This window comes from Bordetella bronchiseptica, assembly GCF_900636925.1.
In the GTDB taxonomy this organism is placed as follows: domain Bacteria; phylum Pseudomonadota; class Gammaproteobacteria; order Burkholderiales; family Burkholderiaceae_B; genus Bordetella; species Bordetella pertussis.
The window spans coordinates 3,512,134-3,626,000 of the sequence record NZ_LR134326.1 but is presented as its reverse complement, the minus strand read 5'-3'; the positions used below and the strand labels follow the sequence as shown (position 1 = coordinate 3,626,000).

Annotated in this window: 108 protein-coding genes and 1 tRNA gene (2 of these 109 only partly in view); 60 read left to right on the top strand and 49 right to left on the bottom strand. The window is 67.4% G+C overall.

From position 1 onward, the window contains the following. Together carB and EL288_RS16895 are read left to right on the top strand one after the other, a co-directional pair. Window positions 1–353: the 3' portion of a carbamoyl-phosphate synthase large subunit gene (carB, locus tag EL288_RS16900; protein WP_003809588.1), read on the top strand. Its footprint begins 2,890 nt before the window's first position; the window shows 353 of its 3,243 coding nt (coding positions 2,891–3,243); its start codon lies off the left edge, out of view; its stop codon occupies window positions 351–353. A 150-nt stretch (window positions 354–503) separates the two neighbouring features. Then, the gene (locus EL288_RS16895; protein WP_003809590.1) at window positions 504–1,268 is read left to right on the top strand and encodes an SDR family oxidoreductase; all 765 of its coding nucleotides are present in this window, start codon (window positions 504–506) and stop codon (window positions 1,266–1,268) included. A 180-nt stretch (window positions 1,269–1,448) separates the two neighbouring features. Here the strand turns inward: EL288_RS16895 and EL288_RS16890 are convergent, their stop codons facing one another. From EL288_RS16890 to EL288_RS16865, 6 genes are all read right to left on the bottom strand, one after another. Beyond that, window positions 1,449–2,093, bottom strand: coding sequence for a histidine phosphatase family protein (locus EL288_RS16890; RefSeq protein WP_003809593.1), 645 nt, complete (start codon window positions 2,091–2,093; stop codon window positions 1,449–1,451). 10 nt (window positions 2,094–2,103) lie between these two features. Next, window positions 2,104–3,003: a LysR family transcriptional regulator gene (locus EL288_RS16885; RefSeq protein ID WP_003809596.1), complete on the bottom strand. Its 900-nt coding sequence runs from the start codon at window positions 3,001–3,003 to the stop codon at window positions 2,104–2,106. A gap of 47 nt (window positions 3,004–3,050) precedes the next feature. Further along, a complete protein-coding gene (locus tag EL288_RS16880; RefSeq protein WP_003809599.1) occupies window positions 3,051–4,136 on the bottom strand; it encodes an ABC transporter ATP-binding protein in 1,086 nt (361 codons plus the stop codon). Next, entirely contained in the window at window positions 4,133–5,842 is a 1,710-nt protein-coding gene (locus EL288_RS16875; protein ID WP_003819869.1) for an ABC transporter permease, read from the bottom strand. Before EL288_RS16875 ends, EL288_RS16880 begins: the two co-directional genes overlap by 4 nt. A 76-nt stretch (window positions 5,843–5,918) precedes the next feature. Then, window positions 5,919–7,241 carry an ABC transporter substrate-binding protein gene (locus tag EL288_RS16870; protein WP_003809603.1) on the bottom strand — a complete coding sequence of 441 codons (1,323 nt, stop codon included), beginning with the start codon at window positions 7,239–7,241 and terminating at the stop codon, window positions 5,919–5,921. 100 nt (window positions 7,242–7,341) lie between these two features. Then, on the bottom strand, window positions 7,342–7,659 hold the full coding sequence (locus EL288_RS16865; protein WP_004568205.1) for a hypothetical protein: 318 nt from the start codon (window positions 7,657–7,659) through the stop codon (window positions 7,342–7,344). A gap of 133 nt (window positions 7,660–7,792) precedes the next feature. Here EL288_RS16865 and EL288_RS16860 point away from each other — a divergent pair, with 133 nt between their 5' ends. After that, window positions 7,793–9,106 (top strand): solute carrier family 23 protein, encoded by a 1,314-nt coding sequence (locus EL288_RS16860; protein ID WP_003809610.1) that lies wholly within the window; start codon window positions 7,793–7,795, stop codon window positions 9,104–9,106. Between the two features lie 30 nt (window positions 9,107–9,136). On the opposite strand, the gene EL288_RS16855 is transcribed toward EL288_RS16860, so the two are convergent. Beyond that, a complete protein-coding gene (locus EL288_RS16855) occupies window positions 9,137–10,774 on the bottom strand; it encodes a methyl-accepting chemotaxis protein (RefSeq protein ID WP_033473049.1) in 1,638 nt (545 codons plus the stop codon). Between the two features lie 623 nt (window positions 10,775–11,397). Between EL288_RS16855 and greA the strand changes: the two genes are divergently transcribed. Next, complete coding sequence (gene greA, locus EL288_RS16850) at window positions 11,398–11,874, top strand: transcription elongation factor GreA (RefSeq protein ID WP_003809615.1); 477 nt, start codon at window positions 11,398–11,400, stop codon at window positions 11,872–11,874. Window positions 11,875–12,228: 354 nt separating this feature from the next. Here the strand turns inward: greA and EL288_RS16845 are convergent, their stop codons facing one another. Further along, window positions 12,229–12,831 (bottom strand): YhbY family RNA-binding protein, encoded by a 603-nt coding sequence (locus tag EL288_RS16845; protein WP_003809618.1) that lies wholly within the window; start codon window positions 12,829–12,831, stop codon window positions 12,229–12,231. Between the two features lie 18 nt (window positions 12,832–12,849). Between EL288_RS16845 and EL288_RS16840 the strand changes: the two genes are divergently transcribed. The 5 genes from EL288_RS16840 (at window position 12,850) to EL288_RS16820 (ending at window position 18,837) form a co-directional block, all read left to right on the top strand. Next, a complete protein-coding gene (locus EL288_RS16840) occupies window positions 12,850–13,482 on the top strand; it encodes an RlmE family RNA methyltransferase (RefSeq protein ID WP_003809621.1) in 633 nt (210 codons plus the stop codon). A gap of 237 nt (window positions 13,483–13,719) precedes the next feature. Further along, window positions 13,720–15,606, top strand: coding sequence for an ATP-dependent zinc metalloprotease FtsH (gene ftsH, locus EL288_RS16835; RefSeq protein ID WP_003809623.1), 1,887 nt, complete (start codon window positions 13,720–13,722; stop codon window positions 15,604–15,606). An 18-nt stretch (window positions 15,607–15,624) separates the two neighbouring features. Then, window positions 15,625–16,467 (top strand): dihydropteroate synthase, encoded by an 843-nt coding sequence (gene folP, locus EL288_RS16830; protein WP_003809626.1) that lies wholly within the window; start codon window positions 15,625–15,627, stop codon window positions 16,465–16,467. Then, a complete protein-coding gene (gene glmM, locus EL288_RS16825; RefSeq protein WP_003809628.1) occupies window positions 16,464–17,822 on the top strand; it encodes a phosphoglucosamine mutase in 1,359 nt (452 codons plus the stop codon). The genes folP and glmM overlap by 4 nt, the downstream gene beginning before the upstream one ends. Before the next feature lie 220 nt (window positions 17,823–18,042). Then, window positions 18,043–18,837: a GNAT family N-acetyltransferase gene (locus EL288_RS16820; RefSeq protein WP_003809629.1), complete on the top strand. Its 795-nt coding sequence runs from the start codon at window positions 18,043–18,045 to the stop codon at window positions 18,835–18,837. 306 nt (window positions 18,838–19,143) lie between these two features. Here the strand turns inward: EL288_RS16820 and ppx are convergent, their stop codons facing one another. Beyond that, entirely contained in the window at window positions 19,144–20,637 is a 1,494-nt protein-coding gene (gene ppx, locus EL288_RS16815) for an exopolyphosphatase (RefSeq protein ID WP_003809631.1), read from the bottom strand. A 235-nt stretch (window positions 20,638–20,872) separates the two neighbouring features. On the opposite strand from ppx, the gene ppk1 reads away from it, so the two are divergent. The 6 genes from ppk1 to EL288_RS16785 all read left to right on the top strand — a co-directional run bounded on the left by ppk1 (window position 20,873) and on the right by EL288_RS16785 (window position 27,157). Further along, the gene (gene ppk1 / locus EL288_RS16810) at window positions 20,873–22,954 is read left to right on the top strand and encodes a polyphosphate kinase 1 (protein WP_003809633.1); all 2,082 of its coding nucleotides are present in this window, start codon (window positions 20,873–20,875) and stop codon (window positions 22,952–22,954) included. A gap of 194 nt (window positions 22,955–23,148) precedes the next feature. Continuing rightward, window positions 23,149–24,189, top strand: a complete 1,041-nt coding sequence (gene pstS / locus EL288_RS16805) for a phosphate ABC transporter substrate-binding protein PstS (RefSeq protein ID WP_003809635.1) — start codon at window positions 23,149–23,151, stop codon at window positions 24,187–24,189. Window positions 24,190–24,323: 134 nt separating this feature from the next. Next, entirely contained in the window at window positions 24,324–25,340 is a 1,017-nt protein-coding gene (gene pstC, locus EL288_RS16800; protein WP_003809636.1) for a phosphate ABC transporter permease subunit PstC, read from the top strand. Between the two features lie 21 nt (window positions 25,341–25,361). Further along, entirely contained in the window at window positions 25,362–26,219 is an 858-nt protein-coding gene (pstA, locus tag EL288_RS16795) for a phosphate ABC transporter permease PstA (RefSeq protein WP_003809638.1), read from the top strand. Window positions 26,220–26,263: 44 nt separating this feature from the next. Beyond that, entirely contained in the window at window positions 26,264–27,040 is a 777-nt protein-coding gene (gene pstB, locus EL288_RS16790) for a phosphate ABC transporter ATP-binding protein PstB (protein WP_033448479.1), read from the top strand. Window positions 27,041–27,080: 40 nt separating this feature from the next. Next, window positions 27,081–27,157: transfer RNA gene (locus tag EL288_RS16785), tRNA-Pro, on the top strand. 116 nt (window positions 27,158–27,273) lie between these two features. On the opposite strand, the gene EL288_RS16780 is transcribed toward EL288_RS16785, so the two are convergent. From EL288_RS16780 to EL288_RS16765, 4 genes are read right to left on the bottom strand one after another with little or no spacing between them, the layout of a single operon-like run. Continuing rightward, window positions 27,274–28,272, bottom strand: coding sequence for a dienelactone hydrolase family protein (locus EL288_RS16780; protein WP_232018696.1), 999 nt, complete (start codon window positions 28,270–28,272; stop codon window positions 27,274–27,276). 11 nt (window positions 28,273–28,283) lie between these two features. Then, the gene (locus tag EL288_RS16775) at window positions 28,284–29,252 is read right to left on the bottom strand and encodes a Bug family tripartite tricarboxylate transporter substrate binding protein (RefSeq protein ID WP_033450176.1); all 969 of its coding nucleotides are present in this window, start codon (window positions 29,250–29,252) and stop codon (window positions 28,284–28,286) included. A 40-nt stretch (window positions 29,253–29,292) separates the two neighbouring features. Then, window positions 29,293–29,640, bottom strand: coding sequence for a cupin domain-containing protein (locus tag EL288_RS16770; RefSeq protein ID WP_033450191.1), 348 nt, complete (start codon window positions 29,638–29,640; stop codon window positions 29,293–29,295). A gap of 17 nt (window positions 29,641–29,657) precedes the next feature. After that, on the bottom strand, window positions 29,658–31,016 hold the full coding sequence (locus tag EL288_RS16765; RefSeq protein WP_033450174.1) for an NAD(P)/FAD-dependent oxidoreductase: 1,359 nt from the start codon (window positions 31,014–31,016) through the stop codon (window positions 29,658–29,660). Window positions 31,017–31,162: 146 nt separating this feature from the next. Here EL288_RS16765 and EL288_RS16760 point away from each other — a divergent pair, with 146 nt between their 5' ends. From EL288_RS16760 to EL288_RS16745, 4 genes are all read left to right on the top strand, one after another. Next, window positions 31,163–31,681, top strand: a complete 519-nt coding sequence (locus EL288_RS16760) for a cupin domain-containing protein (protein ID WP_003809650.1) — start codon at window positions 31,163–31,165, stop codon at window positions 31,679–31,681. 381 nt (window positions 31,682–32,062) lie between these two features. Further along, window positions 32,063–32,761, top strand: coding sequence for a gluconate 2-dehydrogenase subunit 3 family protein (locus EL288_RS16755; RefSeq protein ID WP_003809653.1), 699 nt, complete (start codon window positions 32,063–32,065; stop codon window positions 32,759–32,761). A gap of 3 nt (window positions 32,762–32,764) precedes the next feature. Beyond that, complete coding sequence (locus EL288_RS16750; RefSeq protein ID WP_010926160.1) at window positions 32,765–34,534, top strand: GMC family oxidoreductase; 1,770 nt, start codon at window positions 32,765–32,767, stop codon at window positions 34,532–34,534. A gap of 10 nt (window positions 34,535–34,544) precedes the next feature. Continuing rightward, window positions 34,545–35,900 (top strand): cytochrome c, encoded by a 1,356-nt coding sequence (locus tag EL288_RS16745; protein WP_003809657.1) that lies wholly within the window; start codon window positions 34,545–34,547, stop codon window positions 35,898–35,900. 11 nt (window positions 35,901–35,911) lie between these two features. Here the strand turns inward: EL288_RS16745 and EL288_RS16740 are convergent, their stop codons facing one another. Both EL288_RS16740 and EL288_RS16735 read right to left on the bottom strand, forming a co-directional pair. After that, a complete protein-coding gene (locus EL288_RS16740; protein WP_232018695.1) occupies window positions 35,912–36,556 on the bottom strand; it encodes a carbonic anhydrase in 645 nt (214 codons plus the stop codon). A gap of 193 nt (window positions 36,557–36,749) precedes the next feature. Continuing rightward, window positions 36,750–37,697: a LysR family transcriptional regulator gene (locus EL288_RS16735; RefSeq protein WP_003809661.1), complete on the bottom strand. Its 948-nt coding sequence runs from the start codon at window positions 37,695–37,697 to the stop codon at window positions 36,750–36,752. A gap of 165 nt (window positions 37,698–37,862) precedes the next feature. On the opposite strand from EL288_RS16735, the gene EL288_RS16730 reads away from it, so the two are divergent. From EL288_RS16730 to EL288_RS16690, 9 genes are all read left to right on the top strand, one after another. Next, complete coding sequence (locus EL288_RS16730) at window positions 37,863–39,002, top strand: iron-containing alcohol dehydrogenase (protein WP_033469291.1); 1,140 nt, start codon at window positions 37,863–37,865, stop codon at window positions 39,000–39,002. A 42-nt stretch (window positions 39,003–39,044) separates the two neighbouring features. After that, complete coding sequence (locus EL288_RS16725; RefSeq protein WP_126621991.1) at window positions 39,045–40,625, top strand: aldehyde dehydrogenase (NADP(+)); 1,581 nt, start codon at window positions 39,045–39,047, stop codon at window positions 40,623–40,625. A 98-nt stretch (window positions 40,626–40,723) separates the two neighbouring features. Next, on the top strand, window positions 40,724–41,182 hold the full coding sequence (locus EL288_RS16720; protein WP_003809668.1) for a cupin domain-containing protein: 459 nt from the start codon (window positions 40,724–40,726) through the stop codon (window positions 41,180–41,182). 73 nt (window positions 41,183–41,255) lie between these two features. Then, window positions 41,256–41,999: a TenA family transcriptional regulator gene (locus EL288_RS16715; RefSeq protein ID WP_003809670.1), complete on the top strand. Its 744-nt coding sequence runs from the start codon at window positions 41,256–41,258 to the stop codon at window positions 41,997–41,999. A 274-nt stretch (window positions 42,000–42,273) separates the two neighbouring features. After that, window positions 42,274–43,125, top strand: coding sequence for an ABC transporter ATP-binding protein (locus tag EL288_RS16710; RefSeq protein WP_003809672.1), 852 nt, complete (start codon window positions 42,274–42,276; stop codon window positions 43,123–43,125). Further along, on the top strand, window positions 43,118–43,822 hold the full coding sequence (locus EL288_RS16705; protein ID WP_003809673.1) for an ABC transporter ATP-binding protein: 705 nt from the start codon (window positions 43,118–43,120) through the stop codon (window positions 43,820–43,822). Before EL288_RS16710 ends, EL288_RS16705 begins: the two co-directional genes overlap by 8 nt. 3 nt (window positions 43,823–43,825) lie before the next feature. After that, window positions 43,826–44,713: a branched-chain amino acid ABC transporter permease gene (locus EL288_RS16700; RefSeq protein WP_003809675.1), complete on the top strand. Its 888-nt coding sequence runs from the start codon at window positions 43,826–43,828 to the stop codon at window positions 44,711–44,713. Window positions 44,714–44,720: 7 nt separating this feature from the next. Continuing rightward, window positions 44,721–45,734, top strand: coding sequence for a branched-chain amino acid ABC transporter permease (locus EL288_RS16695; RefSeq protein WP_003809677.1), 1,014 nt, complete (start codon window positions 44,721–44,723; stop codon window positions 45,732–45,734). An 83-nt stretch (window positions 45,735–45,817) separates the two neighbouring features. Further along, entirely contained in the window at window positions 45,818–47,044 is a 1,227-nt protein-coding gene (locus tag EL288_RS16690; protein ID WP_003809679.1) for an ABC transporter substrate-binding protein, read from the top strand. Between the two features lie 24 nt (window positions 47,045–47,068). On the opposite strand, the gene EL288_RS16685 is transcribed toward EL288_RS16690, so the two are convergent. The 6 genes from EL288_RS16685 to EL288_RS16660 form a co-directional block, all read right to left on the bottom strand. Continuing rightward, window positions 47,069–47,791 carry an ABC transporter ATP-binding protein gene (locus EL288_RS16685; RefSeq protein WP_003809681.1) on the bottom strand — a complete coding sequence of 241 codons (723 nt, stop codon included), beginning with the start codon at window positions 47,789–47,791 and terminating at the stop codon, window positions 47,069–47,071. Beyond that, a complete protein-coding gene (locus tag EL288_RS16680) occupies window positions 47,788–48,522 on the bottom strand; it encodes an ABC transporter ATP-binding protein (protein WP_003809682.1) in 735 nt (244 codons plus the stop codon). The genes EL288_RS16685 and EL288_RS16680 overlap by 4 nt, the downstream gene beginning before the upstream one ends. Further along, on the bottom strand, window positions 48,519–49,466 hold the full coding sequence (locus tag EL288_RS16675) for a branched-chain amino acid ABC transporter permease (RefSeq protein ID WP_003809683.1): 948 nt from the start codon (window positions 49,464–49,466) through the stop codon (window positions 48,519–48,521). The genes EL288_RS16680 and EL288_RS16675 overlap by 4 nt, the downstream gene beginning before the upstream one ends. Continuing rightward, window positions 49,463–50,326, bottom strand: coding sequence for a branched-chain amino acid ABC transporter permease (locus EL288_RS16670; protein WP_003809684.1), 864 nt, complete (start codon window positions 50,324–50,326; stop codon window positions 49,463–49,465). The genes EL288_RS16675 and EL288_RS16670 overlap by 4 nt, the downstream gene beginning before the upstream one ends. A 27-nt stretch (window positions 50,327–50,353) precedes the next feature. Continuing rightward, window positions 50,354–51,562 (bottom strand): amino acid ABC transporter substrate-binding protein, encoded by a 1,209-nt coding sequence (locus EL288_RS16665; RefSeq protein WP_003809685.1) that lies wholly within the window; start codon window positions 51,560–51,562, stop codon window positions 50,354–50,356. A gap of 224 nt (window positions 51,563–51,786) precedes the next feature. Further along, window positions 51,787–51,984 carry a hypothetical protein gene (locus tag EL288_RS16660; protein WP_033447785.1) on the bottom strand — a complete coding sequence of 66 codons (198 nt, stop codon included), beginning with the start codon at window positions 51,982–51,984 and terminating at the stop codon, window positions 51,787–51,789. Between the two features lie 199 nt (window positions 51,985–52,183). Here EL288_RS16660 and EL288_RS16655 point away from each other — a divergent pair, with 199 nt between their 5' ends. The 15 genes from EL288_RS16655 (at window position 52,184) to EL288_RS16585 (ending at window position 69,725) form a co-directional block, all read left to right on the top strand. Continuing rightward, window positions 52,184–52,933, top strand: a complete 750-nt coding sequence (locus EL288_RS16655) for an IclR family transcriptional regulator (protein ID WP_033447788.1) — start codon at window positions 52,184–52,186, stop codon at window positions 52,931–52,933. A gap of 36 nt (window positions 52,934–52,969) precedes the next feature. Then, on the top strand, window positions 52,970–54,205 hold the full coding sequence (locus EL288_RS16650) for an NAD(P)/FAD-dependent oxidoreductase (protein WP_033447790.1): 1,236 nt from the start codon (window positions 52,970–52,972) through the stop codon (window positions 54,203–54,205). A 36-nt stretch (window positions 54,206–54,241) separates the two neighbouring features. Beyond that, window positions 54,242–56,311, top strand: coding sequence for a hydantoinase/oxoprolinase family protein (locus EL288_RS16645; protein WP_003809688.1), 2,070 nt, complete (start codon window positions 54,242–54,244; stop codon window positions 56,309–56,311). 18 nt (window positions 56,312–56,329) lie between these two features. Then, window positions 56,330–58,063 (top strand): hydantoinase B/oxoprolinase family protein, encoded by a 1,734-nt coding sequence (locus EL288_RS16640; RefSeq protein WP_232018694.1) that lies wholly within the window; start codon window positions 56,330–56,332, stop codon window positions 58,061–58,063. Window positions 58,064–58,118: 55 nt separating this feature from the next. Then, complete coding sequence (locus EL288_RS16635) at window positions 58,119–59,099, top strand: Bug family tripartite tricarboxylate transporter substrate binding protein (RefSeq protein WP_033448719.1); 981 nt, start codon at window positions 58,119–58,121, stop codon at window positions 59,097–59,099. 363 nt (window positions 59,100–59,462) lie between these two features. Beyond that, window positions 59,463–60,230, top strand: a complete 768-nt coding sequence (locus EL288_RS16630) for an enoyl-CoA hydratase-related protein (RefSeq protein ID WP_003809691.1) — start codon at window positions 59,463–59,465, stop codon at window positions 60,228–60,230. 37 nt (window positions 60,231–60,267) lie between these two features. After that, window positions 60,268–61,470, top strand: coding sequence for a CaiB/BaiF CoA transferase family protein (locus EL288_RS16625; RefSeq protein WP_010926174.1), 1,203 nt, complete (start codon window positions 60,268–60,270; stop codon window positions 61,468–61,470). An 86-nt stretch (window positions 61,471–61,556) separates the two neighbouring features. Next, entirely contained in the window at window positions 61,557–62,795 is a 1,239-nt protein-coding gene (locus tag EL288_RS16620; RefSeq protein ID WP_003809693.1) for an ABC transporter substrate-binding protein, read from the top strand. Window positions 62,796–62,832: 37 nt separating this feature from the next. Continuing rightward, window positions 62,833–63,708 (top strand): branched-chain amino acid ABC transporter permease, encoded by an 876-nt coding sequence (locus EL288_RS16615; RefSeq protein WP_003809695.1) that lies wholly within the window; start codon window positions 62,833–62,835, stop codon window positions 63,706–63,708. Further along, window positions 63,709–64,608: a branched-chain amino acid ABC transporter permease gene (locus tag EL288_RS16610; RefSeq protein WP_003809696.1), complete on the top strand. Its 900-nt coding sequence runs from the start codon at window positions 63,709–63,711 to the stop codon at window positions 64,606–64,608. Between the two features lie 2 nt (window positions 64,609–64,610). Then, window positions 64,611–65,372 carry an ABC transporter ATP-binding protein gene (locus EL288_RS16605; protein WP_003819916.1) on the top strand — a complete coding sequence of 254 codons (762 nt, stop codon included), beginning with the start codon at window positions 64,611–64,613 and terminating at the stop codon, window positions 65,370–65,372. Continuing rightward, window positions 65,369–66,094 (top strand): ABC transporter ATP-binding protein, encoded by a 726-nt coding sequence (locus tag EL288_RS16600; RefSeq protein ID WP_003809699.1) that lies wholly within the window; start codon window positions 65,369–65,371, stop codon window positions 66,092–66,094. Before EL288_RS16605 ends, EL288_RS16600 begins: the two co-directional genes overlap by 4 nt. Then, the gene (locus EL288_RS16595) at window positions 66,091–67,473 is read left to right on the top strand and encodes an amidase (RefSeq protein WP_003809701.1); all 1,383 of its coding nucleotides are present in this window, start codon (window positions 66,091–66,093) and stop codon (window positions 67,471–67,473) included. Before EL288_RS16600 ends, EL288_RS16595 begins: the two co-directional genes overlap by 4 nt. Window positions 67,474–67,552: 79 nt before the next feature. Further along, complete coding sequence (locus EL288_RS16590) at window positions 67,553–68,947, top strand: NAD(P)/FAD-dependent oxidoreductase (RefSeq protein WP_010926177.1); 1,395 nt, start codon at window positions 67,553–67,555, stop codon at window positions 68,945–68,947. A gap of 115 nt (window positions 68,948–69,062) precedes the next feature. Further along, window positions 69,063–69,725, top strand: a complete 663-nt coding sequence (locus EL288_RS16585) for a GntR family transcriptional regulator (protein ID WP_223851097.1) — start codon at window positions 69,063–69,065, stop codon at window positions 69,723–69,725. Between the two features lie 43 nt (window positions 69,726–69,768). Here EL288_RS16585 and EL288_RS16580 read toward each other — a convergent pair whose 3' ends face one another. From EL288_RS16580 to EL288_RS16530, 11 genes are all read right to left on the bottom strand, one after another. Continuing rightward, window positions 69,769–70,077: a Dabb family protein gene (locus EL288_RS16580; RefSeq protein ID WP_003809704.1), complete on the bottom strand. Its 309-nt coding sequence runs from the start codon at window positions 70,075–70,077 to the stop codon at window positions 69,769–69,771. Between the two features lie 19 nt (window positions 70,078–70,096). Continuing rightward, window positions 70,097–70,876, bottom strand: a complete 780-nt coding sequence (locus EL288_RS16575) for an SDR family NAD(P)-dependent oxidoreductase (protein ID WP_003819924.1) — start codon at window positions 70,874–70,876, stop codon at window positions 70,097–70,099. A 19-nt stretch (window positions 70,877–70,895) separates the two neighbouring features. Beyond that, complete coding sequence (locus tag EL288_RS16570; protein ID WP_003809706.1) at window positions 70,896–71,678, bottom strand: SDR family oxidoreductase; 783 nt, start codon at window positions 71,676–71,678, stop codon at window positions 70,896–70,898. 34 nt (window positions 71,679–71,712) lie between these two features. Continuing rightward, window positions 71,713–72,993 carry a TRAP transporter large permease gene (locus EL288_RS16565; RefSeq protein ID WP_003809707.1) on the bottom strand — a complete coding sequence of 427 codons (1,281 nt, stop codon included), beginning with the start codon at window positions 72,991–72,993 and terminating at the stop codon, window positions 71,713–71,715. Further along, the gene (locus EL288_RS16560; RefSeq protein WP_003809708.1) at window positions 72,993–73,505 is read right to left on the bottom strand and encodes a TRAP transporter small permease; all 513 of its coding nucleotides are present in this window, start codon (window positions 73,503–73,505) and stop codon (window positions 72,993–72,995) included. The genes EL288_RS16565 and EL288_RS16560 overlap by 1 nt, the downstream gene beginning before the upstream one ends. 78 nt (window positions 73,506–73,583) lie before the next feature. Beyond that, window positions 73,584–74,645 carry a TRAP transporter substrate-binding protein gene (locus tag EL288_RS16555; protein ID WP_003809709.1) on the bottom strand — a complete coding sequence of 354 codons (1,062 nt, stop codon included), beginning with the start codon at window positions 74,643–74,645 and terminating at the stop codon, window positions 73,584–73,586. After that, window positions 74,642–75,037, bottom strand: a complete 396-nt coding sequence (locus EL288_RS16550; protein WP_003809710.1) for a cupin domain-containing protein — start codon at window positions 75,035–75,037, stop codon at window positions 74,642–74,644. The genes EL288_RS16555 and EL288_RS16550 overlap by 4 nt, the downstream gene beginning before the upstream one ends. Before the next feature lie 40 nt (window positions 75,038–75,077). Beyond that, window positions 75,078–75,992: a fumarylacetoacetate hydrolase family protein gene (locus tag EL288_RS16545; protein WP_003809711.1), complete on the bottom strand. Its 915-nt coding sequence runs from the start codon at window positions 75,990–75,992 to the stop codon at window positions 75,078–75,080. Between the two features lie 46 nt (window positions 75,993–76,038). Then, window positions 76,039–76,710, bottom strand: a complete 672-nt coding sequence (locus EL288_RS16540; protein ID WP_003809712.1) for a GntR family transcriptional regulator — start codon at window positions 76,708–76,710, stop codon at window positions 76,039–76,041. Window positions 76,711–76,899: 189 nt separating this feature from the next. Then, entirely contained in the window at window positions 76,900–77,391 is a 492-nt protein-coding gene (locus EL288_RS16535) for an Lrp/AsnC family transcriptional regulator (protein WP_126621990.1), read from the bottom strand. 234 nt (window positions 77,392–77,625) lie between these two features. Further along, window positions 77,626–78,828, bottom strand: a complete 1,203-nt coding sequence (locus tag EL288_RS16530) for a diaminopropionate ammonia-lyase (RefSeq protein ID WP_126621989.1) — start codon at window positions 78,826–78,828, stop codon at window positions 77,626–77,628. A gap of 372 nt (window positions 78,829–79,200) precedes the next feature. Between EL288_RS16530 and EL288_RS16525 the strand changes: the two genes are divergently transcribed. The 6 genes from EL288_RS16525 to EL288_RS16500 all read left to right on the top strand — a co-directional run bounded on the left by EL288_RS16525 (window position 79,201) and on the right by EL288_RS16500 (window position 85,125). Continuing rightward, entirely contained in the window at window positions 79,201–80,385 is a 1,185-nt protein-coding gene (locus EL288_RS16525; protein WP_010928381.1) for an amidohydrolase, read from the top strand. After that, window positions 80,382–81,392 carry an amino acid ABC transporter substrate-binding protein gene (locus EL288_RS16520; protein ID WP_010926180.1) on the top strand — a complete coding sequence of 337 codons (1,011 nt, stop codon included), beginning with the start codon at window positions 80,382–80,384 and terminating at the stop codon, window positions 81,390–81,392. Before EL288_RS16525 ends, EL288_RS16520 begins: the two co-directional genes overlap by 4 nt. Before the next feature lie 131 nt (window positions 81,393–81,523). Continuing rightward, window positions 81,524–82,735 carry an amino acid ABC transporter permease gene (locus EL288_RS16515; protein WP_010926181.1) on the top strand — a complete coding sequence of 404 codons (1,212 nt, stop codon included), beginning with the start codon at window positions 81,524–81,526 and terminating at the stop codon, window positions 82,733–82,735. Between the two features lie 12 nt (window positions 82,736–82,747). Next, complete coding sequence (locus tag EL288_RS16510) at window positions 82,748–83,902, top strand: amino acid ABC transporter permease (RefSeq protein WP_010926182.1); 1,155 nt, start codon at window positions 82,748–82,750, stop codon at window positions 83,900–83,902. Window positions 83,903–83,979: 77 nt separating this feature from the next. Continuing rightward, window positions 83,980–84,696, top strand: a complete 717-nt coding sequence (locus EL288_RS16505; protein WP_161781416.1) for an amino acid ABC transporter ATP-binding protein — start codon at window positions 83,980–83,982, stop codon at window positions 84,694–84,696. A gap of 84 nt (window positions 84,697–84,780) precedes the next feature. Beyond that, on the top strand, window positions 84,781–85,125 hold the full coding sequence (locus EL288_RS16500; RefSeq protein ID WP_003809720.1) for a hypothetical protein: 345 nt from the start codon (window positions 84,781–84,783) through the stop codon (window positions 85,123–85,125). 19 nt (window positions 85,126–85,144) lie between these two features. Here the strand turns inward: EL288_RS16500 and EL288_RS16495 are convergent, their stop codons facing one another. The 8 genes from EL288_RS16495 to EL288_RS16460 are packed head-to-tail and all read right to left on the bottom strand — an operon-like array spanning window position 85,145 to window position 93,003. Beyond that, window positions 85,145–86,368, bottom strand: a complete 1,224-nt coding sequence (locus EL288_RS16495; protein ID WP_126621988.1) for a pyridoxal phosphate-dependent aminotransferase — start codon at window positions 86,366–86,368, stop codon at window positions 85,145–85,147. A 21-nt stretch (window positions 86,369–86,389) separates the two neighbouring features. Further along, window positions 86,390–87,367, bottom strand: a complete 978-nt coding sequence (locus EL288_RS16490; protein WP_033458843.1) for a hydroxyacid dehydrogenase — start codon at window positions 87,365–87,367, stop codon at window positions 86,390–86,392. A gap of 11 nt (window positions 87,368–87,378) precedes the next feature. After that, entirely contained in the window at window positions 87,379–88,653 is a 1,275-nt protein-coding gene (locus EL288_RS16485; RefSeq protein ID WP_010926185.1) for a Zn-dependent hydrolase, read from the bottom strand. Between the two features lie 4 nt (window positions 88,654–88,657). Then, window positions 88,658–89,455 carry a maleate cis-trans isomerase family protein gene (locus EL288_RS16480; RefSeq protein WP_003809724.1) on the bottom strand — a complete coding sequence of 266 codons (798 nt, stop codon included), beginning with the start codon at window positions 89,453–89,455 and terminating at the stop codon, window positions 88,658–88,660. Next, window positions 89,455–90,249: an HpcH/HpaI aldolase family protein gene (locus EL288_RS16475; RefSeq protein ID WP_003809725.1), complete on the bottom strand. Its 795-nt coding sequence runs from the start codon at window positions 90,247–90,249 to the stop codon at window positions 89,455–89,457. Before EL288_RS16475 ends, EL288_RS16480 begins: the two co-directional genes overlap by 1 nt. Continuing rightward, window positions 90,246–91,040: a creatininase family protein gene (locus EL288_RS16470; RefSeq protein ID WP_003809727.1), complete on the bottom strand. Its 795-nt coding sequence runs from the start codon at window positions 91,038–91,040 to the stop codon at window positions 90,246–90,248. Before EL288_RS16470 ends, EL288_RS16475 begins: the two co-directional genes overlap by 4 nt. 38 nt (window positions 91,041–91,078) lie before the next feature. Then, a complete protein-coding gene (locus tag EL288_RS16465) occupies window positions 91,079–92,023 on the bottom strand; it encodes a tripartite tricarboxylate transporter substrate binding protein (RefSeq protein ID WP_223851095.1) in 945 nt (314 codons plus the stop codon). A 20-nt stretch (window positions 92,024–92,043) separates the two neighbouring features. Then, window positions 92,044–93,003: a tripartite tricarboxylate transporter substrate binding protein gene (locus EL288_RS16460; RefSeq protein ID WP_033458840.1), complete on the bottom strand. Its 960-nt coding sequence runs from the start codon at window positions 93,001–93,003 to the stop codon at window positions 92,044–92,046. A gap of 206 nt (window positions 93,004–93,209) precedes the next feature. On the opposite strand from EL288_RS16460, the gene EL288_RS16455 reads away from it, so the two are divergent. From EL288_RS16455 to EL288_RS16445, 3 genes are all read left to right on the top strand, one after another. Continuing rightward, window positions 93,210–94,109 carry a LysR family transcriptional regulator gene (locus EL288_RS16455; protein WP_003809730.1) on the top strand — a complete coding sequence of 300 codons (900 nt, stop codon included), beginning with the start codon at window positions 93,210–93,212 and terminating at the stop codon, window positions 94,107–94,109. Window positions 94,110–94,200: 91 nt separating this feature from the next. After that, window positions 94,201–94,776: a DUF4142 domain-containing protein gene (locus EL288_RS16450; RefSeq protein ID WP_003809731.1), complete on the top strand. Its 576-nt coding sequence runs from the start codon at window positions 94,201–94,203 to the stop codon at window positions 94,774–94,776. Window positions 94,777–94,997: 221 nt separating this feature from the next. Then, window positions 94,998–96,713, top strand: coding sequence for an aspartate:alanine exchanger family transporter (locus tag EL288_RS16445; RefSeq protein WP_010926187.1), 1,716 nt, complete (start codon window positions 94,998–95,000; stop codon window positions 96,711–96,713). Here EL288_RS16445 and EL288_RS16440 read toward each other — a convergent pair. Further along, window positions 96,710–97,600, bottom strand: a complete 891-nt coding sequence (locus tag EL288_RS16440; protein WP_003809733.1) for a LysR substrate-binding domain-containing protein — start codon at window positions 97,598–97,600, stop codon at window positions 96,710–96,712. The genes EL288_RS16445 and EL288_RS16440 overlap by 4 nt on opposite strands. A gap of 107 nt (window positions 97,601–97,707) precedes the next feature. Here EL288_RS16440 and EL288_RS16435 point away from each other — a divergent pair, with 107 nt between their 5' ends. The 6 genes from EL288_RS16435 to EL288_RS16410 are packed head-to-tail and all read left to right on the top strand — an operon-like array spanning window position 97,708 to window position 105,633. After that, the gene (locus tag EL288_RS16435; protein WP_010928388.1) at window positions 97,708–98,298 is read left to right on the top strand and encodes a cysteine dioxygenase family protein; all 591 of its coding nucleotides are present in this window, start codon (window positions 97,708–97,710) and stop codon (window positions 98,296–98,298) included. A gap of 1 nt (window position 98,299) precedes the next feature. Beyond that, window positions 98,300–99,901, top strand: coding sequence for a rhodanese-related sulfurtransferase (locus EL288_RS16430; protein WP_003809735.1), 1,602 nt, complete (start codon window positions 98,300–98,302; stop codon window positions 99,899–99,901). 30 nt (window positions 99,902–99,931) lie between these two features. Beyond that, a complete protein-coding gene (gene metC / locus EL288_RS16425; protein ID WP_010926188.1) occupies window positions 99,932–101,158 on the top strand; it encodes a cystathionine beta-lyase in 1,227 nt (408 codons plus the stop codon). After that, entirely contained in the window at window positions 101,155–102,186 is a 1,032-nt protein-coding gene (locus tag EL288_RS16420; RefSeq protein ID WP_003809738.1) for a M14 family metallopeptidase, read from the top strand. The genes metC and EL288_RS16420 overlap by 4 nt, the downstream gene beginning before the upstream one ends. A 54-nt stretch (window positions 102,187–102,240) precedes the next feature. After that, on the top strand, window positions 102,241–103,233 hold the full coding sequence (locus EL288_RS16415; RefSeq protein ID WP_003809740.1) for a tripartite tricarboxylate transporter substrate binding protein: 993 nt from the start codon (window positions 102,241–102,243) through the stop codon (window positions 103,231–103,233). 60 nt (window positions 103,234–103,293) lie between these two features. Continuing rightward, a complete protein-coding gene (locus EL288_RS16410) occupies window positions 103,294–105,633 on the top strand; it encodes a molybdopterin guanine dinucleotide-containing S/N-oxide reductase (RefSeq protein ID WP_033458838.1) in 2,340 nt (779 codons plus the stop codon). Between the two features lie 12 nt (window positions 105,634–105,645). Here EL288_RS16410 and EL288_RS16405 read toward each other — a convergent pair whose 3' ends face one another. From EL288_RS16405 to EL288_RS16375, 7 genes are all read right to left on the bottom strand, one after another. Further along, complete coding sequence (locus EL288_RS16405; RefSeq protein WP_003809743.1) at window positions 105,646–106,476, bottom strand: nitrilase family protein; 831 nt, start codon at window positions 106,474–106,476, stop codon at window positions 105,646–105,648. 13 nt (window positions 106,477–106,489) lie between these two features. Next, on the bottom strand, window positions 106,490–107,242 hold the full coding sequence (locus EL288_RS16400; RefSeq protein ID WP_003809746.1) for a branched-chain amino acid ABC transporter ATP-binding protein: 753 nt from the start codon (window positions 107,240–107,242) through the stop codon (window positions 106,490–106,492). Beyond that, window positions 107,235–108,038 (bottom strand): ABC transporter ATP-binding protein, encoded by an 804-nt coding sequence (locus EL288_RS16395; protein ID WP_003809748.1) that lies wholly within the window; start codon window positions 108,036–108,038, stop codon window positions 107,235–107,237. The genes EL288_RS16400 and EL288_RS16395 overlap by 8 nt, the downstream gene beginning before the upstream one ends. Then, window positions 108,035–109,039 carry a branched-chain amino acid ABC transporter permease gene (locus EL288_RS16390; RefSeq protein WP_010926189.1) on the bottom strand — a complete coding sequence of 335 codons (1,005 nt, stop codon included), beginning with the start codon at window positions 109,037–109,039 and terminating at the stop codon, window positions 108,035–108,037. Before EL288_RS16390 ends, EL288_RS16395 begins: the two co-directional genes overlap by 4 nt. Further along, complete coding sequence (locus EL288_RS16385) at window positions 109,036–109,908, bottom strand: branched-chain amino acid ABC transporter permease (protein ID WP_003809752.1); 873 nt, start codon at window positions 109,906–109,908, stop codon at window positions 109,036–109,038. The genes EL288_RS16390 and EL288_RS16385 overlap by 4 nt, the downstream gene beginning before the upstream one ends. A gap of 64 nt (window positions 109,909–109,972) precedes the next feature. After that, a complete protein-coding gene (locus tag EL288_RS16380; RefSeq protein ID WP_003809755.1) occupies window positions 109,973–111,112 on the bottom strand; it encodes an ABC transporter substrate-binding protein in 1,140 nt (379 codons plus the stop codon). A 153-nt stretch (window positions 111,113–111,265) separates the two neighbouring features. Then, window positions 111,266–111,586, bottom strand: coding sequence for a hypothetical protein (locus EL288_RS16375; RefSeq protein WP_003809757.1), 321 nt, complete (start codon window positions 111,584–111,586; stop codon window positions 111,266–111,268). Window positions 111,587–111,876: 290 nt separating this feature from the next. Here EL288_RS16375 and EL288_RS16370 point away from each other — a divergent pair, with 290 nt between their 5' ends. Next, on the top strand, window positions 111,877–112,080 hold the full coding sequence (locus EL288_RS16370) for a hypothetical protein (protein ID WP_010928396.1): 204 nt from the start codon (window positions 111,877–111,879) through the stop codon (window positions 112,078–112,080). Window positions 112,081–112,200: 120 nt separating this feature from the next. Further along, on the top strand, window positions 112,201–113,502 hold the full coding sequence (locus tag EL288_RS16365; protein WP_003809762.1) for a UDP-N-acetylglucosamine 1-carboxyvinyltransferase: 1,302 nt from the start codon (window positions 112,201–112,203) through the stop codon (window positions 113,500–113,502). Between the two features lie 163 nt (window positions 113,503–113,665). Here the strand turns inward: EL288_RS16365 and EL288_RS16360 are convergent, their stop codons facing one another. Beyond that, window positions 113,666–113,867 carry the end of a YbaK/EbsC family protein gene (locus EL288_RS16360; protein ID WP_033458846.1) on the bottom strand. Its footprint extends 341 nt past the window's final position, so 202 of the gene's 543 nt are visible here — the last part of the coding sequence; the start codon falls outside the window, past its right edge; the stop codon is at window positions 113,666–113,668.

The following is a 113,867-nucleotide window of genomic DNA, read 5'->3' as shown; positions in this document are numbered from 1 at the left end:
GCCTGCACAACCTGGGCTTCAAGCTGGTGGCCACGCGCGGCACCGCAGCCGAGATCGAGGCCGCCGGCATTCCGGTGCAGGTGGTCAACAAGGTCACCGAGGGCCGTCCGCACATCGTCGACATGGTCAAGAACGGCGAAGTCTCGCTGGTGATCAACACCGTCGAAGAGCGCCGCAACGCCATCGCCGACTCGCGCACCATCCGCACCCAGGCGCTGGCCAACCGCATCACGTTCTTCACCACCATCGCCGGCGCGCGCGCCGCGGTGGAAGGCATGCAATTCATGCGCCAGGGGCTGGGCCTGCAGGTCTACCCCTTGCAGGAGCTGCACGCCGGGCTGACCGCGCAGTAAGGCGGCGCCTCGAACGTCCGCCCCATCCACGGCGCCATGCCGGGATGGGGTTTTTTTTTGGTGCCTGTCCCCGCGGGGACAGGCACCGCCGCACAGCCAAGTCCGGTATCCTGGCGCGGACATCCGTTTCCCGATTCCAGGACGACAGGCATGCAGCATGTATTCATCACGGGCGCCAGCAGCGGGCTGGGGCAGGCACTGGCGCGGCGCTACGCCGCCGATGGCGCGCGGCTGGGGCTGCTGGGCCGGCGCGCGCAGGCGCTCGAGGCGCTGGCGTCCAGCCTGCCCGGGCAGCACCGCTGCTATGCCGTGGACGTGCGCGACCGCGCGGCGCTGCACGCGGCCGCGCAGGATTTCATCGCCCATTGCGGCGGGCGGGTCGATGTCGTGATCGCCAGCGCCGGGGTCAGCGCCGGCACGCTGACCGAAGCGGGCGAGGACTACGCGGTGTTCAAGGAAATCGTCGACACCAACCTGCTGGCCACCGTCGCCACCTTCGAGCCCTTCATCGCCGGCATGCGCGCCGCGCGCGCCGGGCGGCTGGTGGGCATCGCCAGCGTCGCGGGCGTGCGCGGGCTGCCCGGCGCCGGCGCCTACAGCGCGTCCAAGGCGGCGGTCGCGACGTATTGCGAAAGCCTGCGGCTGGAGTTGGCGCAGGCCGGCGTGCGGGTGGTGACCATCGCGCCGGGCTATGTGAAAACCGCCATGACGGCTCACAACCCTTATGCCATGCCGTTCCTGATGGAAGCCGACGCTTTCGCCGGGCGCGCCCATGCGGCGATCGCGCGCGGCGTGTCGTATCGGGTGATTCCCTGGCAGATGGGCGTGGTGGCCAAGCTGATGCGCCTGTTGCCCGACGCCGTCTATGACCGCCTGGCGCGCGACGCGCCGCGCAAGCCGAGGCGAGGGCAGTAGGGGGCGAGCGGCGGCGGTATCCGGGGCGCCTGCCCCCGCATGGGGGAGCGACACCCGCGGCAAGTGTGCCTGTCCCCGCAGGGACAGATACCGTCTTGGCGGGCTAGCGTCGATGGCGTACGGCAGTGTGCCTGTCCCCGCGGGGACAGGCACACGCACGGGCAGGCGCCTGTCGTGGCGTCAGGGGGTTACGTCATTGCCGGTTTCGGCGCCGATGTGCTCGACATCGCCCCAGCCCAGGACTTCCCATTTGCGCTGCGCGATCGCGACGCGGTTGATGCTGACGTTGAGCAGCGCGGCGTAGCGCGGGGCATCCAGGGGCACGCCGCTGGCATGGCGCCAGATGATGTCGAGCGCGCCGCCGTGCGTGACGGCCAGGATGCGCTCGCCGGCGTGGCGGGCCGCCAGGTCGTCGACGGTGGCGATGATGCGCGCCTGGAACTGCCCCAGCGTCTCGCCGCCTTCCAGCGCACGCAGCGGATCGCGGCTGCGCCAGGCCTGCGCGGCCTGCGGCGCCTGCTGTTCCAGGTTCTCCATTTCCAGTCCTTCCAGCACGCCGAAACCGCGTTCGCGGATGCCGGGCTCGGTGCGTACCCGCAGCTGCAGCGCGGCCGACAGCGAGGCCGCCGTGTCGTGCGCGCGCTTGAGATCGCTGCTGTAGAGCGCGGCGAAGGGGTGTTCGCTGGCCGTATCGCGCAGCCGCTCGGCCAGCAGGCGGGCCTGCTCGCGGCCGGATTCGTTCAGCGGGATGTCCTGCCAGCCTTGCAGGCGGCGTTGGCGGTTCCAGTCGGTTTCGCCGTGTCGGATGAACCAGATTTCAGTCATGCGCTTGTATTCATGTGGCCACGGCGGCGCCGGGCTTCCAGATTTTTTGAATCATGGAGATTAACGCGACCAGCATGGGTTCGCCAGCCTGCTCGGGCGGGGCGATGAAACCCAGCGTGGCGTCGGCGCGCGCCTGGCCCCATACGATGAAGTCGCCGGCGGCCGCGCCGGCCAGGGCGGTTTCCTCGCGCAGCAGGGCGCAGCCGGCGCCGGCGCGCACCAGCGCGTCCAGGTTGGACTGGTCGTCGTTCTGCATCACCACTCGCGGCGCCAGGCCGTGCCGCTCGAACATATCGCGCAACAGCAGGTGCAGGTGGCTGCCGGACGGGCCGTCCAGCCAGGGCAGCTGGGCGATGTCGCGCCAGCCGGCGCGCTTCAGGGTATCGGCCAGCGAGGCGGGCAGGGCGATGCGGTAGCGCACGCTGCGCAGGGCATGCCAGGTCACGCCGCGCGGCGGGTGCGCGACGATGGTTAGCGCGCCGGCCAGCCGCGCCGTGCCGACTTGTTCGAGCAGGGCGGTGGACGGCAGCACGTGGGTTTTCAGCTCCACCAGCGGCAGGCGCTGCCGCAGCGCGGCGGCCAGCTCGCCCAGGCGCAGGAAGTCGGGCTGCTCGCTCGGCACGCCCAGGTCGATCACGCCTTGCAGCTGGCCTTGCAGCTGGCGGGCCTCGGACTTGAGCTGGGCGCCCAGCACCAGCAGCGCCTCGGCGGTGGGCAGCAGCGCTTCGCCGGCCTTGGCCAGGCTAAGCCGGCCCGCGGCCCGGTCGAACAGCGCCACGCCCAGGCTCTGCTCCAGCGCCTTCAATTGGGCGGTGACGGCGGGCTGGGTCAGCGACAGCGCTTCGGCGGCCTTGGTCAGGTTGCCCAGGCGGGCGACGGTGACGAAGGCGCGGATCTGGTAGATCTCCATGGCCGCAGTCTACGGCGAGCCGGGGCCCCGGCGCGAGCAGGGGGCGTTCATGCCGCCAGCAGCCTGATCTGGGTGGGCTCCAGGCCCACGGCCACGGGCGCGCCGACGGGAAACGGCGACAGGCCGGCCAGATGGTGCTGGTCCGCCGTCAGCCGCTGTTCGCCGACCTGCACCTGGTAGCGGGTGAACTCGCCCAGGAACTCGCTGCTTTCGACCACGCCGGGCAGCCACACATAGCGCGCGTCGCCCGTGCCGTCGGCCATTTCGATCAGCACAGTGTGGGGCCGGAAACTGGCCGCGAGGCGCCCGGCCTGCGGCGCGTCGCCATTGACCGGCAGGTGCAGCTCGCCCACGCCGTCGACGGCCAGCACCACGCCGCCGCGCGAGCGCTCGCGCACCTCGCCTTCCAGCACGTTCATGGTGCCGACGAAGTTGGCCACGAAGCGGTTGACCGGATAGTCGAACAGCGTGCTGGGCGCGCCGATCTGCTGCACCACGCCATGGTCCAGCACCGCCATGCGGTCGGCCGTGGTCATGGCCTCTTCCTGGTCGTGGGTGACGAAGATGGTGGTGATGCCCAGCCGCCGCTGCAGCGACAGCAGGTCCTGGCGCATCTGCACCCGCAGCTTCTTGTCCAGGTTGGACAGGGGTTCGTCCAGCAGCAGCACCTGCGGCTCGATGACAATGGTGCGCGCCAGCGCCACGCGCTGCTGCTGGCCGCCGGACAGTTGGTTGGGACGGCGCCGCCCGAAGTCGGCCAGGCCCACGAGTTCGAGCGCGGCGGCGACCTTGTCGCGGATCTCGGCGCGCGGCAGGCGCCGCTCGACCAGGCCGAAGGCAACGTTGTCCCACACCGTCATGTGCGGCCACAGCGCATAGTTCTGGAACACCATGCCGATATTGCGGTCCCAGGGCGGCGTGGCGCCGATGTCGCGGCCGTCGACCAGCAGCTGCCCATGGCTTTGCCGGTTGAAGCCGGCGATCAGGCGCAGCAGGGTGGATTTGCCCGATCCCGACGGGCCGAGCAGGGCGAAGAATTCGCCGGGCTCGATATGGATGCTGATGTCCTTGAGGACTTCGTTCCTGCCATAGGAAAGCCGGATGTTGCGGCATTCGACGCTGACTTTCTTCATGAGGATTCCCCGCTGCGCGCCGGCCGCTGGCGCGCCGAGGCGCGCTCGACCAGCAAGTGAGATACATAGGTGCCGATGCCGACCGCGACCACGGCCAGCACGCCCAGCGCCGCGCCCGGGCCGCGCCCGGCCGCGCTTTGCATGTACAGGTAGATGCCGTAGCTCATGGGCGCCTGGCTGTCGCGCGTGACCAGCATGATGGTGGCCGACAGCTCGACCGCGGCGGTGATGAAGCTGGTGACGAAGCCGGCCAGCATGCCGCCGGCCATCAACGGCACGACGATGCGGCGGATGGTGCGCAGCCGGCTGGCGCCCAGCGACTCGGCCGCCTCTTCGAGCGACACGTTGATCTGCTGCAGGGCCGCCACGCACGAGCGCAGCGCATAGGGCAGGCGCCGCACCGAATAGGCGATCATGATCAGCACCCAGGACGAGGTGAGCAGCACGCCGGTGCCGGGGATTTCCACCCCCCGGAAAGTGCGCAGGTAGCCGATGGCCAGCACGATGCCCGGAATCGCCAGCGCCGCCGAGGCGATGAAGTCGAGCCACTGGCGCGCCGGCAGGCGGGTGCGCAGCATCAGGTAGGCGATGGCGGTGCCCAGCACGACGTCGACGCCGGCGGCCAGGCCGCAGTACAGCAGCGTATTGGCGATCATGCCCTGCGACTCGGTGAAGACCGCGGTGTAGTGGGCGAGCGTGTAGCCGTCGGGCAGCGGCGCATAGCTCCAGACACTGGCCAGCGACAGCAGCAGCACGCCCAGGTGGGGCGAGAGCACCAGCAGCAGCACCGCGCCGATCCAGGCATAGGCCAGCACCGACTCGACCGGGCGCAGGCGGCGCTTGTGGATGGCGTTGCCGCCCTTTTGCAGGGTCGAGTAGTCCTTGCCCTTGAGCACGCGGGCCGACAGCCACAGCGCCAGGATGGAAAAGCCGATCATGATCACGCTGATCACGTAGCCCAGGGGATCTTCCAGCCCGACCTGGGTGATGCGCAGATAGGCCTGCGGCGCCAGCATGTTGGTGGTGCCCAGCACCAGCGGCGTGCCCAGGTCGTCGAACACCTTGACGAACACCAGCGAGGTGCCGGCCAGGTAGCCGGGCAGCGCCAGCGGAAAGATGATGCGGCAGAACAGCCGGAACCCGCGCGACCCCAGATTGAAGGCGGCTTCCTCCATCGATCCGTCGATGTTGCGCAGCGCGACCACCAGGTTCATCAGGATGAACGGGAAGTAATGCAGCGATTCGACGAAGATGACGCCGTTCAATCCGTCCATGAAGGGCAGGGTGATGCCGAGCCAGTCGTCCAGCAGCAGGTTGACGCTGCCCGAGCGGCCGAAGATCAGCTGCATGGCCACCGCGCCCACGAACGGCGGCATGATCAGCGGCAGCACGCCCAGGGTCTGGATCAGCAGCGCGCCGCGGAACTCGAAGCGCACCGTGAAGTAGGCCAGCGGCACCGCGATCAGCGAGGCCAGCAGCGACGACCAGCCGGCCACGTACAGGCTGTTGAAGAAGGCTTCCTTCATCAGCGGCTGGTTGAAGAAGGCGCCGAAGTGGCCCAGCGTGAAACTGCCGTCGGCGTTGACGAAGGCGGTGTAGAACACCGTGCCCACCGGAAACACCAGGAACAGCGCCAGGAAGGCGAGCACCAGCAAGGCGGCCAGCGCCGGCCCCGCGGGCAGGCGGAAAGTACCCGTAGAGGTCATGAAGATCCCGGATGTGAACGGACGAGGGCCAGGATGCGGGGCGCGCGCGGCGCGCCCCGCGGGGTGGCGGCGGCGCCTAGAGCGCGGCCGCCTCGCGCGCCAGCTTTTGCGCTTGCTCGTAGTTGGCGCGGGCCTTGCCGTTCCACTCGCCTTCGAGCTGCGTGATCTGCTGGTTGACCGCGGCGTCCTTCTTGTTGCCGGCGAACAGCTTGAGGAACGCCGGGTCGGCGGCGCGCTGGGCGTCGACCAGCGGCGTCCAGGCCAGCTGGCGCGCCTGCGCCAGCAGCTCGGCCGCCTTGCCTTGCCCGGCGCGTTCGCCCAGCTTGGCTTCGGCGTCGTAGATGGCCTTGGTGGCGGCCTGCAGCTCCTTGAGCCGGAAGGTGATGGTCTGGTCGAACAGGCTCTGGACCACGTAGTAGCGCGCCTGCGACAGGTCGGCGTCGAAGTGCACCTTGCTGCGCTTGGCGATCTCGGCCGGGTCGGGATAGCCCGGCGGGATCTTGCCGGCCAGCGCCGCGTACGGCAGCACCGGCAGGCGCGAGATCTTCGGTTCGAGCAGCAGTTCCTGGCCGGCCTGGCTGAGCGTGAAGGCGATGAACTTCTTGCCTTCCTCGGTGTTCTTCGCGCCTTCGATGAGCGCGATGTTGGCCGGCACGATGGCGGTCTCGGACGGATAGACGAAATCGACCGGGAACTTGGAGTACTTGCTCGACAGGCCGAAGAAATCGATCACCGGACCGGCGCCGAACTGGCCGTTGTTCACGCCGTCGGGCACGCCGAAGGAACGCTCGGTGACCGCGCTGGCGTTGCCCGACATGCGCAGCAGGGTGCCCCAGCCGTCATTCCAGCCTTCGCCTTGCAGGATCGTTTCCACCGTCAGGTGCATGGTGCCCGAGCGCGACGGCGCGGTGATGCCGACGTGGCCGAACCAGTGCGGCGCCAGCAGGTCCTTCCATTCGACCGGCGCGGGCAGCTTGTTGGCCTTGATGTAGCGCGTGTTGTAGATGATGCCGTAGCCGGCCAGCGCCTGGCCCATATACATGCCCGAGGGGTCGTTGATCGGGTAGCTGCCGATCTTGTCGGGCACGGCCGGGTTGGCCACGTCCGGCGCCTTGGCCAGCAGCTTGTCGCGGCCCAGCACCTCGAAGGCGTCGGGGGCGCTGGCCCAGAAGACTTCCGGACGCTGGCCGGCCGGGGTTTCGCGCACGAAGGCGATGCCCGACACGGTGTTCTTGTTGAGGATCTCCAGCTTGATGTCCGGATGGGCCTTCTCGAAGGCCGCCTTGTAGGCCTGGGTCAGGTCCTTGGGGAAAGACGTGATGACCGTTACCGTGCCGGCCAGGGCCGGCGCGCAGGCAGCCATGATGGCCGCTGCGAGGACTGGGCGCAACGCTTGCATGGGTCTCCTCCTTTTTTGAGTTGTGGCAAGACCTTAATGCCCGTGTTCCCCCGAGTCCAATCAGAAATTTTGATGCGCGCCATCAACGGCGCGGCCGGCTTCAGCGCGCCGCCAGCCGCTGCGCCAGGCGCAATTGCTCTTCCAGCAGCTTCTGGATCTGCCCCTGGATGGCGAAGGCCTGGCGGTTCAGGTCCTGCAGCTGCCGGGCCTGCTGCTCGGCGGTGGCGTTGCTTTCGCGCACCTGGCGCATCTGGCGCATGATGGCCGCCAGCTGGCGCTGCAGAGCCTGCAAGGCCTCGGCCGCGGGGCTGCCGGCCTCGTCCTTCGCGCCGCTGGCGGCGGCCCGGTCGCGCAACTGCCTGGCGTACTGGTCGAACGCGCCGGCGGAGATGCGCGATGAAACGGAACTGACGGTCATGGTGGCGGCGCCCGCGTGGATTAGGGTTAGTCCTTAATACGGCAGGCGCGCGGACGAACTTAAACATATTGCTGCGCGCTTCCGACCCCCCTTACACTTGCGCCGCCCATCCCTTCAACTTCCACGCATACCTATGTCCAATACCTATTTCCCGCGCTGGCGGCTGGCCGACGACACCGTGCCGGGCGCGGTCATCGCGCCCGACGAACGCCTGTCCTGGCCCAAGAACATCGCCATGGGGGCCCAGCACGTGGTCGCCATGTTCGGTTCCACCGTGCTGGCGCCGCTGCTGATGGGTTTCGACCCCAATGTGGCGATCCTCATGTCCGGCATCGGCACGCTGATCTTCTTCCTGTTCGTCGGCGGCCGGGTGCCCAGCTACCTGGGCTCCAGCTTCGCCTTCATCGGCGGGGTGGTGGCGGTCACCGGCTATGTGGCGCCCGGCGCCAACGCCAATATCGGCGTGGCGCTCGGCGCGATCATCGCCTGCGGCCTGGTGTACGCGCTGATCGGCCTGGTCGTATGGGCGGCCAGCGCGCGCGGCAACGGGGCGCGCTGGATCGAGGCCATGATGCCGCCGGTCGTCACGGGCGCGGTGGTGGCGGTGATCGGCCTGAACCTGGCCCCGATCGCCGCCAAGGGCGCCATGGGTTCGTCTGGCTTCGAGGCCAGCATGGCGTTGATGACCATCCTGTGCGTGGGCGGCATCGCCGTCTACACGCGCGGCATGGTGCAGCGGCTGCTGATCCTGGTCGGCCTGGTGCTGGCCTGCGTCATCTACGCGGTCTGCGCCAACGGCCTGGGGCTGGGCGCGCCCATGGACTTCGCCAAGGTGGCCGCCGCGCCGTGGTTCGGCCTGCCCAGCTTCGCCGCGCCGGTGTTCGAGCCGCAGGCCATGGGCCTGATCGTGCCGGTGGCCATCATCCTGGTGGCCGAGAACCTGGGCCACGTGAAGGCGGTCGCCGCCATGACCGGACAGGACCTGGACCGCTACGTGGGCCGCGCCTTCGTGGGCGACGGCGTGGCGACCATGGTTTCCGGCGCCGTCGGCGGCACCGGGGTGACCACCTACGCCGAGAATATCGGCGTGATGGCCGTGACGCGCATCTATTCCACGCTGGTGTTCGTGGTGGCGGCCGTGATCGCGCTGGTGCTGGGGTTCTCGCCCAAGTTCGGCGCGCTGATCCAGACCATCCCCGGCCCCGTGCTGGGGGGCATGTCGGTCGTGGTGTTCGGCCTGATCGCCATCGCCGGCGCGCGCATCTGGGTGGTCAACCAGGTCGATTTCAGCGACAACCGCAATCTGATCGTGGCCGCCGTGACCCTGGTGCTGGGGGCGGGCGACTTCAGCGTCAAGCTGGGCGATTTCTCGATGAACGGCATCGGCACCGCCACGTTCGGCGCCATCATCCTGTACGCCCTGCTGGGCCTGGCGCGCCGCCGCTGACGGCGCGCCAACCCGGCACCGGGGCCGCGCTCAGCGGGCCGCGGCCGGCGGCAGGGCGGCATGGTCGCCCGCCGGCCCGGCCAGCGGCGCGGCGGCGACGTCGATGATGGCGCCGCCCTGCGTCCTGAAGACCGCCGCCGCGGCCGCCAGGTGGCGGGCCTGTTCTTCCATGGCCGTGGCCGCCGCCGCGGCCTGTTCGACCAGCGCGGCATTCTGCTGGGTGGTTTCGTCCATTTGCGAAATCGCCAGGCTGACCTGGTCGATGCCGCTGGCCTGCTGGGCCGAGGCGGCCGAGATTTCCCCCATGATGTCGGCCACGCGCTGTACCGAGGCCACCACCTCGTCCATGGTGCCGCCGGCGCTGGCGACCTGTTGCGAGCCGGCGCGCACCGTCGCCACCGAACTCTCGATCAGGGCCTTGATCTCCTTGGCCGCCTGCGCGGCGCGCTGGGCCAGGCTGCGCACCTCGCCCGCCACCACCGCGAAGCCCTTGCCCTGTTCGCCGGCGCGCGCCGCCTCGACCGCGGCATTCAGCGCCAGGATATTGGTCTGGAAGGCGATGCCGTCGATCACGGTGACGATGTCGGCGATCTGGCGCGAGCTCGCGGAGATGCCGTGCATGGTCTGCACCACCTGCGCGACCGACTCGCCGCCGCGCTGCGCCACCTGCATGCTGACGGCGGCCAGCTGATTGGCCTGCGCGGCATTGTCGGCGTTCTGCTTGACCGTGGTGGCCAGTTCCTCCATGGTGGCCGCGGTCTCTTCCAGGGCGGCGGCCTGTTCCTCCGTGCGGCTGGACAGGTTGGCGTTGCCGGCCGAGATCTCGGCCGCGCCGACGTTGATTTCGTCGACGCCGCGCCGCATGACGGCGATGGTGCGCGTCAGGCCTTCCTGCATGCGCTTGAGCGCCGCGAACAGCGCGCCGATTTCATTGGCCGAGCGCACCTCGATGCGCGCGGTGAGGTCGCCGTCGGCGATGCGGTCGAAGTGATGGCCGGCCTCCAGCAAGGGGCGCAGCACCGCGCGGCGCACGAACAGCCAGCCGGCCAGGGTCAGCAGCACGCCCAGCGCGGCCAGCGCGATGGCGCTCCAGCGGGCCACGACATGGGTGTCTTCGGCGCCGCTGCGCACTTCGTCGCTGTGCGCCTGTACCCTGGCCAGAAAGGCTTCCATGTCGCGCTGGAATGCATGTTCGGCCTGCTGCGCGCGATTCATGGCGGCCAGGGCGGGCTCGGCCTGGCCGGCGTCGACGGCGGCGGCCAGCTCGTCCAGCACCGACTGGTAGGCGCGCCAGCGCGTCTGCAGGGTCGCGGCCAGCTCGGCCGCGGCCGGCTCCTTGGGCACGTCCACGTAGCGCTGGAATTGCGTGGCCGCCTGGCGCTGCGCCGCGCCGGCCTGCTGGTGCAGGGTCGCCACCGGGTCCAGGTGATTGGCCTGCAGGTTGGCCAGGGCCTCCAGCAGGGCGACGCGGGCGCGCAGCGCCGCGCCGCTGGCCTCGAACAGCGGGTCGACCTGGTTGACGGCGACCTGGTTCAGCCCCTCGATCTCGGCGGCGCTCCTGCCCGCGTTGCGCCACGTCAGGGCGCCCGACAGCATCAGCACCGCCAGGAAGCAGGCGAATACCGCCACCATCGCGGTGCGGACCTTGATCCTTTCAAGCATGGGCATCTCCTGGGTAGGGTCTTGCGCAATAAGCGTCGACGACGTGCGCGGCGTACCCGCGCGGGAAGTGTCAGGCCGTGACGTGGAATCCGTTGTTGATGTGGAATTCGACTTAAATGATCGGTATTCGGTATTAATTTGTTATTTGTAGTTATATATACGAATATTCATACCCGGATTTGCCCTAAGTTGGTGCGTTTTCGACGGGTGCTTTCGATTGCCCGGGGCCTCCGGCACATGAAGGAATGCGCGGCAACGCCGGGCCCGCGCTGCGATCGGCGGCCAACACGCAGGTTTTGTGGCTTTTCCGCCGCCAACATGCGCCGAAACCTACGCCTGGCTTACAGGCTTGCAATTCCGGTGGACTTTGCCGACAATGTCACCTGATTGCCCCGGTTCCGACCCGAGCCGGGGTTTTGTTTTGGTCGACGCTTGGCCGCCGGATGCGGCAGGCCGATCAAAGAGGAGACAGCAAAGGGGAGCCTCGGTCGGGTTCGACCTTGTCTCGTCTTTTGTTCGCCTGTCTTCCGCAGCGGCCCGCCTGCTTCATGGCGAGGCCATACACCAAGCCGAGACCTTCACCGAAACGCTCCGTCGGGGGCGTTTTCTACTTTTGTTTGGGAAACGACATGTCTGCCATTCCTTTGACCGTGCGCGGGGCCGAGCGCTTGCAGCAAGAACTGCATCGGCTTAAGACCGTTGAGCGTCCTGCGGTGATCAGCGCCATTGCGGAGGCGCGTGCGCAGGGTGATTTGTCGGAAAATGCCGAGTACGACGCCGCCCGCGAACGCCAGGGCTTCATCGAAGGCCGGATCTCCGAACTCGAGGGTACGCTTTCGAACGCGCACCTCATCGATCCGACGGCGCTCGACGCCGAAGGCCGTGCCGTGTTCGGCGCGACCGTGGAAATCGAAGACCTCGACTCGGGCGACCGCCTGACCTACCAGATCGTGGGCGACGTCGAAGCCGACATCAAGTCCAACCTGATTTCGGTCTCCAGCCCGGTGGCCCGCGCCCTGATCGGCAAATCCGAGGGCGATGTGGTCGAAGTGAAGGTGCCGGCTGGCGTGCGCGAGTACGAAGTCATCGGTGTGCGTTATCTCTGACGCCGATTCCGCCCCCCTGCATACTCATGGCCAATGACCGACGCCGTTTCCACCATCAGCCAGCCGCTTGCGGCCAGGCGGGGTGGCACAGCCGCAGCCGTCGCGCTGCAGGCGTCCCGGATGCGATATCCCGGGCTCCGGTCGTGGCCAGCGTATTCCCCTTCTCGGCCGTCAACGGCTTGGGGGGCGCGGTATTCATCCGAATTCCTGAACGCCGGGCCGTGCGCCGGGCGTCTGCATCGTTGTCGCGCCGCGACGCACGGAACGTGCCGTCGGGCGCCGCAACGCCGGGCCGCGCCGCCTAGGCGGCCAGCCTGAAACCGGCGGGCCCGTCCGGGCCGGCCAGATCAAGTACTATCGCTTGTTTGCCCGTGCGGGCTTGCGGCCGGCCAGGCCGCCACGCGCTCCGGCGCGCAGGCTCAGCGCGCTGCCGCTGCGGCGCGGAATGGCGTGGCCCGGCGATGCCTTGCGCGTGGACGGACGCGCCGGACGGCCGGCCTGGTTCAGGTCGTCGCGGCCGGGGCGTGCGCCAGCGGCGGGCGCAGCCGCTTCGGCGGCCTTGCGCGCCGGGCGCGTCTTGGTCAGGCGCTTGCCTTCGGCGGCCATCTTCTTGGGCGTATGAGGCTCGGAAGGGCGGCGCTTGGCGGGCGTGTCGGCGGCGGCCTTGGCCGCGGCCGCGCGCAGGTCGGGCCGGAACAGGATCAACGTCTTGCCCAGGTGATGCACCGCGGCGCACGACAGCGTGTCGCAGATCGTGGCCAGCATGGCTTCGCGCGCCTCGCGATCGTCGCCGCCGGCCCGCACCTTGATCAGCTCGTGGGCGGTCAGGGCCAGGTCGATTTCCTTCAGGACGGCGTCGGTCAGGCCGTTGTCGCCGATCAGGACGACAGGGCGCAATGGGTGGGCGGCGGAGCGCAAGTCGCTGCGTTCGCGAGAGGTAAGTTCTAATATAGGCATGCTTGGAATTGTACGGTAATGGCCAAGAATAAATTCTCCAAAGACTGGATTCACCAGCACATCAACGACCCCTATGTGAAACTGGCGCAACAGAAGGGCTACCGGGCCCGCGCCGCCTTCAAGCTGCTCGAGATCCTGGACGCCGAAAAGCTGATGCGCCGCGGCGACATCGTGGTCGACCTGGGCTCGGCGCCGGGCAGCTGGTCGCAGGTGGCGCGCGAGCGCCTGGCCGGGCCGGGCGGGGCGGTCGACGGGCGCATCATCGCGCTGGACCTGCTGCCCATGGAGCCGGTGGCCGGGGTGGAGTTCATCCAGGGCGATTTCCGCGAAGAGGCGGTCCTGGAGCAGCTCGCCCGGATGGTGGAGGGGCAGCCGGTGGACCTTGTGATTTCCGACATGGCCCCCAACTTGTCGGGGGTAGGCGTGGCGGACTCGGCCCGCATCCAGCATGTCTGCGAGCTTGCGCTCGAATTCGCCTGCGCCCACCTCAAGCCCAACGGGGCGTTGATCGTCAAGGCTTTCCACGGCAGCGGGTTTTCCCAGATCGTGCAGTCGTACAAGCAGCGCTTCAAGCGCGTGGTCGAACGCAAGCCCAAGGCGTCCCGGGACAAATCCTCCGAAACCTTTCTGGTCGCCCGCGATCTGAAGTAACCCATCCACGGCCAACTTGTAACGGTTGGCTGGCCATCCACCCTTCATCCCACGGCGCAGCCCTTGCCATCAGACAGAATCGGGAAAATTCCCAAACCAAACGAAACGAGGCCTCCTTGCGGGGCCGCAAACGCGATCTGCCCCGACAGGGTAGAATGACTCATTGACAAATTTGTTGGCTGCGCCTTGAGCGCGGGGACGCAGCCACCGGTCGGAATCGAGAGCAGGAGATCGACCTTGAACAATTCGTTTTCTAAAGTCGCGGTCTGGATGGTGATCGCGCTGGTGCTGTTCACGGTGTTTAAGCAGTTCGACGGACGTGCACAAACCCAGGACGGCGTCAGCTACACCCAATTCATGGACGACGCCAAGGCGGGCCGCATCCGCAAGGTCGACGTGCAGGGCGACGTGCTGTATGTCACGCCGGACGCCGGCCGTCCCTATTCGCTGACGTCGCCGGGCGACCTGTGGATGGTGTCGGACCTGCTCAAGTACGGCGTGCAGGTTTCGGGCAAGGCCCGCGAAGAGCCGTCGCTGCTGATGAGCATCTTCGTGTCGTGGTTCCCGATGCTGCTGCTGATCGGCGTATGGATCTTCTTCATGCGCCAGATGCAGGGCGGCGGGCGCGGCGGCGCGTTCAGCTTCGGCAAGTCGCGCGCGCGCATGCTCGACGAGAACACCAATCAGGTGACCTTCGCCGACGTCGCCGGCTGCGACGAAGCCAAGGAAGACGTCCAGGAGCTGGTCGATTTCCTGCGCGACCCCAGCAAGTTCCAGAAGCTGGGCGGCCGCATCCCGCGCGGCGTGCTGATGGTCGGCTCGCCCGGCACCGGCAAGACGCTGCTGGCCAAGGCCATCGCCGGCGAGGCCAAGGTGCCGTTCTTCAGCATCTCGGGCTCCGATTTCGTGGAAATGTTCGTCGGCGTGGGCGCGGCCCGCGTGCGCGACATGTTCGAGAACGCCAAGAAGCACGCCCCGTGCATCATCTTCATCGATGAAATCGACGCGGTCGGCCGCCAGCGTGGCGCCGGCCTGGGCGGCGGCAACGACGAGCGCGAACAGACCCTGAACCAGATGCTGGTCGAGATGGACGGCTTCGAGTCGGGCCAGGGCGTGATCGTCATCGCCGCGACCAACCGTCCCGACGTGCTCGATCCGGCGCTGCTGCGTCCGGGCCGCTTCGACCGCCAGGTGGTGGTGCCGCTGCCCGACATCCGCGGCCGCGAGCAGATCCTCAAGGTGCACATGCGCAAGGTGCCGCTGTCGCCCAACGTCGACGCCACCATCCTGGCGCGCGGCACGCCGGGCTTTTCGGGCGCCGACCTGGCCAACCTGGTCAACGAGGCGGCCCTGTTCGCCGCGCGCCGCAACGGCCGCACGGTGGACATGTCCGACTTCGAGAAGGCCAAGGACAAGATCATCATGGGCGCCGAGCGCCGCTCCATCGTCATGCCCGAGGAAGAGCGCAAGAATACGGCCTACCACGAGTCCGGCCACGCCATCGTGGCGCGCATGCTGCCCAAGACCGACCCGGTCCACAAGGTCACCATCATCCCGCGCGGCCGTGCGCTGGGCGTGACGATGCAGTTGCCCGAAACCGACCGCTACAGCATGGACAAGGAGCGCCTGCTCAACACCATCGCGGTGCTGTTCGGCGGGCGCATCGCCGAAGAAATCTTCATGAACCAGATGACCACCGGCGCTTCGAACGACTTCGAGCGCGCCACGGCCATCGCCCGCGACATCGTCACCCGCTACGGCATGACCGACGAGCTGGGCCCCATGGTGTATGCCGAGAACGAAGGCGAGGTCTTCCTGGGCCGCAGCGTCACCAAGACCACGCATGTCTCGGAAGCGACCATGCAGAAGGTCGACAGCGAGATCCGCCGCATCATCGACGAGCAGTACGGCGTGGCGCGCAAGATCCTGGAAGACAACCGTGCCCGGGTCGAAGTGATGACCTCGGCGCTGCTCGAATGGGAAACCATCGACGCCGACCAGATCGACGACATCGTCAACGACCGTCCGCCGCGTCCGCCCAAGACGCCGCAAGGTCCGTCCGATACGTCCGACACCCCGCCCACCGGGCTGGCTGCCGGCGGCAATACGGCGGCCGCGGTCTGAGCCTGCTGCTAAGGTTTCATGGCAAATAACTTCCAGTGCGGGCGCTTTGAGTTCGATCTCGAGCGCCCGCTTGTCATGGGCATCGTCAACGTCACGCCCGACTCGTTTTCCGATGGCGGCGAGCACGCCGATACCGACAGCGCGATCGCCCATGCGCGCCAATTGATCGACGAAGGGGCCCATATCCTGGACCTGGGCGGCGAATCGACGCGGCCGGGCGCGCAGCCGGTCAGCGCGGCCGAAGAGCTGGCGCGCATCCTGCCGCTGATCGAAGGGCTGCGCGACTGCGGCGTGCCGTTGTCGATCGACACCTTCAAGCCCGAGGTCATGCGCGCCGTGCTCGACGCCGGCGCCGACATGATCAACGACATCTACGGTTTCCGGCAGCCCGGCGCCATCGACGCGGTGGCGCGCTCGCGCTGCGGCCTGTGCGTCATGCACATGAAGGGCGAGCCGCGCACCATGCAGGAGGCGCCCGAGTACGCCGACCTGATGGGCGAAATCGGGGTCTTCCTGGGCGCGCGCGCCCAGCGGCTGCGCGCCGCGTGGGTCGACCCCCGGCGCATCGTGCTGGACCCGGGCTTCGGGTTCGGCAAGACCATGGATCAGAATTATCAGTTGCTGCGCCGCCTGGCCAGCTTGCGCGTCTCCAGCTACCCCCTGCTGGTGGGCGTCTCGCGCAAATCCATGATAGGCGCGGCCACCGGCAAGCCGGTGGGCGACCGCCTGGCCGGCAGCGTTGCCGCCGCGCTGGCATGCGTGGCGCGCGGCGCCGCCATCGTGCGTGTGCACGATGTCGCCGCGACCGTGGATGCGCTAAAAGTGTGGCAGGCGGCCGAACAAGGAGCAGTCCCTACATGAGTCAACGCAAATATTTTGGTACCGACGGCGTGCGCGGCGAAGTCGGCGGCCCGGTGATCAACGCCGCCTTCGCGCTGCGCCTGGGCTATGCCGCCGGCCGGGTGCTGGCGCGCGAGCATCGCGAGCACGCCAGCGGCCGCGGCCGCAACCGGCCCCAGGTCGTGATCGGCAAGGACACCCGCATTTCCGGCTACATGCTGGAATCCGCCCTGGAAGCCGGCCTGTCGGCCGCCGGCATCGACGTGCTGCTGGCCGGGCCCGTCCCGACGCCGGCCGTGGCCTACCTGACGCGCACGCTGCGCCTGGCCGCCGGTATCGTGATCAGCGCCTCGCACAATCCGTACCAGGACAACGGCATCAAGTTCTTCTCCGCTCATGGCATGAAGCTGCCCGACGACATCGAGGCCGCCATCGAGCAGGCGCTGGACGAGCCGCTGGGCTGCGTCGGCTCGGAAGAACTGGGCCGCGCGCGCCGCATGGCCGACGCCCAGGGCCGCTACATCGAATTCTGCAAGAGCACCTTCCCGCACGACCTGGATCTCAACGGGCTGAAGCTGGTGGTCGACGCCGCCCACGGCGCCGCCTACAACGTCGCTCCGCATGTGTTCCGCGAACTGGGCGCCGAGGTGCATGCCATCGGCGTCTCGCCCGACGGCTTCAACATCAACAAGGGCGTGGGCGCGCTGCATCCGGAATCGCTGGCCGAGGAAGTGCGCGCGCGCGGCGCCGACCTGGGCATCGCGCTGGACGGCGACGCCGACCGCCTGCAGATGGTCGACGGCACCGGCCGCATCTACAACGGCGACGAACTGCTCTACGCCATCGTGCGCGAGCGCATGCAGCGCGGTCCGGTGGCCGGGGTGGTCGGCACCCTGATGACCAACTACGGCCTGGAGCGCCAGTTGCAGCAGATCGGCGTGGGCTTCGAGCGGGCCAACGTCGGCGACCGCTACGTGCTGGAGCAGATGCAGGCGCGCGGCTGGCTGTACGGCGGCGAAAGCTCGGGCCACCTGCTGTGCCTGGATTGCCATACCACGGGCGACGGCACGATCGCCGCGCTGCAGGTGCTGACGGCGCTGCGTCGCGCCGACGCCACACTGGCTGAATGGGTGGCTGACCTGCGCATGTATCCGCAGAAGATGATCAACGTGCCGCTGGCCCCCGGCCTGGACTGGAAAACCCACGACGGCCTGGCGCGCGCGCGCGGCGCCGTCGAGGCCGAGCTGGCCGGCCGGGGCCGGGTGCTGATCCGCGCCTCGGGCACCGAGCCCAAGCTGCGCCTGATGGTCGAGGCCGAGGACGAAGCGCTGGCGCAGGCCAGCGCCCAGAAGCTGGCCGACAGCCTGGGCGCCTGAGCAAGGCCCGGACCTGCCCGAAGGCCCGCCTGATGGCGGGCCTTTTTGTTGCGCGGGCGACGCAGGCATGCAAGGCCATGACTCTGTTTGTATCAAATGGTCAAGCGGGGTCGTATCGCCCTCGGTGGGGCGGCGTAAACTTCATAGTCACGTAACATATCGGTCAGATTACTGACATGACGCGCGGCCACACTGGCAGGACATTTAGGAGTTTCGCGCAATGCTCGAACTAGTACGCATCGATACGGGTTCCACTGCCGCCACTGCTTGGCCTGGCGCCGCGCCGCGCACCCTCGCGGTCGGCCTGGCGCGCACCGCGGAGGAGGTCGAGCAGATCCAGCGTCTGCGCTACGACGTCTTCACCGAGGATATGGGCGCCGTGTTTCCCCAGGCACAGGACGGCGTGGAGCAGGACCGCTTCGACCAGTGGTGCGAACACCTGATGGTGCGCGAACTGGACACCGGGCGGGTGGTGGGTACCTACCGCATCCTGACGCCGGAAAAGGCGCGCGAGGCGGGCGGCTACTACTCGGAATCCGAGTTCGACCTGTCCGGGCTGGGCGCCCTGCGCGAGCAGCTGGTGGAAGTGGGCCGCTCGTGTACGCACGCCGATTACCGCAACGGCGCGGTCATCATGCTGCTGTGGTCCGGCCTGGCCGAATACCTGCGCCGCGGCGGCTACGAGTATGTGCTGGGTTGCGCCAGCGTCAGCCTGCGCGACGACGGCGTGACCGCCGCCGAAGTCTGGCGCAATGTCGCCCGCCACCTCGATGATCCGGCGCTGCCGCGCGTGCGGCCCCTGCACCGCTATCCGATCGAGCGCCTGAACAGCACCCTGCCGGCGCGCGTGCCGCCGCTGATCAAGGGCTATCTCAAGCTGGGCGCCAAGGTATGCGGCGAGCCGGCCTGGGATCCGGACTTCAACGCGGCGGACTTCCCGGTGCTGCTGAGCATGGCCGGCATGGACGAGCGCTATCGCCGCCACTTCGGCCTGGACCGGGAAGCCAGGCGCTGACATGCGTCGCACGCTGCGTCGTCTGCGCATCAGGCTGGTGCGGCGGGTGACCCGCCAGATCCGCCTGGAACTGAAGCAGCTGGAACGGCAGACCGACCTGACCTTGGACTGAGCTGACGGGTGCCTGTCCTCTGGCGTATGGCGGGGTGCCTGTCCCCGCGGTGGCCGTCAAGCGTCGATGGCGTACGGCGGTGTGCCTGTCCCAGCGGGGACAGGCACACGCACGGGCCAGTCCCCCTTCGGGACAGGCTCAGAAGTCAGCGGGAGCCAGTCCCCCTTCGGGGACAGGCTCCCGAGGATCGGGTTTCAGGTTTCCAGCAATTCGAACGAGAAACCGACCTTGCTCCATTCGCCGTCTTCGGCGCGCAGGGTGAAGTCGCTCAGGGGGTGGCGGTTGAGCCAGGCCTGCTGGGCGCGCACCACGATGGATGTGCCCTTGATGGAGACGGCCAGCGGCAGCGGGGTTATGTCCTCGCGGCGGCGGAACAGCAGCGCGGCCAGGCGCAGGCACAGGATGGCGATCCACTGGCTGCGGTTGGCCACCAGGGATTCCAGCTTGCTCAGCTTGCCGTGATGGCCCAGGGCCAGCAGCGCCAGCAATTCCTGTTCGTCGTTGGAGAAGCCCGGCATGTCGGCGTGCTCGAGCACGTAGGCCGTGTGCTTGTGATAGGCGTTGTGGGCGATGGACAGGCCGACCTCGTGCAGGTCGGCCGCCCAGCCCAGCGCCAGCCGCAGCTCGGCGCGCTCGTGGCCGTCGCCGTCGGGCAGCAGGACGTCGAACAGCGCCAGCGCCGCCTGGCGCACGCGCCGCGCCTGGTTGGCGTCGACGTGGTAGCGCTTCATGAATTGCTGCACGGATTCGTGCCGCTTGTCGTGCTCGTCGTCGCGGCCCAGCAGGTCGTACAGCACGCCCAGCCGCAACGCGCCGTCGCCGGTATGCATGACATCGATGTTCAGCTCGTCGAACAGGGCGCTCATGATGGCCAGGCCGCCGGGCAGCACGTCGGCGCGCTCCAGCTTGATGCCGGGCAGTTCGGCCGGGATGACGCGGCCCGAACGGATGATGCGGTCTTTCAGCTTGGCCAGCCCGGCGCGCGTGATGCCGCGGGTGGAGAAGCCGCATTCGGTCAGGATGGCGTACAGCGCCTTGGCGGTGCCCGACGAGCCATAGGCTTCCTTCCAGCCGGTCTTGCGGTATTGCTTGGCGATCACTTCGATTTCGCGCCGCGCCGCCAGCTCGGCCTGCTTCATCTGGTGGCTGTCGACCACGCCGTCGCCGAAGAACTGGCGGCTGAAGCTGACGCAGCCCATGTACAGCGAGGACATCAGGTTGGGCTCGACGCCCTTGCCGATGATGACTTCGGTGGAGCCGCCGCCGATGTCGATCACCAGGCGGCGGTTCAGCGAGGGCGGCAGGCTGTGCGCCACGCCGGAGAAAATCAGCCGCGCTTCTTCGCGCCCGGCGATGACTTCGATGGGAAAGCCCAGCGCCCGTTCGGCGCGGGGCAGGAAATCGCGCGTGTTGCGGGCGACCCGGAACGTGTTGGTGGCGACCGCGCGCACCCGGCTGGGATGGAAACTGCGCAGCCGCTCGCCGAAGCGCTCGAGCACCGCCAGGGCGCGCGCCAGCGCGTCCTCGCCCAGGTTCTTGTCCTGGTCCAGGCCGGCGGCCAGGCGCACGGTCTCCTTGAGGCGGTCGATCTGGTAGATCTGGGCGGTGCCATCCTGCTGGACGACGCGGCCGATAGAAAGTCGAAAGCTGTTGGAGCCGAGGTCGACGGCGGCCAGAAGATGGTCCATGCGGCAGTTGTATTGGGCAGTCAGTTTGCTGGATTATAGAGATGCCATGTGACAGTCATGCCGATGCGGCGTTTTTCCCTTGCAGAACAAGGCATTGGGGGCTGGCGCGGCCCTTCCATGCGTCCCCGCTTTGGCGTACGCTATGCGGCATGCCGGCATGCGCGCGGCCGGGCGTCATAGAACCGTCACGATATTGCAGTAAAAACAAAAGCTGTCTCCTTTGCCTGGGCCCTGTATGACCTCTCGACCGCCGTCCGAGCCGCTGCTCCTGAATCGTGAACTGTCGCTGCTGAAATTCAATGAACGCGTGCTGGCGATGGCCGAGAACCCGCGTGTTCCCTTGCTTGAGCGGTTGCGCTACGTGTGCATCGTCAGCTCCAACCTGGACGAGTTCTTCGAGATCCGCATTTCGACGCTGAAGGAGCAGCAGCGCCAGACCCCGACGCTGGTCGGGCCCGACGGCATGACGGCCGATGAGGCCTTCGAGCGGGTCCAGGTCAAGGTGCACGCGCTGGTGGCGAGCCAATACGCCTTGCTCAACGACGATATCCTGCCGCGCCTGCAGGCCGAGGGCATCGTGCTGCATCACGCCTCCGAATGGAACGCGCAGCAGCAGGAGTGGGCGCGCGAGGTCTTCAATCGCGATGTCATGCCGCTGCTGACGCCGATCGGGCTGGATCCGGCGCATCCGTTTCCGCGCGTCTACAACAAGAGCCTGAATTTCATCGTGGCCCTGTCGGGCGCCGATGCCTTCGGCCGCCAGGCGTCCATTGCCGTGGTGCAGGCGCCGCGCGCGCTGCCGCGCCTGATCAAGATGCCGCCCGAGATCTCCGGCCATCCCGACGGCTACATCCTGCTGACCTCGCTGCTGCGGGCCTTCGTGGGCGAACTGTTCCCCGGCCTGGAAATGCTGGGCTGTTACCAATGGCGCGTGACGCGCAACAGCGATCTGTTCGTCGACGAAGAGGAAGTCACCAACCTGCGCCATGCCCTGCAGGGCGAGCTGTCGCAGCGCAATTTCGGCGCGGCCGTGCGGCTGGAGATCGACAAGCTGACCCCGCCCGACCTGGAGGCCTACCTGCAGCGCGAATTCTCGCTGGCGCCCGAGGACACCTACCGGGTCAGCGGCCCGGTGAACCTGTCGCGCCTGATGCAGTTGTGCAATTCCAACACCCGGCCGGACCTGCTGTTTCCCGCCTACCTGGCGCCCGTGCCGGCGCCGTTCGACCGCGTGGGCGAGAAGCCGGCCGAGCTGTTCGCCGCCGTGGCCGAGCAGGATCGCCTGCTGCACCATCCCTACCAGTCGTTCCAGCCGGTCATCGACTTCCTGACCGCCGCGGCGCTGGATCCGGACGTGATGGCGATCAAGCAGACCATCTACCGCACCGGCGAGGACTCCGAGCTCATGCAGATCCTGCTGGCGGCGGCGCGCGCCGGCAAGGAAGTCACCGTGGTGGTGGAGCTGATGGCGCGCTTTGACGAGCAGACCAACATCAACTGGGCCGCGCGCCTGGAGGAAGTGGGCGCGCACGTGGTCTATGGCGTGGTCGCGCACAAGACGCACGCCAAGATGGCGCTGGTGCTGCGCCGCGAGAAAGGGCGGCTGCGCCGCTATGCCCACCTGGGCACCGGCAACTACCATCCGCGCACGGCCCGCCTGTACACCGATTTCGGCCTGCTGACCGCCGATCCGCGCCTGTGCGAGGACATGGACAAGGTCTTTACCCAGCTGACCGGCCTGGGGGCGCGGCGCTCGCTCAAGGCGCTGCTGCAGTCGCCGTTCTCGCTGCACGACGGCATGGTCAGCCTGATCCGCGCCGAGACGCGCGCCGCGCGCGCCGGCAAGCGGGCGCGCATCATGGCGAAGATGAACTCGCTACTGGAAGTGCAGGTCATCGAAGAGCTCTACAAGGCCAGCCAGGCCGGGGTCAAGATCGACCTGATCGTGCGCGGGGTATGCGCGCTGCGCGCCGGCGTGCCCGGGCTGTCGGAGAATATCCGGGTGCGTTCCATCGTGGGGCGCTTTCTGGAGCACTCGCGCGTGTTCTATTTCTATGCCGATGGCGCCGAAACCGTTTACCTGTCGTCGGCCGACTGGATGGACCGCAATTTCTTCCGGCGCGTGGAAATCGCCTTTCCCGTCTACGACAAGACGCTCAGGAAGCGCGTCATCGACGAGGCCTTCACCTACGCGCTGCGCGACAACCAGCTGGCCTGGCAGCAGCAGGCCGATGGCACCTATGCGCGGGTGCGCAACCGGCGCGAGGCCTACGACGTGCAGGAAGCGCTGATCCAGCGCCTGGGGCAGGACGGCTGAGCCGGCCCGCCGCCGCCTGGCCGCCTGCGGGCGGCCATTTTATTTTGAAATATTAAGTTTCTTATGGATAAATTTAAGTTGGGTATGTGACTGTCACTATCCTGTCATTTTGGGCTTCTAAGATGCATACGTTGGCCGAGACAGGCGCCTTGAAAGCCTGCCGGATTTCCTCAACGAGCACAGAAGGAACCCAGATGTTCAAACGTGTCTTCAAACAGATTTCGATCGGCGCCGCGCTGAGCGCAGCCGTTTTCGCCGCCCAGGCCGCCGATGTGACCGGCGCGGGCGCGTCGTTCCCGTACCCCATCTACGCCAAGTGGGCCTCCGACTACAAGGCTGCCACCAACAACGCCGTCAACTACCAGTCCATCGGTTCGGGCGGCGGCCAGCAGCAGATCAAGGCCAAGACGGTCGACTTCGGCGCCTCGGATGACCCGCTCAAGGCCGAAGACCTGGAAAAGAACGGCCTGTTGCAGTTCCCGGCCGTGATCGGCGGCACCGTGCCGGTGATCAACGTCGACGGCATCGCGCCGGGCCAGCTGAAGCTGTCGGGCGCCGTGCTGGCCGACATCTTCCTGGGCAAGGTCAAGAAGTGGGACGACGCCGCCATCAAGGCGCTCAACCCCGACCTGAAGCTGCCCTCGGCCGACATCGTGGTGGTGCACCGTTCGGACGGTTCGGGCACGACCTTCGGCTGGACCAACTACCTGTCGAAAGTGTCGCCCGCCTGGAAAGAGCAAGTGGGCGAGGGCAAGGCCGTCAAGTGGCCCACCGGCCAGGGCGGCAAGGGCAACGAAGGCGTGGCCGCCTACGTGGGCCAGCTGAAGAACTCGATCGGTTATGTCGAGTACGCCTACGCCAAGCAGAACAAGCTGGCCTGGACGCAGCTGCAGAACAAGGACGGCAAGTTCGTCCAGCCCGAGCAGAAGGCGTTCGCCGCCGCTGCCGCCAATGCCGACTGGAAGAGCGCGCCCGGCATGGGCGTGGTGCTGACCAACGAGCCGGGCGCCGATTCGTGGCCCGTGACCGCCGCCACCTTCATCCTGGTGCACAAGAGCCAGGACAAGCCGGTCCAGGGCCGCGCGGTGCTGGAGTTCTTCGACTGGGCGTTCAAGAACGGCGCCAAGTCGGCCGAAGCGCTGGACTACGTGCCGCTGCCCGAGGCCGTGACCACGGAAATCCGCGCCGCCTGGGGTGAAGTCAAGGGCGCCGACGGCAAGGCCGTGTGGCAGTAAGCCCGTATCGGCCAGGGCGCTGTCCGCCCTGGCCGGACCAGTGAACGGCGAGCGATCGCCGTCCTGACTTCGCGGGGCGCCGGGCGCCCCGCCATTGCGCCGACCCCTGGCCCTATCTCAAGGAAAGCCTGTCCATGAGCGCGGTAATGGATAATAGTGTGCCGCTGCCGTCCTCCACGGCCGATTCGACCACTACCGGCACGCCTTCGCCTATGAAGCAAAACAATAACGCGCTGATGGATGCGCTGTTCAAGAACCTCACCCGGACCTTCGCCTTCCTGGTGTTCATCCTGCTGGCCGCCATCATGATCTCGCTGATCTATGGCAGCCGCGAATCGCTGGCCAAGTATGGCCTGTCGTTCCTGTGGCTGAACGACTGGGATCCGGTCCAGCAGAACTACGGCGCGGTCGTGCCCATCATCGGCACGCTGCTGACCTCGTTCATCGCCTTGCTGATCGCCGTGCCGGTGTCGTTCGGCATCGCCATCTTCCTGACCGAGCTGGCGCCCACCTGGCTGCGCCGCCCGCTGGGCACCGCCGTCGAGATGCTGGCGGCCATCCCGTCCATCATCTACGGCATGTGGGGCCTGTTCGTCTTCGTGCCGGTGTTCCAGCAATACGTGCAGCCCGCGCTGATCGCCACGCTGGGCAGCGTGCCCATCATCGGCGGCCTGTTCGCCGGCCCGCCGTTCGGCATCGGCATCTTCACCGCCGGCCTGATCCTGTCGATCATGATCATTCCGTTCATCGCCGCCGTCATGCGCGACGTGTTCGAGCTGGTGCCCCCCATGCTCAAGGAGTCGGCCTACGGCCTGGGCAGCACCACCTGGGAAGTCATGTGGCGCGTCGTGCTGCCCTTCACCAAGTCGGGCGTCATCGGCGGCATCATGCTGGGGCTGGGCCGTGCGCTGGGCGAGACCATGGCGGTGACCTTCGTGATCGGCAACGCCTTCCGCTGGTCGGGCTCGCTGTTCTCGCCGGGCAACTCGATCGCCTCGGCGCTGGCCAACGAATTCAACGAGGCAGGCGGCATCCAGAAATCGGCGCTGCTCGAACTGGGCCTGATCCTGTTCCTGATCACCACCGTCGTGCTGGCTTTCTCGAAAATGCTGCTGGTGCGCCTGTCCAGGGCCGAGGGCCGCCAGGCCTGATGCACGAGCAAGGATAACTACATGGCTCAATCGGCAATCTCCATGAACAACGGCGTCTACCGGCGCCGCCACCTGGTCAACAAGGTCATGTTGACCATCTCGCTGGGCGCGCTGCTGTTCGGCCTGTTCTGGCTGTTCTGGATCATCGCGACCCTGCTGGTCAAGGGCGCGCCCGCGCTGTCGTTCACGCTGTTCACGGAAATCACGCCCCCGCCCGGGCAGGCCGGCGGCCTGCTCAACGCCGTGGTGGGCAGCGTGCTGATGGCCGGCGTGGGCACCCTGATCGGCACGCCGGTGGGCATCCTGGCCGGCACCTACCTGGCCGAGTACGGCCAGCGCGGCTGGCTGGCGCCGGCCACGCGCTTTCTCAACGACGTGCTGCTGTCGGCGCCGTCCATCATCATCGGCCTGTTCATCTACGCCGTGTACGTGGCCCAGGTCGGCCACTACTCGGGCTGGGCCGGCGCGCTGGCGCTGTCCATCCTGGTGATTCCGGTGGTGGTGCGCACTACCGACAACATGCTGCTGCTGGTGCCCAACAGCCTGCGCGAGGCCACCGCCGCGCTGGGCTGCCCCAAGTGGCGCATGATCACCCTGGTGTGCTATCGCGCCGCCAAGACCGGCATCATCACCGGCGTGCTGCTGGCGATTGCCCGCATCTCGGGCGAGACCGCGCCGCTGCTGTTCACGGCGCTGTCCAACCAGTTCATGTCGCTGAACATGAACGCGCCCATGGCCAACCTGCCGGTCGTCATCTACCAGTACGCCGCCAGCCCCTTCAAAGACTGGAACAACCTGGCCTGGGCCGGCGCCACGCTCATCACGCTGCTGGTGCTGGGCATCAACATCCTGGCCCGCAACCTGTTCCGCAAATCGTGATCGCCGCCGCCGGCGCCCGCGGGGCGCCGGCCATAGGAAGCAAAATGGAAAACACCGCAACCGCTCCCAACGCCAAGCTGGAAGTCAAGAACCTGAATTTCTACTACGGCAAGTTCCACGCGATCCGCAATGTGAACATGTCGATCCGCGAGAACAAGGTCACCGCCTTCATCGGCCCGTCGGGCTGCGGCAAGTCGACGCTGCTGCGCACCTTCAACCGCATGTTCGAGCTGTACCCCGGCCAGCGCGCCGAAGGCGAGATCCTGCTCGACGGCGAAAACCTGTTGACGTCCAAGACCGATATTTCGCTGATTCGCGCCAAGGTCGGCATGGTGTTCCAGAAGCCCACGCCGTTTCCCATGAGCATCTACGACAACATCGCCTTCGGCGTGCGCCTGTTCGAGCGGCTCAGCAAGGGCGAGATGGACGAGCGGGTCGAGTGGGCGCTGAGCAAGGCGGCGCTGTGGAACGAGGTGAAGGACAAGCTGCACCAGAGCGGCAACAGCCTGTCGGGCGGCCAGCAACAGCGCCTGTGCATCGCGCGCGGCGTGGCCATCAAGCCCGAAGTGCTGCTGCTCGACGAGCCCTGCTCGGCGCTGGACCCGATCTCCACCGCCAAGATCGAGGAACTGATCGCCGAACTCAAGCACGAGTACACGGTGGTGATCGTCACGCACAACATGCAGCAGGCGGCGCGCTGCTCCGACTACACCGCCTACATGTACCTGGGCGAGCTGATGGAGTATGGCGCCACCGACCAGATCTTCGTCAAGCCGGCGCGCAAAGAGACGGAAGACTACATCACCGGCCGCTTCGGCTGAGGCCGGCCGGCGGGCCGATTCTGGTATAGTTGCGGTCCTTCGGGGCGTAGCGCAGCCTGGTAGCGCATCTGCTTTGGGAGCAGAGGGTCGCGAGTTCGAATCCCGCCGCCCCGACCAATAAAATCAAAGGGTTAGCTCAGCGCCGAGCTAACCCTTTTGCTTTCGGCGAGGGCGGCGTGGCGGGCGGCCATGCCTGTGGCGAGCAGGGTATCCGCCTCTATGCCAGCCAGGACTCAGCGCCGGTCCGACATGCCGAAGGATTCGGCGAAGAAGGTCTTCAGGAAGGCCGTAAAGGACTCGGGCTGTCCCGGCTGGCTGCCAAGCCAACTGCCTTGGCGGCCATACCGTTCGTGGATCCGCTCGCGCAGCGTCTTCTCCGTCAGCGCCAGGTCCTCGTTCTCGCCATTCGAATCGCAGAAGTAGCCGCGCTCGGTCAGGTAGTAAATTGGCGCCATCGTGGCTTCCACCCCCGCTTCCACGTACATCAGAGGTACGTCTTCGCGATCGAAGCTGTGCTCCGCATCGGGCCAGACAGTCACGCGGACGTCGCCGCCGCAGAGCCGGATCGCGCGCGCATATCCCTGCACCGTCGACAGCAGGGTCCAGCGGTCCCGGTCGCCCATCGCGATGCCGATGCGGGTGTTGCCGGTGTCCGGCGCATAGAACTGGAACACACCGCTTGGATACATTGGCAAGACGGCGCGCAGGGTCCTGTCCGGTCCCAATACGGCATCCGCCAGCGGCCGCATCGCGGCTTGGAGCACCGCGGTGCCGCCGCGGCTCGGGCCGGTCGCGCCGATACGCCGGGGATCGATCCGATCCCATTCCATCAGGTGGGCAGCCGCTGCGAGTACGTCGTAGGTGCCGGCGGAGTACGTCAGCAAGCGTTGGTCATGATAGGTGTGCGAAACCCCGCGCGGACCGAAACTATCCAGCACGCATGCGCCGATGCCGATCGAGGTGAGCGTCGCGGCGTGCTTCAGGTGCGCCGTGTTGATGCCGGTGCTTCCAGGAGCAAGAATGACCATGGGGACAGGCCCCGGGTTCCCCTCCGGAAAAAATGCCTGGGCATTCAAGGCAATGCTGCCGGTCCGCCGGTCCGCGACGATATCGGCATAGTGTTCAGGCGTATAGCTCTGGATGGCCCTGGGAATGCCGCGAATGCCGTTGGAAAGCACCAGGGGCTCGGTAGGTGAAACCTCGACGCGTGCGGAGGAAATACTGTCGCTCATCATAGTCTCCGTCATTGTTTGGCAAGATTGGCGTTCGCGACGATTTCCTTGAATCGAGCGTTCTCCGCCTTCGTGAACTCCGCCGTCTCGGCCGGCGTGGATAGCACCAGTTCCAGCGCCAGTTCGTCCATCCGCGATTTCATGGCGGGCTGGTTCATGACTTGCGTGACGCCTTCATGGATCCGCTCGAGTGTGGCGGGCGGGGTGCCACCGGTTGTGAACAGGACGAACGAGGTCGTCACATTCAGGTCGCGGACCGCATCGCCAGCAAAGGGCAGGGTGCCGCCGAGCACCGGGCTCGGCTGGCTCTGCAGGATGGTCAAGGGGCGCAGCTTGCCGTCCTTGGTAAAGCCGATGGTGCCTCCCACGACGTCGACCACGCCATCGAGGTTGCCTCCCATCAAGTCCGGCACGGCGCGCGACGCGCCGGCATACGGGATGATCGAGACGTTGAGGCCGTTTTTCCTGATCCAGGCGTTGAGCGCCAGGTGAGCATAGCCATTGGGCGAATTGACGCTGACGTTGACGCCGTTGCCAGGGGCCTTGGCTTTCGCCACCAAATCATAGAATGTCTTGAACGGCGAGTTTTCCGCCACGACTATCCAGTTCGGGGCCGATGCGATGCGGGTTACAGGGCTCAGATCCTTGAGCGGGTCGAAGGGCATTTTTGCCATCGTATGCGGGTTGATCGCGTAGGTCGTATCGCTGCCCAGCATCAGCATGTACCCATCCGCCGGCGCATTGGCCACGGCCGCCCCCCCGATGACCGTCGAGCCGCCGGGGCGGTTCTCCACGACCACCGGCTTGCCCCATTTTTCTTCCAGGCCTTTGGCCAGCAGACGGGCCAGAATGTCCGTCGATCCACCTGCCGTGAATGGCACGATAAGCCGCACGGGCTTTGTCGGATAGGCCGGCTGCGCCATCGCCGGGCCACCGAGGAACATCAGCGCGATAAGCGCGCGCTTGACCAGCTTAGTCATCCTGCACTCCTTTTATCTGTCTTGCTCAAGCCGGTTGCATTCAAACCAGCACGTAGACTTTTCTCACCGTCTTCCTGATCTCCCAGGTTCCGGTTGTCTGCGGCGGAAAAAAAGCGGTGTCTCCCGCCTTCAATTCAATCGGGGCGCCATCGTCCGGTGCGAAGCTGCACGCTCCGGAGAGAATGTGCATGATCTCGCCCTGAACGATTTCCCTGCGAAACTTGCCGGGCGAGCACTCCCAGAAGCCCGTTTCGACATGCTCCTTTTCATTGATCGTCCGCGGCGCCGTCCTGAGCAGGCACGGTGGCTGGCTGAGCGGGATGCCGACCGGTCCGGCATGCTTCAGTACCTGCGGGATTTCGTCTTGCCTGACGACTTGAATGGCCATGCCGTTGTCCTCCACATTTATAGAAATTCGTCTTTTAAATAAAAGTAGGAATAGGCCGCGCGCTGGTACAGCTTGCGCAGTGCGGGGATTTCATAACGCGGCAATGGAGCGCCCACGAGGGCGGGCACGTCCGGCCGGCGTTCGGTCGCGAGGCTGTCGGCCAGCAATTTGCCCGCGTGCGTCGACATGGCGACCCCCGTTCCCGTACAGCCCAGCCAATAGGCCACGCTGCCGTTGTCGGCCACATGGATATGCGGCCCCTTGTCTCGCGGGATGGCCACCCAGCCTTGCCAGAAATAATCGGCGCCGATGGCGCCAAGACCGGGAAACTGCTTCGCGAGCTGGGTCAGCAGCCAGGCCTTCATCGTTGCCCGGCTTGCCGCCGTATCCGATATTCCGCCGCGCGCGCCGAACATGATCCGGTTGTCTTCCAGCAAGCGGAAATAGGAGCGCAGGTTTCTGGTATCAACCACCATTTTGTGGGTTTGCCAGCGCGTGGCGGCCAGCTGCCCCTCACTCAGCGGCGCCGTCACAACGATGTTGGACAGCACATTCATCAACCTGCCCCGGACTATGGGATGCAAGCCATCCGGTGTATATCCGTTCGTCGCGATGACGACCTTCTTCGCGCGCACGACTCCCCGCGGCGTAAGCAGCTCATGAAGTCGACCGGCACGACGCCAGGTATTTACCGGCGAATTCTCATAAATCGGCACACCCAACTGCCTGACCCTGCGGCCCAGCCCCTGCGCATAGCGCATGGGGTGTATCGGGAAGTGCTCCGGATAATGCAGGGCGCCAAATATCTGCGTACCGCTCAAGTAGTGCGTGCGCACGTCGTGTGCATCGAGGTATTCGGTATCGAAGCCGAAGTAATGCTTTAGCTGGCGTTGCGTCTCGATCAACTCGCTTATGCGGGCGCGCCGGTGAGCGGTCAACAGGAAACCTTCATTGCCTGACGCCGCGTTGATGTTGTTTTCCTGTAGCACGGTGCGCAGAGTGCGCACGGCATCGCGGCCGAACTCAAAGGTTTTTCGAGCCTGCTCCAGGCCCACCTTGCTGATCCAGGCGTTGTAGCTGTCCTTGCCGACGCCAATCATGGCAAAACCGCCATTTCGCCCGCTGCAGCCCCAACCGATCCGGTTCGCTTCGACTACCGTCGCAGTTATCCCGTGGTCTTTCTTCAGGTGATAGGCGGTGGACAGGCCTGTGTATCCGGCACCGATGATCGCGACGTCCACGTCCAGGTCATGTTCCAGGGCCGGCGAGGGCTGTTCGATCTCGGCGGTGGCAGCCCAATATGACGGCTCGTGCTCCAGGGGCTGGTTCGCCACCCGGCTGACACCTGCAGAGTTTCCCGCTACTATGGCTATCATACTTTCCAGTATGGAAGTTATAAATTCCAATCGGATTCTACGTGGAATTTATAACTTCCAAATGCAGGTAAACCCTAGTGACGCCATCTCCAGACGCAATCCAGCCTTCCGGTCCTGTTTCGGAATCGAGTGACATTGGCCAACGATTGCAGGCCCTGCGCGTATCGTTGTCATTCTCCCAGCGCGAATTGGCCCGGCGCGCCGGGGTCACCCACACGACCGTCGCCGCAATCGAAAAAGGACGGATTGATCCTTCGCTCGGAACGCTGAAAAGCCTGCTGGCAGCGTGCGGCGTGTCGATGGGCGATTTCTTTCGCAGCGATCGCGTGGAATCCGCGGTTACGGAAAAGCACAAGATCAGCACCGTGTCGACCGGCGGGGTGCACATGCGCTACGTGGCTCCGGCCCAGCCCGGCAAGCTGCTGCAGCTTACCCAGGAGCTCTACGACGTGGGCGCCGACACGGGCCAGAAGCCGTTGCGCCACGAGGGCCAGGAAGGCGGTATTGTCATCCGCGGGACGTTCGAGCTGCAGCTGGGCGACGAGCGCCATATCCTGAAGCCTGGCGACAGCTACTACTTCGATAGCACGACGCCGCACCGGATCCGCAACATCGGCGAAGAAGAGGGCGAAATCATCAATGCCGCTTCGCCGCCTTCGTTCTGAGGCCGCGCCTCTCGATATGGCCGGCTACCGTCGCCGCCAGCTGCGCCGCTGCATGACGGCGCAGGCAAGCCGGCGCTGCGCACATGGCGCGCAGGTCGAATGCTTGCCGGGCGCGCCATTGCTGCACTCCGCATGCAGCCCAGCGCGCGCCTGTGCAGGCACGCTGGCTCGGCCAGACGGGCCTGCATGGACTTCAGCGCCATGTCAGGTACCACGGCGCGTATTCCTATATCCTGTACCTAGCCCATTGTTGCGTCAAAGCAGCGTTTCCCCGGGCGATTTGGTTGAGTTCCGAAAGAGCGTTCTTATACTGGAAAGGCAGGCAAGCCATCGATCCGCGCGCAGGGTCGATATCCCATGTCGCCAGACAGGAGCCGCAATATGTCTGACTCGCCGCATTCAAGCCGCAGAGAGTTTTTGCTCGCGTCAGGAGCCAGCGCCGCACTCACCGGCATCGCGCTCACCTTCCATGCACACGCCAAGGCTGCGCCCGTCCAGCTGGCGGATTACAAGCCCGAATACTTCACGCCCGAGGAATGGGCGTTCGTGCTCGCGGCCACCGCACGCCTGATTCCATCGGAAGGCGAGGGCCCGGGCGCGCTGGAAGCCCATGTGCCGATCTTCCTGGATCGCCAGTTGAAGGGCGAGTATGGAAGCGCCAGCAACTGGTACATGCAGGGTCCGCACGATCCCGCGGCATCGCCTGACCGTGGCTGGCAAACCCCGCTCAATCCCGCGCAGCTCTACCGCAAGGCGATTCCCGCGGTCAATGCCTTGTGCCAGTTGCGGTGGAGCAAGGACTTCAAGGATCTGGCGCCCGAACAGCAGGATGAGACCTTGACCGCCCTGCAAAAGGGGGAGGCTGCGCTGGCGCCCGAACTGAGCATTTTCTTCACGACCTTGCTGGCCAACACCAAGGAAGGCTACTTCGCCGACCCGATGCATGGCGGCAATTTCGGCATGCAATCGTGGGTCTATATCGGCTTTCCGGGCGCGCGCGCCAGCTATGCCGAGTGGGTGGACCAGCACAACGTGAAGTACCCGCTGGGGCCTGTTTCCATCAAAGGCGAGAGGGCGTGAACCATGGCGCGTACCGAAAAAAAGAAGGACGTGGTCATCGTGGGCCTGGGCTGGACAGGCGCGATCGCAGGCATGGAACTGGCTGCCGAGGGGCTGGAAATCGTGGCGTTGGAGCGCGGCCGCGATCAGAACACCGTACCGGAATTCAAGTACCCCAACCAGATCGATGAGCTGACCTATGGCGTGCGGCTGGTGAACATGCAGCACCCCAGCCAGCAGACGGTGACGGTCCGGCGCAACGACGCCGAGACGGCGCTGCCATACCGCTCCATGGGTTCGTTCCTGCCCGCCAATGGGGTGGGCGGCGCCGGCACGCACTGGAACGGCCTGCTGTGGCGGCCCCAGCCCCAGGAGATCCAGCTGCGCAGCTATGTGAAGGAGAGGTGGGGCGAGTCCATCATTCCCGAAGGAATGAACCTGATGGACTATCCCGTCACCTATGACGAACTGGAGCCGTTTTTCACGCGGTTCGACGAGGTCGCGGGCATTTCAGGCAAGGCGGGCAATCTCAAGGGCAAGATCCAGCCCGGCGGCAATCCGTTCGAGGGCTGGCGCTCCAGCGAGTATCCCATGCCCCCGATGCCGCCCACCTACGATGCCACCAAGTTTCGCGATGCCGCCCAGGCCATGGGCTACCATCCCTTCCCCGCGCCGGCAGGCGTCGCATCCACGGCCTATGTGAATCCTTATGGCATGCAGATGGCGCCCTGTAATTTCTGCGGCTTCTGCGAGCGCTTCGGCTGTTATCAATACTCCAAGTCGTCGCCGCAGACGGCCATCCTCGACGCGCTCAAGCGCAAGCCCAACTTCAGCTATCGCACGCACGCGGAGGTGCTGAGGATCGAAAGCTCGGCCGATGGCAAGACCGCCACGGGCGTCACCTATTTCGATGCCGCCGCGCAGGAGGAGGTATTCCAGCCAGCGGACCTGGTGATTCTTGCCGCCTACCAGCTGAACAATGTCCACTTGCTGCTGCTGTCGGGCATAGGCGAACCCTATGACCCGGCCACCAACACCGGCGTGACGGGCAAGAACTACGCCTACCAGATGAATGGCGGCGTCACCATGTTCTTCAAGGACGCCAATTTCAACCCGTTCATCGGCCATGGGTCCAACGGTTTCTGTATCGATGACTTCAGCGTCAACCAGAACGACTTCGGCGCGCTGGGCTTCATCGGCGGCGCCTACTGGCGCTCCGGCACGTTCAACGGCCAGCCGATCCGTTCCATGATCCTGCCGGCCGGAACCCCCGGCTGGGGCGCGGGCTGGAAGAAGGCCATTGGCCAGTGGTATGGCCATTCCATGTCCATCGGCACCCATGGCTCGCACATGGCATACCGGGCCAACCACCTGGACCTGGACCCCACCTACAAGGATCCGCATGGCCGCCCCTTGATGCGCATGACGTTCAACTGGCAGGACAACGACCTCAGGATGAATCAGTACATGAAGCTCAAGGCGGGGGAAGTGGGCAAGGCCATGAAACCCGATTTGATGCAGCTGGGTTTCAAGGGCCCGGGAGCCATGTACGACGTCAGGCCCTACCAGACCACCCACAATACCGGCGGCCACATCATGTCCCGAGACCCGCGCGAGGGCGTGGTGAATCGCTACTGCCAGGCTTGGGACAAGCACAACGTATTCGTCATGGGGGCGGGTAATTTCGTGCAGAACACCCAGTACAACCCCACCGGAATGGTGGGGGCGCTGGCCTACTGGACGATCCACGCGATCCGCACGCAATACCTGCGCGATCCGCGCCCACTGGTTTGAGGAGCGCGCCATGAAAAAAGCCCTTGCCATCCTGGGCGCCCTGGTGGCGCTGGCCGTTCTCGCGACGCTTGCCCTGATCTATGTGCCCGTCAAGGTGACGCCGCCCAATGAAGCGCTGGCGGCCGACTGGAAAGCGGAGCCCGGCCGAGGCAAGTATGTCATGCGCGCCGGCGACTGCATGGCCTGTCATACCGCGAACGGCGGCTCGCCCCTGGCCGGCGGCCGCGGCATCCCCACGCCGATGGGCACGATCTGGTCATCCAATATCACCCCGGACAAGGAAACGGGCATCGGCGATTGGACCTTGGATCAGTTCCGCGCCGCCCTGGTCGATGGCATCGGCGTCAAGGAGGGCCACCTGTACCCGGCCATGCCGTATGAAAACTACCGTTTCATGAGCGAGAGCGATATTCGCGCCTTGTACGACTACCTCATGAAGGAGGTGCCGCCGGTCAGGAACGAAGTCCAGGCCACGCAGCTCAGTTTCCCGTTCAACCTGCGTTTTGGCTTGCGCGCGTGGAACTGGCTTGCCCTGAGGGGCGAGTCCGCGTTCAAGCCGGCCAGCGACGACAAGCTGCAGACCCGCGGCCAGTATCTGGTGGAAGGCGCCGGCCATTGCGCCGCCTGTCACAGTCCGCGCACTGCCTTCATGGCGCAGGACGGCACCGTCGCGCGCGACGCGGCGTTCCTGAGCGGCGGCGTGCTGGATGGCTGGACCGCGCCCGCGCTGCGTGGCGCCGACTCGGCGATCGCGACGTGGTCCACCGCCCAGGTGGCCGACTACCTTGCCACGGGGCGCAACACGCATGCCACCGCCAGCGGCGAAATGGCGTTGGCCATCGAGCATTCCTTGCAGTACCTGAGCGACGACGACCTGAACGCGATGGCCGCTTTCCTGAAAGGCATGGATGGCAAGCCCGTGCAGGACATCCCCGCGCAGGTCGCCATGCCCGGCCCCCACGCCGTCCCGGCGGCCCAGGCCGACGAAGCGGGGCAGGCCACAGCCAGGCTGCTGACTGCCGCCTCGCCCGACATGCCCCTGGGCGCGCGCCTGTACCTGGATAACTGCGCCGGCTGCCATTTCGTCACGGGCAAGGGCGCGGCCGAGATCTTCCCGCAGCTGCAGGGCAGTGCCGTGGTGCTGGGCAAGGATGCCGGCCCGCTGCTGTCGATCATACTGAACGGCACCGCCGTGCCATCGACAGGCCGGCGTCCCATGAGGTTGGCCATGCAAGGCTATGCCGATCGCCTGAGCGACGAGGAAGTGGCCGTGCTGGCCAGCTTCGTGCGTTCAGGCTGGGGAAACCAGGCCAGCGCGGTTACGCAAGAGGAGGTGGCCGCCGCCCGTTCGGCCGGCAAGCATTGAGCTGGCGGCGCTCAGAGCCAGCTGACCCGTCCATCGGCGACGTCGTAGAGCGCCGGCAGAATCCGCAACGCGCCGTCGTCTGACAGTTTTGCCAGGACGGGCGAGGCCGAGCGCAGCAGCCGCGCCTGGTTGATGGCGTTCTGCCGCGCCATTTCGGTGATATCGGTGGACGAGCTGGCGTTGATCGCCGGACGGATATAGGGATACAGCGCGCTGATCTGCCCTGGCGCGCCTGCGTTCGCGGCCGCGGCCTTGATCGCGCCGCAGTCGACGTGGCCCAGGACGACCAGTGCCTTGATGCCCAGTATCGCGGCGCCGTATTCCAGGCTGGCGATGATGGCGGGCGTGGCAATGTTCCCCGCCACGCGGGCGACAAACAGCTTGCCGATCGATTGGTCGAAGACGAGTTCGACCGGCATCCTGGAATCGGCACAGGCCAGGACGGCGGCGAACGGCTCCTGTTTGCCGGCGGTGCGGCGCTGAAGAATGTCCAGGTCTTCCTGGAACGAGGTGATGGCGCGGCGTGCGAAGCGCTCATTGCCCTGACGGAGTTTTTCCAGGGCCTGCTCGGGTGTGAGCGTGGTCTGCGCGTGCGCCGGGCTTGGCGAAACGATGCCCAGGCCGCCCGCCATGCCGGCCATCAGGCCGGCGCTCAACAGCTTCCTGCGGGAAAGGCGCACGGGTTTTTCCTGGCTATCGAGCGGCAACAGATGCTGCAGGCAGTTGCACGTCGGCGTCGTTTTCTTGGACATGGCACACCTCGTTCGGGGGATGGCGCCAATTCATGGCAGGAATGGCAAGCCGAATGATAGCGCCGGTTGCGCCTTGTTTGGACAGGGCGCGCCGGAGTCAATCCACATGGTCTACGTGGTGGTCCTGCCGCTCCAGCAGGCGCTCTTTCAGCAGGCGGGCGCCGATCGACATCAGTGAGCCACGGCGGCGCACCAATTCGTACGGTTCGCTGCGCAAGGTGAACTGGAAAGGAAGAATGCTGACCAGGCCGTTGCGGGCGAAAAACGACGCGACGTCGGTCGAAGCCAGCGCGACGAAGGAGGAATTCCTGCGCAGCAGGGCCAGCGTGGCGAACGGTGACGTGGTTTCCAGCAGGTTGGTCGGAAACCGGATGCCCGCATCGTAGAACTCTCGCTCAAGCAGGATGCGCATCGGCATGTTGGCGCGGTAGACGATCCATTTGCAGTGGGCAAGGTCCTGGAGGGTCAGTTCGTCGGCGAGCGCCAGCGGGCTGCCGATGCTGGCGATCACCCGCAATTCCTCGGGCTGCAGCAGTTCGCTTTCGTACAGCTCGGGCGATTTGGTGACCACCGTGCGGCATATCGCCAGGTCCAGCCGGCCGCTGTCGAGCAGGCCCAGCAGCTCGGCGCTGGTGTCTTCGACGATCTCCACCGACATGCCGGGGTGGGTTTGCATCAAATCCGAAACGGCGTCCGTCAGCAGCGGTATGGCTCCCATGATGGAGCCGACCGCCACCCGGCCGCCGTCGCCTTTCTGGATCGCATCCAGTTCATTGCGCAGATGGCCCAGGTCGGTGTAGATCATGCGCGCGTAGCGCACGACGCACAGCCCCAGGTCGTTGGCTTCCAGGCCTCGGTTGGTGCGCACGAAGAGCGCCGCGCCGAAGGTGGTTTCGATCTCCTGCAGCGCCTTGCTGGCCCCGGGCTGGCTGATGGCCACTTCCTTGGCCGCGCCCAGCAGCGAGCCGTGCTCGTAGATCGCCAGCAACAGGCGCAGGTGCTTGATGTGCAGGCGGGAAACGATGGACGTCAGCGGCGGTGTCATGGGTTGCCTTCTGGTTATAGCTGTATGAGCAGCTTTCAATATTCATTCCCCGCGGGCCACCCTAGAATGCCGACATGGCGCGGGAAAAGCCCTGGCCGGCGGCAGTCGCCGGGGCATGGCGGCCTGTTCCGGTGTCGCTCCGATTATAACTTTCTCTCAATTCAGATGGCGCTCATCCAATATCTCACGCACATTCAGTTCGACTTCGGCGCGGTGCGCCTGCTGCAGGCCGAGTGCGACCGCATCGGGATCAAACGCCCCATGGTGGTAACGGACCAGGGCATCCAGGCCGCCGGCATACTGGATGCGGCCTTGTCGCACCTGGACCGGCCGGATGCGGTGCCGGTCTTCGACGCGACGCCGCCGAACCCGAACGAGGAGGCCGTGCGCCAGGCGGTGGCGGTGTACGCCGCCAACGACTGCGACGGCATCATCGCCCTTGGCGGCGGCTCGTCCATCGACCTTGCCAAGGGCGTGGCCGTGTGCGCCACGCACGAGGGGGCGTTGAAGCGCTTCGCGGTGATCGAAGGCGGGCTGGGCCATATCACGGCGGCCACCGCGCCGGTGATTGCCGTCCCCACGACGGCCGGCACGGGCAGCGAGGTCGGGCGCGGCGCGATCCTGATTCTCGACGATGGCCGCAAGGTCGGGGTGATTTCGCCCTTCGTGGTGCCGCGCACGGCGATCTGCGACCCGGAGCTGACGCTGAAGCTGCCGCCGGCGTTGACCGCGGCGACGGGCATGGATGCCATCGCGCATTGCCTGGAGACGTTCATGTCGCCGCTGTTCAATCCGCCGGCCGACGGCATCGCGCTCGATGGCCTGGCGCGGGCCTGGCGCCACATCGAGCGCGCGACCCGCGAGCCCGGCGACCTCGACGCGCGCATGAACATGATGAGCGCCAGCATGCAGGGCGCGCTGGCGTTCCAGAAGGGCCTGGGCTGCGTGCACAGCCTGAGCCACGCGCTCGGGGGGATCGATCCGCGCCTGCACCATGGCACGCTGAATGCGATCCTGCTGCCGGCGGTCATCGAGTTCAACGCGCCGGCGCCCACGATGGCGCGGGAAAACAAACTGAACCGGATCGCCGCGGCGATAGGGTTGGCGAACGGCGAGTCGGTGGCCGGCGCGGTGCAGGGCCTGACCGCCAGGCTGGGCCTGCCCACGTCCCTGGGGCAAGTGGGGGTCGCCCGCGAGCTGTTTGCCCGGATCGTGGACGGCGCGCTCAAGGACCACAGCCACAAGACCAATCCCCGGGACGCTTCGGCCGAAGACTATGCCCGGATGCTCGATGCCGCGTTTTGAGCGCCAGGCAGCCATGACTCGCAGGATGGACGGGGAGCAGACATGACAATCAGCGGCGCAATGATGATAGGGCGCAGTACGGTGACCGGCGACGGGCCGCGGCTCTACGCTTTCGATCCCAATGAGAATCGCGAGATCGAGCCGGCGTTCTCGTCGGCCACCCGGGGGCTGGTCGATGCCGCCTGCGATCTCGCGGCGCGGGCGTTCGATCGCTACCGGGGGCTGCCGCTGCAGGCCAGGGCGGGCTTCCTGGAGCGCATCGCGGCCAACATCGAACGCATCGGCGATGAGCTGATCCAGCGCGCGCATAGCGAGACGGGTCTGCCGCGCGCGCGCCTGGAGAGCGAGCGGGCCAGGACGGTCGGCCAGCTCAGGCTGTTCGCGGAGGTGGTCGGAAGCGGGCATTGGTTGAACGCCACGCTGGACAGCCCGCAGCCGGACCGCCAGCCGGCGCCCCGGCCGGACCTGCGCATGGCCAGGATGCCCGTGGGGCCGGTCGCGGTGTTCGGGGCCAGCAACTTTCCCCTGGCGTTTTCCGTGGCGGGAGGCGATACCGCCTCGGCGCTTGCCGCCGGCTGTCCGGTGGTCGTCAAGGCCCACAGCGCGCATCTGGGAACGTCCGAACTGGTTGCGCGGGCCGTGCAGCAGGCAGGCATCGAGTGCGATATGCCGGATGGGGTGTTTTCGCTGGTAGTCGGGCCGGGCGCCGAGGTGGGCGCCAGCCTGGTTGCCCATCCCGCCATCAAGGCGGTGGGGTTCACCGGCTCGCGGCAGGGTGGCCTGGCGCTGGTCGACGTGGCGGCCCGGCGCAAGGAGCCCATTCCGGTGTACGCGGAAATGAGCAGCGTCAATCCCTTTTTCGTGCTGCCGGGCGCGCTCGCCCGGCGCGCCCCGGCGCTGGCGGCGGGGCTGGCCGATTCGATCGCCCTGGGGGCCGGGCAGTTCTGTACCAACCCCGGCCTGATCGTGCTGCTCGATAGCGAGGCGGCCAGGCGCTTCGTGGGCGAGCTGGCGCAGGCGCTGGGCGGCAAGGCGCCGCAAACCATGCTGACCGCGGGCATTGCCAGGGCATACGGCGCGGCGCTCGAGCGCCGCCTGGGCGAGCCGGGGGTGGAGCAGGTCCTGCCGCCGGCGCGCGGCCCCTCGCCGTGCAGCGCGAGGCCGGCCCTTTTTGCGATCGATGCCGGCGATTTCATGGCGGCCGCCTTGCATCACGAGGAGATCTTCGGGCCGGCATCCGTGGTCGTCTATTGCCGGGACCGGCCGCAATTGCATCGCCTGGCCGAGTCGCTGGAAGGCCAGCTGACGTCGACCCTGCATTTCGAGGATGCCGACAGGGACGAGGTCGGGCGCCTGCTTCCCATCCTGGAGAAAAAGGCCGGGCGCCTGATCGCCAACGGGTATCCTACGGGCGTCGAAGTCTCGCATGCGATGGTGCATGGCGGGCCATTCCCCTCGACCTCGAATGCCCGGGCGACGTCGGTGGGCGCCAGCGCCATCGACCGGTTCCTGCGTCCGGTCTGCTATCAGGATTTCCCGAGCGAGCTGGTGCCGGCGGCATTGCAGGACGGCAATCCGCTTGCATTGTGGCGCTTGCGCGATGGGCGCATGCAGCAGGGCTGAGCGATGGCGCGGCCGATCCCTGGCCGCGCCGCGGACAAGACCCTGCGCCGATTGAACGCAGCCTGAGCGCTGCATTTTTGACTGGTATGGAGGATGACATGACGGCAAGCAAGCAGAACGACAAGCAAGGCACGGCCACCACCGACGATCCGCCGCCGCGGATCATGCACGTCGATGACATGGAATGGGAAACCATTCGCTGGCCGGGCGAAACGGGCAAGATGCTCAGCCACCCGACACCGGAAGACCCGACGCTGCCCAATGCGGGGCTGCTGCGCCTGGAGCCCGGCGCCTACCACCCGTGGCACCGGCACGATTTCGCCCAGGTCTGGTACATCCTGGAAGGCGAGTTCACCATCGGCGGCGTCAAGTGCGGGCCCGGCACCGTGCTGCAGCATGGCGACCCGCATTGCGAGCCCGAGCTGCACACCGAATCCGGCGGCGTGATGTTCATCGTGCAGTACCCCGGCCCCACCACCGGCGGGCGGGTGATTTACGACAAGCGCTTCAATATGGACAAGCGCGCGGCGGTCGAGGCCGAACGTATCGATCTCTAGCTTTCGCAAGGGCGGGCGGCCCCGTGGGCGCCGCCCGCTTCCTCCTGGAAAACAACGAGGGCAGGAGCAAGCAATGACCGGTCTACTCTCGAAGCATGATTTCCGCGTTGCGCTGCAGGAGGCCATCGCGGGCAAGGCCTCGGCGAAGGCGGCCTTCAGCCAGGCCTGGATGGACGGGACGCTGCAACGCCATCATTTCGCCCGCTGGGCCGAAAACCACTACCACTACGTCGGCCCCTTCGCGGATTACCTCGGGTACATCTACAACAATGCCCGCGACGAGCAGGACGGGGTCAAGGACCTCCTGCTGCAGAGCATGTACGAGTTCCGGCACCTGCAGGAAGGCGAGGCCATGGTCTCCCACACGGACCTGCTGATCCGTTTCGCGCAGGCGTGCGGCACCACGCGCGAGCGGGTCGAGTCCCCGCAGGCCTGCAACCCGATTACCCGCGGCATGCAGGCATGGTGCTACGCCACCGCGATCCGCGAGTCTCCCGTGGTGGCGACCGCCGCCTTGCTGGTCGGCCTGGCGTCGCAGATTCCGCAGATCTACGCCAGGCAGATCGTTCCGCTGCGCGATCCGCGCGTCTACGGGTTCAGCGAGCATGAGGTCGCCTTTTTCGCCTTGAGGATCACGTCGGATGGCGCGCACGCCGAGCGGGGCTACCGGATCGTGCTCGACGGGGCGACGACGCCTGCGCTGCAGCAACGCTGCCTGCAGTTCGTGCGATGGGGCGCGGAGATGCGCTACGCCTACGCGCAGGCGATCTACGACCAGTATGTCGCGCCCGACCTCGGCGCCCGTCGCGTGGATTGACGCGCGGGCCCAGGCCCGGCGGCGGCCTGGCGGTCGCAATGCGCTGGATTAGCTGCGAGTTATATCTGTATGAGCAGCTTTCAATATTCAGCTCGATGAGAGCGGCCTAGAATCAACGCAAATTCAAAAGCAGCCCCGGCCATCGGCCGGGCGCTGCGGGCCTCAGTGCCGCCTTGAATATAACTTTTATTCAATTCAAGCGGCGCTGGATGCTGCCCTCCGGGCGCCTGGCCTGGCCGCCTGAAAACACGATGACAAGACGGAGACAGAGTTTGTGGAACACATCGCCAAACTGGATGAGACCGCTTCCCCGGCGAATGCCCGGGACGGCAAAGCTCACGCAACGCCTGCCGCGCAAGCGGCGCCTGCCGGCACGCACGGCCATGTGCTCGTTGCCCAGGGGCTGACGAAGACATTCGGTGGATTCACCGCCGTCAACAACGTCGACCTGCGCGTGCGCGCGCAGACCATCCATGCGCTGATCGGTCCGAACGGCGCGGGCAAGACGACCTGTTTCAACCTGCTCAGCAAGTTCCTGCAGCCCAGCGCGGGGCGCATCTACTACCAAGGCAGCGACATCACGCGCGCGGCGCCGGAGGACATCGCCGGCCGCGGGCTGGTGCGCTCGTTCCAGATTTCCGCGATTTTTCCCAAGCTGACGCTGGGCGAAAACGTGCGGGTCGCCTTGCAGCGCAAGCTGGGAACGTCCTGGCATTTCTGGAAGCCGCTTGCCAGCCTGCGCGTCCTCGACGAGCACGTGGACCGCCTGCTGGAGTCGGTGGGACTGGCCGAGCGGCGCGACGAGCCGGCGGGCCTGCTGTCGTACGGACGCAAGCGCGCGCTGGAGCTTGCAACGACGTTGGCGCTGGAGCCGGAGGTGCTGCTGCTCGATGAGCCGATGGCGGGCATGGGCCGGGAGGATATCGAGACCGTCGCCGCGCTGATCCAGAAAGTCGCCAAGGGCCGGACCGTGCTGATGGTGGAGCACAACCTGGGCGTGGTCGCGCGGCTGGCCGACACCATCACGGTGCTGTGCCGCGGCGAAGTGCTCGCGGAAGGCGCCTATGAAACGGTGTCGAGCAATCCCGAGGTCGTTGCCGCCTACATGGGAGGCGCCCATGCCTGAGACGCATCTGCAGATCGGCGATCTGCATGCCCAGTACGGCGAAAGCCAGGTGCTGCACGGCATGGCCCTCACGGTGGGCCGCGGCGAAGTCGTGACGCTGCTGGGCCGCAACGGCGCCGGCAAGACCACGACGCTGCGCGCCATCATGGGCCTGCTCGCCAGGCGCAGCGGCTCGGTGCGGTTCGAGGCGCGCGAGCTGATGGGGCTGGCGCCGGAGGCGATCGCCCGAGCGGGCATCGCCTTGTGCCCGGAGGAACGGGCGATCTTCTCGGGCCTGAGCGTCCAGGAGAACCTGATGCTGCCGCCGGTCGTGCGCGCGGGCGGGATGACGGTGCCGGAGATCCTGGCGCTGTTTCCGAACCTTGCCGAACGGCTGAAAAGCCCGGGAACGAAGCTGTCCGGCGGCGAGCAGCAGATGCTGGCGATCGGCCGCATCCTGCGCACGGGGGCGACCCTGCTGTTGCTCGACGAGCCGAGCGAGGGGCTGGCCCCGGTGATCATCGAACAGATCGGCCTGACCATCCGCAAGCTGAAGGACCGTGGCATCTCCATCCTGCTGGTGGAGCAGAACGTCAATTTCGCCACCCGCGTCGCGGACCGGCATTACGTCGTGGAGCATGGAGAGGTGATCGATGCCTTTTCCAATGCGGAAATCGCAAGCCAGAGCGCTCGGCTGAGCGCCTACCTGAGTGTTTGAACCATGAACATCGAATCCATTCTCGGCATTCCGATCAACGCGTTCATGGGCCAGTTGCTGATGGGGCTGATGAACGGCGCCTTCTACGCCATGCTGAGCCTGGGCCTGGCGATCATTTTCGGGCTGCTCAACGTGATCAATTTCCTGCACGGCGCCCAGTTCATGGTGGGGGCGTTCATCGCCTGGATGCTGCTGGCGTGGGCGGGCCTGAGCTACTGGGTCGCCCTGCTGGTGGCGCCGCTGGTCGTCGCGATCGGCGCCGTGTTCGTCGAGCGCCTGTTCCTGCGGCATCTCTACCGTCTCGACCATCTCTACGGCATGCTGCTGACCTTCGGCCTGATGCTGATGGTCGAGGGGCTGTTTCGCAAGAGCTTCGGCTCGTCCGGGCTTCCCTATCCCAATGTCATCCCCGGCGGCATGAACCTGGGTTTCATGTTCCTGCCGTATTACCGGGCCTGGGTCGTGGCGGCCTCGCTGCTCGTCTGCCTGGCCATCTGGCTGCTGATCGAGAAGACGCGGCTGGGCAGCTATCTGCGCGCGGCGACCGAGAACCCGGACATGGTGCGCGCCTTCGGCATCAAGGTTCCCGTGCTGCTGACGCTGACCTACGCGTTCGGCGCGGGGCTGGCCGGCCTGGCGGGCGTCATGGCGGCGCCGATCTACCAGGTCAGTCCGCTGATGGGCTCCAACCTGGTCATCCTGGTCTTCGCCGTGGTGGTGATCGGCGGCATGGGCTCGATCCTGGGCTCGATCCTGACCGGCTTCTCGCTGGGCGCCATCGAAGGCCTGACCAAACTCTTCTACCCGCAGGCCTCGGCGACCGTGATCTTCCTCGTGATGATCATCGTGCTGCTCATCAAGCCGACGGGCCTGTTCGGCAAGGCGAAGTGACTCCACCATGAAAAACCATACCTCCTCGATGCTGCGCCCCATGCTGGTCCTGCTGGCGTGCGCCATGGTGGCACCGGCCATCGTCTACCCGATCTTTCTCATGAAGGTCATGTGCTTCGCGATCTTCGCCTGCGCCGTCAATCTGCTGGTCGGCTACGCCGGCTTGCTGTCGCTGGGCCATTCCATGTTCTTCGGCATGTCCGCCTACATCACGGCCCATACGCTCAAGGTGTGGGGCTGGCCGTTCGAGGCCGCGCTGCCCGCCGCGGTCCTTGCCTGCTCGGCGCTGGGCCTGATCGCGGGAGCGATCGCGATCCGCAGGCAAGGCATCTATTTCGCGATGATCACGCTGGCCCTGGCGCAGATGGTTTATTTCTTCTGCCTGCAGGCGCCGTTCACCGGCGGCGAGGACGGCCTGCAGAACGTGCCGCGGCCCGTCGTCCTCGGTCTGTTCGATACCGCCGACGACTGGACGCTCTATGTCGTGGTGCTCGCCATCTTCCTGGCGGCGGTCGCGGTCTATCACCGGGCGATCCATTCGCCGTTCGGCGAGGTGGCCAAGGCCATCCGCGACAACGAGCCGCGCGCCATATCCCTGGGCTACAAGGTCAACCGCTACAAGTTGCTGGCGTTCGTCATTTCGGCGGCGCTCACCGGGTTGGCCGGCGGCACGAAGGCGCTGGTGTTCCAGCTGGCTTCGCTGACCGACGTGGGCTGGCACATCAGCACCGAAGTGGTCCTGATGGTGCTGGTGGGCGGCATGGGGACGATCATCGGACCGCTGGTCGGGGCGGTGCTGATTCTTGCCATGCAGTATTACCTGGCGCCGCTCGGAGAGTGGGTCATGGTGATCCAGGGGGCGGTCCTGGTCACGGTCGTGATGATCTTCCGGCGCGGGCTGGTCGGCGAGTTCGAGGCATGGCGCGTTCGCATGGCCTCTATGCCCGGCAAGCCGGCCTTGCCGCCGCGCCATGCGCCCGGCAGCTTTGTCGTGCATTCGGATGCGTGGTCCGGCAAATGACCGCCTTTTTCCCTTCATCGCCAAGCACACGGCTGCGCCGCGGCTTGCCTGCTGTTTCACTCCATCCCCATCGAGGATTCCACATGTCTGCGAAAAAGAACCCACCCATGAAATCCGCCGCCGCGCTCGCTTTGCTCGCCGGTGCGCTTTGTACAGCCCCCGCCGGGGCGCAGGTGTCCGGCGATGTCGTCAAGATCGGCATTCTCAACGACCAGTCGGGCCTGTACGCCGACCTGGCCGGCGCGGGCTCGGTACAGGCGGCGCGCATGGCGATCGAGGAGTTCGGCGGCCAGGTGCTGGGCAAGAAGATCGAGCTGGTCTGGGCCGACCACCAGAACAAGGCCGATATCGGCGCCGGCATCGCGCGCGCCTGGTTCGACCGGGAAGGCGTCGACGCGATCGCGGATTTCTCCAACTCGAGCGTCGGGTTCGCGGTGCAGGGCCTGGCCAACGAGCGCAAGAAGATCACGCTGGTGGCGGCGGGGTCGTCCGATTTCACCGGCAAGGCCTGCAGCCCCTTCTCGACGCAGTGGGTCTACAACAGCTACAGCAACGGCTACGGCCTGGCGCGCCTGCTGGCCAGCCGCGGCATGGATTCGGTATTCCTGCTGACGGTGGACTATACCTTCGGCCATGCCTTCGCCAATGACGTGCGCAAGGCGGTCACCGAGAATGGCGGCAAGGTGCTGGGCGAGGTGCGCTTCCCGTTGAACTCGTTCGACCTCAGCTCCTATCTGCTGCAGGCGCAGGCGTCGAAAGCCAAGCTGATCGTGACGGCGGCCGCCGGCAGCGACATGACCTCCACGGTGAAGCAGGCCAACGAGTTCGGCATCACGCCCGGCCAGGCGCTGGCTGCCCCGGCGGTGTTCATCACCGATGTGAACAGCATGGGCCTGCAGGCCGCGCAAGGCCTTCAATTCGTGACGGCATTCTATTGGGACCGCACGCCGGACTCGCGGGCCTGGGCCGAGAAGTTCTTCGCGCGCCAGAAGGCCATGCCGTCCATGACGCAGGCCGGCGTGTATTCCGCGGTGCGCCACTACCTGAAGGCGGTGGAGGCAGCCCAGACGGACGACGCGGTCGCGGTGGCCGCCAAGATGCGCGAACTTCCGGTGCGCGACATGAATATCGAGAACGGGCGCGTCCGCGAGGATGGACAGGTCATGCACGACATGTATCTGGTCGAGGTCAAGAAGCCCGACGAATCCCGGCGCGCATGGGACTACTACAAGGTGCTGACGACGGTGCCCGCCGACCAGGCGTTCCAGGCGCTGGCCGACAGCGCCTGCCCGCTGGTCGGCAAGCAGTGATGCGCCGACCGGCCGATCGCGCGCTCAGATTCCCAGGTACGCCTGCCGTACCTTGGGATCGGTCAGCAGCGCGCTGGCCGGGCCGCTATGCACGATGCGGCCCGTCTCCATGACGTAGCCGCGGTCGGCGCTCGACAGGGCGAGGTGGATGTCCTGTTCGACCAGCAGGGTCGTCACGCCTTCGCGCCGGATATCGGCCAGCACCGCCATCAGCTGGTCGACGACCACCGGCGCCAGGCCCAGGCTCATTTCGTCGATCATCATGAGCACGGGGGCGGCCATCAGGGCGCGCGCCATGGCGCACATCTGCTGTTCGCCGCCGGACATGCTGCCGGCGAGCTGGCCGCGCCGCTGCGCCAGGCGCGGAAACAGGCCGTAGACCTTGTCCAGGTCGCGCGCGATGTCGGCGCGGGCGGTGCGCCGGTAGGCGCCCATCAGCAGATTGTCCTGCACCGTCATGCGGTCGAACAGCTGGCGGCCTTCCGGCACCTGCACCATGCCGCCGGCGAAGGCCTGGTCGGGGCTGGCGCGGGACAGCTGCCGGCCGTTCATGACGATGCTGCCGGTGCAGGGCAGCACGCGCGACAGGGCGCGCAGCAGCGTGGTCTTGCCCGCGCCGTTGCTGCCCACCAGCGCGACGATCTCGGTGCGCCGGACTTCGAGCGATACGTCGTGCAGCACGGGCAGCTCGCCGTAGCCGGCGCTCAGGCCTTCCACGGTCAGCAGCGGCGCGGCGGTGTCGTTCATGTGCGCCGCCTGCCCAGGTAGGCCTGCACCACTTCCGCATCGGCCAGCACCTCGCCCGGGTCGCCGTCGGCGATCTTCTCGCCATGGTGCAGGACCAGCAGCCGGTCCGACAGGCTCTTGATGGCCTTGATGACGTGTTCGATGACCAGCACGCTGATGCCGGTGGCGCGCACTTTGCGGATCACGTCGATGACCTCGTCGATCTCGACCAGGTTCAGTCCCGCCATGACTTCGTCGCACAGCAGCACCCGCGGCTGCATGGCCAGCGCCTTGGCCAGTTCCAGCCGCTTGCGGCCGGGTCCGCCCAGTTCCTCGGCGCGCTGCCCGGCCGCGCGGCCCAGGCCGACGAAATCCAGGCAGGCGCGCGCCTGTTCGCGCGCCTTGGCGAGATCGGGCTGGCCGCCGCCGCGGCCGAACAATGCGCCGACCGCGACGTTGTCGAGCACGGACAGGCCGGGGAAGGGCCGCATGATCTGGAAGGTGCGGCCAATGCCCAGCCGGGCCCGCCGATAGGCCGGCAGCGCGCCGATGGGCTTGCCCTGGTAGAGGATCTCGCCGTGGGTGGGCGCCAGGGTGCCGCTGATCAGGCTGACCAGCGTGGTCTTGCCGGCGCCGTTGGGGCCGATCAGGCCCAGGATCTCGCCCTCGGCCAGCGTGAAGCTGACCTGGTTCACGGCGACCAGCCCGGCGAAGCGCCGCGTGACGTTGCGGATTTCCAGGATGGCCGTCATAGCTTGTGCGCCCGGACATTTTCGATGAAGTAGCGCCAGCCGGATTTCCGGTAGCGGCGCAGCAGGTCGCTCAGCCCGCGCGGCATGAGCACCACCGCCGCGACGATGACCACGCCGAAGAACAGGCCCGCGGCGCTGGTGATCTCGCTGGACAGCAGCTCGGATATGGCCGACAGCGAGAACGCGCCCACGACCGGGCCGAGCACGGTGCCCGCGCCGCCGAACACGGCCATGATGATCATCTTGACGTTCAGGCCGATGTCGAAGGCGCTCTCCGGATCCAGGAAGGTGATCCAGTAGGCATGGATGCCGCCGGCCAGCGCGCTGAACACGCCGGACAGCGCGAACGCGGCGACCTTGTAGAGCGTGGTGTTCACGCCCATGACCGCCGCGCCTTCTTCGTTCTCGCGGATCGCGATCAGGCCGAAGCCGAACCTGCTGCGCGTCAGCCACGCCACGGCCAGGGTCGCCAGCGCCAGCAGGGCCAGCGACAGTTCGTAGAACAGCGGGTCGTTGTTGAGCGGCGGCAGCACCAGGCCGATATTCTGGCCGGCCAGCTCGATGTTGGACACGATGGCCGTCATGACCTGCGCCAGCGCCAGGGTGGCGATGGCGAAGTAGTGACCGCGCAGCCGCAGCACCGGCATGCCCAGCAGCAAGGCGAAGGCCAGCGCCAGCGCCACGCCGAACACCAGGCCCGCCGCGAAGGGCAGCTCCCATTGCACCATGGCGATGGCTACGCCATAGCTGCCCAGCCCATAGAAGACCGAATTGCCGAAGGATGCGTAGCCGGTGTACCCGCCGATGATGTTCCAGCCCTGGGCCAGCACGGCCAGCAGCAGGGTGTTGATGCCGAATTGCACCATGACGTCCGAGCCGTACCAGGGCAGGCCGGCCAGCGCCGCCACCGCCGCCAGCGCCAGTATCGCGCGCCAGGCCTTCATGCCGCTCTGCCGAGCAGCCCGCTGGGCCGCAGGAACAGCACCAGCACCAGGATGCCGAAGCTGGCCACGTCGGCGAAGGTCGGCCCCACGTACAGCGTGGTGAGCGATTCGACGATGCCCAGGAACAATCCTCCCACCATGACGCCCAATGGATTGTCCAGGCCGCCGATGATGGAAATGGCGAAGCACTTCGCGGTCAGCGTCGCGCCGATGTAGGGGTTGATCTGCGAGACGGTCCCGTACAGCCCGCCGGCCGCGCCGGCCAGCGCCAGGCCCAGTCCGAACGTGACCGCATAGAGGTGGCGCGGCTCCACGCCGTAGAGCCGCGCCGCGATCAGGTTCTGCGCGGTGGCGCGGATGGCGCGGCCCAGGCGGCTGTGCAGCAGGAACAGCCACATCCCCAGCGTGAGCGCCAGCGCCACGCCGAAGGCGGCCAGCCGCGCCACGGGCAGCGTCACCGGGCCGAGGACGTAGCTGTCGCCCGCGTAGGGCGGGTTGATGGTGCGGAAATCGGCCGAGAACGCCAGCTGCGCCAGGTAGGTCAGCACGACCTCCAGGCCGAAGGTGATGAGCAGCGTATTGAACATGGGCGCGCGCACCACCAGGTTCAGCAGCCCGCGCTGCAGGACATAGCCCAGCACGAACAGCACGGCGGCCGTGACCGGCAGGCCCAGGAAGGGATCGACGCCGAGGTCGGTGTACAGGTACCAGGATACGTAGGCGCCCAGCATGATGAACGCGCCGTGCGCCAGGTTGACGATATTCAGCACGCCCCACACCAGCGCCAGGCCCTGCGCCATCACGGCATACAGCCCGCCCAGCAGGATGCCGTTGACGAGGATTTGCGCGAGCAGATCCATCGTTGCTCTCCCGCGGCGCCCGCGCGCCTAGCGCGCGTCCCAGGCCGGCATCGGGTACTTGGGCGGCGTGATGAAACCCTTGGCGCCGTAGACTTCGGCCAGTTTGTCGCCCTGCACCTGGATCACCACCTGGGGCAGGTCGATCTGCCCCTGCGCGTTGAAGGAGATGGGGCCGTACAGGCTGTCGAACCGGCTCCTGGCCAGCGCGTCGCGTACTTTCTGCGGATCCAGGCTGCCGGCGCTTTCCATGGCGTGCGCCAGGGCTTCGACATCGGCCACGCCCGAGGCCGCGTGGTAATCCGGGTCATAGCCATACTTGGCCTTGTAGGCGCGCGCGAACTGCTCGGCGTCGCCGAACCAGCGGTCCTTCAAGGCCGCCGAGGGCAGCCATGCGGTCATGCCGAAGGCATAGTCCGCGTCGGCGCCGAGCGCCTTGCGGAAGTCCTCCGACGGCACGCCGACCGTGAACGAATACATCTTGGGGGCGACGGCCAGGCTCTTGGCCTGGCGCACGAAATTCAGGATCTCGGTTTCGTGCCCGGCCACCAGCACCGCGTCCACCTTCCTGCTCTTGATCTGCGACAGCAGCGAGTTGAAGTCCGTGGCGTTGGTGCTGTAGCGCTCGTCCATCGCCACGTTCAAGCCGGCCGATTTCAGCAGCGGACGGGTACCCTGGGCAACCGACACGTCGAACGCATCGTCCGCGTACAGCAGCGCCACGCTGGCCGGCGCGGGCTTGAGCGCCTTGAGCATGTCGACCGTGCTGCCGAAGTAATTGCTGGCGGGCGCCAGGGTGCCGAAGATGTACTTGAATTTGCGCGCGAAGATCTGGTCCGATGCGCCGCCGCCCTGGACCATGGGCACCTTGTATTTTTCCGAGACCGCCGAGTCGGCCAGGGCGAAGTTGCTGGCGAAGGGGCCCAGCAGCAGGTTGACCTTGTCCTGGGTGACGAGCTGCGTGTACTGGCGCACGCTCAGGTTCACGTCGGACTGGTTGTCGTAGATCTTGAGCGCCAGCTTGTGGGGCACGCCGCCGATCTTCACGCCGCCGGCGGCGTTGATCTGGTCGACCGCGATCTGGTAGGCGTCGCGGTAGTAGCGTCCGGTGTTGGCGACGGGGCCGGTCAGCTGGATGGAGGCCCCCAGGAGGACGGTCGGCGCCGGGGCGGCTGCCGAGGCGCCTGTGCACATGACAAACGCCAAAGCGGGTAAGGCCCGCATTAGTTTTCGAGACATGATGATGTCTCCTTTCGACTTTATGCGGTCCATTCTCTGACCCGCATGTTTACGTTAACCTGAATCTGAACATGGCAAAGGGGTTGTTGGGCTCGGCGCCGCGCGTGCACATTGTGAACATGGCGCCACGCGCCGGTTGACACGCGCGCGGCCCGAACGCGATCGTTGGACTCCCCGGCCGACGCGCCACGCGGCGTCCGGCAGGCGCTGCGCAATTGCCTGCTCTACAACCTGGCCATGGCGTTGATGCCGTAGCGGCCGGAGAAAGCGCTGTCCGCGGCCGCTTCGCCGCAGCGGTCAGCCCGGTTGTCATTCCCGCCCATCCCCAGGCCGCCCCAGGTGCGCCCCATGCGGCTGTCGATCGTCACGTCAGCGGCCTGAATCCGTGTGCCGTCCAGGAACTCGCGCTTGATGTCGAACACTCCATGGATACCGGCTGCGTGCGCCCGCCTCCCCCGTATCACCCCTGTGATGGAGCGAGTCGCCAGAAAACCTGCGCGATCTATGGCGCGTGCGGAACCTGGCGATAACCCCTAGGCGCGCGACCAATGAAAACGCTTGCCCAGCCGCCGTTCCCGGCGCTAGCATACGCATAATCACAACCATGAATGTACATCACATATGCGATCTAAGCTAGTCAAATCTGCAACCCGGGTGCTCGATCTGCTGGAGTTGCTGTCTACCTCGCCTTCGGCCCTGCGCGTCATGGAGATCGCCGAGGAAATGGATATTCCGCAAAGCAGCGCCTCCATGCTGCTGGCCACCGTCGAGGCGCGCGGCTACATCGAGCGCGAGGCCGACGGCTACCGCATCGCCAGGCGGTTCTCCGAGGGCGGTTGGGTGGCCGGCAAGCTGGGCGTGCTGTTGCGCGCGGCCCGGCCGCATATGCAGGCGCTGACCGAACAGACGGGCGAGTCGGCTTTTCTCGGCATCCTGACGCCGGCCGGCGATATGCAGTACGTCGAGAAGTCCGTAAGCCAGAACCCGCTGCGCTACGACGCCGAACTGGGCAAGCGCGCCGCCTATGCAACCACCAACGGTCTGGTGCTGCTGGCTGCCTTGGACGAAGAGGAGCTCGCCCGCTATTTCGACGGACGCAAGTTCGAGCGGCTCACTCCCGTCACGATCACGGATGAAGCCGTGCTGCGCCAGGAACTGGAGCGCGTGCGGCGTCAGGGCTACGCATCGCTGACCGACAGCCATGTCGTGGGCGCGTCGGGCAGCGCGTTCGGCATCCGGGATCGTCAAGGCGTGGTGGTGGCGGCGCTGTGCATCATCGCGCCGACCGAGCGTTTCAAACAGCAGGCGGAGCTGGTGCATGCGCTGCTGCCTCAGGTCTGCAACGAGATAGGCCGATCCTTGCCCGACTGAGGAAGGCGACAAACTTCATATGAACAAGGAAAAGACATGCGTACCGTGGTAATCGGCGGGGGAATCGTGGGCGTGAGCACGGCGCTCACGCTGCGCAGGGCCGGCCATGACGTCGTGTTGATCGAGCGCGGCGACCTCGGCATGGGGTGCTCATACGGAAACGGCGGCGCCATCAGCCCCGATTTCTGCGTGCCCCTCGCGATGCCGGGCATGCTCAAACGGGTGCCCCGATGGTTTTCGGATCCGCTGGGTCCGCTGGTCGTGCGTTGGCGTCATTTGCCGGCGGCCATGCCCTGGCTGGTGCGCTGGGTGCTGCAGGGGCGCGACATCGCCAAGGTGCGCGCCAACTCGGCGGCCATGCGCAGCCTGCACCGCGACGCCCTTGCGGACTATCGCACGCTGCTGGCCGGCGAGTACGGTCAACTCATCGAGACGACGGGCCAGATATATGTCTGGCAGCATGACCGCTCGGGCCCGGTCGAGTCGCTCGCCCGCCAATTGCGTCTCGAACAGGGTGTCGAGGCGCGCTTCCTGACGGGCTCGGAGATCCGCTCGCTAGACCCGCACCTGGACGTTCGCTATGACAAGGGGCTGTTCTTTCCTGAAAACGGCCACACGATCGATCCGTTGGGACTCGTGCGGGCCCTGGCGGCCAGGTACGCCGCCGAAGGGGGCCAGGTCGTGCGCGACGAGTTCCGCCGTTTCGAGCTGCGCGAAAGCCGGGCGGTGGCGGCGCAATGTGCGCAAGGCCGTCATGAGGCCGACGCTTTCGTGATCGCGACAGGCGTGGATGGCGCGCGCATGGCCCGTGGCCTGGGCGACCGCGTCAGCATGCAGGCCGAACGCGGCTATCACGTCATGTTGCCTGACCCGGGCGTGCGGCCGGCCATCAAGATCAGCAACCGGGACCATATGTTTGGCCTGACTCCCATGGCGCAGGGCGTGCGCATTTCCGGGACCGTCGAGATCGCATCGGCCGACGCGCCCGCGGACTACCGGCGCGCGCAGGCGCTGCTGACGCGCGCCCGGCAGATGTATCCCGGCTTGAACGGCGAGGGCGCCCGTTTCTGGATGGGATCGCGGCCTTCCACGCCCGACTCCTTGCCGGTCATCGACCGGGCCCGCGCCGCGCGCAATGTGATTTACGCCTTCGGGCATGGTCATTCGGGACTGACGGGCGCGCCCATGACCGCGCGCATGGCCGCCGCCCTGCTTGCGCAGCAGCGGCCGCCGATCGATCCCAACCCCTATCGCGTCGCGCGGTTCCATTGATTTCCATCTTCATCCGTCATTGACAGGAATTCCATCATGTTGCAGCAATCAGCGCCGGCGGCCACGCCGGTCCGCGTCGGCGTCGACACCGGCGGCACCCACACCGACGTGGTGCTGGTCCACGGCGATCAGGTGCGCACGCTCAAAGTGCCCACCACGCCGGAGGATCTGAATATCGGCATCCTGGATGGCATCGGCAATATATGCGCCGCCGCCGGGCTGGACCTGAACGTGGTCTCCCGGTTCGTGTACGCCACGACCTACGTGACCAACCTGATTGTCGAGGAGAAAGAGGCGAGCGTCGCCTTGCTGACGACAGAGGGATTTCGCGATGTGCTGGAGATCGGCCGCGCATCGCGCAAGCCGGACGTCTACGACATACATTGGCGCCCCGCCAGCCCGCTGGTGCCTCGCCATCTGCGCTTTACCGTACGCGAACGGATGGACCACGAGGGGCGTCCGATTACGGCGTTGGACGAGCAGCAGGCGCGCGAGGTGCTGCGCGAGCTGAAGGCGGCCGGCGTGCGCAGCCTGGCGGTGTGCTTCCTGCACGCCTACGCGAACCCGGTCCATGAAGCCCGTATCGCCGAGCTGGCGGCGGAAATCTGTCCCGATATCGATGTTTCCCTCTCCAGCGATGTGGTGCGGGAGTTCCGCGAGTTCGAGCGCACCAGCACGACATGCGTGAACGCCTTTATCAAGAAGGCCATCATCGAACATCTGGATGCGCTCGAGCGTATCGCGGCCGAACGCGGCATGACGGCGAACTGCTACATCATGCGGGGCAATGGCGGCTTGTCGACGTTCGGCCGCGCCACCGGCCTGGCCGCCGCCATCACGCACTCCGGCGTGATGGGCGGAATCGTGGGCGCCACGGCCCTGGCCGCGCAGTGCGGCATCCGGGACATCATCACGTTGGACATGGGGGGCACGAGCACCGACGTGGCGCTCATCACCAATGGCACGCCGCACATGACCCATCGCAGCAAGGTCGGCCCTCATCCCCTGTTGATTCCGACGCTGGACATGGTGACGATAGGCGCGGGCGGAGGGTCGATGGCGTTCGTGGACGGCGGTTCGGCGCTGCGCGTGGGGCCGCGCAGCGCCGGTTCGGTGCCAGGCCCGGCCTGCTATGGGCAAGGCGGCTTGCAGCCCACCGTTACGGACGCCAATCTGTATGCCGGCCGGCTCAACCCCGAGTTCTTCCTGGCCGGGGCTCGAAAACTGTATCCGGAACAATCGAACAAGGCCATCCAGGAACGGGTCGCCGGGCCGCTGGGGCTGGAAGTGGCCGAGGCTGCCGTGGGCATCCTGTCCATCGCGGAAGCGCACATGACGAACGCGATCCGGCTGGTGTCGGTCGAGCGCGGCCTGGACCCCCGCGACTTCACCTTGGTGGCGTTCGGCGGCGCGGGAGCGCTGCATGCCGTGCGCCTGGCCGAGGCGCTCAGCATCCGCAAGGTGCTGATTCCCCCGGCGCCCGGCAACCTGTCGGCGATGGGCTTGTTGTGCGCCGACGTGCGTCATGACCTGGCGCGCACCCTGGTGTCCGACCTGGTCGCAGACGCCACGCCGGCGCTGCGGCGCACGGTGGAGGAGCTGCTCGCGCAGGCGCGCGAGGCGCTCGACAAGGAGGGCGTCTCGCCAGGGAACTCGCAATTCGCGACCACGGCAGACCTGCGTTACCAGGGGCAGAACTACGAACTGAACCTGCCGCTGGTGGATCGTGATCTGCAGGGCGATTTCGGCGCCTTGGCCGAGCGCTTCGGCGAGCTGCATGAGCGCGTCTACGGTTACCGCCTGGCGGGGCGCGTCATTCAGTTGGTCAACGTGCGTGTCACGGCCACCGGCCATATCGAGAAAGCGGGCTGGCCGGCCGTCGAGGCCAGAGGCCAGGCCGCGCCCTGCGCGCATCGCCCAGTCTATCTGGAAGGCATGGGTTGGAGCGAGGTGGCGGTCTATCGATTCGAAGACGTTTTCCCGGAGCAGGAAATCGACGGGCCCGCCATCGTCGAGTATCCGGGATCGACCCTGTTCGTGGCGCCGCAATGGCGGGCAAGGCTCGATCAGTACAAGAACGCGCACCTGACGCACGCCGCCAATTGAAGAGAACGAGATATGAACATGCCTGTTTCGACTGCGCGCCGGGTGGATCCCGTGACGCTGGAAATCGTACGCAACGCCCTGGTGGCGATTGCGCAACGCATTACGCGGCGGATGATCCGCTCGGCAAACTCGTTCATCGTCAAGGAGATGGAAGATTGCTCGGCGTCGATCCTGGACGCCCGCGGCCAACTGCTGGCCGAGGAGGCCGGCCCGCCCATCCAGCTCAATACGGTGGGAATCTGCCTGCAGACGATTCTGCGCCACGCCATGCCGCCGCAGTCGTGGCGACCGGGCGATGTGGTGCTGATCAATGACCCGTACGTCGCGGGCGAATCGCTGGCCGCCACGCACACCAACGACTACATCGCCTTCTACCCGCTGTTCTTCGACGGTGCGCTGGTCGGTTTCTCCGGGCTCATGGTGCATCACCTCGATATCGGCGGCATGAACATGGCGACGCGCGGCTGGGGCACGGAAATCTATCAGGAGGGGCTGCGGCTTCCCGCGGTCAAGGTGGTCAAGGAAGGCGAGTTCCAGCAAGTGGTCATGGATATCGTGCTGAACAACACGCGTACCCGCGACATCCTGGAAAACGATGTCCTGTCGCAGATCGCCAGCGTGCGCATCGCCGAACAGGATATCGACGCGCTGTTTCGCAAGTACGGAAAGCGCGAGATGCTGGACTGCTTCGACGCCTTGCTGGACTTCTCGGAGCGGCGGACCCGGCAGGAGATCGCCACGATCCCGGACGGTGTCTATGAACACGTGGAGCCGGTCCTGGACGACGGCGCCCAGGGCGGGCCGTACTACCTGCGTCTGTCGCTGACCAAGCAAGGCTCGGATCTGTGCTTCGACTTCAGCGGCACCGATGCGCAGATCGCCGGCCCGATCAACAGCCCGCTGGCCACCACGCTTTCGGCGATCTATTACGTCATGCGTTGCGTGACCGGGTCGGGTATTCCCAGCAATGAAGGCTGCAAGCGGCCCATCAAGGTCATCGCGCCGGCCGGCACCTTGGTCAACGCCGCCTCGCCCGCCGCCGTCTACCAGCGCATGGTGGTATGCCACAGCGTGGTCGACCTGGTGATGGGAGCGCTCGCGCAAGCCGTTCCCGAACGCGTCATGGGCGATTCCTGCGGCTGCCTGTACAACTTCACGTACGTGACGGACGCCGACACCGGCGCGCGCAAGCTGTTCGGCGAAGTCGTGCCGGGCGGGCTCGGCGCGACCGCCGGCGCCGACGGCATCAACGTCATGGCGTGCCACGTGACCAATTGCCATATTCCTCCCATGGAGTCGCTGGAGATCGAGGCCCCGGTGCGCTATCTGCGCCGCGAATTCCGGCAGGACACCGGCGGTGCGGGCCAGTATCGCGGCGGGGTGGGCCAGATTCTGGAGTACCAAGTGCTGGGGGCCAATCCCGTGCTTGCGCATACCTCGCAGAAATCGGTCTCCTTGCCGCAAGGCGTGGCGGGCGGCCGTCCGGGCGACGGCGGAAACTGGGTCATCAACCGGGGGTTGCCGCAAGAGCGGCGATTGGACTACGCCATCGGGGATATCGAGGCGATACAGACCGGCGACATCGTCACTCACTGCACGCCCGGCGGGGGCGGATACGGCGATCCGCGCCGGCGCGAAGTGGCGGCGGTGGCCGCCGACGTGCGCGCCGGGCTGGTATCGGTCGAATCGGCGCGCGACCAGTACGGCGTCGCCGTCGAACCTTTCGCTTTTCAAGCGCGTCGTGTCGGTTGATCCGGCGGCACGCCGACGTCCGGATGGGAACATCCATAGAAACAGGGGAAATACAATGAAATGCAGGACTTTCCTGAAGGCAGTGTCCATCCTGGCATGTCCGCTCGTATTGGCGGGCGCGGCCCGTGCCGAGAGCAACTATCCGAGCAAACCGATACGCATGATCGTGCCGTGGGTGCCGGGGGGCTTCACGGACGTCTTCGCCCGCAAGGTGGCCGAACGCATGGCCCAGCAGCTAGGTCAGCCGGTGGTCGTGGAGAACAAGGCCGGCGCCAACGGCGGAATCGGCACGGGGTTCGTCGCGCGTTCGCCCGGCGACGGCTACACCATCATCATGGAAACCGCCGATACGCACGCGATCAATCCGGCCATCTACCAGAACCTCGAATACGACCCGGTCAAGGATTTCAAGCAGATCTCCATCCTGGCCTCGCAACCGCTGGTGTTCGCCGTCAATGCGTCGGTGCCCGCGCGAACGGTACAGGAGTTCGTCGAATCGGCGAAGACGAAACCTGGCCAACTGAGCTATGGAACCTGGGGCACCGGCAGCGTGGCCCACCTGGGTTTTGCGCGTTTCGCCAAACAAGCCGGGATCAAGCTGAATCATATCCCCTACAAGGGCGTAAGCCCCGCGTTGGTGGACGTCGTGGCCGGGCGAGTGGACGCCATCTTCGTCGGGTTCCTGTCGGCCGGCGACAATTTCAAGACCGGCAAGTTGCGTCCTCTGGCATTGACGGGCGCGCAGCATGTGGGCTTGCTGCCTGGCACGCAGACCATGCAGGAGTTGGGCTACAAGGATTTCGATGTCAGTCTCTGGTACGGCCTTGGCGTGCCTTCCTCCACGCCCGACGCCGTGGTGGAGAAGCTCAGCCAAGCCGCGCAGCATGCCGTCATGCAGACTGACATCAAACCGATGCTCGAAAGCTACGCCATGCAGCCGCGTGGTACCTCCGCTCAGGAGGCGACCCGCTTCATCGCGGAAGAAGGCCGGAAGTGGGCCGCAGCGGCCAAGGATGCAGGAGTGGAATTGCAATAAGCCTGCGTGCGAGGCCTTCCGTCGCGTTTGAGGCGGCGCCGTGGCGCGCGTCGACGATGCGATGGTTTCCGGGGCCGGATGGCGACGTCGCCATCCGGCCCCGGTCCGTCTGGGCGCGGCAATCCGCGCGACGTTCAGGGGGGGCCTGTCCCCGCCGGGACAGGCACCCCGTGACGGGCGCCCGGCCGACCGACCCTCCTGACATACCCTAATACCCATTCCCGCTTCGATAAATAATCATATGGATTGAGTTGCAAATGATCTTGCATGTATGATTGCATTCAATCGTGCATATGAAATATCATTCAATCTACAAAGACTGATGCCAACCACGGGCAAGGTCGCGAAGAAGGGGGAGCAGAAATGGCTATCAAAGTCAGCCAGCCGGACAACGGGGTCGTCACCCTGCTGATGGACCGTCCGGCCAAGCATAACGCCTTTACCTGGGAGATGTACGAAGCATTCGGGGCGGCCTGCGATGCCTTGCAGGCCGACGATTCGGTGCGTTGCGTGATCGTGCGCGGGGCGGGCGGGGCGTTCTGCGCGGGCAGCGATATCGGCGGGTTCGACGAGAACCGCAGCGGGGTCGAGCAGGCCAGGGCCTACGCGGCATTCACCCTGGCCATGTTCGACAAGTTCAAGCACCTGCGCCACCCGACCATCGCCTGCATCGAGGGCGTTTGCGTCGGGGGCGGGCTGGAAATCGCCGCGCTGTGCGACATCCGGATCGCCCAGGCCGATGCGCGTTTCGGCATCCCCGTCAACCGGATCGGTTTGACGCTGGACCACCAGGAGCTGGCGGACCTGGTGGCGGTCGTCGGGCATGGGGTCGCGCTCGAGATCCTGCTCGAGGGGCGCGTGTTCGGCGCCCAGGAAGCGCTGGCCAAAGGCCTGCTGTCCCGGGTGGTCGACGATGCCTGGAGCGATGCCGACGAGACCGCGCGGCGCATCGCGCGGCTGGCCCCGCTGTCGAACCGGTGGCACAAGCAATTCATCCGCCAATTGCAGTCGGGCCAGCCCCTGACGCAGGCCCAGCGCGACGAGGCCTACGCGTGCTTCGACACGCAGGACTACCAGATAGGTTCCAGGGCGTTCCTGGAAAAACAACGCCCGCAGTTCATCGGTCGCTGAACGATCGCCACGACGACTCTTTTGTTGGAAGCATGCAATGACGAGTGACGCTGCAACTCCCCTGGCCGGTTTGAAAGTGCTCGATCTTTCCCAGATCATGGCCGGCCCCTATTGCACCATGGTGCTGGCCGACCTTGGCGCGGACGTGATCAAGATCGAGAAGCCTGCGGGCGGCGACGATTCGCGCCAGATGGGACCCTACGTCAAGGGCGAATCCACCTGCTTCGCGCAGATAAACCGCAACAAGCGCGGCGTTGTCCTGGACTTGAAGGACCCGCAGGCCCGGGACGCGGTCTACGAGCTGGCCAAATGGGCCGACGTGGTGGTCGAGAACTACCGGGTGGGGGTGACCGCCCGGCTGGGCGTCGACTACGACACGCTCAGCAAGATCAACCCCCGCCTGGTCTATTGCTCGATCTCCGGGTTCGGCCAGACCGGTCCCTACGCGCGCCACGGCGGTTTCGACCTGGTGGCCCAGGGGCTGAGCGGCATCATGAGCATGACCGGCGAACCCAACGGGCGTCCCTTGAAGTCGGGGATCGCGGTCTACGACGTGGGCGCGGGCATCACGGCGGCCTACGCCATCCTGGCCGCCTATGTGAACCAGCTCAAGACCGGCAAGGGGCAGCATATCGACATCGGCCTGGCCGAGTGCGGCCTGCCCTGGTTCGTCTGGGAGGCGGCCGCGTACTTCGCCGAAGGCACGGTCCCGCAGGCGACCGGCAGCCGCCATCGCGTCGATGCCCCGTACCAGGCCATCAAGACCGGCGACGGGTATATGGTGCTGGGCTGCGCCAACCAGCGCACGTGGGAGAAGCTGTGCAAGGAGGTGCTGTTTCGCCCGGAGCTGACCGAGGATGCGCGTTTCCTGACCAATATGGACCGGCTGGCGAACATCGACATGCTCGAGCCGCTGCTGGAAGCGTCCTTTGCCTCGGCGGGAACGCAGGAATGGATCCGGCGCTGCAACGAGGCCGGCGTGCCGTGCGGGCCCATCAACAACTTCAAGCAGGCGGTGGAAGACCCGCACTACCGCGCGCGCGAGATGGTCGCCAGCCTCGACCATCCTGTGATCGGCCAGATGAATGTCATCGGGATACCGACGAAGTTCTCGCGCACGCCCGGCAGCCTGCGCAAGGCCGCGCCGCTGTTCGGCCAGGATACGGACGAGGTGCTGCGGGGCATCGGCCTGTCCGATGAAACGATCGAGCAACTCAAGGCCCGGGGAGCCGCAGCCTGATCCCCTGTTTTCCGCATGACTCTGTTGGCCACGCCAGCCCGTAAAGGGACTTGGACATTCTTAAAACAAACCTGACAGGAAGAGACATGACTACATCAATCAATGCTTCGCGCCGGCATTTCTCGCAGGCCATGATGGCCCTGGCCGCCATGGGCGCGGCAGGGCCGGTGTTCTCCCAGGGCCGTCCCGCGCCGTTCAAGGTGGGGGCCCTGAACTCGATCACGGGCGCTGGCGGCACCTACGGGCCGGGCATGCTGGAAGCGATCAAGATCGGCATTGCCGAAGTGAACGCCGCCGGCGGCGCCGCCGGGCGCGAGCTCAAGCTGTACGCCGAAGACGACCAGACGCGTCCCGACGCCGCCGTGCTGGCCGCCCGGAAACTGGTGGATATCCAGCACGTCGACGCCATGATCGGCATATGGTCCTCGGCGGTGCAGCTGGCCACGCTGCCGATCACCAACGCCGCCGGCATCCTGTCGTTCAATACCTGCGGCGCGCCGGAGATCCGCACGGAAGACAAGCGCGACCTGGTGTTCCAGTTCTATGCATCGAACGCCATCATCGGCGCCGCGTTCGCCGCCATCGGCCAGCGCCTGGGGTACAAGCGGGCCGCGGTGCTGGGCTACAACAACGCCACCATGTCGGCGCAGGCCAACCACTTCAAGGCAGCCTGGGAGAAAAAGGGCAACCAGATCGTCAGCTCGGCGATCTACGAGCCCAACCAGGCCACTTACCGCACCGAGGTCGAGAAGGCCGTCGCGGCCAAGCCCGACGTCATCGTCCTCAGCTCGTACACGCCGGACGCGACCATCCTGCTCAAGGAGTGGTACCAGACCGGCTACGAATGCAAGTTCATCATGCCCGGCTATTCGGCCACGCCGGCGCTGATCAAGGCCCTGGGGCCGGACGTGATGCGCAACATCGTGTCGACCGCGAACGTGCCGGCCAGCGACAACCAGGCGTACAAGGCCTTCGTCGAGAAATTCCAGGCCGTGACCAAGAGCCCGCCCGAAATGTTCGCGGCCGCCGCCTACGACATGGTCATCACGCTGGCGCTCGCGATCGAGGCGGCCGGGCCGGATGCCAAGCCCGCCGACCTGTCCGCGCTGGTCCGCCAGGTCTCCAATCCGCCGGGACAGAAGGTCAGCTCGTTCGTCCAGGGCCGCGACCTGCTGCGGCAGAAGGCGAAGATCGACTTCGACGGCGCGTCGTCCTCGCTCGATTTCGACGCCAACGGCGACACCGTTCCGGACTTCGGTATCTATGAATTCGATGGCAAGGCATTCGCCCTGAAGGACGTCGTACCCGGCGCAACGCTGATGTAGTCGCACGGCGACGCTTTTCTTCAAGGATGAATACTGTATGGATACAGTGCTGTTCGCCAATGCCATCATCAATGGCGTCATTGTCGGGTTGCTGCTGGCGTTACCGGCCTTGGCCATTACGTTGGTATTCGGCATAGCCCGGTTTCCCAACGCCGCCGCCGGCGACTACATGACCTTCGGCGCCTACGCGACCGTGGCCGCGCAGGCGTTCATGGGCGCGTCGCTGGTCGGCAGCGCGATCGTGGCGACGCTGGCCACCGGGCTGCTTTCCCTGTTCTTCTATTTCTGGGTCTTCAGGAAACTGGCGCAGCGTTCGCTGGTGGCGCGCCTGATCGCCTCGATCGGCATCGCCTTCGCCGTCAGGGCCGCCATTACCTTCTTCGCCGGGCACGGGCAATACACCATCCAGGCGCCGCTGCAGCGGGCCTGGAACTTCGGCGGGATACGCATCCTGCCGCTGGATGTGTACATCCTCCTGGCCGCGCTGCTTGCCCTGGCCTTCATGTTCGGCCTGCTTTACCTGTCGCCGACGGGCCGGCGCATGCGGGCCGTATCGGACAACCCGCAACTGGCGGCCGTCGGCGGCATCGGCGTGCGCAAGGTAATGGTGATCCTCTGGGGGATCGTCGGGGTGTTCTCGGGGCTGGGCGGCGTATTGCTGGGCATCAAGGCGACGGTGCTGCCGGAACTGGGCTGGGAACTGCTGCTGCCCATGTTCGCCGCGGTGATCCTGGGCGGGGTCGGCAGTCCGGTCGGCGCCGTGCTGGGGATGATCGTGTTCGGCATCGCCCAGGAGGTCGCGACGCTCTATATCGGGTCCGCCTACAAGATTGTGATCGCTTTCCTGGTGTTGCTGGTTGTCCTGCTGTTCAGGCCCCAGGGCATCATGGGCCGCGTCCAGGCAGTGAGGTAAATGATGGAAGCCTATCTGATCGCTATTTTCATCACGGTGCTGATCTACATGCTGCTGGCGGGCGGGCTCGCCTTGCAGTACGGCTTCACCGGCCTGATCAACTTCGGCCACGTCGGCTTCTACGCCATCGGCGCCTACACCTCGGCCTTGCTGTCGCTGCAGGGGGTGCCGCTGGTGGCCTGCATCCTGGCGGCGACGCTGGTAAGCGGGCTGAGCGCCTATCCGCTGGGCGTGATCGCGCTGAGGTTGCGCGGCGACTACCTGGCCATTGTCACGCTGGGATTTTCCGAGTCGGTGCGCATGATCCTGCAAAAGGAAGAGTGGCTGACGCGCGGCGTGCATGGCATACCGGGCATCCCGCGCCTGTTCGGCCAGTATGCGTCCGGCGCGATGGTGGACGTGCTGATCCTGGCCACTTTGCTGCTGACCAACATCCTGGTGTTTTTGGGCATACGCAAGATCATCGGCAGTCCGTTCGGCCGCACCATCAAGGCCATTCGCGACAACGAAGTGGCCGTCATGGCCCTGGGCAAGAACCCGGCCTGGTTCAAGACGCGCTCCCTGATGATCGGCGCGGCGCTCGCCGGCCTGGCAGGCGCCTTCACGGCGCACTACCTGACCTTCATCGCGCCCGAGCAGTTCGTGCCTTTGATCACGTTCTACGTCTGGATCGCGATCATCGTCGGCGGGGTCGGCAGCCTCAAGGGCGTGGTGGCGGGAACCGTCATCCTGATGGTGTTCCTGGAAGGTTCGCGATTCGTCCGCGAGTTCCTGTTCTTCGACATCTCCGAAGTCCAGATGGCCAGCCTGCGTTTCTTCATCATCGGCGTGGGTTTGATCCTTTGCATCCTGTACCGGCCCAACGGCATATTCGGCAGCGCGTCGGCGGAGGGGAAATAAACATGGCACAGCTTTCCGTCCAGAACATCCGCGCGGGGTTTGCCGGCCTGCTCGCGCTCGACGACGTCTCGATCGCCGTGGAGAAAGGCGAGCGGGTGGGGTTGATCGGCACCAACGGCGCGGGCAAGAGCACCCTGTTCTCCGTCATCGGCGGCTATGTGCCCGCGCAAGGCGGCAGGGTGCATTTCGACGGCCAGGACATTTCGCAGTTCGGCGTCCAGCGCCGGGTCAATCTCGGCCTGGCGCGCACCTTCCAGGTGCCGCGCGAATTCGGCCAGCTCAGCGTGCTGGAAAACATGATGGCCGCTGCGCCGGACCAACGTGGCGAACATCTCGGGACGCTGTTCCTGTCGCCGGGGCGCGTGCGGCGGCAGGAGGCCGAGATCCGCGAGCGGGCGCAGGACCTGCTGGAATTCCTCAATCTTGCCAAGGTGGCCAATGTGCTCGCCGGCAAGTTGTCCGGCGGGCAGAAGAAACTGCTGGAGCTGGGGCGGCTGCTCATGATGAAGCCGGGCTTCATCATGCTCGACGAGCCCTTCGCCGGCGTCAACCCCGTGCTGGTCGATGAGCTTTCGCGGCGCATCGTCGAGCTCAACGAGCAGGGCATTACCGTGCTGATCATCGAACACAACCTGCAGGCGCTGTCGGAGCTGGTGCCGCGCATGTACATCATGGACCGGGGCAAGGTCCTGTGCGAAGGCACGCCGGAACATGTCCTGGCGGACGAGCGCGTCCGCGAAGCCTATATGGGCGGGACCGTATGAAGACGATACTTGAATTGGAGAATGTGTCGGCCGGCTACGGCGAGACGCCGATCGTCCAGGGCATCGACATGTCCGTGTCGGAAAAGGAGATCGTCACCATCGCCGGCACCAACGGAGCGGGCAAGTCCACGCTGATCAAGGCGGTCATGGGCCTGCTGCCCAGGGTGACCGGCAGCATCGTGCTCAACGGCAAGAGCCTGAAGGAGCTGCCGGTCGAGCGGCGGATCTTCCAGGGCATCGGCTACGTGCCGCAAGTCAGCAACGTCTTCGGCACCCTGACCGTCATGGAGAACCTGCAGGTGGTCGAGGCCGTCGACGACCGCAAGGCCATGATCGACCGGATGCTGACGCTCTTTCCCGTGCTGGCCGAGCGGCGCCGCACCCAGGCCGAGAACCTGTCGGGCGGCGAGCGCCAGCAGCTGGCCTTCGCCCGGGCCCTGATGTCCAAGCCCAGCCTGGTGCTGCTGGACGAGCCGTCGGCGGCCCTGTCCCCAGCGCTGACCGAGCAGGTCTTCAGGGAGGTCAAGCGCCTGCCCGAACTGGGCGTCGCCGTGCTGATGGTCGAGCAGCGGGCCCGACAGGCCCTGGAATTCAGCGACCGGGGCTACATCCTCGATTCCGGCCGCATCGTGCTTGCCGATACGGCCCAGGCCCTTTTGCAGAACCAAGAAATGGCGGACCTGTACATAGGCCGGTCCGCCGCTTCCAACCAAGACTCGTGAACGAGGCTTTTTCTACCCAAGGAGTGGTTTCGATGTCTGAAGAACGTACTGTGTCCCAACCGGCCGAGCGCCGGCCTGCCCCCTCCCGCATCGCCGCGCTGACGGTCGAGCAGGGGCTGCGTGAAATGGAGGCGGGCAAACTGAGCAGCGAGCAATGGACCCAGGCGTGCCTGGAGCGCATCGCGTCGCGCAATCCCGTCGTCAAGGCCTGGGTTTATGTCAACGCGGACAAGGCGCTCGAGCGTGCCCGCCTGGTGGACCGCGAAGGGCGGCGCCAGCGCCTGGACGGCGTGCCGCTGGGGCTGAAGGACATCATCGATACCGCCGACATGCCGACCGAGCTGGGCGATCCGGAGATCTTCCCCGGCCGCCGTCCTGCCGAAGACGCGGCGGTCACGCGCCTGATGCGCGAGCTGGGCGTGGTGCTGCTGGGCAAGAACACGGTGTCGCGGCACTCCATCATGCTGCCTGGCCCGGCCCGCAATCCGCACGACCCGTCGCGCACGCCGGGCGCCTCCTCGGCCGGCTCCGCGGCGGCGGTGGCGGACTTCCAGACGCCCATTTCGCTGGGCACCCAGACCGGGGGCTCGATCGTGCGGCCGTCGACGTTCTGCGGGGCCGTCGGCTTCAAGCCGACCATCGATACGCTGCCCTATGCCGGGTTGCGGCGCTACTCCCGTCCGCTCGATACGCTGGGCGCGATCGCGCGTTCGGTGGCCGACCTGTCGATCCTGTTCGGCGAGGCGCTGGGCGACCCCCGCTTCGACAGCGAGCTGGCGGTCAGGCGGGACTTCACCGTGGGCGTGTGGCGTCCGCTGGGCTGGGACGATGCGGAACCTTGCGTGCGCGAGGCGTTCGACGACGCCGTTGCGCGCCTGCAGCAGGCCGGCGTGCGGGTCAAGGTGCTGGACATGCCGAAGATCTTCACGCAGATCGCCGACGACCATGACATCATCATGGCCTACGACCTGGCCCGCTCGTTCAAGGAGATCCGGCGCGACCACCACGACAAGTGCGACCCGGCGCTGCTCGAGTACCTGGACAAGGGCGACCGCGACACCGCGCAGGACTACGCCCGCACGCTGGACCTGGCCGACGCCTGCCGGCGCGCCTTCCTGGACGTCGCCCGCGATGTCGACGTGCTGGCCACCCCTGCGACCCTGGGCGAGGCGCCGGATGTCAGCGATACCGGCAGCAACATCTTCATCCGCATCTGGACGCTGCTGCACAACCCGTCGCTGACGCTGCCCATCGCGCGCGGTCCGCGCGGCCTGCCGGTCGGCCTGCAGCTGGTGGGGTTTCAGAAAGAGGACGCGCGCTTCCTGTACTGGGCCCGCTGCGTCGAGAGCATCCTGGGAACGCGGGTGCACGACGTCTGACCGGCCTGTTGCATGACGCGCCCGGCAACCCGCCGCCGATGCGGCGGGTTGCCGCTCCCTTCTCCAGTTGGATTTCCCTATGAGTAGTCTCTGGCTAGACCAGGCAAGAGGCAGCGAGCCTGCCTGCCCCGCCTTGCAGGGGGCGACGCGGGCCGACGTCTGTATCGTGGGCGGCGGATACACCGGCCTGTGGACGGCCCTGCAACTGCGCGAGCAATCGCCCGGCCTGGACATCGTGTTGCTGGAGGCGCAGGAGTGCGGCGCCGGCGCCAGCGGACGCAACGGCGGCTTCATGCTCAGCTGGGCGGCGAAATTCGAGACCTTGCTCAAGGTCTGCGGCACGGACGAGGCCTTGCGCCTGCTGGGCGAGTCCGAACGCATCGCCGCCGACGTGGCCGGGTACCTGAAGCGCCATGGCGTCGATGCCCAGCTGCGCCAGGACGGCTGGCTGTGGACGGCCAGCAATGCCGCGCAGGTGGATTCGTGGATGCCGTGCATCGAACTGCTGGCTCGCCATGGGCAGCAGGCCTTTGTCGCGTTGCCGGCCGACGAGGTGCGGCGGCTGTCGGGCAGCGCCGCGCACCTGGCCGGCGTGCTTTCCAGGTCTTCGGCGACGGTGCATCCCGGTATGTACGTGCGCGGCCTGCGCAGGATCGCGCTGGCCAAGGGTATCCGCATATACGAGCATACGCCCATGCGGTCGCTGCGCGCGCGTCCGCAGCCCACGGTGGCCACGGCGCGGGGCGAGGTGCGCGCGGCCAAGGTCGTGCTGGCGATGAATGCCTGGAGCACCCGCTTTCGCGAGCTGAACAAGGGGGTCGTGGTGGTGGGCAGCGATCTGGTGGCCACGGCGCCGCATCCCGAGGCGCTTGAAAAAATCGGCCTGACCAGCGGCGTGGCGATTTCCGATTCGCGCCTGTTCACCAATTACTATCGGAACACCTGCGCCGGCGAGATGGTGTTTGGCCGAGGCGGCGGGGACTTCGCCTTCAACGGCGCGGTGGGGCGGCTGTACGAGGGCCCGTCCAGGTTCGCCCGCGAGGTGGCGGCGATCCTGCACCGGTTCTATCCGGCCCTGGCCCCGCTGGGCATCGTGCGCAGCTGGTCCGGGCCCATCGATCGCAGCATGGACGGGCTGCCGTGCTTCGGCCATCTGGGCGGACATCCGGATATCGTCTACGGATACGGCTATTCGGGCAACGGCGTGGGCCCGACCTATCTGGGCGGCAAATTCCTGGCGTCGATGGTGCTGGAAAACGATGACGCCTGGCGACACTCGGCGCTGGCGCGCGGGCTGCGCGGGCGCTTCCCGCCGGAGCCGTTCCGCTATGTGGGTTCGCGCGTGGTGAAGGCGGCGCTGGTGCGCAAGGAGGCGGCCGAAGACCAGGGCCAGGCGCCGGCGCGCCTCGATACCATGCTGGCCGGGCTGGCGCCTGGCGGGCTGGTGCCGGTGGCCAGGAAGGAGAAAGCATAGCGGCGTCCGGCTGGATTGTGTTTTTTTTGACATACAAGATTGCATAAATTATTGGCTATAATCTATGGCGAATTTTCAGGCAACAATACACAGCCGTCCTCTATCCCCGGAATTTATGACCCAAGCCAGACGCCCGGCCAGCACGATCCAGGCCGTACTTACCAACCTGCGAGAGAAAATTTCCCTGCAGTCCATTCTTCCCGGCGCCCGTCTCACGGAAGAGGAACTGGTCGACAACTACAGCATTCCGCGGGCAATGGCGCGCGAGGTGCTGGCGGTCCTGGAAGATCGCGGCATCGTCCGGCGCATCCCGAACAAGGGGGCCGTGGTCGCGCATGTGGACATGCAGTGGGTGTATCACTATTACGATGCGCGCGAGGCGCTCGACGGCATGATGGTGCGGCTGGCCGCGCGCCAGACCCGCCCCGAAGACTGGGCGGACCTGGTCGAGCAGTTCGGCGAGCCTTTCCAGAAGGCGCTGGAAACGGGGGACGTGGATCGGCTCATTTCCTTGATCGAGACGTTCCGTAATCGCCTGCAGACGGCGGCCAACAACCCGGTCCTGTCCGATCTGGCGGAACGCATCCACGAGCGCATCCGCGTGGTGCGGCAGCGGGTCGCGCTGCTGCCCGGGCGCGCCGAAACCATGGTGGCCGACTACCGGGCGGTGCTGGCGGCGCTGGCGCGCTCGGACGCCGAAGAGGCCGAACAGCTCATGGGCATTCTGAACCGCAACAACCGCGCGGCGATCCAGAAATACGAGCGCTACGTCGTCTAGCCCGCGACCGGCCGGCGCGCCGCGATGGCGCGCCGGCCGCGCTTCAGCCGATGGCCGGCACTTCCCCGTCGTACACCACCACCCGCTTGATGCGGGGGCCCATGAACGCCTTCATGGCCACGTGCGCGGGGCATACCTGGTAGGCATCGTGGGCGGCCGCATCGACGAAGGCCGAGCTGGTCGCGTGCGTGTACCCCTGCGAGCGCGCCGCCACGTTCTCGCCGAAGTGATAGAGCAGCAGGCCGTCGCATTCCCGCTTCATGCGGGCCACGTATTCGTCCACGGTCCGGAAGAATCCGGCGTCGATGCCATCGTCGAATTCCATCATCACCACATGCAGGAACATCGTCACTCCTTGTCGTCAGCGTGAATCACATGTGCGCCAGCAGTCCGCCGTCGATGGCCAGGACATGGCCATTGACGAAGCGGCCGGCCTGCGACGCCAGGTACACGACCGCCGGGGCGATGTCGTCGGGGTCGGCCCAGCGGCCCAGCGGGACCTGGCTTTTCAGGAAGTCGTTGAACTGTTCGCGTTCCTGCAGCGCAGTGGTGAAACCGGTGCGCACGAAGCCTGGCGCCAGGGCATTGCAGGTGACGCCCTGGCCGCCGTATTCCACCGCCAATGCCCGGGTGAATGCCGCCAGGGCGCCCTTGGCGGCGGAATAGGCGGCAATGCCGGGCATGCACGCCAGGGCCGCCACCGACGAAGTGATGATGATGCGTCCGCCGCCCTGGCTGATCATGCCGGGCAGCACCGCGCGCGCGCAATGGAAGGCGCCGTTGACGTGCACGTCGAAGATCGATTGCCAGACCGCCGGATCCTGTTCGACGACGGGGGCGCGGTTCTGGTTGCCGGCATTGCTGACCAGTACATCGGGCGACCAGCGCGCGGCCGCCAGCGCGGCCACGGCATCGGACACGGCCGCGGCGCTGGACACGTCGAACACCGCGCCGCGCGCGTCGATACCCTGGGCGCGCAAACCTTCCACCGCTTCATTGCAGGCGGCGTCGCGGACATCGTTGACGATGACGCGCGCGCCCGCCTGGCCCGCGGTGGCGGCCATGCACAGGCCCAGGCCCGAGGCGCCGCCGGTGACCAGTACGGTGCGGCCCTGCAGGCCGAAAGTCGATGTCAGAAATTGATGAGCCACACGATTCTCCTGGGCCGGTTCAGCGCAGCGTCTGGACGCCCGCGCAAATATTCATGCACTGCCCGGTGATGCTGCGGCCCGTTCGGGAGGCCAGGAACAGCGCCGTGCGGGCGATGTCGGCCATGGGCACGGTGCGGTGCAGCGACACATGCTGCAGCACTTCGGCGCGCATGGCGGGTTCCGGGATGCCGCGCAGCCGGGCCTTGGCCGCCACCACCTGGTCGACGCGTTCGCTTTCCACGATGCCGGGCAGGATGGCGTTGACGGTGATGTCGTCCTCGCCCAGCTCGATGGCCAGGCTTTGCGTCAGGCCGACCACGGCCCACTTGGACGCGGCATAGGGCGTGCGCATGGGATAGCCCAGCCGTCCCGCCACGGAACTGAGGTTGATGATGGCCGCCCTGGACGATTGCCGCAGCGGTTCGAGGGCGCGCCGTACGCACAGGAACTGTCCCCGTACGTTGACGGCCATGGTGCGGTCCCAGTCCTCGACGCTGAGATCGCCGATGGCCGAGGTCGGCCCGGCGATCCCGGCGTTGTTGACCAGCACGTCCAGTCCGCCCAGCTCGGCCAGGGCATGCGCGAACCAGGCGTCGACCCCGGCTTCCGAGGCCACGTCGGCACGGTACGCGCCCAGGCCGGGCAGCGCGGCGCCGGCCGCCGCCAGCGCCTCGTCCGAGACGTCGCACACCTGCACGCGCGCGCCCCGTTCATGGAAGGCGCGGGCGATGGCCAGGCCGATGCCGGCCGCGCCGGCCGAAATCATGACGCGGCAACCGGTGAAATCGTCTTGATGGTCCATCCTGATGTCTCTCTTCTATGGCGAGGGCGGCGCCTCAATGCATGATCCAGCGATACGGGGCCAGCACCAGCTGCGGAAACAGGATCAGCAGCAGCAGGGTCGCGCATTGCGCCAGCAGGAACGGCCAGACGCCCTTGACGAGTTCGACCATGCGGGTGCCCGTCACGCCGGCCACCACGTTGAGAACGGCGCCCACCGGCGGCGTGATGAGTCCGATGGCGCAGGCCAGCATGAAGACGACGCCGAAGTAGACCGGGTCGATGCCGGCGGCCGTCACCGAAGGCAGCAGCACGGGGATCAGGATCAGGACGATGGGAATCATGTCCATGGCCATGCCGATCACGATCACCAGGCCGATGATGACCAGCATCAGCAAGGTCGGCGTGTCGCTGAAGGGGCTGATGATGTCGGAGACCTGCGCCGGCAGCCCGGCAACGGTGATCATCCATCCCGAGACGAGCGCGCCGGCCACCAGGAACATCACCATCGCGGTCATCTTGGCGGAGGTCAGGAAGACCTCGTAGAGCCGGCGCATGGGCAGTTCGCGGTAAATGCAGGTGGCCACGAAGATGGCGTACACCGCGGCCACCACGCCCGCTTCGGTGGGCGTGAAGATGCCGAAGCGCAGGCCGACGATGATGATGACCGGCAGCATCAGGGCCCAGAAACTTCTTACCAGCGACTGCCGGACCTCGGCACGATCCACCCGCGGCAGGGGCTGGATCCGTTCCTTGCGCGACAGCAGCCACCAGGCCACGCACAGCGACATGCCCATCAGTATCCCGGGCACGATGCCGGCCATGAACAGGCCGGTGATGCTGATGTTGCCGGTGACGCCGATCAGCACCAGGCCGATGGAAGGGGGGATGACCAGCGCGATGATGCCGGACGAGGCCACCAGCCCGCTGGAGCGCGCGCGGCTGTGCCCGGCTTTCATCATCATGGGCACCAGCAGGGCCGACAGGGCCGCCGCATCGGCGGCCGCCGAGCCCGACAGGCTGGCCAGAATGCAGGCGGCCAGGATGGTGACGTATCCCAGCCCGCCCTTGATGTGGCCCACCAGTTTGAGGGCCAGGTCGACGATGCGCGCCGACAGGCCGCCGGCGTTCATGACCGCGCCGGCGAGCATGAAGAACGGCACCGCCATCAGGGGAAAGCTGTCGGCGCCGTTGAGCAGGTTCTGGGCCACGATCTGGGCGTCGTAGAAGTCCAGCTGGTACATCAGCGCCACGCCCGTGAGGATCAGCGCGTACGCGACCGGCAAGCCGATGGCCAGGCCCGCCAGCAGCACGAAGACAAAGATTGCCAGCGTCATTATTCGGCTCCCGACTCGTGGGGGGAAATGAGTTTGTGCAGATCGGCTGCGGGAACGGTGAAGAGCTGGTAGAGCTGGTACAGCAGGATCAATCCCGTCGAGGCCGCGAACACCACGCCCACGCCGAAGAACCAGGCCTGGGACAGGCCGCTGGCCGGCGCGCTGGCGCCCATGTTCAGGGTCGTCTGCTCGATGCTGCCCAGCAGGATCAGCCAGGTCGCGTAGATCATCAGCAGGTTGGCCACGATCAGGCACACCCTGCGCGCAAGCGGTCCGAGCACCTGCAGCACCACGTCCACGCCCAGGTGCGAGCGCTCATGCAGCACCAGGATGGCGCCCAGGAAAGTCAGCCAGACAAAGCTCCAGCGCGACAGTTCCTCGGAAACGGGAATGCCTGAATTGAAGATGAAACGCAGCACCACATTGCTGAACACCATTACCACCATGGCTGCCAGGCAAATGACGATGACGGCTTTGAGCAGGGTGAAATAGGCGTGCACGATTCTTGTCATCGTCGACGTCCTTGAAGAGAGCGGGCGGTCGTGGCGACCGCCTCCTTACATGACCCGGCGACTTGCGCCGGCTTGTTGTTATTTGCGGGCCTGGTTGATCGTCGCCAGGGTGCGGTCGACCAGATCCGCGCCCAGCTCGGCCTTGTACTTGTCGGTCACGGCGGCGGTGGCCTGGGCCATGCGCGCCTTCTCCGCGGGCGCGATCTGGTTCATGGTCATGCCCGCGGCGGTCAGCTCGCCGACGACTTTCCGTTCCAGGTCGCGGCTGGTCGTGCGGAAGTACGCGACCGACTCATCGCACGATTGCTGGATGATGGCCTGCTCGTCCTTGCTCAGGCGATCCCAGAAGCGCTTGCTGGCCATGACGACCGCCGGCAGGAACACATGATTGGTTTCCGTCATGTACTTCTGGATTTCCTGGTAGCCGCTGCTCTTGGTCACCAGGTATGCGCTTTCCTGTCCGTCGATCGCCTTGGTTTCCAGGGCGGTATAGGTTTCGGGATAGGGCAGCGGCAGGGGGTTGGCGCCCAGGGCCTTGAAGGTGTCGATGTAGATGCGGTTCTGCAGCACGCGCAGTTTCAGGCCGTCGAAGTCCTCGACCTTGTTGATGGGGTGCTTGCTGTTGGAGACCTGGCGAAAGCCATAGTCCCAGTAGCACAGGCCCACCAGGTTCTTCGCGGCGAACTTGCCCAGCAATTCCTTGCCGACCGGGCCGTCGATCACGGCATCGGCCTCTTCGACCGAGTGGAACAGGAACGGCAGATCGAAAATCCCCAGTTCCTTCACGTTGTTGGCCGCGCCCGCGGTCGAGACCACGGTCAGTTCGATGATGCCGCCCTGGGCCGACGACATGGCCTGGATCTCGTTGCCCAGCTGTGCGTCGGCATAGCCGGTGACCTTGATCTTGCCGCCGGTTTTCTGGCCGACCAGTTCGATGAACTTGTCTGTCGCCAGGCCGACCGGATTGGTCTTGCTGACCGGGTAGCTGAACTTGACGCGACGCTCCTGGATATCGGCGGCGGCGGCCTGCATCGCCATGCCGGCCCCGAGGGCAATCGCCAGTCCTGCCGCAACACGCTTGTAGTGGAACTTCATCTGTCTCTCCTGTCTGGTTCTGGGAATGGTGTCTTGCCTGCTCACTTGAGCTCTTTGCCCGCCAGCTCGCCTTCCAGAAACTTGTTCGGCTTCAGGAAGAACGACAGCACCAGCGCGCCGTCGGGCGAGCGTGCGATGTGGCGATTGCCCTTCGGGCGCCATACGTAGTTGCCTTCCCGGACTACGCCTTCGTCGTCGACGATGCTGCCGCTGAGGACATAGGTCTGCTCGATCTCGACGTGTTCGTGCAAGGGCAGCGCGGTGCCCGGCGCCCAGCGGAACAGGGCGGTCAGCAAGCCGGTCTCGGGCACGTCGAGCAGGATTTTCATGTCGATGCCCGGGGTGGGCGTGGGCTTCCAGTCCAGCTCGTCGACGTTGACGTAGCGCGAGGCCAGCTCGCCGGTGGCATAGGGTTTCAGTGCGTCAGGGATGTTCATGGGGTTCTCCTCCGGGAGGACGCGCCAGGCGCGTCCGGAATCAAGCGACGATTTCGTTGGTCAAGGTGCCGATGTGCTCCACGCTGGCGGACACCACATCGCCCACTTGCAGGCAGCGGGGCGGAGTCAGGGCGAATCCCACGCCCTTGGGCGTTCCGGTGGCGATCACGTCGCCCGGCAGCAGCGTCATGCCGGCCGAAAGCTGCGCGACCACGGTGGCCACGTCGAAAATCATGTCCGAGGTGTTGTCTTGCTGACGCAGTTCGCCATTGACCGACAGCGACACCGCCAGATTGTTGGCGTCGGGAATCGCCGAGCGATGCACCACCACCGGGCCCATGGGACAGCTCGTGTCCAGGCTCTTGCCCTTGAACCACTGGCCGTGGCGCGCCTGCAGGTCGCGCGCGGTGATGTCGTTGACGATGGTGTAGCCGAACACATGGTCCAGCGCCTTCTCGCGCGGGATGTCGGCGCCGGCGCGGCCGATCACGATGGCCAGCTCCACTTCGTAGTCGAGGCTGTCGGTCAGGCCGGCATGGCGCTTGACGTGGCCGCCATGGCCGATGACGGCGGTGGGCGCCTTGGTGAAGAATTCGATGGCCTCGGGAAAACTGTTGGCGGGCCGGCCGCGCGCCAGGTTTCCTTCGATGATGTGTTCGCGGTAATTGCGCCCCACGCAGAACACATTGCGCGCCATGGGCAGGGGGGGCAATACGCGCACGGCCTGCAGCGTCGGCAAGGCGCCGACGTCCACGCCGTCGAGCAGGCCGGGTTCGCGCAGGCGGGCCAGCGCCTCCTCGCCCAGGGCGATGAGCTCGCCGACGTTGCGCAGCGCGCCGGGCAACCCCAGGTCGGGGCGCGCGGCCAGCAGGGCGGTCAGGTCCAGCACGCGGTTTTCGTCCAGCAACATGCCGAGACGCGATTGCTCCTGTACGGAGAAGGTCAGAAACTTCATTTCAGGCTCGAATCAGGGTTGAAGGCTAGGTCGGGTGGCGGCGGATTCACGCGCCGCCGCCCGACTGAAGGGCCTTGACGAAGGCGTCGTAAAGCGTGCGCACATGCTGCCTGGCCAGCTTTTCGGCCAGGTCGGCGTCGCGGCGTTCGATCGCGTCGATGATGGCCAGGTGCTCGCGCAGCGAGGTGCCGAAGCGGTGCAGGCGCTTGATGGTCTGGCGCCGATAGGTGGTCTGGCGATGGCCGAACGCCGCCCAGACGCGTTCGAGCAGGCGGTTGTTGGCCAGCGCGATGATTTCCTTGTGGAAGGCGACATTGGCCTGCCCGTAGGGCACCGGCGCGAAAGCATCCTCGTCCAGCCCGATGAAGGGGGCGAACAGGGCGCGCAGCCGCTCGACGTCGCGCTGCGAGGCATTGAGCGCCGCCTCGCGCGTGGCGAAGCCTTCCAGCTGTTCGCGCAGCTGGAGCCACTCGATGTATTCCTCGTCCGTCACCGGCGTCAGCAAGGCCCCGCGGCCCGGCCGCAAGTGGACCATGCCCGTGCTTTCCAGGCGGATCAAGGCCTCGCGCACCGGCGTGCGGCTGACCCCGAGCTGGTTGGCGAGATCCTCCTCGCGCACCCGCACCGGCTCGGTGATGTCTTTCATCATGTCCCGCAAGAGGGCGCTGACGTCCTCGAACACGGACTGCGCACCCGCTTTCTTTTGTATGCCAGTCATCGTTTTGTATACAGGATTAATTTACGTACGCAATATAACGATGCTGTGCACGGGGTAGCCATAGGGGTTTACGCTAGCGCAAGCGCGCCCCGCACCGGCGGCCGGGCGCGGGCCGGCCGCCGGTGCGGGGCGCGCCGGCCGAGCCAGATCGATGGGTCATGCGCGGCCGCGTGCGGCCTGGCCGGATGCCTAGTCGCCGGGCGGGGCGGGGACATCGCCCAGCGGCACCTGGAGCGTCGACTTGGCGACGTTCATGGCGACGACGGTCCTGAATTTCTTCACGTTGCCGGCGGTGAAGAACAGTTCCCGGGTCAGGCGCTCGTACTCGGTCATGTCCTTGCAGTTGAGCACCAGCAGGAAGTCGAAGTCGCCCGTGACGTAATAGACCTGCTGGATCTGCGGACAGCGGACGAACCGGTTGGTGACTTCGTCGAGCAGATCCAGGCGCTCGTTCTCGATCTTGACCTCGACCATCAGGGTGATGGGCCGGCCGACCAGTTCGGGGTCGACCAGCGCGACGTTGGCGCGGATGACCTTGTTGGCCTCCAGCGCGGCGATGCGGCGGTTGATGGCCGATGCGGACAGATTCACGGAGTCGGCGAGTTCGCGCTGCGAGAGCCGGTTGTTCTCCTGGAGCAGTTCCAGGATTTTTCTATCGTACGCATCGAGGGTGATGGCCATGGTCGTCAACGCCGGATGGCCGCCCCGGCATGCCGGGCGGCGCGAGTCAGGTGGCGGATGGGCGGCGCGGCGACGCGCCGGCCGGCATCCGGTGCGGACCGCGCGGCGCCGGCGCGATGGCGAGCGCCAGCGGCCGGCGCGGCCCCTGGCGGTAGTTTATTGCGTAGGCGGCGCGTTTTTGGCCCGAATACCCGGCTTTATTCGGGCCGGTGTTGCACGGCGGCCGGCCTGCCTTCAGGTCCCGGCCAGGACGGCTTCGGGCGTGCGGCCCACGATGTCCTGGTACCGGGCGGGGTCGGTGGCGCCTTCGGTGTTGATGACGAAGATGCGCGCCTCGGCGTCGATGCCCAGGTCGCGGCGCATGCCGTCGTCGCGCGCGGCGGCCAGGAAGGCGGCCAGGCCGACGCCGCCGCTTTCGCCGGCCACGATGGGGGCGTCGCCGGCCGCCGGGGCGGCCAGGGTCCGCATGGCTTGCACGGCATCCTGCTCATCGACGGTCATGAAGGCGTGGGCCGTTCGCGCCAGGATGCGCCACGCGACCATGGACGGTTCGTAGCATTCGAGCATCGCCATGATGGTCGGCTCCTGTTCGTCGACGCGCACCCGTTTGCCCAGGCGCGCGCTTTCGAACAGGCAGGCCGCGCGTTGCGGATCGACCACGATGAACTTCGGCGCCGCGGCGCCCGCCGCTTCATAGGCCAGGCTCATGCAGGCGGCGGTGGCCGCGGCGATGCCGCCCACGCCGGCCTGGATGAAGACGTGGGTCGGCGGCTGCGGCATGGCCTGCATCGCTTCGCGCAGCAGGGTGGTGTACCCCTGCATCACCAGCGACGGAATGTGTTCATAGCCGGGCCAGGAGGTGTCCGAGACGATGGTCCAGCCGTTCTTCTGCGCGACCGCGGTGGCCTCGGCCACGGAGTCGTCGTAGTTGCCCTCGACCCGGACGATCTGCGCGCCGAACTGCGCGATGGCGTCGACCCTGGCCTGGCTCACGCCGGCATGCACGAAGATGACGGCGCGCGCGCCCACCAGCGCCGCGCCCTGCGCCACCGACTTGCCATGGTTGCCGTCCGTGGCGCAGGCCACGACGATATCCGCCGCGGCGGCGCGCACGGCCTGCGAGTCGAGCTCGTCGATGCCCGCCGCGCGCCCCAGCGCCTGCGAGGCCTGCTGCAAGGCCAGCCGGATCACGGCATAGGCGCCGCCCAGCGCCTTGAAGCTGCCCAGGCCGAAACGGGTGCTCTCGTCCTTGACCTGGATCGAGGCGACGCGTTGCGCCCGGGCAAGCCCGGGCAGCGCCACCAGGCGCGTCGGCGCGTAGCCGGGCCGCGCCCTGGCGAACCGCTCGGCCTGCTGCGCCGCCGGTGCGTCGAAGACCTTCCGGTCAGGTTCGTCCAGCGGTTTGTTGCGGTCGGGGTGGGCGTTGATAAGGAGCATCGGTTCCTCGAATGAATGTTGCGAATTCCTGGGTGCCGTGCATCGGCACGCTGGAAATTCTAGGCTGGCCCGCCCGCGACAATCGCGCTAGTTCGCGCGCCTGGACGCAAGTTTGTACCGCTTTGCGTTCGCGCGGCGCGCCGTGCGCGCGGCCGATGTCGCGGGTAAACCCGCAACGTTTACCCGCCGTTGCGGCAAAACGGGCAGATATTGCGCCCAGCCTCGCAACAACGCATCAATCGCGCGCATGCCCCTCACTAGAATTTTGCCTGTCCCGCCGTCATGCTCCGCCCGCCATCGGGCCGGTGGCTGCACGGCGCAGGCCGCGGCGCACGCGCCGCGACGAGATTCGCAGATTCGACGGAGACAGGTGTGGGAACCCCATTCAGCCATGACGCGCTATTCAAGGAACTGCGGGCGATCCGGCAGGACATCCACGCGAACCCTGAGTTCGGCTTCCAGGAGCGCCGCACCAGCGGGCGCGTGGCCGCCATGCTGCGGGCCTGCGGTATCGCGGTGACCGAAGGCGTGGGCGGAACGGGCGTGGTCGGCACGCTCAAGCGCGGCGCCAGCGGCAAGGCCATCATCCTGCGGGCCGACATGGATGCGCTGCACATCGCCGAGGCGCCCGCCGAAGACCGTCCGCATGCGTCCAGGAACGACGGCTACATGCATGCCTGCGGCCATGACGGACATACCACCATGCTGCTGGGGGCGGCGCAGCTGCTGGCGCAAAACCCGGACTTCGACGGCACGATCCACTTCGTGTTCCAGCCGGCCGAGGAGTGGGGCAAGGGCATGCTGGCCATGCTGGACGACGGCCTGCTCGAGCGGTTTCCGGCCAGCGAAGCGTATGCGCTGCACAATGCGCCCGGCCTGCCCGTGGGCAAATTCGAAACGCGCGCCGGCGTGTTCAAGTCGGCCGAGGACAACTTCGAGATCCGGATCGCCGGCAAGGGCGTGCACTCGGCGCGTCCGCACCTGGGACGCGATGCGCTGGTGGCCGCCGCCGGCGTCATCGTCGCGCTGCAGACCATTGTGTCGCGCGTTGTCGCGCCAGGCGAGTTCGCCATCGTGTCGTGCACCGACATGACGACCTCCGGGACGCGCAACGTCAGCAGCGGCGAGGTCGTGATCAGCGGCGATTGCCGCTCGTTCAAGCCGGAAACCAGCGCCCTGATCGAGGCGGAAATGCGCCGGGTCGCCGATCACGTGGCGGCAGGCTATGGCTGCGCCGCGTCGGTGGACTACAGCCGGGTCTTCGTGCCCACGGTCAACGACGCGCGCATCACCGCCGCGGTCGAGGGCATCGTCAAGGACCGCTTCGGCGGCGACGCCATCGATGCGGCCGCCGCGCCCAGCAACGGCTCGGAAGACTTCGCGCAATTGCTCAGGCGCATCCCGGGCTGCTACGTCAATCTTGGCAACGGCCCGAGCGCGGCCTTGCACAACCCCGCCTACGACTTCAACGACGAGGCCATTCCCTACGGCGTCGGATTCTTTGTTGCCATCGCGCTTGCGCGCCTTCCCCAAGCCCAATTCAGGAGCGAAACGTGAAGAAAACCCTTACCTCCCTGCTTGTCGCCGCCATCGCCCATACGGCTGCGCCGGTCCACGCGGGAACCCTGGAGGATGTGAAAGCCAGGGGGAATCTGCTGTGCAGTTCGACCACCGGGTCGCCGGGCTTCTCGATGCCCGACGACGCGGGCAAGCGGCACGGACTGGAAGTCGATGTCTGCCGCGCCATCGCGACCGCCGTGTTCGGCGATCCCGAGCGGCACAAGATTGTCGTCCTCAATCCGACCCAGCGCTTCACCGCGCTGCAGTCCGGCGAGGTCGACATCCTGTTCAACACCACGACCTGGACGTTGTCGCGCGAAGGCGCCGGCGCGCTGTACGCCGGCGTGACCTATTACGACGGCCAGGGCGTGCTGGTCAGGAAGGGAACCATCGCGAGCGCCAAGGAACTCGATGGCGGCGCCATCTGCACCAACCAGGGCTCGACGACCGAGCTCAATCTGGTCGATTTCTTCCGCGCCAACAAGGTGAGCAACGAGGTGATCACCTTCGCGACGGTGCAGGAGGCGGCCAACGCCTATGAGTCCGGCCGTTGCGACGCCTGGAGCGCCGATGCCGGCATCCTGGCGGCGCTGCGCAGCAAGATGAAGGCGCCCGACGACCATGTGATCCTGGCCGACCGGCTGTCGAAGGAGCCCCTGGGCGCGGCGGTGCGCAAGGGCGACGATGCCTGGTTCAGCGTGGTGCGCTGGTCCATCTTCGCGCTGCAGGCGGCCGAGGAGCTCGGGTTGACGTCGAAGAACATCGCCGAGCAGGCCAAGAGCACGACCAACCCGGAAGTCCTGCGTTTCGTGGGCAAGGAAGGCAGCCTGGGCAAGGTGCTGGGGCTGAACGGCGACTGGGCATACCAGATCGTTGCGCAGGTGGGTTCGTACGCGGAAATCTTCGACCGCAACATTGGCGCGGCCAGCCCGCTCAACCTCGAGCGCGGCATCAACGCCTCGTGGAAGAACGGCGGCCTGTTCTATACCCCGCCGTTCCGTTGAACCGTACCGTGGCGCAGGGGGAGGGCGGCGCCGTCCCCCCGCCATATCGAGGCATGCGCCGAATCGCCCGGCCGCGCTCGCGGGCCGGCGACCTCCAGCATTCCCGGCTAGGGAAAACGGATTCGTGATTTATGCAAGATTCCACCATTGCGCTCAAGCGGCCGGACAAGCGCGCCGCCCGGCCGCTGCTTTCCAGGCTCCACGACCGCAAGGTCAGGGGCGTGCTGCTGCAGCTGCTGCTGGCGGCGCTGCTGCTCTGGCTAGGATACGTGGGCGTTTCGAATGCCGTCGCCAATCTCAAGGCGGCCAACATCGCGTCCGGGTTCGGCTTCCTGGCCAGTACCGCCGGGTTCGATATCAACCAGTCGCTGATCCCCTATAGCGGCGCGACCTCGACCTACGGCGACGCCTTTGTGGTCGGGCTGCTCAATACTCTGCTGGTGGCGGCCATCGGCATCGTGCTGGCCACGCTCATCGGCTTTCTGGTCGGTATCGCCAGGCTGTCGTCCAATGTGGTGGTCGCCGCGGTGGCGACGCTGTATGTCGAGACGCTGCGCAACCTGCCGCTGCTGCTGCAGATATTCTTCTGGTACTCGGCCGTGCTGGTGGCGCTGCCCGCGGCGCGCGAGTCCCTGCATCTGGCGGATTGGGTCTTCCTGAACAACCGCGGGCTGTACCTGCCGTTCGTCAATATCGATGGGCCGGCCTGGCCGCTCTGGCTGGTGCTGGCGCTGGCCGTGCTGGGGTATGCGCTGGCGCGCCGCCTGGCCTTGCGCGCCCGCCTGCGCGGCGGCCGCTCCTATCCGGCGCGGACCATGGCGCTGGGGCTGTTCGTCGTGGTGCTGGGGGGCGGGCTGCTGGCTGTCGACCCGGCGGCCTCGCTCGACCTGCCCCGGTTCCGCGGTTTCGGCTTTGCGGGCGGCCTCAGGATTTATCCGGAGATGGTCGCCCTGGTGGTGGCCCTGTCCACGTACACCGCGGCCTTCATCGCGGAGATCGTGCGCGCGGGCATCGGCGCGGTGGGCCAGGGGCAGCGCGAGGCGGCGGTCGCATTGGGCCTGTCGCCACGGCACACGCAATCGCTGGTGATCACCCCGCAGGCGTTGCGGGTCATCATTCCGCCGCTGACGAGCCAGTTCCTCAACCTGACCAAGAACTCCTCGCTGGCGGTCGCCATCGCGTACCCGGACCTGGTGCAGGTATTCATGGGCACGGTGCTGAACCAGACCGGCCGCGCGGTCGAGATCGTCAGTATCACGATGGCGGTCTATCTCGCGATCAGCCTGGTCACTTCGGCCCTGATGGGCGTCTACAACCGGCGCGTGCGCCTGGTCGAACGATAAAAGGGGCTGGCGATGAATCATTCGACGACGAAGCAGCCTGCCTTCGTGCAGGCACAGGCGGTGCAGGAGCGTCCCCCGCCGCACCAGGCGGGCACGGCATGGGCCTGGGTGCGGCAGTATGTCTTCGAGTCGCCCAGGACGTTTGCGCTGACCCTGGCCTGCGCGGCCATCCTCTATTGGGTCTTGCGCGGGTTGCTCGATTTCCTGGTGCTGGATGCCACCTGGTCCGGCGGCGCCGTGCAGGCCTGCCAGGCGTCCATCGCGCAAGGGCGCTACGGCGCCTGCTGGCCCTTCATCGACGCCAAGCTGGGCTATTTCGTCTTTGGCGGCTATCCGCCGCCGCAGCGCTGGCGGGTCGTGCTGTTCTTCGTGCTCGCCGCGGCCGGGATCGTCTGGCTGCTGGCCAGGCGCATCCGCGCCAAACGCGTGGGCGCGGCCTACTTCTTCGTGGTGCTGCCGCCGCTCTCGTACGCCTTGCTGGTCGGCGCCGACGCGCTGGGCCTGCCGCACGTCTCGACCGACCTGTGGGGCGGCATTCTCGTCACCCTGGTGGTCTCGCTGGTCGGTATCGTGTTCTCGCTGCCTATCGGTATCGTCCTGGCGCTGGGGCGGCGCTCGGAACTGCCGTTCGTCAGGCTGGCGTCCACCGTCGCCATCGAGCTGGGCCGCGGCGTGCCGTTGATCACGGTGCTGTTCATGTTCAACACGATGCTGCCGCTGTTCCTGCCCGAAGGCCTGCGGCCCGACCGCCTGCTGCGGCCCCTGGTCGGCGTCACGCTGTTCGCCTCGGCCTACATGGCGGAGGTGGTCCGCGGCGGCCTGCAGGCCCTGCCCAAGGGGCAGTACGAGGGGGCCCAGTCGCTCGGCCTGGGCTACTGGCAGACCACCTTCCTCATCGTGCTGCCGCAGGCCCTGCGCATCGTCGTGCCGGGCATCGTCAATACGTTCATCGGCCTGTTCAAGGACACCACCCTGGTGGCCATGGTCGGGATCCTGGACCTGCTCAAGGTCGTCGAGGTGGCCATCAACGACCCGGCATGGGCCACGCCGGTCACGCGCTACACCGGCTATGCGTTCCTGGCTTTCTTCTATTGCGCATGCTGCTACGCGATGTCGCGCTATTCACGTTCGGTCGAGCGGACCCTGGCCCGCTCGGAAAAAAGGTAGAAATCATGAACCTTCGCAAGCTGTTCTCCAAGGACCCGGTCTCGGCCATCGATCTCGATCGCCATCCAGCGGTGGAAATGCGCAAGGTGTCAAAATGGTATGGCAACTTCCATGTCCTGCGCGAGGTCGACCTCACCGTGGGCAAGGGCGAGCGGATCGTGGTCTGCGGGCCGTCGGGCTCGGGCAAGTCGACCATGATCCGCTGCATCAACCAGCTCGAGCGCCACCAGGAAGGCGAGATCCGCATCGGGGGCGCCGAGGTCGACGACAATCTGGAGCGGCTGAACGCGGTGCGCATGGAGGTCGGAATGGTGTTCCAGCACTTCAACCTGTTCCCGCACCTGACGGTATTGCAGAACTGCATGCTGGCGCCGGTCTGGGTGAAGCGCAAGTCCGAGGCCGAGGCGCGCGATATCGCCATGCATTACCTGTCGCGCGTGCGCATCCCCGACCAGGCCGGGAAATTCCCGGGCCAGTTGTCGGGCGGGCAGCAGCAGCGCGTGGCGATCGCCCGCTCGCTGTGCATGGCGCCCAAGATCATGCTGTTCGACGAGCCTACCTCGGCGCTCGACCCGGAGATGGTCAAGGAAGTGCTCGATACCATGACCACGCTGGCCCAGGACGGCATGACCATGCTGTGCGTGACCCACGAAATGGGATTCGCGCGCAAAGTCGCCGACCGCGTCGTGTTCATGGACGCGGGCCAGATCGTCGAGGTCAACACGCCGGACGCGTTCTTCACCCGTCCGCAGCATGAGCGCTCGGTCGCCTTCCTGCGGCAGATCGTGCATTGAGCGCGTCCTGGCGCGGGCCCGCGAGGTGACGGAACCCGGGGGTGTTGGCATAATCCGCCTCAATCCGGTCCTAGGGAGGGGGATATGTACGAGTCCAAGGGCGAACCGCTGCTGCCCACGCGGCATTTCATGTTGCGCTTGCTGGTCCATCTGCTGTGGGCCGTCCTGGTCATCGCGCTGGTGGTATTCGTCGGCGTCGTCGCGCACCTCTGGCTCGAGGACATAAGCTGGCACGATGCCATGCTCAACACCGCGCTGATCATCGGCGGGATCGGGCCGTTCATCATGCCGGCCACCGTGGCCGGCAAGATCTTCTTCGCACTCTACGGCATGCTGATCGGGCTGCTGTTCGTGGCCACCCTGGGCCTGATCCTGGCGCCGGTGGCCCATCGCGTCATCCACAAGTTCCACCTGGACGACGACGACTGAGACGCCGGCGCGGCGGCCTTCAGGCGCGGTAGCGCTCGATGAGTTGCGCGGTGCGTTCGATGGCCTGGACGGCGGCGGCGTGGTTCTGCGAGAAGTTCAGGCGGATGCTGTCATCGGCGTGGGGGCTGAATTCGGTGCCCGGGGTGACGGTGACGCCGGCCTGGGTGCGCAGGATGCGCACGAAGTCGTGCAGTCCGACGGCCAGCCTGGGCAGGCGCGGGAACAGGTAGCTGCCGGCCTCGGGGGCGCGCACGGCCAGGCCGGGCACGGCGCGCAGGACGCGGATGAGGTCGTCGCGGATGGCCTGGTGCTGGGCGATGCGTTCGTTCATCCAGCCGGCGGGTTCCTGGAACCAGGTGCGCAGCACCGCCTGGCAGTAGCCCGGGGCGCGCAGCGAGACGATGGCCTGCAGTTTTTCCATGCGGTCGATCAGGTGGGCGGCGCCGAAGGCCACGCCCAGGCGGTAGCCGCTGAGCGATTCGGTCTTGGACGGGCCCATGATGGTGATGACGTTGGCCGGGGCCTGGGGCAGGGCGCGCAGGTGGGTGTAGCGGGTGCCGGCGTAGAGCAGGCGCGAGTAGAGCTGGTCGACGATGACGGTGGCGTCGTAGTGGCGGGCGAGGTCGGCGATCTGGGCGATTTCCTCGGGCGAGTAGACCACGCCGGCGGGGTTGTTGGGGTTGGAGAACAGGAAGGTGCGCACGCCGGCCTTGAAGGCGGCTTCGAGCTGGTCGAGGTCCAGTCCGGCGCCGCTGTCGCGTTCGAGGTGGCGCATGTCGACGGGGACGATTTCGCCGCCGAGGAATTCGACCAGTTTGCGGTTGGCGAAGTAGTCCGGGCGCACGATGGCGACCTTGTCGCCGGCGGTGACCGAGGAGGCGATGGCCAGGAACAGGGCGCCCTGGGTGCCCGGGGTGATGATGAGTTCGTTGGCGCCGTCGACGGGGGCGCCGGTGAACTCGGCCAAGTGGGCGGCCACGCGCAGGCGCAGGTCGGCCGCGCCGCGGTATTCGGTGTAGGCCTGTTCGCCGCCGCGCTCCACGCCCTGGACGAATTCCTGCAGCGATCCGGGGGTGGGGGCGAAGGCGCTGGTGTTGACGTCGCCGTGGGAGAAGTCGACCGGGGTGCCGGGCAGGGTGTCGCCGCGCAGCAGGCCATCGAGGCCGGAGTTGCCCTGGCGCACTTCCTGGCCGGGCGCGTGATCGGTGGACAGGCGCGCGAACTTGGCTTCGATCGGGGTCATGCGGGTTCTCCTTGCAGCGGGTTATCGCGCGCCACGCCGGCGCGGCCAGGCGTGCGGGGCGATCAGATGGGCCGGGCGCGCATCGCGCAGCACTTCGATCACCTGCTCGGCGACCGCGCGCGCAGTACGGGCCAGCGCCTGGTCGGTGCTGCCGCCGGCATGCGGGGCCAGCACCACCTGGGGCAGGCGCAGCAGCGGATGGTCGGCCGGCGGCGGTTCGCTGGAGAAGACGTCCAGCCCGGCGCCGCCGAGCCGGCCCGCCTCGAGGTGGCGCGCCAGCGCCGCTTCGTCGACCAGGTCGGCGCGCGCGGTGTTGATGAGCAGCGCGCCCGGCTTCATGGCCTGCAGCAACGCGTCATCGACCAGGGGGCCGGCGCCGGGGCGCGCGGGCCGGTGCAGCGAGACGATGTCGGCCTCGCGCGCCAGCGCGGGCAGGCTGTCGGCCCGCTGGCAGCCGGCCGCGGCGATGTCCTGCGGCGCCACCGAGGGCGAGTAGACGTGCACCCGCATGCCGAAGCCGCCGATTGCCATGGCCGCCAGGGCGCGGCCGATCTGGCCAAAGCCGACGATGCCCAGCGACATGCCGGACAGCTCGCGCAGCCCGGCTTCGTAGCGGATGTTCCAGTTGCCCTGGCGCACCGCCTGGTCCAGCGGTACGGTGCGCTTGAGCAGCGCCATCGCCATGGCCAGCGCCAGTTCGGCCACCGAGCGCGCGTTGGCGCCGGGCGTGTTGACCACCGGAATGCCGAGCCGCTCGGCCGCGGCCAGGTCGATCATGTTGGTGCCGGTGCCATGGTTGCCGATGACGCGCAGGCGCCGGCCGACCTCGATGGCCCGCGTATCCAGGCCGGCGTTGCGGGTGATGGCCGCGTCGCAGTCGGCGATGGCCGCAGCGACGTCGGCCATGGCGGCGCTGGCCGGCGCGATGCATTCGACGCCGGCCTCGCGCAGCAGCGCCAGGCCTTCTTCATGAATGGGTTGGACGATCAGGCATTTCATGGTCGAGGTTCTCACGGGTGCGGCGTAACGGGCTGGTCGTCGGCCAGGATGTCCGACAACAATTGGGTGGCGCAGGCGAAGTCCGCCATGTCCATGGCTTCATGGGGATTGTGCGAACCATGTTCGTTGCGCACGAAGATCATGGCGGTCGGGATGCCTTGCTGGGCGAAGATGGCCGCATCGTGGCCGGCGCCGCTGGGCATGGACAGCGCGGCGATGCCGCGCTGCCGCGCCTGCGCCGTGAGCCGGGCGATCAGGCCGGGGTCCATGGCGGCCGGGGCCGATCCGGTGCGCGGCCCGAAATCGACCCGGGTGCCTGTTGCGCGCGCCGCCGCTACGCCGCGTTGGCGCAACAGGCGGTCGAAGCGCTCCAGCAGCGTGGCGCTGATGCTGCGCACGTCCACGCAGCATTGCAGTTCGCCGGCCACCTTGCTGAAGGCGTGCTGCTGCGGGTCGGTCGCCACCTTGCCCACGGTGACGACCAGGTCTTCGCCGAAGTCTTCCAGGGTTTCCCAGTCGCGGTCCAGGCTGGCCATCCACAGGGCGGCGGCGCGCACGGCGTCGCGCCGGTGGGCGCGGCCGACGGCGCCGGAGTGGGCGTATTCGCCATGCCAGGCCATGTCCCGATAGCGGAAGCTGCCGCGGATGCCGGTGACGATGCCCGCCGGCAGGCCGGCCTCGACCAGGGTGGGGCCTTGTTCGATATGCAGCTCGACATAACGGTCGATGCCGGCGGCGCGCAAGGCCGGCTGCCCATAGCGTTGCGGATCGATCGACAGGTCGGCCAGGTGGTCGCGCAGGCTGCGGCCGGTGTCGGCGCGCCGCAGGTCGAGCACGTCCGGGGCGGCCAGGCCGAAGGCCGCCTTGCTGCCCAGGTAGGAGTAGGGGAACCAGGTGCTTTCCTCGGCGCGGATCGCCATGACCGTGACGTCCGCAGCAGGGCGCCAGCCAGCCGCGCGCCAGCCAGCCAGCACGGCCAGGCCGGCGACCACGCCGGCCGCGCCGTCGAAATTGCCGCCCGCCGGCACCGAATCCAGGTGCGAACCGGTCATGCGCGCCGGCCGTGCCGGATCGCGCCCCGGCAGGGTGACATAGAGATTGCCGCTGGCGTCGACGCGGACGGGCAGGTCCAGGTCCCGCGCGCAGGCGCGCACCAGGTCGTGGGCGCGCTGCTCGCCCGCGCCGTAGGCGTCGCGCGTGACGCCCACGCCGTCGAACGACTGGGCCCGCAGGCTGTCGAACAGCCGCGCCGCCAGGTCCAGGTCGGGGTCGGGAGCAGAGTGCATGGGCTCAGGCCAGCGCATAGCTGGCGCGCGTGATGGGCGCCAGGCAGTCGGTCAGCAGCCGGCCGTAGCCGGGAATGGCGCACGACAGCCCGAGCAGGCGCAGGCAGGCCCAGAAGGTGGCCTGGTTGCTGGTGACCACCGGCTTGCCCAGCTCGTTCTCGATGCGCTCGATCATGTCCAGGGTGGCGAGGTTGGTGCACGACAGGAAGATGGCCTCGGCCTGCGGGCGGTCGATGTCGCGCGCCAGCTGGAACGTGGATTGCGGCGGCACCCGGCCGATGTCGCGGCGCTCTTCCTGGGTGTGGCCGAGGTCCATCCCTTCGATGGACACGACCTCGAAGCCGTATTGCTCCAGGAACTCGCGTTCGCGCTGGTTGACGAAGTCGATGTAGGGCGTGCCCACCGCGACGCGCCTGACGCCCAGGGCGCGCAGCGCCGCCACCACGGCGCCGGCGGTGGCGATGGCCGGCACTCCGACCCGCTCGCTCATGCCGTCGCACAGCTCGTCGAGCGAGCACACGATGGAGCCCGAGGTGCAGCCGTAGGCCACCACGTCGACCTCGGCCGTCTTGATCAGGTCGGCCGCTTCCAGCACGCCGCGCGCCATGCGGTCGTAGTTCTCCTGCGTGGCCGGGCCGGCATTGATGGCGCGGCCGGTATGGATCGTCACGCCGTCGGGGGCGAGGCGGTAGAACTCGGGCTCGTTGATGGTGTTGGTCGAGGGCACGATCAGGCCGACCTTGGCGCGCCACGCATACGGACGGTAGCGCGCGGTGGTTTTCATCTGGGTAGGGGCGGGCATCAGGCGGTCTCCTCGCGCGGGGCCAGGCGGTGCAGCCCCGCTGCGGCCTGGCTGAAAGTATTGAACAGGGCGTTGACGTCATTGCTGAACGGCATCCAGCGTATGCCGCGCGCGATCCAGCGCTCGGCGGCGGCCAGGTCCTGGCAGCTGAAGCCCCAGGGCACGCCGTGCCGGTCGCAGGTGGCGATCACGTGCTCGACCGCTTCCTGGTAGAGCGGGTGCTGCATGTCGCCGGGTACGCCCAGGTCCTGGGTGAGGTCGTCCGGGCCGATCATGATGGCGTCCAGGCCGGGCACGGCGCAGATGCGGTCGAGGTTGTCCAGGCCGAGGCGGGTCTCGGCCATCGCGATGGTCAGGGTGTGGGCGTTGAGTTCGGCGGTCTGCGCCAGCGGCGCGGACAGCCTGACGTAGTCGGTGTGCGGGCCGCGCATGTTGAGGATGCGCTGGCCGTCGGGGTAGTACTTGGTCTGGTGCAGGATCCGGCTCAGTTGCTCGGGCGTCTCGACGTTGGGCAGCAGCAGGCCCATGGCGCCGGCGTCCAGCGGCCGGGTGTAGTCGTGCGAATCCGAGCCGGCCGGACGCACGATGGGCACGATGCCGGCTTCGCGGGCCATCAGGCACAGGTTGGCGACCTCCGAGATGGAGAAGTCGCTGTGCTCCATTTCGATCAGCACGAAGTCCAGCCCGGTGACCGACAGCAGCTTCATGAAACGGGGATGGCGGACCATCGTGGCCCAGGTGCCGAACACCGGCTTGCCCTGCCGCCAGATCTGCTTGAGGGGATTGTGCTTCACGCCTTGGCTCCTTCGGTTTGGAACGACATGGCGCTGAACTTGCGCGCGGCTTCGCTCATGTAGTCCACGGTGGCGTCCCAGATGGCCTGGCCCTGCTCGGCGCTGGCCTGGGTGGGGTCGCCCTGCGTGCCGATCGGCGAGTAGTCGCTGATGTCGCTGAACACCGCGAAGCTGGAGCCGCCCAGCGTCACCTTGCCGCTGGACACCGTATTGACGCCTTCGGTGAACGAACGCAGCGATTGCGCGGCGCGCGCCCGTTCCATGAAGACCAGTTCGGGAAACTTTGCCAGCGCCACCGAAGTGACCATTTCGGACGCATGGCCGCTGGGCGATTGACGGGTCTTGAGCCGGCCCGCCGCCATGTCGCGCATGATGGAGAAGACGTCGATCAGGCCGCCCACCGCGTCGTAGCGGCGGCGCAGGTGGCGGCATACGCTTTCTATCGGCCCCAGCGAGCCGGCGTGGATATTGATGAAGAAGAAATGCCGGAAGCCCTGGCCCGCCAGGCTGTCGCCGATCTCCTTGAGATAGTCCTCGATGGTGCGCATCTCCACCGACAGCGTGCCGGGATAGTCCAGGAACATCGCCGAGTAGTTGACCGGCACGATGGGCGCGACCGCCAGCCCGGTACGCGCGCCGATTTCGGTGGCGATGCCTTCGCAGATGCGCAGCTCGGTGCCGGTGGCCAGGTGGGCGCCGTACTGCTCGACGGCGCCGACCGGAATCAGGATGGTGTCGTGCTTGCCCAGATAGGCGCGGATATCGTCGTAGGGGTGTTGGTCTATTCGCATGGCGTAGAGGGTCCGGGTGGAAAGGGGAATGGGCGGCGCTATTGCTGCCACGGATTGACGGACCACAGCTTGCGCAGTTCGCGGTCCACGGCTTGCAGGTTCTTGATGTATTCGTCGCGCTTGAGGTAGCGCAGCGGCTGGTAGGTGTTGCGGGCGCGCGTCAGGTAGGTGTCGTCGCGGTTGCACTCGTCCACGGCGCGCGTGAGCTGCGCCATGGCGGCGGCGGGGATGCCGCGCGGCGCGGCCAGGCCCCGCATCGAGCCGCCCAGGACGGTATAGCCGGCCTCCTGGAAGGTCGGGATGTCGGGCGCCTGGCTGGAGCGGGCCGGGCTCATGATGCCGAGGATGCGCCAGGGTTTGCCGTTGGCGAACGTGATGGCTTCGCCCAGATTGGTCATGGCGCCGTCGATGACCTTGCCCAGCAGCGCGACGCTGGCCGGCGAGGCGCCCTGGAACGGGACGGCGGTCAGCTTGATGCCGGCGGCCTGCTCTAGCGACAGCGCGGAGATGTGGCCGGCCGAGCCGATGCCCTGCGTGCCGACCGTAATGGCGCCCGGCTTGGCGCGCGCCGCCGCCACCAGGTCGGCGACGGTGCGGATCGGACTGTCGGCGTGCACGCTGATGGTGCCCGGGTCTTCCACCAGGTTGGCGATGAAGTCGAAGCTGTCGAGCGTGTAGGCGGTCTTGCGTTCGATCGGCAGGCTGATCACGCCCGGGGTGTTGACCAGCCCGATGGTGTAGCCGTCCGGCGCGGCCTGGGCCAGCGCGGTCAGCCCGATGTCGCCCGAGGCGCCGGGCTTGTTGAGCACCACGAAGCGCGCGGCGGGGATCTTGCTTTCCATGCAGGCGGCGATGGTGCGCGCGGTCAGGTCCGAACCGGCGCCGGCCGGGAAGGGCACGATCAGGTTGATGGGGCGCTCGGGATACGCGCCGAAACAGAGCGCGGGCAAGGCAAGCAGCGAGCAGAGCAGGGCTTTTTTCATGGTGAGGATTCCTGGAGGGTTCAACGGTTCCATGCGGAGGTCTGCCACAGGTTTTGCAACTGCGCGAGCTGGTCCGTCAATACCTTTGCGTAGTCGTCGCCGGCCACCACCCTGATTTCCTGCTCGGCCTTGCGCGCATCGTCGAGGAATTGCGGGTCGGCGGCGGCCCGCGCGACCAGCGTGGCCACCTGCCCGCGCCGTTGCGCATCCATGCCGGCGGGAGCGCCGATGCCGCGCAGGGAGCTGCTTTGCAGCGGATAGCCGGCTTCGCCGAAGGTCGGCAGGTCCGGCGCCATGCGCGAGCGCGCCGCGCTCATCACGCCCAGCGTGCGCCACGGCGCGCCCTTGGCATAGGTCAGCGCCTCGCCCAGGTTGGCCGTCGCCACGTCGATCTGGCGGCCCATCAGCGCCGTGCGCACGTCGGCCGTGCCCTTGAACGGAATGTGTTGCAGCCGCACGCCCGCCGCCTTCTCGAACATGAGCATCGACAGATGGCCGGCCGAGCCGATGCCGGCGCTGCCATAGGTCAGTCCGCCGGGCTGCCGGCGGGCGGTCTCGACCAGGTCGGCGATCGTGTGGATCGATTGGTCGGCATGGACGCTGAGCGTGGCCGGGTCATCGACCAGGTTGGCGACCAGGACGAACGAATCCAGGCCGAACTGGGCGCGCCGCTCTATCGGGATGCTGAGCACGTTGGGCGTGTTGATGATGCCCAGCGTGTAGCCGTCGGGCGCCGCGCGCGCCACATGGGCCATGCCGATCTCGCCGCCCGCGCCAGGCTTGTTGATCACCGTCACCGGCTGGCCGGCCTGGCGCTCCAGGGCCCGGGCGAACAGGCGCGCCGTCAGGTCGGTGCCGCCGGCGGCGGGAAACGGCACCACCAGCGTGATCGGCTTGTCGGGATAGGACTGGGCCGAAGCCGACGCGGCGATGGCCAGCGCGGCAAGCAGGCCCGGCAGGGCGCGAAACGGGAGCAGCATGGTTCATACCCCTTGCATTGTTCGGTCCGTCCGTCTGATGCGTCCGGCAAAAGCCTGTCGCCGCGGCTGGCCTGCATGGCCGGCCAGGCGTGGCGACGCCCACTGCAAACAACACTTTCGTTCAACTCCGGGGTCATGCTATACATAGATTTGATATATGAATAACTCTATTTTTTTGTGTCTTTTATAAATATTATTTGTTGATCATGATCAAGGAACTTCGCACCCTGGTCGCCGTGGCCGAGCACGGCAGCATCACCGCGGCGGCGCAGCACATCGGCCTGACGCAGGCGGCGGCCAGCGCGCAGATCCAGCGCCTGGAGGAAAGCCTGCAGGCGCAGCTGTTCGACCGGGTGGGCCGGCAGGTGCGGCTCAACGCGGCCGGGGTGGATGCGGTGGCGCGCGCCGAGCACATCCTGCATCTTTGCGACGAGCTGCGCGACGCACCGCAACGCGGCAGCCTGCGCGGCCACCTGCGGCTGGGCGCCATCCAGAGCATGCAGCGGCAATACCTGCCGCGCATCATCGAAGCGCTGATCGGCGAGCACCCCGAAGTCAGCACCCACCTGGAGCTGGGCGGCTCGCTGCCGCTGCTGACGCTGGTGGACCACGGCAAGCTGGATGCGGCGCTGGTGGTCAAGCCCTTCTTCGCCCTGCCGCCCGAACTGAAGTGGGTGCCGTTGCTGCAGGAGCCGTTCAAGGTCGTATGCCCGGCGGGCGAGGCCGGCGGCGACTGGCGGCAGATCCTGAAGACGCTGCCCTTCATCCGCTATGACAGCGCCTCGTTCGGCGGCCGGGTGGTCGATCGCTTCCTGCAGGCGCACCGGCTGGTGCCCCGCTGCCAGATCCAGTCGCAGGATGTGGACGCCATCCTGGAAATGGTGGCCTGCGGCCTGGGCGCGGCGCTGGTTCCCATCACCGACGGGGCGCGCCACCAGGGCCGGATACGCGCCCTCGACCTGGGCGAGCATTGTTTCTATCGCGAAGTGGGCATGGTGCATCCGGTCCATCCGCGCCAGGGCGGGCTGGCGATGGAACTGGTGCGCGTCACGCAGGCGCAGCTGCGCGGCGCGCCGTTCGCGCATCCCTTGCTTGCGGTGGAGTGAGCGCTACAGGCACGAGGATTGCGGGGGTACGCGGGGTTTACCACCCTCGGCGCGCCATCCGGGCCGCGCCGCGCGACACAAGGAGCCTCGCATGAAATCCCTCTTCATCACTGGCGCCGCCTGCATGGCGGTGGGACTGGCCGCCGCCGGCGCGGTGCAGGCACAGACGCAGACCCAGACACAGCCGCCGCCGGTTTCGCCGGCAGCCGGCGTCGACAAGCTGGACAGCGCCGACCGCGACTTCCTGGAGGACGCCGCCCAGGCCGGCCACCTCGAAGTCGAGGGCAGCAAGCTGGCCCTGGAAAAGGCCCGCGCCACGCAGGTCAAGGATTTCGCCCAGAAGATGATCGATGACCATACCAAGGTCGGCGTGCAGCTCGATACCCTGGCGCGCAGCAAGGGTTACCAGGCGCCGGCCGAGCCGTCGCTGGTGCAGAAGGCCAAGCTGCAGGCGCTCAGCCTGCGCGACGAGGGCTTCGACAAGGCCTACGCCGATGAGATCGGGGTGGCGGCGCACGAGGACGCGGTCGAACTGTTCACCAAGGCCGCCGGCGAGGCCAAGGACCCCGACGTCAAGCAGTTCGCCACCGCCACGCTGGAAAGCCTCAAGGCCCACCTGGAGATGGCCCGGACGCTGCAACAGGCCGTGGCGCCTGCCAAGCCCTGACACTGCGCGGCCGGCGGCCTGGCCGACGCCTCATCCAAGCCCCCCTATTGGCGCGGCGCGGACTCTGTGGGAATATGCTCTGCGCGATACGGCATTTCGTGCCGGTCGGGCAGCCAGGCCATGGCTGCCCGCCCCGGCCTGCGGTGACACGGATTTCTCCTGCCTGACCGATGCCGGCCCAGTCCGGCCCATGCGTCTTCTGACAGAGTGAGTGGGGCACCATGACTATAGAGGCTCTCGCGGATGTCGTTCGGCTGCACCCCGAACTTGCGCTGTTCGCCGCCATCGTATTCGGGCACTTCATCGGCAAGATCGAGATCCGCAAGGTAAGCCTGGGCACGGTGGTGGGCACCCTGATCGCGGGCATGATCCTCGGCCTGCTGTTCGAGCCCGAGATCCCGGACCTGCTGAAGTGGGCCTTCTTCGACCTGTTCCTGTTTGCCGTCGGCTACTCGGCCGGCCCGCAGTTCTTCGCCAGCCTCAAGCGCGAAGCCCTGCCCCAGATGGCGCTGGCGGTGGTGGTGTCGTGCACCGGCCTGGCGGCGGCCATCGCCATGGTGGCGCTGTTCCGCTTCGATCCCGGGCTGTCGGCCGGGCTGGTGTCGGGGTCCATGACCCAGTCGGCGGCGCTGGGCAGCGCGCTCAGCGCCATCGCCGCCATGGACGTGGACGAAGCGACCCGCGCGCTGCTGACCGCGCACGCCCCGCTGGCCGACGCCACGACCTACATATTCGGCGAAGTCGGCCTGATCCTGTTCGTGACGGTGGTCGCGCCGCGCCTGCTGAAGGTAGACCTGCGGCAGGTGGCGCGCGAGGCCGAGGCCGAGCTGCAGGCGCGCACCGACGAGGACGACGCCGCGCTGTGGGACCAGGCGCCGCTGTCGCTGCGGACCTACCGGCTGGAAAACGCCGAGCTGGACCAGCGCACCGTGCACGAGTTCGAGCGCCGCTACGCGGCCGGCCGCCTGACGGTGACGGGGATACGGCGCGGCGACCAGCTGCTGCGCGACGTGGGCGCCGATGCGCGGCTGGCGCTGGGAGATATCGTGCTGGTGGCGTCGCGGCGCGCCGGCGTGGTGGGCGCGGCGCTCGAAGTGGGCACCGAGGTCGACGACCAGGAGTTGCTCAGCGAACCCATGGTGCGCGCCTCGATCGTGTTGACGCGGCGTGAAATGGCCGGCAAGACGCTGGGCGAGCTGGCGCGCGGGGCCGCGCGCGGCCTGTTCCTCGATTCGCTGCATCGCGGCGAGAGCACGCTGCCGCGCGCGATGGGCACGCGGGTGCAGCGCGGCGACGTGTTCAAGCTGACCGGCAGCCGCGCCGCCATCGCGACGGCGGCCAGGAACCTCGGCTTCATCGAGCACGACCAGGGCCGCACCGACCTGGTCTACCTGGCCGGCGGGGTGGTGGTCGGCATTCTGTTCGGCTTGCTGCAAGTGCGCCTGACGGGCGTGCCGCTGGGGCTGGGGACCAGCGGCGGGGTGCTGGTGGTCGGTCTGGTCGCGGGCTGGCTGTACAGCCGCTATCCGGTGGTCGGCCATATCCCCGAGCCCGCGCTGCGCCTGCTCTCGGACGTGGGCCTGATCGTGTTCATCGCCGCCATCGGGCTGGCGGCCGGCCCGCACGCGGTGCAGGCCATCCACGAGGGCGGCATCGCGCTGTTCGCCAAGCTGGTCGGCGCCGGCGTGGTGGTGACGCTGGCGGGTCCCATCGCGGGCCTGCTGCTGGGCCATTACGTGCTCAAGCTGCCGCCCATCGCGCTGTTGCCCGGCATCGCCGGCGCGCAGACCACCGTGGCCACGCTCAACGCGCTCAAGGAGCGCGGCGGCAGCGACGTCTACGCCATCGGTTTCACCGTGCCGTTTGCCGTCAGCAACGTGCTGATCACGCTGTGGGGACCGGTCATCGTGGCGTGCGCGGTGGCGTTGTCGCGCTAGCCCAGGTCGGCGCGGAAGCTGCGCTCGCTGCTGCGCAGCAGGCGCATGTTGCTCTTGAGCATGTCGAACACGCGGCGGGTCAGCGGGCGCACGACGTTCTTGCGCACGAACAGGTAATAGGCCACGTCGGGCAGGCGGGGCAGGCCGTCGGTCTCGCCCAGCACGCGGAATTCGGCGTCGAGCAGTTCCACGCCGCGCGCGGTCACCCCCAGCCCGGCGCGCAGCGCCGCCTTGATTCCTATCAGGCTCGATGATGTGTAGCTGGGCGACCAGCGGATGCCCGCGTCGTCCAGGGCCTCCTGCGCCAGGCGGCGAAACAGGCTGGGCCCGTCGGCCAGCACCAGCGGAATGGGCTTGGCGCTGTCGAGCACATAACTGGCCGAACAGAGCCACACGGTGGGCGAGCTGCGCAGCACCACGCCTTCGAGCGTGGGATCGTGGCGGTTGGAGATCGTCATGTCGATCTCGCCGCGATGCAGCGATTCCATCAGGAAGGGACTGCGCCCGACATGGATGTCGATCTGCAGCAGCGGCGAGACGCGCGCCACCTGCGCCAGCAGCGGCGGCAGCATGTTGTCGGCGACGTCGTGCGGCGCGCCGATGCGCAGCACTCCCTCCAGGCTGCCTTGCTGCAGGCTGCGCAGGGCTTCGTCGTTGACCGCCAGCAGGTGCCGCGCATAGTCCAGCAGGCGCAGGCCGAGCGGCGTCAGGCGCTTCTGCCGCCCGCGGCGCTCGAAGATCGCCCGTCCCAGCTGGCTCTCCAGCCGCTGCATCTGCTGCGTGACGGCGGACTGGGTCTTGCCGATATGGACTGCGGCCGCGGCAAAGCCGTCCTTCTCCTGTATGACGACCAGCGTCCTGAGCGCATCCAGATCCAGTGTGTCCATTTATCAGTTTCGCTAATTGATTTTGGCTCGATTCTAGATTGTTTCCCCCTGTCCGGGTGCCTATATTTTGGGCTCTGACAGTTTGGCGAAACCATAGGGAGTGAATCATGACAGCAGCGGCAGAACGCGAGCAGGTTGTGCAGGGCGCGATCCAGCGCATCAAGCGGATCGCCGAGGCGGGCGAGTTCGATCGCGCGGCGCTCGACGGCATCCTGGCGGAGCTGAATCAACTGGCGGCGCGCGCCTCGCTGTGGAGCGAAGCGGATTTCGCGGCGCCGCAGGACGGCGAGCTGCAGGCCCGTTACCTGATCTCGGAAGACCCCGACCAGAGCTATGCGCTCTATCTCAACGTCATGCGTCCGGGCAAGCGCATCGTTCCGCACAACCACACGACCTGGGCGTGTATCAGCGCCGTCGACGGCGTCGAGCTCAACCGCGTCTATGAACGCCTGGACGACGGCAGCGTGCCGGGCAAGGCCCAGCTGCGCGAGATCGACCAGGTCACGGTCGAGCCGGGCACCGGCATCGCCCTGATGCCCGACGACATCCATTCGGTGGAAATCCTGCCCGGGCAGGTGATCCGCCACCTGCACCTGTACGGACGCGCGCTCGAGACGCTGACCGCGCGCATCGGCTACGACCTGGAGAAAGGCACCTGCGAAATCATGTCGATCGGCGTCCAGACGCGCCGCCACTGACGTGCCCAGTATCCATCCTATCCCTCCTACCGTGGCGGACATGCATTTCATCAACGCGCAGACCCTGAAGTCCTGGCTGCACGACGGCGCCGAGATCGCGCTGTTCGACGTGCGCGAGCACGGGCAGTACGGCGAGTCCCATTTGTTCCACGGCATCACGCTGCCCTACAGCCGGCTGGAGGCCGACGTGCAGCGCCTGGCGCCGCGCCGGCAGGTGCGCCTGGTCGTCTACGACGACGGCCAGGGCATCGCGCAGGCCGCCGCGCGCCGGCTGGCGGCGCTGGGCTACGGCGACGTGCACGTGCTCGAGGGCGGCACGCCGGCCTGGCAGGCCGCGGGCTATGCGCTGTTTGCCGGCGTGAACGTGCCGTCCAAGACGTTCGGCGAACTGGTCGAGCAGGTCTATGACACGCCGCACGTCACCGCCGCCGAACTGGACGCCATGCTCGGCGCCGGCGAGGACGTCGTCGTGCTGGACGGACGCCCCTATGCGGAATACCGCAAGATGGCGATTCCCGGCGCGACGAACTGCCCCAACGGCGAGCTGGCCTATCGCGTCGGCAAGCTGGTTCCCAGCGACAAGACGCGCATCGTGATCAATTGCGCCGGCCGCACGCGCAGCATCATCGGCGCGCAGACGCTGATCAACCTGGGCCTGCCCAATCCGGTGGCGGCGCTGCAAAGCGGCACGCAGGGCTGGATGCTGGCCGATCTCGAACTGGAACACGGCGCGAGCCGCCGCTATGGCGGGCCGTCCGATGACATCGAGGCCGCGCGCGGCGCGGCCGAGGCGCTGGCGCGGCGCTACGAGGTGCCGATGGTCGACGCCGAGACGGTGCGGGGCTGGGCGCGGGACGGACAGCGCACGGTCTTTCTGTGCGATGTGCGCACGCCGGAGGAATACGCGGCGGGCACGCTGGCCGGCGCGCAGCACACGCCCGGCGGCCAGTTGATCCAGGCCACCGACCAGTACGTGGGCGTGCGCCGCGCGCGGCTGGTGCTGTTCGACGCCGACGGTGTGCGGGCCCGGGTGGTGGCCAGCTGGCTGTGCCAGATGGGGCACGAGGCCTATGTGCTCGAAGGCGGGCTGGCCAGCGGGCTGGCCCTGCCGGCGCCGGCGCCGGCCCTGCCGCGGCCCGACGAGATCGACGCCGCCACGCTGGCCGCCTGGCTGGACGAGGGCCGGCCGCTCGCCCTCGTCGACGTGGGCGCCAGCATGCGCTACCGCCAGGCGCATATCGCGCAATCGCGCTGGTCGATCCGGCCGCTGCTGGCCGCCGCGCTGGCCGGCTGCGCCGAGCCCGTGGTGCTGGTGGCCGACGAACCCGGCGTGGCCGCCTGCGCCGCGGCGGAACTGGCCGGGCTGGGCGTGCCGGCGCGGGTGCTGGCCGGCGGGCTGCAGGCGTGGATCGACGCGGGGTTGCCGGTGCAGTCCAGCCCCGATATCCCGCCGGACGAAGCCTGCGTCGACTATCTGTTCTTCGTGCATGATCGCCACAGCGGCAACAAGGCCGCGGCGCGCCAGTACCTGGAATGGGAAGTCAACCTCATCTCGCAACTGGACGAACGCGAGCTGGGCGAATTCCGCCTGCCGCGGCGCTGAGCCGCGGCGTTCTCCACCTTGGCCAGGACCATGACAGACACCACTTCCCCCCGCCGCTTGCAGACCCGTTTGCTGCATGCAGGCAAGAAGCCCGCCTACGACGGCGGCGCCCCGGTCAACCCGCCGGTCGTGCGGGCCAGCACGGTGATATTCGACAACGTCGCGCAGCAGCGCGACCTGCGCGCGCGGCGCTCGGGCGAACGCCTGTTCACCTACGGCGCGCGCGGCAACCCCACCAACTTCGCGCTGGAGGACGCGGTCAGCGAGCTGGAAGGCGCGTACCGCACCAAGCTGTTTCCCACCGGCCTGGCCGCCATCGCCATGGCGCTGCTGTCGTACCTCAAGCCGGGCGACCATCTGTTGATGTCCGACGCGGTCTACGAGCCGGCGCGCAAGCTGGTGCATTCGTTCCTGGCGCCGTACCAGATCCGTTGCACTTTCTTCGCCGCGGACGGCTCGGACGTGCAGGACAAGCTGGAGCCCGCCACGCGCATGATCTACGCCGAGTGTCCCGGCTCGCTGGTGTACGAGATGTGCGACCTGCCCCGGCTGGCCGAGATCGCGCACCGCCACGGCGCGCTGCTGGCCTGCGACAACACCTGGGGCTCGGGCTGCCAGTACCGGCCGCTGGCGCTGGGCGCGGACGTGTCCATCATGGCGGCCACCAAATACCTCAGCGGCCACTCGGACGTCATGATGGGCACGGTGGCCACCACCGAGGCGGCCTGGCCGGCGCTGTCCGAGCGCAGCGACGCGTTCGGCATGACGGTCAGCCCGGACGACGCATACCTGGTGCTGCGCGGCATACGCAGCCTGGCGGCGCGCCTGGCCATGCACGAGCGCCACGCGCTGCGCATCGCCGGCTACCTGCAGGAGCGCCCCGAGGTGCGCACCGTGTTCTGCCCGGCGCTGCCCGGCCATCCCGGACACGACATCTGGCGCCGCGACTGCACCGGCACCAACGGCCTGCTGTCGTTCGAACTGCAAGCCGGATTCGACCGCGCCGCCGCCGAGCAATGGATCGACAGCCTGGCGCTGTTCGGCCTGGGCGCCTCATGGGGCGGCTACGAAAGCCTGGTGACGCTGGCCGACCTGGGCGCCGCGCGCAGCGTGGCCGACTGGTCCGGACGCGGCGTCGTGGTGCGGCTGCACATCGGCCTGGAAGACCCGCAAGACCTGATCGCCGACCTGGACCAGGCGTTCGCCGCCATCGGTCCGGCCGGCAGGCACAACACTGTATCGAGGAGCGAAGCGTGAACATTGGTCAATGGCTGAGAGAGGACGGCGGCGCGGCGCGCCGCAGCGGCCGGCTGCGGGTCGGGTCGATGGCCTCGGGCGTCGAGGTATTCCTGCCCTATATCGCCTTGCGCGGCGCGCGCCCCGGGCGCACGCTGTGGCTGCACGGACAGGTCCACGGCGACGAGATCAACGGCATGGTGGCGGCGCTGCGCTTTGCCAACAGCCTGGATCCGGCGGCCATGAGCGGCAACCTGGTGGTCACGCCCACCGGCAACCCGCAGGCGCTCGACGCGCGCCGCAAGCGCAATCCCTACGACGAACTGGACCTGGACCAGAGCTATCCGGGCAAGGCCGACGGCATGATCACCGAGCGGGTGGCGCACGCGCTCATCGAGCAGGTGCGCGGCGTGGCCGATGTGCTGATCAATCTGCACACCATGAATCCGCTGTTCGATTCGCGTCCGTACTGCGTGTACAAGACCCCGCCCAACGACCGCGTGCGCGAGGATGATCTGCTGGCCGCGATGGCGCCGTTCTTCCCGGTGCTGGCCTGCCGCCAGGACGTGGGCGGCAAGGGCGAGCTGCCCGGCAACATCGCCGGCGCGCTGGACTACCAATGCCTGGCTGCCGGCGTATGCGCCTTCATGCTGGAGCTGGGCGCGGGCAACCGCTACCAGCCCGAGCATATCGAGCGCGCCGAGATGGGCTTTCGCACGCTGGCGCGCAGCATGGGCATCCTGCCCGGCGCGCCGGCGGCCGAGGACCACGCGCCGGCGCTGCGCCAGGTGTCGCGGCGCGGCTGGATCACGGCCGACGAAGGCGGCCTGTTCGTGCCGAGCTACTGCGCCGGCGACCGCGTGCCCGAAGGCGCTTCGCTGGGCGAGGTGATCGCCCTGGACGGCACGGTCACGCCGGTCGCGCCGATGCCGCGCGAAGGCATCCTGATCGGGCTGCGTTCGGATCCGGTGGTGCACACCGGCGAGCGCCTCGCCTTCGTGGCCTGGGAGTGGCGCGACGCGCCGACCCCGGCGCCGTCGTGGCGCTGAGCCGCGCCGTCGCCGCTTCTTCCGACTCCGATACCTAGACAAGGGAACTGCATCATGACCATTTTGGCGAATTTCACTCGCCGCCTGACGCTGGCCGCCACCCTGGCCACGGCGCTGGCGGCCTTCGGGCCCGCCGCGCAGGCGGCCGGCTTTCCGGCCGAGGGGCGGCCCGTGCGCATCGTGGTGGGATTCCCGCCCGGCGGCGGGGCGGACGTACTGGCGCGCGCCATCGCTCCCGGCCTGGCCGGCAAGCTGTCGGGCAATGTCATCGTCGAGAACCGTCCGGGCGCCGGCGGCCTGACCGCCACCGAATACGTCGCCAAGTCGGCCCCCGACGGGTACACGCTGTATATCGCCACGCCGGGCTCGTTCACCATCTGGCCCAACCTGCGCAAGCTGAACTACGACCCCAGCAAGGACTTCGCGCCCATCAGCACGCTGGTGACCATGCCCAATCTGCTGGTGGTCTCGCCTTCCACGCCGTATCGGTCCGTCAAGGACGTGATCGCGGCGGCCAAGGCGCCCGGCGGGCAGATCGACTACGCCTCGGGCGGGGTGGCGACCATCGGGCAGATCGCCGGCGAACAGTTCAAGCTGATGGCGGGCCTGAAGATGACGCACGTGCCCTACAAGGGCACCACGCCGGCGCTGACCGACGTGATGGGCGGGCTGGTGCCGCTGACGTTCTGCGATCCGTCGGCCAAGGGCATGATCGATTCGGGCAAGCTGCGCCTGCTGGCGGTCACCACCTCGAAGCGTTCGCCGCTGTTTCCCGATACGCCCACCATGGATGAGGCCGGCGTTCCCGGCTACGATCTGATGAACTGGTACGGCATCGTGGCGCCGGCCGGCACGCCGGCCGAGGTGGTCCAGCGCCTGAACGACGCGCTGGTCGAGGTGATGGCCCAGCCCGAGGTGGTCCAGCGCCTGGCGGCCGCGGGCATGGAAGCGACCTCGAGCGCGCCGGACGGCTTCGGCCGCCTGATGGCCACCGAACGCGCCAAGTGGGGCAAGCTGGTCGAGCAGGCCAGCATGCGCGCGGAATAAGGCGCCAGGCGGCGCGGCCCTGGCCGCGCCGCCGCTGTTTTCTCTTTTCGTGGATACGCGATGAGCTCTGCTTCCGATTCCGCGCCTTCGGCCAGCCGGCCCGGCGACCCCGAACATCCCCACAGCGCGCACTGGGGCGCGTTCTACGCCGCCTTCGATGGCCAGGCCGTGCGGGTGCGCCCGCATCCGGACGACCCGGACCCCAGCCCGCTCATCGACAATTTCACCAATGCGCTGCGGCACCCGGTGCGCGTGACCGCGCCCATGGTGCGGCGCGGCTGGCTCGAGCGCGGGCCGGGCGCGGACCAGGCGCGCGGCGCCGACGAATTCGTGGCGGTATCGTGGGACGAGGCGCTGGATCTGGTGGCGCGCGAACTGGCGCGCGTGCGCGACGCGCATGGCCCGCAGGCCGTGTTCGGGGGCTCGTACGGCTGGTCCAGCGCCGGGCGCTTCCATCATGCCCAGAGCCAGGTGCACCGTTTCCTCAATACGGCGCTGGGCGGCTACGTGCGCTCGGTCAACAACTACAGCGCCGGCGCCTCGGCGGTCATCCTGCCGCACGTGCTGGGTCCGCTCGACGACGTGGCGCGGCGCAATGTCACCTGGCAGCAGATCGTCGAGCATACCGACGTGGTGCTGGCCTTCGGCGGCATGGCGCTGCGCAATACCCAGGTGGCCAGCGGCGGCGTCAGCCGCCACACCGAGCGCGGCGCCATGCGCGCGGCCGCCCGGCGCGGCTGCCGCTTCGTGTGCATCAGCCCCTTGCGCGACGATTTGCCCGAGGAGGCCGCGGCGAGCTGGCTGCCGGCGCGCCCGGGCACCGACGCGGCGCTCATGCTGGCGCTGCTGCACGTGCTGGTCGACGAAGGCCTGCACGACCGCGCGTTCGTGGCGCGCTATTGCGCGGGCTGGGAGACCTTCGAGGATTACCTGATGGGCCGCGCCGACGGCCAGCCCAAGAACCCGGCCTGGGCCGCCGCGCTGACCGGCCTGGCCGAGGCCGACATCGCCGCGCTGGCGCGCATGCTGCCGTCGCGGCGGGTGCTGGTGGTGGTGTCGCATTCGCTGCAGCGCGCCGAGCATGGCGAGCAGCCGGTCTGGCTGGGCGCGGTGCTGGCGGCGGCGCTGGGGCAGGTGGGGCTGCCCGGCGGGGGCTACAACTACGCGCTGGGCACCCTGGCGCATTACGGCAAGCGCAACAACGCCGTGCCCATCGCGGCGCTGCCGCAGGGCAGGAATGGCGTGGACGCCTACATTCCGGTGGCGCGCATCGCCGACATGCTGCTCAAGCCGGGCGAGCCGTTCGACTACAACGGCCAGCGCCTGCGCTATCCGCATGTGCGCCTGGCGTATTGGGCCGGCGGCAATCCCTTCCATCACCACCAGGACCTGGCGCGGCTGCGCGCGGCGTTCCGGCGCCTCGATACCCTCATCGTGCACGAGACGGTCTGGACCGCCACGGCGCGCCACGCCGACATCGTCCTGCCGTGCACCATGACGCTGGAGCGCGAGGATATCGGCGGCACGCCGACCGATCCGCTGCTGGTGGCGATGCACCGCGTCGCGCCGCCGGTGGGGCTGGCGCGCGACGACTACGATATCTTCGCCGACCTGGCCGGGCGGCTGCAGCGGCGCGCCGCCTTTACCGAGGGGCGCGACAGCCGCGGATGGCTGCGGCACATCTACGAAACCACCCGCGCGGCCCTGGCCGCGCGCGGCGACGAGGCGCCGGACTTCGACACGTTCTGGGCGCGCGGCGAATTGCGCCTGCCGCAGGCGGACGACGACGGCGGGCTGTTGCGGGCGTTCCGCCAGGATCCCCAGGGCCGGCCGCTGCCCACCCCCAGCGGCCGGATACAGGTCAGTTCGCCCATGGTGGCGTCGTTCGGCTATGCCGATTGCCCGGGGCACCCGGCCTGGCTCGCGCCGGCCGACGCGCCCGATGCGCAGTGGCCGCTGTACCTGGTGGCCAACCAGCCGGCCACCCGGCTGCACAGCCAGCTGGATTTCGGCGCGCACAGCGCCGCCGCCAAGCGCCATGGCCGCGAGGTATGCCAGGTGCACCCGGCCGATGCCGCCGCGCGCGGGATCGCCGACGGCGACGTGGTGCGCCTGTTCAACGCGCGCGGCGCCTGCCTGGCGGCGGCGCGCGTCACCGATGCCATCATGCGGGGCGTGGTGCAGCTGCCCACGGGCGCCTGGTACGACCCGCAGGACGTGCACGCCGAGCGGCCCATGTGCATGCATGGCAACCCCAATGTGCTCACGCGCGATGTCGGCACCTCGTCGCTGGCCCAAGGGTGCACGGGCCAGCTGACCGCCGTGCAGATGGAGCGCTACGACGGCCCCTTGCCGCCGGTGCGCGCCTACGAGCCGCCGGTGCCGGCGGCCCGCGGGTAGCGGGCGCGGCGCCTAGCGCGTCACCGGATAGACGGCCGGCTGGCGCTGGCCCAGGTGCGGGCCGCCCTGGGCGCGGACGGCGGCGATGTCGGGCCAGTCGGCCAGCAGGATCTGCTCCTCGCCGCGGCTGGCGGCGGGGCAGAGTGCCTCGCCGCTGGGGCCGAAGATGCAGCTCGTGCCCAGGAAGGCGACGCCGCGCTCGGTGCCGACGCGGTCGGCCGCCACCACGACCAGCTCGTTGCTTACCGCCGTGGCCGCCATCAGGTGGTACCCCTGCGGCAGGCCGTAGGCGTCGAACGCGTCGGCCGTGCGCACGCTCTTGCTCCAGTTGGCCGGCGCCGCCACCACATCGACGCCGTCCAGGGCGTAGTTGCGGCACACCTCGGGAAACCACATGTCATAGCAGATGGCCAGGCCGATGCGGCCCAGCGGCGTATCGACGCAGGTCAGCGCGTCGCCGACGTCGAACAGCCGCTGCTCGATGCCGCGCACATGCAGCTTGCGATGCCGGTGCAGCTCGCCGTTCGGCCCCACCAGCACGGCGGTGTTGTAGATTTTCGCGCCGTCGGTCTCGGACAGGCCGGCCACGATCCAGGCGCCGGTTTCGCGGCTGACCTGGCTCCAGGCCCGGGTGGACGGGCCCGGCACCGTTTCGCTGACGGCGCGGATTTCGTCGCGGCTGTCGAAGACCAGGCCGCCGACGCAGCATTCCGGCAGCACGATCAGATTGGCGCCGGCGGCCGCGGCCTGGCGCGCCAGCTCGCAGCTCCTGGCGCGGTTGGCGTCGTTTTCTCCCTGCCGCACATCGAATTGGATGGCGGCGATCTTTCCGGTCGGGGTCATGGGTTTGCAGTCCTCAATGCACGGTCGCGGGCGCCGTCTCGTCTTCGGTGGCGCCCAGGTAGGCCCGCTTGATATCGGGGTCGTTCATGATCTGGCGCGCCGGTCCTTCCTTGAACTTGCGGCCGGTCTCCAGCACCACGGCAGTGTCCGAGATCAGCAGCGCGCCGTGCAGGTTCTGCTCGACCATCATGACGGTCAGGCCGGCGCCGCGGATCTCCTGCACCGAATCGAACACCTCCTGCTGCATCTTGGGCGACAGCCCCAGCGAGGGTTCGTCCAGCAGGAGCAGGCGCGGATGCATTTCCAGCACCATGGCGGTTTCGAGGATCTGCTGCTCGCCGCCGCTGAGATTGCCCGCCAGGCTGTGGTACTTGCGCTTGAGCATGGGAAACAGCGCCAGGACTTCCTCCATGGCGCGCTGCTTGTCGGCGCGGCCCAGCAGGTAGGCGCCCATTTCCAGGTTCTCGCCCACGCTCATGCGCGGGAAGTTGCAGCGTCCCTGCGGCACGATGCCGATGCCGGCGCGCAGGCGGGCATCGCAGGCCAGCCGGTCGATCGGCCGGCCCTCGAAGCGGATCGCGCCGCCGAACTGGCGCACCATGCCGAAAATGGCCTTCAGCAGCGTGGACTTGCCCGCGCCATTGCCGCCCAGCAGGGTCGTGACCGTGCCGGCGGGAATGGTCAGCGAGATGTCGCGGACGATGGGCGTGTCGGTGTAGCCGGCCGAAAAGCCGGCAAGCTCCAGGCACGGGGCGGTATCAGGCATGATGGCTTTCCTCCTGCGGCGCGCTGCCGAGATAGGCGTTGACGACGCGTTCGTCGCTGCGGATGATCGAAGGCGCGCCTTCGACCAGTTTGCGGCCGGATTCCATCACCACGACCTGGTGGCAGCGGCGCATCACGAAATTCATGTTGTGCTCGACGATGAGAAAGGTCTGGCCGGCGCGGTTCAGGTCGTCGATGATGCGCTCGATGTTGGCGATCATGGTCGGGTTCACGCCGGCCAGCGGCTCGTCCAGGATGGCCACGCTGGGGCGCGACATCAGGCAGGCGGCCAGGGCCACCAGTTTCTTCTGGCCATACGACAGGATGCCGGCCGGCAGGCTGTCGTAGCGGCTCAGGCCTACCTCGGCGATCAGTTCGCGGGCGCGCTCGCCGGCCGCCGCCTCGCTGTCGCGCAGCGCGCGGCGGTTCAGGAACGCGTCCAGCCAGCCGTGGCCGTCGTACTCCTGCGCGGCGATGAGCAGGTTTTCGCGCACCGTCAGCTCGTCGTACAGCCGGATGTTCTGGAAGGTGCGGGTCAGGCCGCGCCGCGCGATGGCGTGCGGGGGCAGGCCGCCGATATCCGCGCCGGCCAGCTGAACCCGGCCGGCGTCCGGCGGCTGGAAGCCGCTGATGCAATCGATCGAGGTGCTCTTGCCGCAGCCGTTGGGGCCGATCAGTCCGGTCACCGAGCCGGCCGGCACGTCGAAGTCCAGGCCGTCGACCGCGCGCACGCCGGCAAAGGCCTTGGCCAGCCCGCGCACCGACAGGGCGGGGGTGTTGGGGGTTGGGGCCTTCATCGCAGGGTCCTCCTGATGCGTTCGAGCCGGCGTTCGCGGAAATAGCCCGCGATGCCCTGGGGCAGGGCCAGGATTGCGGCCACCAGCACGCAGCCCAGCAGCACCAGCCGCAGGTCCGGGCTGACGCGCAGCAGTTCCGGGATGATGGTGAAGACCGCGCTGGCGGCGATCACGCCCCAGAAGCTGCCGGTGCCGCCGATGATCACCATGATGAGGATCATCTGCGTGTAATAGAAGTCGAAGATCGACGGGTCGACCACGCTCAGGTAGAACACGAACAGCCCGCCCGTCATGCCGGCGACCAGCGCCGAGACGGCGAAGGCCAGCAGCTTGTAGCGCAGCGTCGCGACGCCCTGCGACTGGGTCAGCGGCTCGTTCTGCTTGATGGCCAGCAGCGTGCGCCCGATGCGCGATCCGACCAGCCGGTGCACGCCGGCCAGGGCCAGCACGGCAAAGGCCAGCATGATGAAATAGAACACCACCGGGTTGGCCGAGCTGAGCTGGCCCAGGCCGGGCAGGGCCAGCTCCAGCGTGGGCAGGTTGGGAATGCCCAGCGGCCCGCGCGTGAGATCCACCCAGTCCTTGGCCACCAGCTGCATCAGCAGCACCAGGCTCAAGGTGACGATGGCGAACGAATGCCGCGACAGGCGCAGCGACGCGTAGCCGATCACCAGCGAGGCGGCCACCGCCACCGCGCCGCCGGCCAGCACGCCCAGCCAGGGCGACCAGTGGGCGTCGACGGCCAGCAGCGCGGCCGTATAGCCGCCGATGCCCCAGAACGCGATCTGCGCGAACGACAGCAGGCCCGTGAAACCGTAGATGAGGTTCAGGCTGGTGGCCAGCACCGCGAACACGATGGCCATGATCGCCACTTTCAGGGCGTAGCCGCCCAGGCCCGCGAACGGCAGTGCCAGCAGCACCAGCGCGCCGGCCAGCAGCCAGGGCGCCGCGCGCCGCCGCGACGCAACGCCCAGCGGCAAGTCGAGGGTTTGTTCTTTCATACTCGCATCCCCTTGCCGAACAGGCCCAGCGGGCGCACCAGCAGGATAAGAATCATGATGATGAAAGCCAGCGCGTCCTGCAGCACGACCGAGCCGAAGCCGCCGGCCAGGCTTTCGGTCATGCCGACGATCAGCGCGGCGATGATGGCGCCCCAGATGTTGCCCAGGCCGCCGATGATGATGATGGCGAACGCCTTGAACACGAACGGCATGCCCATCAGCGGATGCACGGTGTACAGCGGCGCCAGTACGCCGCCGGCCAGCCCGCACAGGGCCGCGCCCAGCACGAACACCGTGCGCGCGATGGTGCGCGGCCGCATGCCGACCATCAGCGCGGCCTCGCGGTTCTGCGCCAGGGCGCGCATGGACTTGCCGCTGCGGGTCCATTTCAGGAAGGCGTGCAGCAGCACGATGGCGGCGATGGCCAGGCAGAAGGCGATCAGCCGCAGCACGCCGATGCTGAGGTTGCCCACCTGAAAGGCGTCGAAGCCGTATTCCGTGGTGATGGTGCGGGGCGTGGCGCGCAGCAGGTAGAGCGCGCCGTTCTGGATGATCATGGCCAGGCCCAGCGTCAGCAGGATGCCTTTCTGGAAGTCGTCCGACTTGAGCGTGAACAGCACGCTGTCGAACAGCAGCAGCCCCGCCGCGGCGACCAGCAGCGTGGCCACCAGGATGCTGGGCCAGTAGCCCAAGCCCAGCGTGGAGACGGCGAAAAAGGCCGCGAAACCGCCCAGCATGACGAGTTCGCCATGCGCGAAGTTGACGATTTCCAGCACGCCATAGATCAGGGAAAGGCCGACGGCCACCAGCGCATAGATGGCGCCGATGGCCAGGCCGTTGATGATCAGTTGAAGAATGAAGTCGGTCATGGAGTCATCCGAAGAAGTCGATGCCTGTCGGGGCCGCCGCGCCCGGCGGCGGCCGCAGCGGGGATCAGGTGCCCGGCGTGGCGACAACCTTGACCTTGCCGTCCTCCACCTTGAGGATGACCGCGTTGTTGTGCGCCTGGTTGTTCTTGTCGAAGGCGACGCGCCCGCCCATCATCGAGGCGTAGTCGCTGGCCTGGATGGCGTCGCGCACCGCCTTGCGGTCGACCGACCCGGCGCGCTTGATGGCGTCGGCCAGCAGCTGGATGTTCTCGTACGAGATGGCGCTTTGCAGCAGCGGGTCTTCCTTGTACTTTTCCTTGTACGCCTTGACGAACGCCTGGTTGGCGGGCGTGTCGAGCTCGGCCGCGTACTGGAACACGCTGGTCGCGCCGTTGATCGCGCCGCTCTTGATGCCCTCGGCCTGCAGGCCGCCCAGTTCGATGCGGCCGGTCAGCGGCACCCGCATGCCGAAGCCGCGGTACTGGCGGATGAAGTTGATCTGGTCGGCGCCCACCGTATACAGCGCGATCGCGTCCGGAGCGGCCAGCTTCAGGCGCGTGAGCACGGTGGTGAAGTCCTGCGTGCCCTTGTCGTAGTACTCCGAGGACGTGATGGTCACGCCCAGCGGCTTGAGCGCCTTGGCGATGGCGGCGGCGCCGCCCCGGCCGTAGTCGGTGTTCTCGCCCAGCACGGCGATCTTCTTGAAGCGCGCCTCGTCCTTGAGGTAGGTGGCCAGCGCCACCGCCATGCTGTCGTCGCTGGGGCCGGCCCGGAACGTCCAGATATTGCCGCCCGCGCCGGCCTTCTCGGTAATGCTGGCGGCCGACGACGAGCTGACCAGCATGGGCACGCTGGCGCGTTCGACGATGGGCATCAGGGCCAGGGTGACCGAGCTGCACATCGCGCCGCTCACGGCGACCAGGTCGCGGTTTTCCAGCATCCGCCCGACGCTGTTGACGCCTTCGGCCGGGTTGCAGGCATTGTCCTGGACATTCAGTTGCAAGGGGCGCCCCAGCACCCCGCCGGCGGCGTTGATCTGCTCGACCGCCAGTTCGGCGCCCCAGCGGTCATGCTGGCCCTGGAAGGCCGCGCTGCCGGACAGCGGCGTGGAAACGCCGACGACGATGGGTTGGGCGATGGCGCCGGTTGCGGCCAGCGTGGCCGCCAGCGTGGCGGCCAGGGCCAGCCGTTTGCTTGCATTCATATGTCTTCCCCTTGTTGTGAGAGTGTCGGAAACTGCCGCGAATCAGTCTAGGAAACCCGACGGGTGGCAACAAGGCGAAGCGTCAATGAAAGTGATTAGTTTCGCTAATCTATTGGCTGGGGACAGGGGAGGGCCGGGCGGGCCGGCCGTGGGCTAGTGGCGCGAGGCGGCCGCCTTGCGCGCGAGGATCTCGGCCTGCTTGCGCCAGGCGGCGCAATCGATTTCCTCGATCACCACGCCGGTGGTCTTGTCGATCACATTGGCGGCGCGCTTTTGCTCTCCGGGGATGCCGCGGTCCACGCATTGCTGCTGCGCGGCGCCGGTGGCGATCTGCAGGTTGGTCAATCCCACGGCGTTGGGATCGGCCTTTTTCCAGGCGCCGTTCATGTCCTGGACGTCGATGACGTACTGGGCGCCGGCGCTGGCCGTGGCCGCCATCAATGCCGCGGCGAGCGCGGCCTGCATCGTCTTCATGCGAGTCTCCCTGTCTGCTCGTGCCGAGCAGGCTAGCAGTTTCGCGGCCGCGGCGAACTCGGCCAAATGGATGCCGCATTTTGCCCGAGCCGCCCGCGGCGGGCGATTGCGCCGCCGACGCGGCCATCTACCGGCGCCTGGCCGGGGGCTGAGCGACGCGGCGCAGGGCGTGTCTTGACAATGTTTGACGGTACGGCGCGGCGCGCTGCGGTAGTCTTGCGCTCGCCGGATGCGGGCCGTCGCGCGCGTCCGCCGATCGGCGCGTCCGCGGCCGGTCCAAGAGAGCAGTCATGACAGCATCCGTATTGAACTACACCCTGAGGCAAACCAGCCAACCCACCGAAGCGCAACGGCGCGCCCTGCGCACCCTCGAGACAGCGCGCCAGCTGATGGCCGAGAGCGGCGCGACCCCGCCCGCGGCCGACCCGGTATCGACCGAGGCCGAGCTGGTCGCGTACCTGAACCAACGCTACGCCAGGCCGGCCAACCGTTAGGGCGCGCGATACAGGCTGCGCGCGGTATGTAACGCGACGATAGTTTTGTATTCACGGCGTTACGAGTGGAAAGTGGCCGCCGGGTACACTGCTGGCGATCGAATTTCTTCGCCTTCAGCCATGTCCAATCTCATCGTGCACGGCGGCAAGCCGCTGCGTGGCCGTATCACGCCTTCCGCCAACAAGAACGCCGTCCTGCCCGTGCTGTGCGCCACGCTGCTGACCAGCGAACCGCTGCGCCTGCATCGGGTGCCCGACATCACCGATGTGCGCAAGATCCTGGATATCTTCCGCATGCTGGGCAGCGAAGTGCGCATGGACCATGCCACCGACACGCTGGAGCTGCATCACCGCGCCACGCGCTTTGACGCCGCCACCCACCGGCTGCCGGAGGAAATGCGCTCGTCCATCATGCTGGTGCCGCCGCTGCTGGCGCGTTTCGGCGTGGCGCGGCTGGAGGACAACGTCAAGGGCTGCACGCTGGGCGTGCGCGAGATCGACCCGCACGTGGACGTGTTCTGCCGTTTCGGCGGCGCGGTGACGCGCGCCGAAGGCTCGCTGCTGGTGCGCAGCGCCGGCGACCTGGTTCCCAACGACCACTGGCTCGATTATGCGTCGGTCACCACCACGGAGAATTTCGTGCTGTGCGCGGCGGCGGCGCCGGGCGTTTCGACGCTGACCAACGCGGCCTCGGAGCCGCACGTGCAGGAGTTCTGCCGCTTCATGACGCTGATGGGCGTGCGCATCGAGGGCATCGGCACGTCGCGCCTGACCGTGCACGGCGGCGGCGCCCTGGGCGGCGGCGAGTTCACCTTCGACGAAGACTTCCACGAAATCACGACCTTCCTGGCGCTGGGCGCCATCACCGGCGGCGACGTGGCGGTGCGCAACAGCGCGCCGGGCAACTTCCCCCTGATCGACCGCACCTTCGCCAAGTTCGGCGTGCGCATCACGCACGAGGACGGCTGGTCGCGCGCCAGCACGCCGGGCAGCCTGCAGGTGCAGACGCCGTTCACCAGCAATGTGCTGACCAAGGTCGAAGCGGCACCGTGGCCGTATTTTCCGGTGGACCTGCTGCCGATTTTCATCGCGCTGGGCGTGCGGGCGCGCGGCAACGCCATGTTCTGGAACAAGGTATACGACGGGGCCATGGGCTGGACGGGCGAACTGTCCAAGTTCGGCGCGCACGTGTTCCTGTCCGACCCGCACCGCCTCATCACCTTCGGCGGCAGCCCGCTGACGCCGGCCAGCGTCGAAAGCCCGTACATCATCCGCGTGGCGATCGCGCTGTTCATGGTGGCGGCCAGCATCGAAGGCCGCTCGGAAATCCGCAACGCCACGCCCATCCGCCGCGCCCACCCGCGCTTCGTCGAAAACCTGCGCAGCCTGGGCGTGGAAGTGGAGTGGGAGAGCGAAGAGTAATCCTCTCTGGTGCCTGTCCCCACGCGGACAGGCACCAGCCGAATCCACGGGTGCCTGTCCCCACGCGGACAGGCACCAGCCGAATCCACAGGTGCCTGTCCCCACGCGGACAGGCACCAGCCGAACCCACGGGTGCCTGTCCCCGCGCGGACAGGCACCCGCGTCAGACGCTCAGCGCCGCCACATCCACGCCCGGCAGCGCGCGCAGTTGCGCGGGGGCGAGCAGCAGCTTGGCGGTGCGCACGCCCGCGCCCATGACGACGTGGGGACGCCGCATGACGGCCACGTCGACCAGGATCGGCCAGCCGGCCGGCAGGCCGAAGGCGGTGATGCCGCCGAATTCCATCCCGGTCAGGGCGGTCGCG

Coding starts and splice junctions, on each gene's coding strand:
- EL288_RS16775 (WP_033450176.1), bottom strand. CDS start 29,252: ATGACTAAGCTGGTCAAGCGCGCGCTTATCGCGCTGATGTTCCTCGGT.
- EL288_RS16565 (WP_003809707.1), bottom strand. CDS start 72,993: ATGACGCTGGCAATCTTTGTCTTCGTGCTGCTGGCGGGCCTGGCCATC.
- EL288_RS16880 (WP_003809599.1), bottom strand. CDS start 4,136: ATGAAGAAAGTCAGCGTCGAATGCCGCAACATCCGGCTTTCCTATGGC.
- EL288_RS16490 (WP_033458843.1), bottom strand. CDS start 87,367: ATGAAATGCCTGATCGTCCAACCCATTCATGAAGAAGGCCTGGCGCTG.
- EL288_RS16700 (WP_003809675.1), top strand. CDS start 43,826: ATGAACATCGAATCCATTCTCGGCATTCCGATCAACGCGTTCATGGGC.
- EL288_RS16415 (WP_003809740.1), top strand. CDS start 102,241: ATGACCATTTTGGCGAATTTCACTCGCCGCCTGACGCTGGCCGCCACC.
- EL288_RS16530 (WP_126621989.1), bottom strand. CDS start 78,828: ATGCTCCTTATCAACGCCCACCCCGACCGCAACAAACCGCTGGACGAA.
- EL288_RS16400 (WP_003809746.1), bottom strand. CDS start 107,242: ATGCCTGATACCGCCCCGTGCCTGGAGCTTGCCGGCTTTTCGGCCGGC.
- EL288_RS16365 (WP_003809762.1), top strand. CDS start 112,201: ATGTCCAATCTCATCGTGCACGGCGGCAAGCCGCTGCGTGGCCGTATC.
- EL288_RS16875 (WP_003819869.1), bottom strand. CDS start 5,842: ATGACCTCTACGGGTACTTTCCGCCTGCCCGCGGGGCCGGCGCTGGCC.
- EL288_RS16680 (WP_003809682.1), bottom strand. CDS start 48,522: ATGACGGCCATCCTGGAAATCCGCAACGTCACGCGGCGCTTCGCCGGG.
- EL288_RS16560 (WP_003809708.1), bottom strand. CDS start 73,505: ATGACAAGAATCGTGCACGCCTATTTCACCCTGCTCAAAGCCGTCATC.
- glmM (WP_003809628.1), top strand. CDS start 16,464: ATGAGTCAACGCAAATATTTTGGTACCGACGGCGTGCGCGGCGAAGTC.
- EL288_RS16665 (WP_003809685.1), bottom strand. CDS start 51,562: ATGTCTCGAAAACTAATGCGGGCCTTACCCGCTTTGGCGTTTGTCATG.
- EL288_RS16695 (WP_003809677.1), top strand. CDS start 44,721: ATGAAAAACCATACCTCCTCGATGCTGCGCCCCATGCTGGTCCTGCTG.
- EL288_RS16730 (WP_033469291.1), top strand. CDS start 37,863: ATGGCGCTCATCCAATATCTCACGCACATTCAGTTCGACTTCGGCGCG.
- EL288_RS16890 (WP_003809593.1), bottom strand. CDS start 2,093: ATGACTGAAATCTGGTTCATCCGACACGGCGAAACCGACTGGAACCGC.
- EL288_RS16380 (WP_003809755.1), bottom strand. CDS start 111,112: ATGAATGCAAGCAAACGGCTGGCCCTGGCCGCCACGCTGGCGGCCACG.
- EL288_RS16845 (WP_003809618.1), bottom strand. CDS start 12,831: ATGCCTATATTAGAACTTACCTCTCGCGAACGCAGCGACTTGCGCTCC.
- EL288_RS16860 (WP_003809610.1), top strand. CDS start 7,793: ATGTCCAATACCTATTTCCCGCGCTGGCGGCTGGCCGACGACACCGTG.
- EL288_RS16515 (WP_010926181.1), top strand. CDS start 81,524: ATGCAAGATTCCACCATTGCGCTCAAGCGGCCGGACAAGCGCGCCGCC.
- folP (WP_003809626.1), top strand. CDS start 15,625: ATGGCAAATAACTTCCAGTGCGGGCGCTTTGAGTTCGATCTCGAGCGC.
- EL288_RS16500 (WP_003809720.1), top strand. CDS start 84,781: ATGTACGAGTCCAAGGGCGAACCGCTGCTGCCCACGCGGCATTTCATG.
- EL288_RS16505 (WP_161781416.1), top strand. CDS start 83,980: ATGCGCAAGGTGTCAAAATGGTATGGCAACTTCCATGTCCTGCGCGAG.
- EL288_RS16460 (WP_033458840.1), bottom strand. CDS start 93,003: ATGCTGCTCCCGTTTCGCGCCCTGCCGGGCCTGCTTGCCGCGCTGGCC.
- EL288_RS16385 (WP_003809752.1), bottom strand. CDS start 109,908: ATGACCGACTTCATTCTTCAACTGATCATCAACGGCCTGGCCATCGGC.
- EL288_RS16855 (WP_033473049.1), bottom strand. CDS start 10,774: ATGCCCATGCTTGAAAGGATCAAGGTCCGCACCGCGATGGTGGCGGTA.
- greA (WP_003809615.1), top strand. CDS start 11,398: ATGTCTGCCATTCCTTTGACCGTGCGCGGGGCCGAGCGCTTGCAGCAA.
- EL288_RS16635 (WP_033448719.1), top strand. CDS start 58,119: ATGAAATGCAGGACTTTCCTGAAGGCAGTGTCCATCCTGGCATGTCCG.
- EL288_RS16410 (WP_033458838.1), top strand. CDS start 103,294: ATGAGCTCTGCTTCCGATTCCGCGCCTTCGGCCAGCCGGCCCGGCGAC.
- EL288_RS16435 (WP_010928388.1), top strand. CDS start 97,708: ATGACAGCAGCGGCAGAACGCGAGCAGGTTGTGCAGGGCGCGATCCAG.
- EL288_RS16865 (WP_004568205.1), bottom strand. CDS start 7,659: ATGACCGTCAGTTCCGTTTCATCGCGCATCTCCGCCGGCGCGTTCGAC.
- EL288_RS16615 (WP_003809695.1), top strand. CDS start 62,833: ATGGATACAGTGCTGTTCGCCAATGCCATCATCAATGGCGTCATTGTC.
- EL288_RS16715 (WP_003809670.1), top strand. CDS start 41,256: ATGACCGGTCTACTCTCGAAGCATGATTTCCGCGTTGCGCTGCAGGAG.
- EL288_RS16610 (WP_003809696.1), top strand. CDS start 63,709: ATGATGGAAGCCTATCTGATCGCTATTTTCATCACGGTGCTGATCTAC.
- EL288_RS16440 (WP_003809733.1), bottom strand. CDS start 97,600: ATGGACACACTGGATCTGGATGCGCTCAGGACGCTGGTCGTCATACAG.
- EL288_RS16445 (WP_010926187.1), top strand. CDS start 94,998: ATGACTATAGAGGCTCTCGCGGATGTCGTTCGGCTGCACCCCGAACTT.
- EL288_RS16370 (WP_010928396.1), top strand. CDS start 111,877: ATGACAGCATCCGTATTGAACTACACCCTGAGGCAAACCAGCCAACCC.
- EL288_RS16770 (WP_033450191.1), bottom strand. CDS start 29,640: ATGGCCATTCAAGTCGTCAGGCAAGACGAAATCCCGCAGGTACTGAAG.
- EL288_RS16450 (WP_003809731.1), top strand. CDS start 94,201: ATGAAATCCCTCTTCATCACTGGCGCCGCCTGCATGGCGGTGGGACTG.
- EL288_RS16745 (WP_003809657.1), top strand. CDS start 34,545: ATGAAAAAAGCCCTTGCCATCCTGGGCGCCCTGGTGGCGCTGGCCGTT.
- EL288_RS16720 (WP_003809668.1), top strand. CDS start 40,724: ATGACGGCAAGCAAGCAGAACGACAAGCAAGGCACGGCCACCACCGAC.
- EL288_RS16375 (WP_003809757.1), bottom strand. CDS start 111,586: ATGAAGACGATGCAGGCCGCGCTCGCCGCGGCATTGATGGCGGCCACG.
- EL288_RS16655 (WP_033447788.1), top strand. CDS start 52,184: ATGCGATCTAAGCTAGTCAAATCTGCAACCCGGGTGCTCGATCTGCTG.
- EL288_RS16535 (WP_126621990.1), bottom strand. CDS start 77,391: ATGGCCATCACCCTCGATGCGTACGATAGAAAAATCCTGGAACTGCTC.
- EL288_RS16895 (WP_003809590.1), top strand. CDS start 504: ATGCAGCATGTATTCATCACGGGCGCCAGCAGCGGGCTGGGGCAGGCA.
- EL288_RS16590 (WP_010926177.1), top strand. CDS start 67,553: ATGAGTAGTCTCTGGCTAGACCAGGCAAGAGGCAGCGAGCCTGCCTGC.
- EL288_RS16765 (WP_033450174.1), bottom strand. CDS start 31,016: ATGATAGCCATAGTAGCGGGAAACTCTGCAGGTGTCAGCCGGGTGGCG.
- EL288_RS16485 (WP_010926185.1), bottom strand. CDS start 88,653: ATGCACTCTGCTCCCGACCCCGACCTGGACCTGGCGGCGCGGCTGTTC.
- EL288_RS16840 (WP_003809621.1), top strand. CDS start 12,850: ATGGCCAAGAATAAATTCTCCAAAGACTGGATTCACCAGCACATCAAC.
- metC (WP_010926188.1), top strand. CDS start 99,932: ATGACAGACACCACTTCCCCCCGCCGCTTGCAGACCCGTTTGCTGCAT.
- EL288_RS16625 (WP_010926174.1), top strand. CDS start 60,268: ATGACGAGTGACGCTGCAACTCCCCTGGCCGGTTTGAAAGTGCTCGAT.
- EL288_RS16650 (WP_033447790.1), top strand. CDS start 52,970: ATGCGTACCGTGGTAATCGGCGGGGGAATCGTGGGCGTGAGCACGGCG.
- EL288_RS16705 (WP_003809673.1), top strand. CDS start 43,118: ATGCCTGAGACGCATCTGCAGATCGGCGATCTGCATGCCCAGTACGGC.
- pstC (WP_003809636.1), top strand. CDS start 24,324: ATGAGCGCGGTAATGGATAATAGTGTGCCGCTGCCGTCCTCCACGGCC.
- EL288_RS16675 (WP_003809683.1), bottom strand. CDS start 49,466: ATGAAGGCCTGGCGCGCGATACTGGCGCTGGCGGCGGTGGCGGCGCTG.
- ppx (WP_003809631.1), bottom strand. CDS start 20,637: ATGGACCATCTTCTGGCCGCCGTCGACCTCGGCTCCAACAGCTTTCGA.
- EL288_RS16495 (WP_126621988.1), bottom strand. CDS start 86,368: ATGACCCCGATCGAAGCCAAGTTCGCGCGCCTGTCCACCGATCACGCG.
- EL288_RS16735 (WP_003809661.1), bottom strand. CDS start 37,697: ATGACACCGCCGCTGACGTCCATCGTTTCCCGCCTGCACATCAAGCAC.
- EL288_RS16455 (WP_003809730.1), top strand. CDS start 93,210: ATGATCAAGGAACTTCGCACCCTGGTCGCCGTGGCCGAGCACGGCAGC.
- pstS (WP_003809635.1), top strand. CDS start 23,149: ATGTTCAAACGTGTCTTCAAACAGATTTCGATCGGCGCCGCGCTGAGC.
- EL288_RS16395 (WP_003809748.1), bottom strand. CDS start 108,038: ATGAAGGCCCCAACCCCCAACACCCCCGCCCTGTCGGTGCGCGGGCTG.
- EL288_RS16510 (WP_010926182.1), top strand. CDS start 82,748: ATGAATCATTCGACGACGAAGCAGCCTGCCTTCGTGCAGGCACAGGCG.
- EL288_RS16600 (WP_003809699.1), top strand. CDS start 65,369: ATGAAGACGATACTTGAATTGGAGAATGTGTCGGCCGGCTACGGCGAG.
- EL288_RS16620 (WP_003809693.1), top strand. CDS start 61,557: ATGACTACATCAATCAATGCTTCGCGCCGGCATTTCTCGCAGGCCATG.
- EL288_RS16470 (WP_003809727.1), bottom strand. CDS start 91,040: ATGCGAATAGACCAACACCCCTACGACGATATCCGCGCCTATCTGGGC.
- EL288_RS16690 (WP_003809679.1), top strand. CDS start 45,818: ATGTCTGCGAAAAAGAACCCACCCATGAAATCCGCCGCCGCGCTCGCT.
- EL288_RS16465 (WP_223851095.1), bottom strand. CDS start 92,023: ATGAAAAAAGCCCTGCTCTGCTCGCTGCTTGCCTTGCCCGCGCTCTGT.
- EL288_RS16640 (WP_232018694.1), top strand. CDS start 56,330: ATGCCTGTTTCGACTGCGCGCCGGGTGGATCCCGTGACGCTGGAAATC.
- EL288_RS16570 (WP_003809706.1), bottom strand. CDS start 71,678: ATGGACCATCAAGACGATTTCACCGGTTGCCGCGTCATGATTTCGGCC.
- EL288_RS16550 (WP_003809710.1), bottom strand. CDS start 75,037: ATGAACATCCCTGACGCACTGAAACCCTATGCCACCGGCGAGCTGGCC.
- EL288_RS16750 (WP_010926160.1), top strand. CDS start 32,765: ATGGCGCGTACCGAAAAAAAGAAGGACGTGGTCATCGTGGGCCTGGGC.
- EL288_RS16405 (WP_003809743.1), bottom strand. CDS start 106,476: ATGACCCCGACCGGAAAGATCGCCGCCATCCAATTCGATGTGCGGCAG.
- EL288_RS16480 (WP_003809724.1), bottom strand. CDS start 89,455: ATGCCCGCCCCTACCCAGATGAAAACCACCGCGCGCTACCGTCCGTAT.
- EL288_RS16820 (WP_003809629.1), top strand. CDS start 18,043: ATGCTCGAACTAGTACGCATCGATACGGGTTCCACTGCCGCCACTGCT.
- pstA (WP_003809638.1), top strand. CDS start 25,362: ATGGCTCAATCGGCAATCTCCATGAACAACGGCGTCTACCGGCGCCGC.
- EL288_RS16605 (WP_003819916.1), top strand. CDS start 64,611: ATGGCACAGCTTTCCGTCCAGAACATCCGCGCGGGGTTTGCCGGCCTG.
- EL288_RS16725 (WP_126621991.1), top strand. CDS start 39,045: ATGACAATCAGCGGCGCAATGATGATAGGGCGCAGTACGGTGACCGGC.
- EL288_RS16645 (WP_003809688.1), top strand. CDS start 54,242: ATGTTGCAGCAATCAGCGCCGGCGGCCACGCCGGTCCGCGTCGGCGTC.
- EL288_RS16885 (WP_003809596.1), bottom strand. CDS start 3,003: ATGGAGATCTACCAGATCCGCGCCTTCGTCACCGTCGCCCGCCTGGGC.
- EL288_RS16685 (WP_003809681.1), bottom strand. CDS start 47,791: ATGAACGACACCGCCGCGCCGCTGCTGACCGTGGAAGGCCTGAGCGCC.
- EL288_RS16630 (WP_003809691.1), top strand. CDS start 59,463: ATGGCTATCAAAGTCAGCCAGCCGGACAACGGGGTCGTCACCCTGCTG.
- EL288_RS16870 (WP_003809603.1), bottom strand. CDS start 7,241: ATGCAAGCGTTGCGCCCAGTCCTCGCAGCGGCCATCATGGCTGCCTGC.
- ppk1 (WP_003809633.1), top strand. CDS start 20,873: ATGACCTCTCGACCGCCGTCCGAGCCGCTGCTCCTGAATCGTGAACTG.
- EL288_RS16755 (WP_003809653.1), top strand. CDS start 32,063: ATGTCTGACTCGCCGCATTCAAGCCGCAGAGAGTTTTTGCTCGCGTCA.
- EL288_RS16670 (WP_003809684.1), bottom strand. CDS start 50,326: ATGGATCTGCTCGCGCAAATCCTCGTCAACGGCATCCTGCTGGGCGGG.
- EL288_RS16390 (WP_010926189.1), bottom strand. CDS start 109,039: ATGAAAGAACAAACCCTCGACTTGCCGCTGGGCGTTGCGTCGCGGCGG.
- EL288_RS16545 (WP_003809711.1), bottom strand. CDS start 75,992: ATGAAGTTTCTGACCTTCTCCGTACAGGAGCAATCGCGTCTCGGCATG.
- pstB (WP_033448479.1), top strand. CDS start 26,264: ATGGAAAACACCGCAACCGCTCCCAACGCCAAGCTGGAAGTCAAGAAC.
- EL288_RS16585 (WP_223851097.1), top strand. CDS start 69,063: ATGACCCAAGCCAGACGCCCGGCCAGCACGATCCAGGCCGTACTTACC.
- EL288_RS16540 (WP_003809712.1), bottom strand. CDS start 76,710: ATGACTGGCATACAAAAGAAAGCGGGTGCGCAGTCCGTGTTCGAGGAC.
- EL288_RS16780 (WP_232018696.1), bottom strand. CDS start 28,272: ATGAGCGACAGTATTTCCTCCGCACGCGTCGAGGTTTCACCTACCGAG.